The organism is Phenylobacterium sp., from assembly GCF_031360265.1.
GTDB lineage: Bacteria > Pseudomonadota > Alphaproteobacteria > Caulobacterales > Caulobacteraceae > Phenylobacterium.
This window is the reverse complement of sequence record NZ_JANMBF010000181.1, coordinates 1-97328: the sequence shown is the minus strand read 5'-3', so window position 1 is coordinate 97328 and position 97328 is coordinate 1. Positions and strand designations below refer to the sequence as shown.

Sequence of the window (97328 nt, the reverse complement as noted above, 5' to 3'; positions counted from 1 at the left end):
CGCCGAGCCGCAGGGCCGCTATAACCTCGCCGACCTGAAGACCACGGCGAAGCAGGACGGCGCCGGCTATGTGCTGAACGGCCACAAGGCGGTGGTCATCGGCGCGCCCTACGCCACCCACCTGATCGTCACGGCACGGACCTCGGGCGGCCAGCGCGACGCCACCGGCATCAGCGTCTTCATCGTCGCGAGGGACGCGGCTGGGGTGACCACGCGGGACTATCCGACGGTGGACGGCTTCCGCGCCTCGGAGGTCTATCTGGAGAACGTCAAGGTCGGGGCCGCCGCCCTGGTCGGACCCGAGGGCCAGGCCATGCCGCTGATCGAGAAGGTGATGGACGAGGCGCTGGCGGCCACCTGCGCCGAGGCCTGCGGGGTGTTGTCCAAGCTGCACGAAGGCACGCTGGAATACACCAAACAGCGCAAGCAGTTCGGCCAGCCGATCTCCTCGTTCCAGGTGCTGCAGCACCGCATGGTCGACATGTTCATCCAGGTCGAGCAGTCGATCTCGATGACCTACATGGCCACCATCAAGCTCGGTGTTGACGCCGAGCGGTCGAAGTCGGCGTCGGCGGCCAAGGTGCAGATCGGCAAGGCCTGCAAGTTCGTCGGCCAGAACGCGATCCAGCTGCACGGCGGCATGGGCATGACCGACGAGATGGCCATCGGCCACTACTTCAAGCGCGCCACGATGATCGAGAGCGCGTTCGGCAGCACCGACCACCATCTGGCCCGCTATGAGTTCCTGTCCCTGGGGGCGGCCGCCTGACGCAATCCATTCCGTAGTCGGAGGAAAAGATCGAGCCCCTGACCACCCCGCGGTTCAGCCGCGGGCGGGACGGAGTCGGTCGTCTCAGGGCGCCTTCGCCTTGCCGAATGCGTCGGCGACCTGGGACATAAGTCCCGCGCGGGCTAGGTAGCGGGCGAGCGAGCCGCGGCGATTGAGCCACACGCGCTGACTGGCCTGAGGTAAGCCCTCCGCCCCGGCCCGCGCGATGGCGGCCGTATAGGTCTGGAAGGCCTTGAGCAGCCCCGCGTTGCGCGTCGGCCCGGGGGCGAGCAGGGCGGCCGCCTGTTCTTGCGCGGCCGCCTGGTTCCCCAGGGCGACGGCCCCCCCGGCCACCGGCCGCGCCTTACCCCAGAGCCGTCCTGACATCGCCGCCGCATCGGAGGGCGCCAGTCCCATGCGCTCCCGGTCGATCTCGGCGTCGGCGTCGAACTGCGCCGCCTGCGACCACGCGATCTGCTGGCCCAGGGACTCGCGAGTCTCCACGTTCCAGATCCGCAGGGTCTTGTCCAAGGACGCGGTCGCCAGGCGACGACCGTCGGCGGAGAAGGCGACGCCTGCGACCGCCTCGCCATGGCCCGCCAGGACGGCGAGCTCCGTCCCGGAGGCGGCGTCCCAGATGCGCGCCGCGGTGTCGCTGGAACCGGTGGCCACCCGGGCGCCGTCCCGTGAGAACGCCGCCGCGCGCACGGGCCCCGCATGGCCGGACAGGACGTGAAGGGGCTGTCCGGTGGCCACGTCCCAGATGATCGCGCTGCGGTCTCCCGAGGCCGAGACCAGGCGCCGGCCGTCGGGCGAATAGGCCAGGGCATAGGCCACCGACTTGTGGCCCTTGAAGGTTGCGACGCGGGCGTGGGAGACGGCGTCCCAGAGGCTGACGGCGCCGTCGATGCCTCCGGTGGCGATCCGCCGTCCGTCCGGCGAATAGGCGACGCCCAGGGCTTCATTGGACGCGCCGTCCAGACGACCGACCTCCGACCCCGTGGCCGCGTCCCAGATCCGGACCGTCTTGTCGCTGGAGGTCGAAACGATCCGCCGGCCGTCGGGGGAGACGGCGGCGCAACTGACGATGTCCTTGTGCCCACGCAGCGTGGCGAGCGGGGCGCCGGTCGCAGCGTCCCAGACGCGGATCGTCCGGTCATGGGCAGAGGAGACGATCGTCCGACCGTCCGGCGAGAACGCCACGCAGTCGACCACTTCGGTATGCCCCCGCAGGACAATGCGCGTGGCGCCGGTGGCCGCGTCCCGGACCCGGACAGTGTTGTCCCAGGCGCCGCTCGCCATCTGGCGACCGTCCGGCGAGTAGCCGACCGCCAGGACGCCGAGCGTGTGGTCGGACAGGGTGAGCAGCTGCGCGCCGCCCGCCACCCGCCAAAGGCGCGCGGTGCGATCGAGTGACCCCGTAACGAGACGCTGTCCGTCAGGGGAGAAGGCGACCGAGGTGATTGCGGCGTGGTGGCCCACGAACCGCGCCAGCTGGCGGCCCGTTGCCGGGTCCCAGAGACGCGCGGTTCGGTCGCCGGACCCGGTGGCGACGAACTTGCCGTCGCGCGAGAAGGCGACGCTGAACACCACGGCGTCGTGCCCCTCCAGGACCGCCAGAGGGGCGCCGGTCGTTGCGTTCCAGATGCGGGCGGTCTTGTCCCACGAGCCGGTGACGATGCGCCGCCCGTCGGGGGCGTAGTCGATCGCTGTGATCGGGTCGCCATGCGCCGACAGCTTCGCGAGCTGGACACCGTTTGACGTGTTCCAGATGCGCGCCGTGCCGTCGTCTGAGGACGTGGCCACCCGCCGCCCATCGGGCGAGAAGACGGCGCCGGTGACGAAATTCTCGTGACCCTTCAGCACCACGAGCTGGCGACCGCTGGCCACGTCCCAGATCCGCGCGGTCTTGTCGTCGCCGGCGGTGACCACCCGGCGGCCATCGGCGGAGAAGGCGGCGGACTCCACCAGCCCGGAATGGCCCTTGAGCACCTTCAGGATCGCGCCGGCGCCCGAGTCCCAGATCCGCGCCGTGCTGTCGGCGGAGGCGGTCACGATCCGCCGGCCGTCCGGCGAGAACGCCGCACGGTTCAGGCCGTCCTCATGACCTCGAAGGACCGCCAGCTGCGCGCCGGACTCGGCGTCCCAGAGACGCGCGGTCTGGTCATCGGACGCGGTCAGCAAGCGGCGCCCGTCCGGCGAGAACGCCGCCGATTCCACCTCCTCGCCGTGACCGCTGATGACGCCGAGCTGGGGATCGGCGGCCCGGGCCTCCTGGAACACGCTGAGACTGTCGGCGGCGCGGCCGGAGTCGAACCTGGCGTCTGTCAGCACCTCCAGGATCACCGCTTCGGCCACCGGCAGGTTGTCCTCCTTAAGCCGGCCCGCCGCGGCCTGGGTGAGCAGGCGGGCCTGGGCGTGCAGCACCTGGTCGCGCTGGCGTTCGGCCTCGGCCTGCTTCTGGAAGGCGAAAACCCCGGCGCCCATCGCGGTGAGGGCCAGGACCCCCATGGCGCCGGCGATGGCCTGATAGGCCCGCTCGCGCCGCCGGGACGCCTCCAGGTCGCGCTGGCGCAGGGTGTCGTAGCTGACACCCAGCAGGCCCGCGATCAGCTTCAGCTTGGCGTCGTCCTTGCCGTCGCCGTCCGCCCGTGCGTCCGCGGCCAGGGGTTCGGTGCGCGTCCTGGAGAGCTGACCGTCGACGCGCAAGCGAAATTTCAGCGCCTTGGGAAAACACTCGAGCCCAGTGTCGATGTGGGGCTTCTGGTCGGCGTTCGGCTCTCCGTCGACGATCACCGCCAGGATGCGGTCCTCGCGGCCCAGACGCTTGAACGCCAGGATCTCCTCGTTCACCCAGTGGCTTGCGGCGGCCGCGGGCGAGCAGACCACGATCAGATGCGCCGACTGGTGGAGCGCCAGGGTGATCTGGCGACCGAGATCGGCCGCGGTGGGCAACTCTTCGCGGTCGCGGAAGATCGGGAACAGCCGGGGCGGGATCGGGCCGTCGGCCCCCGGCTGGCCCACCAGGCGGGCCGGCACGCGGTAGCTCTCCAGCGCCCGGTGCAACCCGTCGACCCAGGCCGTGTCGCGATGGCTGTAGCTGAGGAACGCCCGATACTTGAACGCGCCGTCCATGCCCGCGCCCCCCCGGCGTCCCTTCGTCTAAGGATTAACGATCCGGGCGCGCTGTCCAGGCCTTAAGGTTGAAGAACCGATGCGACCCGACGGTCTTTGCGCCGGGCGGGATATTTGTTATCAGCGATAATCTAACCTTGATCCCAATCAAGGCGGCGGGATGCTGAGCGCGAAGACTGAGCTGGAACGGAGAAGGCGCCCCATGGATATGTCGCCCCAGGCTGCGGCCGAACATTTCGACGTCCTGATCGTGGGCGCCGGGATCTCCGGCGTCGGCGGCGCCTATCACCTGACCCAGCAACGGCCGGGGACCAGCTTCGTGGTGCTGGAGGCCCTGGAGAGCTTCGGCGGCACCTGGCGGACCCACAACTATCCGGGCACGCGGTCGGACAGCGACCTCTATACGTTCGGCTACCGCTTCAAGCCCTGGACCAGCGCGCCGATCGCCAGCCGCGCCGAGATCCTGGCCTATTTGGGCGAGGTGATCGAAGAGAACGACCTCAGCCGGCACATCCGCTACGGCCACAGGATCATCTCGGCCCACTGGTCCAGCGCCGAGAACCTGTGGACCATCGAGGCGGTTCGCCTCGAGACCGGCGAAACCGTGCGCTTCACCGCGGGCTTCCTGTGGATGTGCCAGGGCTACTATCGCCACAGCGAAGGATACACGCCGGAATGGCCCGGGATGGCCGACTTCAAGGGCCGCATTGTCCATCCCCAGACCTGGCCCGCCGACCTGGACTATTCCGGCAAGAAGATCGTGGTGATCGGCTCGGGGGCCACGGCGGCGACCCTCATCCCCAGCCTGGCCGGCGACGCCGCCCACGTGACCATGCTGCAGCGCTCGCCCACCTATTTCGTGCCCGGCCGCAACGTCAACGATCTGGCCGACACGCTGCGCCAGCTGCAGGTGGACGAGGCCTGGATCCACGAGATCGTGCGCCGCCAGATCCTGTTCGATGGCGCCACTTTCGCCCGCCGCGCCTTCGAAGAGCCGGACACGGTCCGCGAGGAACTGCTGGCCGGGGTCCGAGCCTTCCTGCCGCAGGACCAGGTCGAGAAACACTTCCTGCCCCACTATCGCCCCTGGCGGCAGCGAGTCGCCTTCATCCCGGATGGCGACCTGTTCCAGGGCATCGCGTCGGGCAAGGCCTCGGTGGTCACCGACGAGATCGACCGCTTCGTGGAGGGCGGGATCCTGCTGAAGTCCGGCGAGGTGCTGGAGGCCGACATCATCGTCACCGCCACCGGCTTCAACCTGAACGTCCTGGGCGATATCGACTTCGCCATAGATGGCCAGCCGCTGAACTTCGGCGAGACCGTCACCTATCGCGGCATGATGTTCACGGGGGTCCCGAACATGGTCTGGGTGTTCGGCTATTTCCGCGCCAGCTGGACCCTGCGTTCGGACATGGTGGCCGACTTCGTGATCCGCCTGCTCAACCATATGGACGCCAAGGGCGCCAAGCGCGTGGTCCCGGCCCTGCGGCCGCAGGACGCCGACATGCCGCTTCAGCCCTGGATCGACACCGAAAACTTCAACCCCGGCTACCTGACCCGCGGCATGCACCTGTTGCCCCGCAGCGGGGACAAGCCGGAATGGCGCCACTCCCAGGACTACTGGACGGAGAAGGACGAGTTCCCGGCCATCGACCTCGACGACGCCGCCTTCGTCTATGGCGGCCAGGTGACGCAGGCCGTGGCGGCTGAGTAGGGACCGCAAGCCTGATCCCCACAGACCATCACCGGGGCCGCCATGAGTTCCTGAGCCTGGGTCAGGCGGCTTAGTGCTATAGGGCTGCGCTCGTCCAACGCGGCCCCTCGGCCGGCGGGGGCGAGCGGAGATACCGATGCCTGCTGTCAGCACCAAGAGCCGGATGGACAAGATCGGCGTGAAGCCCGGCATGCGGGTCGCCGTCATGGGCGTCGGCGATCCGACGCTGAGCGCCGAGCTGGCGGAAAAGGGCGCGGTCCCGGTGACCCAGCTCGCCGAACTGGACCTGCTGTTCTACGCCGCCGACAGCGCAGAGGCGTTGGGCCGGGTCGATGCGCTCGTGCCGATGCTGGCGGAAAAGGGCGCGCTGTGGATCGTCAGCCACAAGGGCAAGGCCGCCACCGTCAAGGACGTCGAGGTCATGGCCGCGGCCAAAGCCCACGGTCTGGTGGACAACAAGGTGGTCGCCTTCTCGACCACGCTGACGTCGCTGCGTTTCACAAGGGCCAAGGTCGGGGCCGAGCCCGCCGCCTGAGGGTTAGCTCAGCGACAACAGCGCATCGTGGTCGATGATGTGGCGTGACGCCGCGCCCAGCATCTGCAGGAACATCTCGTCGCCGCGCGGCGTCTGCTTGACCACCATGGCGGCGAAGAAGGCGGTCATGAACAGCAGGAAGCCGCCCTGGCCGTAGTCGCGGGCGAGCTCATCGCGGCTGTAGTCGGCCACGCCGTGCGCGCGCAGGCCGGCGAGATAGCGGTCCAGCAGGGCGGCCTCATGCTCGCGTCGAAGCGCGGGGCTGAGCGCGCCGGCGAGGAAATAGGCGACGTCGGTGGCCCCGACCCCATAGGCGAACGACTGCCAGTCGAGCACCGTCACCGGGCGCCCGCCCGCGGCGGTGGCGAACATCATGTTGTCGGGGCGAAAATCATTGTGGGTCAGGCAGCGGGGGCCGTCCCGCGCCGCGCTGAGCACGCCGTATCGCTGGGAAACCCGCTCTCCCACCTCGATCCAGTCGGGTTGCAGCCGCTCTTCGTAGCGGGCGCGAAACCCGCCCCACAGCTGCCGCACCATCTCCGGGTTGACCTGGCTGACCGGCGCGGCGGCCGAGCCCGAGACCCAGGGCAGGTCGTCCAGCGACGGGTCCGTCCAGTGCGAGGCGTGCAGCTTGGCCGCCTCGTCGATGACCAGCCCCGCCTGATCGAGGCTCACCCCCTTCAGCTGGTCGCCGGCCTCGGCGGGCGCCAGGTCCTCCATCAGCAGCACGAATTCGCCGCTGCCCGGAGCGATGTCGGCGAACAGGCATCGGGGCGTGCGGATCAGGGCGCCGTCGGCCAGGTGGCGGTAGAACATCACCTCACGTTCGTAGTTGCCCAGCATCACCCCGGTCCCGAAGCTGGCCGGGTCGGCCGACGGGAACTTGCCCACCAGAGACGCCGGCGCCGCATCGCCGCCGCGCGCGTAGGTCAAGGCGAAACGGACGCTGTCGCCGATCTGGCCGGTGCCGACCGCGCGCGCCGTGAAGCCGGCCACCTCCGCGTCGATGCCGGCGTGCCGCAAGGCGCGCGTCAGCCACTCGGCGTCGATCGCCTCGGGCCTGCGGATGTCCGGCGGGCCGCCGCTCATCCGGCGACCTGGTGGACGTAGACCTCATTCAGCACGATCTCACGTCCGCGCATCACCACCAGATCGAAGCCGCGCAGCCGGCCGGCTGGGCCCATGTCGCAGTACCAGCGCCCGCAGAAACCGCCGGGGATCGGCCATGTCTCGTCGGGAATATAGGCCATCGGCGGCGTCGCGGCGAACAGCCCGGCCAGGTAGCCCGCGAGCGCCGCGCGGCCGTGCAGGCCGCCCGCCGTCTGGGCGTCCTTGTAGACGCAGTCCTCGGCATAGAAGGCGGTGAGCGCTGGCACGTCCTTGTCGGTCCAGGCCCGCAGCCAGTTGGCGTTGAAGATGGCGATTTCGTCAGCGGTCATGGTGGTCACTCAGGGGGCTCACGCCCGCGGTCCGAGGACGCGGTCGCGATGCGCCTCAGTGAAGATCTCGGCGGGAGCGGCCTCGGGGCCGGCCATCACCGCGACGGCGTGCAGCCCCAATGTCGGGTCAGCCTCGGCGCGCTCGAAGTGGCGCCGGCGACGTTCGCGCGCGGCCTTGCCGAATTCCATGTCCAGCCCGGCCTGCAAGGTGGCCGCGGCCCGCAGCCGGCGCATCCGCTCGCGCCGCTCCTCGCCGTAGGGGGCCAGCGTCGCCGGCGTCCAGTCGTCGCTGGCCTTCAAGAGGTCGCTGACCAGGCGCACGTCGCGGTAGGTGATCGACAGGCCAAGCCCGATGATCGGGTCGTTCCATCCGGCCGCGTCGCCCACCAGCACCATGCCCGGCGCATAGGGCTCGTCGGTCCAGGAATCGGCGTTGATGTAGCTGTGCAGCGGTCCGGCCGGGCGCCCGGCGACCAAGTGGCGGTTCTCCGGAGCGCTGGCCATGGCGAAGCTGTCGAGGAACCGCCGCGCCCCCTCGGGACCCTTGAAGCGCCGGGCTTCGTCCAGGGCGTAGCCGCCGTAGACGCGCACCCGTCCGCCGCCTTGCGGGAAGGCCAGGAAGCCGAAATCGTCCTCGGTGCCGATCGCCTGCAGATCCTCCGCCCAGCCCTCGGCGCCCTCGACCAGCAGGCCGGCGAACCAATGGTGGGGCTTGTCCTGGTGCAGGGCGATGCCGGCGGCTTCGCGGACCTGCGACGTGCGGCCATCGGCGCCGACGATCAGCCGGGCGCTCGCCTCGACGGGATTTCCGTCCTGCTCGAACGTCACCGCCGGCGCCGCGCCCAGGGTCAGGGCGGTCACAGTCACCCCCCGCCGGGCGTCCGCGCCGGCGCTCAGGGCGGCGTCGAACAGGGTCTGGCAGTGCAGCGGGTGGCCCAGGCAAAGCGGGCCGGGAACGTCGGCGGCAAAGATGCCTAGGGGCAGGGTCTGGCCCGCCGCCATCGCGGGATCCCGCGATTCGTCAAAGGTGATGTGCCGGGTCAGATGGTGGCCGCCGGCCGAGCGCAGCAGATCGTAGAGGCCGACCCGGCGGGTCTCGACGACACCCCACGGGGCGATCCACTCGCCGCGCACGCGGTCAATATAGGTCTGCGACTGTTCGAGCAGCAGCACCGAATACCCGTCGCGGGCCATCACCGCGGCCAGGGCGGAACCGCCGATGCCCCCGCCCACGATCGCCAGGTCGTAGGTGGCCACGTTTCGTCCTCCGCGCGCGTCCGATGCCGCTTGAAGAGCAGGCTAGGGCCGTTCCTTGGCGGAACTCAACGCCATTCGATCAAAGGCGGCCGGAGGAGCGGAGCCGCGCGATGCGATATTGCCCCGGCGGGCCGATGCATCTTAAGCCAGGGCATGTCCCTGCGCGATTTCGGGCTCCTGGCGCTGGTGTGCCTGGTCTGGGCGTCCAACAATATCGTCTCGAAATTTGTGGTCAGCCACCTTGGCCTGCCGCCGCTGTTCTATGCCGCCGTGCGGTTCGGAATCGTCGCGGCGGCCACGCTGCCGTGGCTGCTGCCGATGCCGCGGCCGCGCTGGCGGCTGGTGGTGGTGGCGACGCTGATGGGGGGCGGCAACTTCGCCCTGCTGTTCGTCGGGCTGAAGACCTCGACGCCTTCGGCCGCCGCCGTAGTCGGCCAGCTGGGCGTGCCGATCACCACGCTTCTGTCGGTGGCCATGCTGGGCGAGCGTGTCCGCTGGCGGCGCGGCCTGGGTATCGCCTTGACCTTTGTCGGCGCCCTTGCGGTGATGTGGGCGCCGCGCGGCGTGCCGATGTCGCCGGGCCTGATGTACGTGCTCGCCGCCGCCTTCGCCGGCTCGCTGGGCGCGGTGATGATGAAGCAGATCGAGGGGGTCAGGCCGCTGCAGTTCCAGGCCTGGGTCGGGTTCGCCTCGTTCTGGCCCCTGGCGCTGCTCTCGGCGCTGTTCGAGCCTGGGCAGATGCAACAGGGCATCGCCGCCGGCTGGCCATTCCTGGCCTCGGTGCTCTATTCCGGCCTGGTGGTCTCGGTGGGCGGGCACACCATCTACTACATGCTGATCCAGCGCTATGAGGCCAACCTGATCTCGCCGCTGACCCTGATGACGCCCCTGGCGACGATCGGCCTGGGCGTGGCGATCTTCGCCGATCCTTTCGGACCCCGGATGGCGATCGGCAGCGCCATCGCGCTCATCGGCGTGCTGATCATCGCGCTGCGCGGCAACCAGGTGATGCCGCTGCTGCTGGCCATCCGGAACCGCGCGCAATGACCGCCCCTCTGGAGGTCATCGAGGCGCCCAGCCCCAACTTCGACGCCCGCACGGCGCCGCCGCAGATCCTGGTGCTGCACTACACCGGCATGCGCACCGGCGAGGCGGCGCTGGCCCGACTGCGGGATCCTCTGGCCAAGGTTTCGTCGCACTACCTGGTGGAGGAGGACGGCCGCATCTTCCGCCTGGTGGCCGAGGAACGCCGCGCCTGGCACGCGGGCGTCTCGTTCTGGAAGGGCGCGCGCAACCTCAACGGCGTTTCTATTGGCGTGGAGATCGTCAATCCGGGCCACGAATTCGGCTACCGCGCCTTTCCCGACGCCCAGGTCGCCGCGGTGATCGACCTTGTCGCCGACATACGCGCGCGCTGGACGATCGACGACGGCCGCATCGTCGGCCATTCCGACGTCGCGCCGGAGCGCAAGGACGACCCGGGCGAACTGTTCCCCTGGAAGCGGCTGGCGGAGGCCGGCCACGGCCTGTGGGTCGATGCGCCGCCCGCGCCGGGCCTGCCGTTGGCGCAGGGCGACGAAGGCGCCGGAGTGTTCGCCCTGCAGGCCGGATTTACCCGCCTGGGGTATGACCTGCCGCCGTCGGGCCGGTTCGACGCGGCCACCAGGGACGTGGTCATCGCCTTCCAGCGGCACTGGCGACCGGCGACAGTGGACGGGATCGCCGACGGGGCGACCCGCGCCCAGTTGATGGCGCTCTTGAGATTGGGGGCCTGATGCACCCGACGTCCGACTTTCGTGTCGAGGATGAAGGCGTCCTGCTGTCTCAGTTGGCGGCCCGACCCTTGGTGATCCTGGCCGCGATTTGGGCGGGGCGCCCGCTCGTGGCCCACGCGCCGGTCGTGGTGCGCCGGCTATCCGCAGGCCTGGCGCTCGACTTCCATCTGTCCCGCGGAAACGCCCTGGCGCCGGCCCTGGCCATCGGCGTCCAGGCGGTCGCGGTCAGCCTGGCGGCGGACGCCTACATCAGCCCCGACTGGTACAAGAGCGCCGACCAGGTCCCCACCTGGAACTACGTCAGCGTCGAGGCCGAGGGGTCGGTCGAACCCCTGGACGAGGCCGGCCTGATCGCCCTGCTCGACGATCTGTCGGCCCAGGAGGAGGCCCGGCTCGCACCCAAAGCGGCCTGGACGCGGGCCAAGATGTCCGCTGGCCGCTTCGAGGCGATGCTGCGCGGGATCGTCGGGGGCCGGATGCGGATCGAACGCCTGGAAGGAACATCCAAGCTGTCCCAGAACAAGGACGACGCCGACCGCGCCGGAGTGATCGCCGCTCTGGGCGACCACCCCATCGCCGACCTGATGCCCCGATGACCCCGGTCGCGAGTCGCCTCCGCGCACGATGGACCTGGCCGGCGTCGAGGGCGCATCCGCAGGCGCGCGGCCAAGGGGCTCTGAGGCGCGCCCCATTCCCGCCGCGAGGCTGAACAGCGGACAACCTTGGCCTCAGACCCGGTTCAAGGCGCGGGGTCCAGCTTGTGTGGACCTGGCGCCGATCCCTCAGGGCGACGCGCAGGCGGAACGAACCGAAGGAAGTCACGTCATGAATCTCAAGCACACCGTTCTCGTCCTGATCCTGGGCGCGGCCAGCCTGGGCGCGATGAGCGCCACGGCCAACGCGCAGCCTGTTCGCGACCCCGCGAAACAGGAAGTCCTCGCCCGCGTTCATCACCAAAGCCACGACGTCCGTGTCGCCGAACGCACCGGCAAGATCAGCCCGCGGAAAGCCCACCGCCTGCTGGCCGCCGATCACCGCATCGCGCGCCACGTGCGCATGCACCGGGGACATCTGACTCGCGTCGAGGCCCGCAGGCTGAACCACCAGGAGAACCGCATCCACCGGCACATCCACAGCTAGGAGCCCTTCCCGCTCAGGCTGGCTCAATCTGAGTGGAGGAGAAGGGCTCCAGAGTTAGACGACGACCCTGTTCTTTCCCGGATGACTTGAGTCACGTCAGCCGGGACAGGGTCTAGGGATCGCCACTGTTGCGCCGCCGGGCCGCCGCCTGTCCCCCCGAGGATGGCGGCCCGGCGGCTCCGCATGTCCCGTCCCGGTTCCGCCGACCACCCCGCTAGTCCCTGTCGGGTGCGCCCAGCGGGAAGAAGTGGCGGTAGGGCCGCCCGTCGTCCACCGCGTGAGCGACGGAGGGCCTGGCGAGCAGGCGCACCCGATAGGCGTGCAGGTGGGCGAATTTCGCGTCGATCCGGTGCGTCCAGTCGGCGTAGAACAGGGCCGGCGCCGCGGCGCAGTCGGCCAGGCTGAAGCTCTCGCCCACCGCCCATTCCCGGCCCGCCATCCGCGCATCCAGCCAAGCGTAGGCGGTGTCCAGCATGGCGCGCCATTGGACCACGCCATAGGCGTCGCGGTCCTTCGCCTCGCGGACGGCGTTGAAGACGATGTTGCCTTGCGGGGTCATCACGTAGTTGTCGAACACCCGGTCGAGCATGCGGACCTCGACCGCGGCGCGGGGATCTTCCGGTATCAGGCGCACGGGACCCGGATAGTTGGCCGCCAGGTGCTCGATGATCGTGGTGGCCTCAAGTATGGTGACGGCGCCATCGACCAGGATCGGGAACCGCTGCAGAGGCCATAGCGAGGCGAACTCCGCAGCGGTGGCTGGGTCCTCTGAAGACAGCTTGCGCAGAGTGAAGGGCGTTCCGGTCTCGTAGAAAGCGATGATCGCTTTCTGGCTATAAGACGAGAAGGGGTGGGCAAAGAGCTGCAGGGTCATGGGCTGGACCCTAGCTTGCTTGACCTGGGGATCGCCAGAGACCACGTTCCGCGCGGACCAGACGGCCGGGCGATCGCGGCTCTCGCAAGAGGGTCGAGGAAAGTCCGGGCTCCACGACGACATGGCGGCGGGTAACGCCCGCCGGGGGCGACCCCAGGGATAGCGCCACAGAAAGCAAACCTCCTCTCCAGGCTTTCGGGTCCGGGAGGGAAGGGTGAAAGGGTGGGGTAAGAGCCCACCGCGTCGCTGGTGACAGGGACGGCATGGCAAGCCCCGCCAGGAGCAAGACCGAATAGGGACCGTGCGCCGCCAGCAATGGCGGCAGGGCTGTCGTAGGCCTGGGCGGTCCGGGTAGGTCGCGAGAACCGTCCCGCGAGGGGCGGTCCAGAGGAATGATCGCCTAGGTCCGGGGTTTCGGCCCCGGGCGGCACAGAACCCGGCTTACAGGCCGTCTGGTCCATCGTCCCACAACCTGTCCACAGGCCCTCGTTAACAGGTGTGGCGGAAGTTCGCCGTATGTTCTGTGGATAAGTATTTTTGGTTAACCATGACTGACGGCCATGGCGCGGTTTCTATAACAAAAGGTCAATTGGAGTCATTGTGTGGCATTTAGAGGCATGATACCCCATTCGTACTTCGCTAACCAAATTCGCGTGTCGGGCACGTGTCGCGGGGCGAAGGCACGGGGCGGATGGGAACCGCCGGCAGATCGCAGGGGCTTTGGGCGTGTTTCTCTCGACCTTCGAGAAGCAGCTGGATGGAAAGCGGCGCATCGTCGTGCCGCAGGACTTCCGCGCCCAGACCGCCGGGCCGTTCGATGGCGTCTTCTGTTTTCCGTCCATCGAGGCGGATTGCATCGAGGGGGGCGGCAAGGCCCTGTTCGACCGCTACGCCGGCGTGATCGAGGAGCTGGAGTTCGGCGATCCGATCCGCAGCGCCCTGGAACTGTCGGTATTCGGCGGCATGGCGCGCCTGTCCTTCGACCCCGCCGGGCGCATCACCTTGCCGGAAAATCTCTGCGACATGTTCGCCATCACCGACTGGGTGGTGGTGGTGGGTCTCGGCGACCGGTTTCAGATCTGGAACCGTGAGGCCTTCCAGGCGCACCGTGACGCCCAGCGCGACGTCGCCCGCGAGGGGCTGGCTTCGATGCGCGCCCAGCAGCGAGCTGTGCGGCTTTCCAGTTCGAGTGCCGGGGCGACGGGATGAGCGCCGCGCATGTCCCCGTCCTGCTTGCGGAGGTCGTGGACGCGCTGCAACCCCGCGCCGGCGAAACCATCGTCGACGGGACCTTCGGCGCCGGCGGCTACAGCCGCGCGCTGCTTGCCGCCGGTTCGAGCATCATCGCCTTCGATCGCGACCCCGGCGCGGCGCAATTCGCCCAGGGCCTGCCTGCCGACCGCTTTCGCCTGCTTGAGCGGCGCTTCTCCGAGCTTGACGCGGTGACCGGCCCGGGCGCCGTCGACGGCGTGGTTCTCGACATCGGCGTCTCGTCCATGCAGCTGGACCAGGCCGAACGCGGCTTTTCCTTCATGCGTGACGGGCCGCTGGACATGCGCATGGCCGCCGACGGCCCGACCGCCGCCGACCTGGTGAACGCTGCCGAGCCCGCCGAAATCGCCCGCATCCTCTATGTCTACGGCGAGGAGCGCGAGAGCCGCCGGATCGCCCGCGCGATCGCGCGCCGTCGCGAGGAGCAGCCGTTCACCCGGACCCTGGAGCTGGCCGAGTTCATCGAAAAGACGCTGGGCGGACGCCGGGGCGCCAAGGTCCACCCGGCCACGCGGTCGTTCCAGGCGATCCGCATCGCCGTCAATGAGGAACTGGCCGAGCTGGAGGCCGGCCTGGTGGCCGCCGAGTCGGCGCTGAAGGTGGGCGGCCGGCTCTGCGTCGTCACGTTCCATTCGCTTGAAGATCGAATCGTGAAGACCTTCCTGGCGGTGCGGGCAGGCAAAACGCCGGGGGGATCGCGCCACGCGCCGCCGGTGGAAACGACCGCGGCGCCGAGCTTCCAGCTATCGTTCAACGGCGCTCGAACGGCGTCGGCCGCGGAGCTGGCGGCCAATCCCAGGGCCCGGTCGGCGAAACTGAGGGCGGCGGTGCGCGCCGACGCCCCGGTCTGGAGAGCGGCGGCATGAGCTGGCTTGGACGCAGGGTTCGAGGCTTCCGGCTGTTGGATCTGGTGGCGCTGGGCGTACTGACGATGCTGATCCTCGGCGTCTACCTGGCCAAGACCATCGCCGGCCGCGAGCGGACCGAGATCGCCCGAGTCGAGCGCCAGATCGAGATGGAAAAGGCCCGCATCCGCCTGCTCAAGGCCGAGGTCAGCCACCTTGAGCAGCCGGCGCGCATCGAGCGCCTGTCTGAAGCCTATCTCGGCCTTGGCCCGGCGTCCCTGAAGCGCGAGACGACCCTGGAGGCCCTTGCTGACATCGCCAGCAAGCCCTTGGCGTCGCCGGCCGTCGCGGTGGAGGTGACGCCCGACCCGATCCTGACCGCCGCTCCGCAACCGGCCGCCCCCCTGGCTGTCCCGACCCAGGTCGCCGAGGCAGGCCGATGAGCTTTGGGCAGCAGACCTTTGGCGACACCGCGCTGTCGCGCTGGTTCTCGTCGTGGATATGGCGCTTCGAGCACGCTTTCGAGCGCGCGCGGGCCTCCGGCCGGGCCGAGGATGACACCCGCATCCGCATCTTCGTTGTCCTGGTGCTGTTCTCGCTGGGCTTCCTGTGGCTGACCTATGGCGCGACCCGCGCGACCTTGTTTCCGGGCTTCAGCCGCGGCGACTATGCTGCGTCGCTGGGTTCCGCGCGCGCCGATCTCGTCGATCGCAACGGCCAGATGCTGGCGGCGGACCTCCTGCACTACGGTCTCTACATCGACCCGCGCGAGATCTGGGACACCGCGGAGACCCGGCGCGCGCTCTCCGCCAGCCTGCCGGACCTGGCGCCCGGGCGCCTGGAGCGCGCCTTGCGGGCCGGACGCCGCACCTTCGTCACCGGGGGCCTGACGCCGGAGGCCCGCGCGCGGGTGCACGAGCTTGGCCTGCCCGGCGTCAGCTTCGAGCCGGAGCAGAAGCGGGTCTATCCCCTGGGCTATACCGCCGCCCACCTGATCGGCTTTGCCGACACCGGCGGCGAGGGCCTGGCCGGCGCCGAAGCCGCGCTGAACGACGACATCCGCGCCGCGGTGTCCAGCGGGACCACGGTGCCGCTCGCCATCGACCTGCGCGTCCAGGCCGCGCTGGAGGACGAACTCTACAGGGCCGCCGCCCAGTTCCACCCGCACGGCGCGGCAGGCGTGGTGATCAATGTCCACACCGGCGAGATCCTGGGCCTGGCCAGCTATCCGACCTTCGATCCCAACAAGCCCGGCGCCGCCAGCCTCGACGCGCGCCTGAACCGGGCGGCCGGCTCGATCTATGAGATGGGCTCGACGTTCAAGGGGTTCACCGTCGCCATCGGCCTGGACACCGGGGTGGCGACGCCGGCCTCGACCTTCGATGCGCGGACGCCCTTCCAGCTCGGCTACCGCACGATCCACGACTACCACGCGACCCACAAGATCCTCACCCTGGTCGAGGTGTTCCAGCATTCCTCGAACATCGGCACCGCGCGACTGGCCGAGCGGATCGGCGCCGACCGCCTCAGCCACTATTTCAAGGCGTTCGGCCTGACCGAGCCCGCCAAGGTCGAGCTGATCGAGACCGCCCGGCCGCTGACGCCGAGGGTCTGGAACGAGGATGCGGTGGCCTCGACCTCCTTCGGACACGGGATCAATGTCAGCCCCCTGGCGCTGGCCAGAGCCTATTCCGGCCTGCTCAATGGCGGCGAGCTGCTGCCGCTGACGATCCGCAAGCTGCCGGCGGGCGCCCAGGTTCACGGCCCGCGAATCGTTTCGCCGGCGACGTCGGCGACGCTGCTGGAGATCATGCGCTCCAATGTCACTGGCGGGTCGGGCAAGTCGGCCAACATTCCGGGCTTAAACGTCGGCGGCAAGACCGGCACCGGCGACAAGTGGGAAAATGCCGCGCGCGCCTACAGCCACACCAAGCAGGTCTCATCGTTCGCGGCGGTCTTTCCCACCGACGGGCCGCTGGACGCGCCACGCTACTTCGTCCTGATCCTGGTGGATGAGCCGGCGCGCGACAAGACCGGTCTGGACCCCACTGGCGGCATCGCCGCGGCGCCGGCCGCCGGCCGGGTGATCGAACGCATCGCCCCGTTCCTGGGCGTCCAGCGCCGCGTCGACACCAATCCCTTCGCGCCCCCCGCCGTGGCGCCCGCCGCCGACGTCGGAGAAGAGCATTGAGACTCTCCGAACTGCTTCGCCGCGAGGTTCCGGCCGATCCCGACATCGTCGGGGTCACCGCCGACAGCCGCAAGGTGCGGCCGGGCTACCTGTTCGCCGCGCTGCCGGGAGCCAAGGTCGATGGCCGCAGTTTCGCCTCGCGCGCCGTGGAGCAGGGGGCCGTGGCCGTGCTGGCCGGGCGCGAGATCGAGCATCTGTCCGTGCCACTGGTCACCGCCGGTGACCCGCGCCGGGCCTATGCGCTGGCCGCCGCGGCGCTTTGGGGGGCTCAGCCTCGAACCTGCGTCGCCGTCACCGGCACCAACGGCAAGACCTCCGTCGCCGGCTTCTGCCGTCAGATCTTTGCGGGCGCGGGCCACAAGGCCGCCAGCATGGGCACCCTGGGGGTCCGCATCAGCGCGCCAAACCGCCACGAGGGGGGCGTCGCCGACGAACAGGTGACGCCGCCTGGCCTAACCACCCCCGACGCCGCCGACGTGGCCGAGCTGCTGGCCGGCCTGGCCCGGTCCGGCGTCACGCACCTGGCCCTGGAAGCCTCCTCGCACGGGGTCGACCAACGCCGGCTGGACGGGGTCACGCTGACCGCCGCGGGCTTCCTCAACCTGACCCAGGACCACCTCGACTACCACGGCACCATGGGAGTCTATCGCGCCGCCAAACTGCGCCTGTTCGAGACCCTGCTGGCGCGGGGCAGGACCGCGGTGCTGAACGCCGACTCCGACGCCTATCCAGCCTTTGCCGCGGCCGCCGTCGGCGCCGGTCAGACCGTCATGAGCGTCGGCGAGGCGGGCCAGGGACTGACGCTGGTCGCGCGCGCCCCGCGGCTCGACGGCCAGCATCTGAGCGTGCGCCATGACGGCCGCGTGCACAACCTGCGGCTGCCCCTGGCGGGAGCCTTTCAGGCCTCCAACGCGCTGGTGGCCGCGGGGCTCTGCATGGCCGCTGGCTTGAGCGTCGAACAGGCGATGGCGGGCTTGGAAACCCTGGTCGGCGCCCCCGGGCGGCTGCAGCGCATCGGTCAGGGTCCGCGCGGCGGCGAGGCCTATGTGGACTATGCCCATACGCCCGACGGTCTGGAGACTGTGCTGCGCGCGCTGCGTCCGCACGTGCGTGGCAAACTGATCGTGGTGTTCGGGGCCGGCGGCGACCGCGATCGCGCCAAGCGCCCGCTGATGGGCCAGATCGCCGCCAAACTGGCTGACGTGGCGATCGTCACCGACGACAACCCGCGCGGCGAACCGCCGGCCGCGATCCGGGCGGAGATCCTGGCCGGAGCGCGCGACGCAAGGGAAATCGGCGACCGCCGCGAGGCGATCCGGGAGGCCGCCGCCCTGCTGGGGGACGGCGATATCCTGGTGGTCGCCGGCAAGGGCCATGAGCAGGGCCAGACCGTGGGCGACGTGGTGCATCCCTTTGACGATGTCGCCGAGACGCAGGCCGCGCTCCATGGCTGAAGCGCTGTGGACGTCCGACGAGATCGCGGCCGCGACCGGCGGAAAGCCCGCCGGCCGCCCCTTCACCGCCAGCGGAGTCTCCATCGATACGCGCACGCTTGAGCCCGGTGACCTGTTCGTGGCGCTGGGCGGCGTCCGGGACGGCCACGACTTCGTTGAACAGGCCATGGCCAAGGGCGCGGTCGGGGCGCTCGCCTCGCGCCAGGTGTTCGGCTCCGCGGTGATGGTCGACGATCCGTTCAGGGCGCTGGAACGGTTGGGCGCCGCGGCGCGCGAACGGGCGCCCGCCACCCGCCGCGGCGCGGTCACCGGCTCGGTCGGCAAGACCAGCGTCACCCAGGCCATCGCCGCGGGGCTCAGCCTTGCCGGGCGGGCGCATGCGTCGGTGAACAGTTACAACAATCACATCGGCGTGCCGCTGACTCTGGCGCGGATGGCCCGCGACACCGAGCGCGCGATCTTCGAGATCGGCATGAACCACGCCGGCGAGATCGGGCCGCTGACCCGCATGGTTCAGCCGCACGCCGCGGTGGTGACCAACGTCGGGCCGGTCCACGTTGAGAATTTCCCGGACGGCGAGACCGGCGTCGCCAACGCCAAGGCCGAGATCTTCGAAGGCATGTCGCCGGGCGGGGTGGCGGTGCTGAACGCCGACGACCCCTGGTTCGCCCGGCTTCGGGACGCCGCGGTGGCGGCCGGCGCCGAGGTCCGCACGTTTGGCCGGGGCGAGGGGTGCGACGCGCGCCTGATCGACGTCCGTAGCCAGGGCCGTGGGGCGGTGATCCGGGCGTGCCTCGGCGGACGGGATCTCGAGGTCCCGATCCTGCAGACCGGCGCGCACTGGGGCCCAAACAGCCTGGCGGTCCTGCTGATGCTGGAAGCCCTCGACGTCGACCTCGGCGACAGCCTCGCCGCGCTGGCGAGCTTCGCGCCCCTCTCGGGACGCGGCGCCGAGCGGTGCGTGCATCTCGCCGGCGGCGGTTTCACCCTGATCGACGAGAGCTACAACGCCAACCCCGTCTCCATGGCCGCGGCCCTCGCCACCCTGGGCGCGCGCACGACCGCGGGGCGCAGGATCGCGGCGCTCACCGACATGCTGGAACTGGGGGTGGACGGCCCGGCCTATCACGCCGCCCTGGCCCTGCCGCTGGCCCAGGCGGGGGTCGATCTGGTGTTCTGCGCCGGCCCCCTGATGAAAACCCTGTGGGACGCCCTTCCGCCGACTCGGCGCGGCGGCTACGCGGAGACGGCGGCGGCGCTGGCGCCGCGGGTCGCCCGGGCCGCAGAGCCTGGCGACGTGGTGATGGTGAAGGGCTCGAACGGGTCGAAAGCCGGTGCAATCGCCGCCGCGCTGGCGGCCCTCGACGTCCGCTCCGGGGAGGCGGGCTGATGTTCTACTGGCTGTACGAATACCTGTCGGCCGGCGGTCACGGCCACGTGCCGGTGCTCAATCTGCTAAAATACCTGACGTTCCGGACCGGCATGTCGCTGTTCACCGCCCAGGTCATCGTCGTCGCCATGGGATCGCGCTTCATCCGCTGGATGCAGGCCAAGCAGGGCAAGGGTCAGCCGATCCGGGCCGAGGGCATCCAGCGCCACATCGTCGAGAAGGCCGGCACGCCGACCATGGGCGGGGTGATGATCCTGGCCGGACTTGTCGCCGGGACTCTGCTGTGGGCGGATCTGTCCAACGTCTATGTCTGGGCCCTGCTGCTGGTCACCTGCGGCTACGGCCTGCTGGGCTTTCTCGACGACTATTCCAAGGTCACCAAACAGACGACGGACGGCATCTCCGGCAAGACGCGGCTGTTGCTGGAGGCGCTGATCGCCATGGCGGCTGTCCTGCTGATCATCCTGTTCGCCGCCAAGCCGCCGGAATCGCCGGGCCTCCTGACCTCGGTCAGCTTCCCGCTGTTCAAGCAGGCGCTGGTCAACCTGCATTGGGTCTATCTGCCGTTCGGCGCCTTCATCATCGTCGGCGCCGCCAATGCGGTGAATTTCACCGACGGTCTCGACGGGCTGGCGACGGTGCCGGCGATGATCGCCGCGGCCGCCTATGGCCTGATCGCCTATCTGGTCGGCAATTTCGTCTTCGCCAACTACCTGCAGCTGCACTTTGTCCCCGGCGTCGGCGAGATCGCCGTCTACTGCGGGGCGATGATCGGCGCCGGGCTTGGCTTCCTCTGGTACAATGCCCCGCCGGCCCGGATCTTCATGGGCGACACCGGGGCGCTGGCTCTGGGCGGCGGCATCGGCGCGGTGGCGGTGGCCACCCGTCAGGAGATCCTGCTGGGCGTGATCGGCGGCCTGTTCGTCGCCGAAACCTTGTCGGTGGTCGTCCAGGTGGCCTGGTTCAAGCGCACCGGACGCAGGATCTTCCTGATGGCCCCGATCCATCACCATTTCGAAAAGCTAGGCTGGTCGGAATCGACCATCGTGATCCGGTTCTGGATCGTCTCGATCATGCTGGCCCTGCTGGGTCTCGCCACCCTGAAGCTGCGGTAGGGGAGGGCCAGGCGACGCCATGATCCCGGTCCGCGGCTTCGAAGGCAGGACGGTCGCCGTGTTCGGCCTGGCGCGCACGGGCCTCGCCGCCGCGCGCGCGCTCGTGGCCGGCGGCGCAGAGGTCGCGCTCTGGGATGAAAATCCGGCGTCGCGCGCCGCGGCGCAGGCGCAGGGCTTCACGCTCACGGACCTGTCGAGCGCCGACTGGTCGCGTTTCGCCGCCCTGATGCTGTCGCCCGGCGTCCCCCTGACCCATCCCGCCCCCCACTGGACTGTGGCGAAGGCCCGCGCGGCCGGCGTCGAGATCCTGGGCGACATCGAGCTCTTCGCGCGGACGGTGAACGCCGCCCCCGAGCACCGGCGGCCGAAGATCGTGGCCATCACCGGCACCAACGGCAAGTCCACCACCACGGCGCTGATCGGCCACGTCTGCGCCCAGGCGGGCCGCGACGTGCGCATCGGCGGCAACATCGGCGTCGGCGTCCTCGACCTGGAAGATATGCACGGCGGCGCGGTCTATGTGCTGGAGATGAGCTCCTACCAGCTCGACCTGACCTCCAGCCTGCACGCCGACGTGACGGTGATCCTCAACATCTCGCCCGACCACCTGGAACGCCACGGCGACATGGAGGGCTATGTCGCGGCCAAGCGGCGCATCCTTTCGAACCAGGGCAAGGGCGACACCGCCGTCATCGGGGTGGATGACGCCTGGGGCCAGCGGATCTGCACCGAGATCACCGCCGCCAACCGCCGGACCATCGTGCCGATCTCGGCGTCCAAGGCCATGGGTCGCGGCATCTATGTGCTGCAGGGCGTGCTCTATGACGCCACCGGCGAGCGGGCCTATGAGGTGGCGGACCTGAACCGAGCGCGTTCGCTCCCCGGTCGCCACAACTGGCAGAACGCCGCGGCCGCCTTCGCCGCGGCCAAGGGCCTGGGCATCGCCGCCGATGAGGCGGCCGAGCATCTGCTGACCTTTCCGGGTCTGGCCCACCGCATGGAGCCTGTGGCCCAGCTTGGTCGGGTGAAGTTCGTCAACGACAGCAAGGCCACCAACGCCGACGCCGCGCGCCAGGCCCTGTCCAGCTATCCCAAGGTCTACTGGATCGCCGGCGGCCAGCCGAAGACCGGCGGCATCGAGGGGCTGGCCGACCTCTTCCCGCGGGTTGCCGGAGCCTATCTGATCGGCGAGGGCGCGGCCGCTTTCGCCGCGACGCTGAAAGACAAGGCGCCGGTCGTCGAGGCGGGGACCCTGAACGCCGCCGTCGCGCGCGCCTTCGCCGACGCCCTGGCCAGCGGCCAGGACGCCATCGTGCTGCTGTCGCCGGCGGCGGCTTCCTTCGACCAGTTCATCGACTTCGAGGCGCGCGGCGAGGCCTTCCGCGCCGCCGTCCAGGCCCTGGCCCAGACCCGGCAGGGGGCTGCATGACCGCGACGCCGCAGGCCCATCACGCCTTCGCCCGCTCCGACCGCACGGCCATCGGCGTCTGGTGGTGGACGGTCGATCGCTGGATGCTGGGCCTGGTGGCGCTGTTGATCGGTGTGGGCGTGGTCATCGCCTTCGCCGCCAGCCCGGCGGCCGCGGCCCGCATGAACATCGGCGATCCGTTCCATTTCGCGGTGCGCCAGTGTGTCTTCGCCCTGGCCGGCGTGGGGCTGCTGGTCGTCGTCTCGATGCTGGACGTCAAGACCGTCCGGCGCAGCGCGTTCCTGATCTGGCTGGTGGCCGTCGGCATCATGATCGCCCTGCCGTTCCTCGGCCACAACGCCAAGGGCGCCACCCGCTGGGTGGAACTGGGCGGTTTTTCCCTGCAGCCGTCGGAATTCATGAAGCCGGCGCTGATGGTGCTGGTCTCCTGGATGTTCTCCGAGGGGCAGAAGGGCCAGGGCGTTCCCGGCGTCTCCATCGCCTTTGGCCTCTATTTCCTCTCCATCGGCCTGCTGCTGATCCAGCCGGACATCGGCCAGACGGTGCTGATCACCGTGGCGTTCGGCGCTGCCTTCTGGATGGCCGGCGTGCCGATCTCCTGGGTGATGGGGCTGGGCGCCACGGCGGTGGCGGGCCTGTCATCGACCTATTTCCTGTTTCCGCACGTGGCCAGCCGGGTCGACCGGTTCTTCTCGCCGGACAAGGCCGACAATCGCCAGGTCGACGCCGCCGCGGTCGCCCAGGCCGCCGGGGGCCTGTTCGGGCGCGGCCCGGGCGAAGGCGTCCTGAAGCGGGCCATTCCCGACGCCCACACCGACTTCGCGCTCTCCGTCGGGGCCGAGGAATACGGCCTGATGTTCCTGTTGCTGGTGATCGTGCTGTTCGCGATCATCGTCGTGCGCGGGCTCTATCGCGCCATGAAGCTGAGCGATCCCTTTGAGCAGGTCGCCGCCGCCGGCCTGTTCGTGCTGGTCGGCCAGCAGGCGATCATCAATGTCGCGGTCAATCTCGACATGATCCCCACAAAGGGCATGACCCTGCCGTTCATCAGCTATGGCGGGTCCTCGATGCTGGCCATGGGCCTGACCCTGGGCATGGCGCTGGCGCTGACCCGACGCCGGCCCGGCGCCTATGCCGCCAGCGAGGGCCTGGCCAAGGCCGGCGCGTTCACGTGAGCCTCTCCGGACCCTCCCGGCCGCGCCGTGCGTAGGGTCGCGGTCATTGCCGCCGGGGGGACCGGGGGGCACCTGTTTCCGGCGCAGGCGCTGGCCGAGGCGCTGATCGCGCGCGGCTGGTCGATCGTGCTCGCCTCCGACGAGCGGGTGGCGGGCCTGGCCCAGGATTTCCCGGCCGAGCGCCGCATCGGGCTCAGTTCCGCGACCTACCGGCCGGGCGATCCGATCGGCATGCTGCGCGCGGGCCTGGCCGTCCTGAACGGCGCCGGCCAGGCCCGCGCGGCCTATCGCGACATCGGCCCCAACGTGGTGGTCGGGTTCGGCGGCTATCCCTCGGCGCCGGCCCTGGTGGGAGCGATCTTCGACAAGCGGCCGACCGTGATCCACGAGCAGAACGCGGTGATGGGCCGGGCCAACCGCTGGCTGGCGCCGCATGTGCGCACGGTCGCCTGCGCCTTCCCGACACTGCTGAAGGCGCCGGCCAGGGTCGCCGCTCGCGCGGTGGTGGTAGGCAATCCGGTCCGCCCGCAGATCCGCGCCCTGGCCACGCTGCCCTATGACCCGCCCACCGAGGACGGGCCGCTCCGCATCCTGATCACAGGCGGCAGCCAGGGCGCGCGCCTGCTCTCCGAACTGGTTCCCGCCGCCATGGCCGCCCTGCCCGAAGCGCTGCGGCAACGCCTGCTGATCCAGCAGCAGACGCGACCGGAATCCCTGGAAGGCGCGCGCCGGGTCTATCGCAACGCCGTGATCGAGGCCGAGATCGCGCCCTTTTTCCGCGACATGGCCTCGCGGCTGGCGGCGGCGCATCTGGTGATCGGCCGCTCCGGCGCGGGCTCGGTCTGCGAGTTCGCCGTCGCCGGCAAGCCGGCGATCCTGGTGCCGCTGGCCATCGCGCTCGACGACGACCAAGGCCAGAACGCCCGCCTGCTGGCCGATGTCGGCGGGGCGGAGGTGGCGCGCGAGAGCCAGCTGACGGTGGCAAGTCTGTCGGGCGCGCTGGAAAAGCTGCTGACCAACCCCGCCCGCCTGGCGCGGATGGCGGCGGCGTCGCGCTCCGTCGCGATCCCCGACGCCGCCGAGCGGCTGGCCGACGTGGTCGAGCAGACCGCCCGAGGTTGATCGCGAGAGGAGCGACATAGCCGCCCAAGCCGAAGCGGAGCTATGATCGCGCAACGACACCGGAGGCTGGGCAATGCGGGTGATGGCGGCGGCAATCCTGATCGCCGGGGCGCTGGCGGGCGGCGCGGCGATGGCGGCGCAGGAGCCCGTGGCGGCCTGGGTGCAGATGGGCGGCGACGGCGCCCAGGCGCGGGCGATTTCCGACGGGGCGAGCTGTCCCGTGCTGAAGGTGGATGGCCGCGCGCGGCGGATGACCCCGCGAGCCGGCCCCGACGACGCCTTCGCCAACCGCATCTGCCAGGCGCCCCTGCCGCGCGGAGCCCGGCGCGCCTCGGTGGGCGGGGCGGCGCTGCCCATGCCCCGCCAGCGGCCGCGGCGGCTGGTGATCCTTGGCGACAGCGGCTGCCGGCTGAAGGGCGCCATCGTGCAGAACTGCAACGACCCGGTGGCCGGCTGGCCGTTCGCCAGGGTCGCGGTCCTGGCCGCGGCGCAACACCCCGACCTGGTGATCCATGTGGGCGACTACTATTATCGCGAGACCGCCTGTCCGGAGGGCAACGCCGCCTGCGCCGGCAGCCCCTATGGCGACCGGTGGCCGAGCTGGAAGGCCGAGCTGTTCGATCCCGCGGCGAGCCTGCTGAAGGCCGCGCCCTGGGTCTTCGCTCGTGGCAACCACGAGGATTGCCGGCGCGGCGGCCTGGGCTGGTTCCGCCTGCTCGACGCCGACACAGGTGTCCGCGCCTGCCCCGCCCACAGCGACAGCTTCCTGGTGGATCTCGGCGGCCTGAAGCTGGGGGTGGTCGACAGCGCGGACCCCGACGACGCGACGCTGGCGCCCGATCAGGCCGAGGCCTTCGACAAGGATCTGGCGCCGGTGCGCGCGGCCGCGGCGCGCGGGCCGGTCTGGCTGGTCACCCATCGCCCGCTCTGGGAGACTGGCCGCAACGGGGCGACCTTGAGCGACCTGCATGGCAACATCAATGAGCAGAGCGCGGTCCGGGCCCACGGCCTGGGTGAGGTGCAACTGGTGGTCGCCGGCCACATCCACAACTTCACCAGCCTGGACTTCGGCCCCGGCCGGCCGCCGCAACTGATCGTCGGCACCGCCGGCGACGCCCAGAACGCCGCCGACCTGCCGCCGCCGGCCATCGGTCCGCTCAAGGTCGACGGCATGACCGCCCAGGCCTTCACCATGGGCCGCTTCGGCTATTTCGTGTTCGACCGGGTGGGCGTTTCCAAGAACGCAGATTGGGTTGGCGTTTTCCGCGACCTCACCGACACCGTGGTCGCCAACTGTGTGCTGAAGGCGGGTCGGCTGAGCTGCGTGGCAGCCTAGTGGATAGACTCTGACGCTCGGCGCCCGCCCGCGAACACCCTCAGAACCCGCTGCCAGCAGACGTTGCGAAGGTCTCAGTTGGGGGGAAGGGGACTGTCGCATCATATTGATCATGCCGCTGACAGGACCCGCCGTAGGCTTCCGGGAGTTGCTGATTGATGAGATCGAAGTAGGAGTTCTCGCTTGCTTGTTTTTCGCACATTCAAGCTAGCCGATGAACGGCCTTCACACCCAGGTCGCTGACCGCCGCACCGCACCCGAGCTTGTACGTTGCGATCGTTTCAGGGCGGATCCCGAGCAGCTTTAGCCCAGCGTGCTTGGGTGCACCGTTTCTGCACCAGGACGTCGAAGACGTCATCCTCGGCCACAGCAGGAGCGGCCAAACTCTTCGCCGCTTAAAACCACTCCATGCCGCCCATGTACCGAATACGCATGTAGAGCTTGGCGCCGGCTGGATCGGGTCCATATGCAGGTCGGAACGAGCTCGGAACGAGGTCTTTCGTGTAAGATCCGCCGCCAAATACGGAGAGCCCATTTCTTGTGAAAAAGGTTCTCTCATACCCAAGGGTGAACGCCTCCACCCAGCGGGCGTCGTCAGCCCGACTGACCGCCAACAACTCCAGTTGATTGGGCGTGACCTGCAGCGTCTCCGCACGACCGTAGAAACTATTCTTGCCCTGTTGATAGACCGCCTCCGCCAGGAAGCTACTGTGGAACGCGTCATGGCCCGCCCGGGTCTCGCCCCAGATGAAGGATGTCTTGAGGGTCGCGCCAGGGCTCCCGTGTGACGTTGTCAGCCAGGCAGCGACGAACTGATTGTGCTCCCCGACCCCAGCGTCGTCAGGCACTAGGACGTCGGCGAACGAAGCGCCCACGCGGACGTGGTCGCGGATGTCCCGGTTGACCCGCACGCCATAGGAATCCAGTCGATGTATCGGAAAGGGCCGGGTGATGCCCTTGCCACTGAACCCGGTGACTTCGAAGGTCGTGTGCGCGACCTGATACTCGACCCCGACGACCGTCGAGGCGTCGTGGAACCCGTCCTGCAGTGCATGACCGAGCGGCGCATCGGGGTTCCCCTCTGCCGATTCACGATGCATGAACGGGACAGGACCGCTTGCTGCTTGTCCGCGGGGCGCGAACAGGAATGTCAGTTTCTGCCCGTCACCCGGTCCAAACACCACCGCATCCCTGAATTCGAGCGCCATGATGGTGTCGTGAGCGTGCATGTTGTCGATGTGTTCGGTTTGTAGAAGCTGCGGCGTCCCCCTGCCTCCGACGGTCCATGGCTCAGGTGACGCCATGACATCAACGCTCAGGTGATTCTTTGGTGTGATGTCGTTGCCGTAGGTCAGCATCCAGGTGCCGGGACCGGTCGTGCGGGACCGGCCGCGTGGGCCAGTGGTGTTCGAGTAGATCGCGAACTGATTGAGGTGAAGCCTCAGCGAGGTTTTCGGAACGGCCTCGTTGGGCGCGCACATATTCATGCCCGGGTCCCACCGCTGGCCTGAGGGACAGGGGGATGACGATGAGCGGTTCGCGACCATACCTTCCGCCAACGGAACGGGGTCCGCCGATCCGGCCGCCGTCGCCTTCATCTGTGTTTTCGCTCCACCGGTCATGCACATTCCCATGTTGGGATCCCAGTGCTTGGGCGGTTCGCACGGGGTCGCGGCTGCGATCACCATGGGGTGGCTGAGGGACATGACACCAGAGGCAACCTCTGGAACGGACGGCTTTGCCACCGCGGGACTAGCCGGAAGGCCGTAAGCGACTAGGAATGCGCAGCCTACGAGAAGAACCGGATGCTTACTGCGAAGGCACCGGCCCAGCAATGCTGATTGCATAGCTTTTCCCTGCCACCAACGTGGGCGGCTCCGGGCACACAGCCGGACTGGCCCTCCCGATGCGGGAGGCTTCCGATGATAAGAAACCTACGAAGAGGTCCGATTTGGACGACAGATACCCGACCAGTTCCTCGGCCCGGAGGGACTCGTCCCTCAGCACTGAACCCGTGCCCGGGATTTAGGTTCCAGTGGGAACTGACAGGTAATATCCGGCAAGTCGCGGAACTCCGCTGTTGCGCGCGCTCAAGCAGCCGCTGTCGCCGCGTTCTGCATCCGATGACAGCGCTGATCGAACCAATCTATGACGGCCGACGCCGCGTCTAAACGAGCGGAGCAATGCTCCTGTAAAGTGGACTTTCACTAGGCCTGCCACGGGTCGATTTTCACCGTTGGAGGATTGCCTGCAACCGGACAGTCGGCTCGCGTCACCTAAACGATTCAGGCGGGCAAGCCCGATGGGGCTCAAGTGTCAGGTTCTATCCATTGGGCAGGCCGGAGCGCCGACAGCTCGGCCCGGAGCGCGTGCAACTCGCCCCGCAGGGCGCTCACCTCGCTGCGTCGCCACCTGCGGGAGTTTCCCGTATCCGCCGATTGCGCTAGCTAGCTCGCCATGACCCGTCGCCCCGTGCCCTTCGACATCGGCCCCGTGCATTTTATCGGCATCGGGGGGATCGGCATGAGCGGCATCGCCGAGATCATGCTGCGCATCGGCTATACGGTGCAGGGCTCCGACGCCAAGGCCAGCGCCAATACCGAGCGGCTGGAGAAGCTGGGCGCGAGGGTGTTCATCGGCCATGACGCGGGCCACGTGGAGGGCGCGAGCGCCGTGGTCTATTCGACGGCGGTGAAGGCCGACAATCCGGAGATGGTCGCCGGGCGCGAGCGGCGCCTGCCGCTGGTCCGTCGCGCCGAGATGCTGGCCGAGCTGATGCGGCTTCAGTTCTCTGTCGGGGTTGCGGGAACCCACGGCAAGACCACCACGACCTCGATGGTCGCGGCGCTGCTGGACGCCGGCGGGCTGGACCCCACCGTGGTCAATGGCGGGATCATCAACGCCTATGGCACCAACGCCAAGGTCGGGGCCGGCGACTGGATCGTGGTCGAGGCCGACGAGAGCGACGGGACGTTCCTGAAGCTGAAATCCACCGTGGCCATCGTCACCAACATCGACCCCGAGCACCTGGATCACTACGGCGACTTCGACGCGGTGAAGAAGGCGTTCCGCGACTTCGTGGAGAACATCCCGTTCTATGGCTTCGCCGCGGTCTGCACCGACCATCCGGAGGTCCAGGCGATGGCCGCGCGGGTGGAGAACCGCAGGCTGGTCACCTATGGCCTCAATCCCCAGGCCCAGGTCCGCGCCGAGGCCCTGACCATGGGTCCGGACGGCTGTCGCTTCGACGTGGTGATCCAGCCGCATGAGGGCGAGGCGGTCCGCTATGAGGACCTGCGCCTGCCCATGGCCGGGCGGCACAATGCGCTGAACGCCCTGGCGGCGATCGCCGTGGCCCGCGAGCTGGGAGTCAGTCCGCAGGACATCCGCAAGGGCCTGGCCGCGTTCGGCGGGGTGCGGCGGCGCTTCACCACCACCGGTGTGGCGGGCGGGGTGCGCATCGTCGACGACTATGCCCACCATCCGGTGGAGATCGCCGCGGTGCTGACTGCGGCGCGCGCGGTGACGTTGGGCCGGGTGATCGCGGTCGTCCAGCCGCACAGATATTCGCGGCTTTCGGACCTGTTTGACGAGTTCTGCGCCTGTTTCAACGACGCCGACGTGGTGATCGTCGCCGACGTCTATGCGGCCGGCGAGGCTGCGCTGCCGGGGATCGACCGCGACGCCCTGATCGAAGGCCTGCGCCGCTATGGCCACCGCCGCGTGCTGGCGCTGGACGCGCCGGCCAACCTGGCGGCGATGGTGCGCGACGAGGCCAAGGCGGGTGACGTGGTCGTGCTGCTGGGGGCCGGCGACATCACCGGCTGGTCCTACGCGCTGCCGGGGGAACTGACGGCGCTGGGCGGCGAATGAGCGATCGGTGGCGATTGGCGGCGTTGTCGCCTCATGGAGATCCCTACGTAGAGCCCCTCCCCCCTTGCGGGGAGGGGTTGGGGTGGGGGTGCGAGCTCAGCGCTGGGGAATTACGCGGCGACCTTCAGCGCGACACCCCCAGACTCACCGCTGACACCCCCACTCCCAACCCTCTCCCCGCAAGGGGGAGAGGGCTCTCGGTGCGAAGGCTGGTGATGGCGGCGCAACCGTGAGCGGCTGGCGCGACGCCCTGCCGCCGGTTCGGGGTCGGCTCCTGCGGGACCAGCCGCTGGGGCCCTTCACCTGGCTGCGGGTCGGGGGTGCGGCCGAGGTGCTGTTCCTGCCCGCCGACGGCGCCGACCTTGGCGACTTTCTGCGGCAGCTACCCGCCGATGTGCCGGTCACCGCTCTGGGCTTGGGGTCCAACGTCATCGTCCGCGATGGCGGGGTCGAGGGCGTGGTCATCCGCCTGGCCGGCCGCGGGTTTGCCGATATCCGCATCGAGGCAGGCGGCCGGATCGTCGCCGGAGCGGGAGCCCTGGACGCCGCGGTGGCCCGCGCCGCGGCGAAGGGCGGGATCGCCGGGCTGGAATTCTACGCCGGCATTCCCGGAACCATCGGCGGCGCCCTGACCATGAACGCCGGCTGCTACGGGCGCGAGACGAAGGATGTGCTGGTCGCCGCCACCGGCTACGACCGCACGGGTCAGGCGCGGACCTGCGCGCTGCGGGACTTCGGCTTCACCTACCGCCACAGCGAGATCTCGCCCGAGATCATCTGGACGCAGGCGACCTTCCAGGGCCAGGCCGACGACCCCGCCGCCATCGCCGCGCGCATGGCCGAGATCACCGCCCGCCGCGAGCAGACCCAGCCGATCCGCGAGAAGACCGGCGGCTCGACCTTCAAGAACCCGCCGGGCTATTCGTCCTGGAAGCTGGTGGATGACGCCGGCTGGCGCGGCAAACTCCAGGGCGGCGCGATGTTCTCAGCCCTGCATGCGAACTTCCTGATCAACACGGGCGAGGCGACGGCGGCGGATCTGGAGGGGCTGGGCGAGGCTGTGCGCGCCGACGTGAAAGCCCGGTTCGCGGTCGATCTGGAGTGGGAGATCAAACGCCTCGGCAGGCCGGCTTGACGGGACTCCTCTACACCGTCGCCAACAGCGACATCGACTTCCGCAAGCTGGCAGCCCCGGCGGTCCCTGGAAAATGAGGGGGTGGGGTCGGATTCGCGCGCGGCCCGCGTTCGGACATCGCGACCCAAACTCCAGGATTGGAGCATGATATAGAACGCCATGCCTGACGGTTCCGCCACGGCGCACCTCTATCGGCCCAAGCTGGCGACGACCCTGGCCGAAGGCTATGGGCTGGCGGCGTTCCGCCAGGACGCCATGGCCGGGCTGACGGTAGCGATTCTGGCCTTGCCGCTTTCCATGGCCATCGCGGTCGCCTCGGGCGTGTCGCCTGCGCGCGGCCTCTACACCGCCATCGTCGGTGGCTTCCTGGTCTCGGCGGTGGGCGGCAGCCGCTATCAGGTCGGCGGGCCGGCCGGGGCCTTCATCGTGCTCGTCGCGGCCACGGTCGCCCGGCACGGCGTCAACGGCCTGCTGCTGACCGTCCTGGTTTCGGGGCTGCTGCTGACCCTGGCCGGCGCCCTGCGGCTGGGTTCGCTGATCCGCCACATCCCCCACGCCGTCACCGTCGGCTTTACCGCCGGCATCGCGGTGACCATCGCCGCCAGCCAGATCAAGGACCTGGCGGGCCTGACACTGGGGGCCGAGCCGGGTCCGGTGGTTCCAAAATTGATCGCTCTCGGCCAGGCCTTGCCGACGGCCAGTCCGGCGGCGCTGGGGCTGGGCCTGGGCGTCGCCGCCACGATCTTCGCGGTCAAGCGCCTGCGGCCGGCCTGGCCGGGGATGCTGATCGCGGTCGCCGCGGGCGCCGCCGCCGCCTGGGCGCTGCACCTGCCGGTGGCCACCATTGGCAGCCAGTTCGGCGGCATTCCCCACGCCCTGCCGGCGCCGCGCCCGCCAGTCTTCAACCTGACCCTGCTGGTCCAGATTCTCCCCGCGGCGCTTTCCTTCACGCTGCTGGGCGCGGTGGAAAGCCTGTTATCGGCGACGGTCGCCGACCGCATGACCGGCCGCCGGCACCGGTCCAATATGGAGTTGGTGGCCCAGGGCGTGGCCAACGTCGCCTCGGCCTTCTTCGGCGGGATCGCCGTCACCGGCACGGTCGCCAGGACGGCCACCAACATCCGCGCCGGCGCTCGCAGTCCGGTGGCCGGGATGCTGCACGCGGTCCTCCTGCTGGTCTTCATGCTGGTGGCCGCGCCCTTGGCCAGTTACGTGCCGCTGGCGGCCCTGGCCGGCCTGCTGATCGTGGTGTCTTGGAACATGGTGGAGAAGGCGGAGTTCGCCCGCCTGCTGCGGGACCGGCGCGCCGGGGCGGTTCTGCTGGCCACCTTCCTACTCACTCTGGCGCGTGATCTGACCACCGGAATCCTGGCCGGCTGCGCGCTCGCCGCACTGTTCTGGGCGGTGTCGCGGCTTCAGCGCCGGTGGGCGAACCCTTGACCGGCGCACTCGCCTGGGCCACCCGCCTGACCGGATCCTGAACCTTACGAGTCGCCGATGCCCAAGCCGCTTTCCGGCCACCACGTCGCCGTCCTGCTGGGAGGCCTCTCCGCCGAGCGGGAGGTCAGCCTGGTGTCGGGCCGCGCGTGCGCCGACGCTCTGGATCGGCTGGGGGCCAAGGTCAGCCGGGTCGACGCCGGCCGCGACCTGGCCCAGGTGCTGACCAGGCTGCAGCCGGACGTCTGCTTCAACGCTCTGCACGGCGAATGGGGCGAGGATGGCTGCGTTCAGGGCGTACTGGAGACGCTTGGCGTCCGCTACACGCACTCCGGGGTGCTGGCTTCGGCGCTGGCGATGGACAAGGCCAAGGCCAAGGCGGTGCTGGCGGCGGCCGGAGTCGTTGTCCCGGGCGGCGGGCTGTTCGACCGCTTCGCCGCGGCCGCCGCGCACGTCATGGCGCCGCCCTATGTGGTCAAGCCCAACGCCGAGGGGTCGTCGGTCGGCGTGTTCCTGGTGTTCGAGGGCGCCAACCGCCCGCCGCAGGAGATCGTCGCCCCGTCCTGGACCTTCGGCGAGCAGGTGATGATCGAGCCCTACATCGCCGGGCGCGAGCTGGCGGTGGGGGTAATGAACGGCAAGGCCATGACCGTCACCGACATAATTCCGACAGGTTTCTATGACTATGACGCCAAGTACGCCGACGGCGGATCGACGCATATCGTCCCGGCCGAAATTCCCGCCCATGCCTTTGAAAAAGCGTTGAGAATGAGCGAGGCGGCGCATGCCGCCCTGGGCTGCCGGGGCGTCACCCGGGCGGATCTTCGTTATGACGATATTAACGACGTTCTGGTCCTTCTGGAGGTCAATACCCAGCCCGGTATGACCCCCACCTCGCTCATCCCCGAGCAGGCGGCGCTGCAGGGTGTGGACTTCGACCGGTTGGTGCTGTGGATCACGGAGGATGCCTATGCCCGCGGCGGTGCGGGGGAGCTCGCGAGGTCAGGCGAGACCCCCGGTCAAGGCGCCCTCTAGGGCGGCCAGGCGCCCCGCGCCGGCCAAGGCCGGTCCGCGCGAACACTCCGGGCTTTCCGCAAGGCTGGCGCTGACCGGCGCGGCGGCCATCCTGGCCCTGGCGGCCGGGGTCACCCTGGTCACCGGCCATCGCGGCGAGCGGCTGGTCGCCGCTGTCAGCTCGGGCATCGACGGCCGGTTCGGAGCGGCGGGCTTTCGCCTGCGCTCGGTGACCGTCCAGGGCGCCTCGGCCATGGCCACCGCCGACATCGTCAAGGCCGCCGGCGTCTACAGGAACCAGCCGCTGCTGGGCCTCGACCTCGACGATCTGCGCCGGCGCGTCGAGCGGGTCGGCTGGGTCAAGGAGGCGCGCATCGTGCGCCTGCTGCCCGACACCCTGGTGGTGGCCGTGGTCGAGCGGCGGCAGATGGCGGTCTGGCAGCACGACGGCAAGCAGCATGTCATCGACGACCACGGCCGGGTGATCCCCGAAGCCGACGCCAGCCGGTTTTCCGCCCTGCCGCTGGTGGTGGGTGAGGGCGGAGCCGATCACGCGCCGGAAATCCTGCCGATCCTGGCCCAGCGTCCGCAGCTGATGGGCCGGATGGACGCCCTGGTCCGGGTCGACGATCGCCGCTGGGACCTCCGGATGAAGGATGGCTCGCTGATCCAGCTGCCGGCCGCGGGCGAGGAGCAGGCGCTGATGCAGCTTGAGCGGCTGGACCGGCGCTCGCGCATCCTCGAGCTCGGCTTCGACCGTATCGACCTGCGAAACCCTGACGTGGTGGCCGTCCGGCCCCGCCCCCATCAACCCCTCGCGGCCCCCGCAACGGCCGGCGCTTGAGAAGACGGATCACCGCTGGATGCTGAAGTTCGCCAACCGCGCCGAGGTCCGCCCCGAAGACCGCAAGTCCCCGGACGCCAAGCCGCCCGCCGGCAAGGCCCCCGAGCGACGCGACGGCCGCGACGGCCTGAAGGCGGCGCTGGTGCGGCCGCCGGTGGTGGCGGCAGTCGATCTGGGGGCGTCCAAGGTCACCTGCTTCATCATGAAGCCGGAAGGCGTGCACAAGGGCGACCGCACCCTGACCACCGCCGGTGTCGGCTACGTCCAGTCGCGCGGCATCCGCGGCGGCGCGATCGTCAACCTGGACGAGGCGTCCGAAGCCATCGCCCGGGCTGTCGAGCGGGCCGAGAACGTGGCCGGAGTCAATGTCCAGAGCGTCACCGTCGCGACAGCCGGCGGCCAGCTGACCTCACATCGTGTCGCGGGCCGCGTCTCCATCGGCGCGCGGCCGATCTCCGACAACGACCTGGTGCGCGCGATTTCCCATGCCCTGGCGCAGATCAAGTTGCCGGGCCGGCGCGCCGCCCACATCCTGCCGATCGCCTGGGCGGTGGACGGGCAGGGCGGCGTGCGCGATCCGCGCGCCATGTTCGGCCGCACGCTGGGCGTCGAGCTGCTCGTCGTCTCGGTCTCCGAGGCCGTGTTCCAGACCCTGGGCGCCTGCGTCGAACGCGCGCACCTGCAGTTCGAGGGCGTGGTTGCCGCGCCCTTCGTCTCGGCGCTGGCGGCGCTGGAAGAAGACGAGATGGACCTGGGCAGCGTCTGCATCGACATGGGCGGCGGCTCGACCTCGGCGGCGGTGTTCACCTGCGGCTCGCTGGTCCACGTGGAGACCATTCCCGTCGGCGGTCAGCATGTGACGCAGGACATCGCCCGCGGCCTCTCCACCACAATTGCCGGCGCGGAACGCATCAAGACCCTGCACGGCTCGGCCATCGCCTCGGCCAACGAGGATCGCGAGATGATCGAGGCGCCACCGCGCGGCGATGACCCGGGCGCGGGTCCGGTGATCGCGCCGCGCAGCCTCTTGAAGGGCATTATCGCGCCCCGGGTCGAAGAGACCCTGGAACTGCTGCGCGACCGGCTGAAGGGCTCCGGCGCCCCGGTCGAGGCGGGCGCGGGCCTGGTGCTGACCGGCGGCGCGAGCCAGCTGGCCGGCGTGCGCGAAGTCGCCGTCCGCGTGTTCGACCGGCCCGTGCGCCTGGGCCGTCCGCGCCGCGTGCCGCACCTGGCCGACGCCGCGTCCGGCCCCGCCTTCACCGCCGCCGCCGGCATCCTGCACCGCGCGGCCTTCGGCCCCCGCGAGGCGGTCAGCGCCAAGGCGCTGGCCTCGGCCAAGCTGCGCCGCGAACCGCTCGACCCCAGGGCCAACCCGGTCACCAAGGCCGCGAGCTGGCTGCGGGAAAATCTATAGATCGCTCAACCGGCTGAAGTCGGTGGCCGGGGGTCCGGCGGCGACGACGCTGGCCTATGATCCGTGGGGGCGGCTGGACTCGGTGACCGCGGGCGGGGCGACCACCAGCTTCCGTTACGCGGGCGCGCAGCTGGGCGGGGAGTTCAACCTGTTTCCGGAATACGTCGACACGATACCTATTGACCGCTGACGGTTGACCCACTTCCCGTTCGCGATATGTTCCAGCCATGACCCGCCTCGCCCGCATTGTCGTCCCCGGTCTTCCGCATCATGTGACCCAGCGCGGCAACCGGCGCGAGGCAATCTTCTTCGAGGATGGGGATCAGGAGGTCTACCGCGATCTGCTCGCCGAGCAGACCCGCAAGGCCGGCGTCGAGGTATGGGCTTATTGTCTGATGCCGAACCACGTGCACCTGATCCTGACGCCGACGACCGCGGACGGGCTCGGCCGCGCGGTGGGCGAGGCCCACAGGCGCTACACCAACTTCGTCAACGCGCGCGGTCGCTGGACCGGCCACCTGTTTCAGAGCCGTTTCGGCTCGGTGGCCATGGATGAGGCTCATCTGCTGGCGGCCGTCCGGTATGTGAGCCTGAACCCCGCGCGGGCGCGGCTGGTGGCCCGGGCTGAGGCGTGGGCATGGTCGAGCGTGCGCGCCCATCTGGCGGGGGCCGATGACGAGCTGGTGGTCGTTCGTCCGATCCTGGAGCGAGCGCCGCGGTTCGCCGGACTGCTCGCCGGTGGCGACGAGGCGGCCTATGCCGCGCTGCGGGTTTCGGAAGGCTCGGGCCGGCCCGTGGGCAATACCGAATTCATCGCCGGCCTGGAAAGGTTGCTGGGCCGTCCTATCGCCCGTCGCGCCCCGGGGCGAAAGCCAGCCAACGTCGCCGACGGGCAGTTGAACCTGGAGTTATAGGTATGGTGTCGACGTATTCATGAGCGTGGCCGCTTGTGTCCTTCAACCCGCCGGTTGCGAATGTCCGTAGCCGCAAGGGAACCTGTCATCGACAACGCCCCGCTCTGATTCGCCTTACGCCTTGGCGCGCAAGGGATTTTTTCGACCGTAGCGGCCTCGACCGACTCGCGACTCACGGTAAGCGATTAACCCTCGATTAAGGATGTCGGCGCGTACTTAACGCTTCCTTGACGGGGCGCTTCGGCGGACGGGTTCGCCCGGGTTCGCCAAGACGTTCCGGGCCGATTTTGAAGGACGCAGGGGTTCCATGACAATCGCACTTTCCGCGCCTCGCGCGACAGAGTTGAAGCCGCGGATCGTGGTCTTCGGGATCGGTGGGGCTGGCGGCAACGCGGTCAACAACATGATCGAGGCCGGGCTGGAGGGAGTCGAGTTCATCGTCGCCAACACCGACGCCCAGCAGCTGGCGTTCGCCAAGACGGACCGCCGCATCCAGCTCGGCGTCCTGGCGACCCAGGGGCTTGGCGCGGGCGCCCACCCCGAGGTCGGCATGAGCGCGGCCGAGGAAAGCATTCCCGAGATCGGCGAGCACCTTGACGGCGCCCACATGGTGTTCATCACCGCCGGCATGGGCGGGGGCACCGGCACCGGCGCCGCGCCGATCATCGCCAAGTGTGCGCGCGAGCGCGGCATCCTCACCGTGGGCGTGGTCACCAAGCCCTTCCACTTCGAGGGCCGCCACCGCATGCGCCTGGCCGACGCCGGCATCGGCGAGCTGCAGCGCTATGTCGATACCCTGATCGTCATCCCCAACCAGAACCTGTTCCGCGTCGCCAACGAGCGGACGACCTTCGCCGAAGCCTTCGGCATGGCCGACCAGGTGCTGCATTCGGGCGTCCGTTCGATCACCGACCTGATGGTGCTGCCCGGCCTGATCAACCTCGACTTCGCCGACGTGCGCACGGTGATGACCGAGATGGGCAAGGCGATGATGGGCACCGGCGAGGCGACCGGCGAGGATCGCGCCCTGATGGCCGCCCAGAACGCCATCCAGAACCCGCTGCTGGACGAAGTCTCGCTGAAGGGCGCCAAGGCGGTGCTGGTCAATGTCACCGGCGGCCTGGACATGACCCTGCTGGAAGTCGACGAGGCGGCCAACGCCATCTCCGAACAGGTCGATCCGGAAGCCAACATCATCTTTGGCGCGGCCTTCGATCCCTCGCTGGACGGCATGATCCGCGTCAGCGTCGTGGCCACCGGCATGGACGGCGCCTCGATCGCCGCCATCGAGCCCAAGCTGGAACGCCGGCCGATGACTGCGCCGCCCTTGCTGGCCGGCGACCGCGTCGCCGAGCCCGTCGCGGCCCCGGCCTATACCCTGGAGCCGGCCTATTCCGCCGAGCCGGCGATCGCCGCCCGCGCGGCCGCCGAGGAAGAACAACCCGACCTCTACGCAGCCCCCGTCGCGGCCGGGTCGGTCGTTGACGCACCCGCTATCGCGCCGCCGATCATCCGCATCGTTGATCCCTCGGTGGCCACGGACGAGGACGAACCGCTGTTCGCCCAGCCCGCCTATGAGGAGCGCCGCCCGCGCGGCGGCTTCCTGTCCATGTTCGGCAGCCGTCCCCGCTACGACACGCCGCAGCCGGCCGCCCAGCGCGCGGCGCCCAGCCGCGGCGGCGCGCTTCCCGCCGAGGCCGCCGCCCCGGAGGAAGAGGTCCATCAGGGGGAGGATCTCGAGATCCCCTCGTTCCTGCGCCGGCTCGCCAACTGACTGGTTTCCAACGTCTTCCGGCTGGCGCCATGGCGGTCCCACGGGCTTCCATGGCGTTCTGCTTTCCGGCCTTTGGTCAACCCTCGCGAACACCGAAACATTGCGAAACAGGGATTGTTTTGCTGCGCCGCACCCGGCGCACTAACCGCATTCCTGGGCGCTTGCCGGTCCTGCGGCCAGCGCTCCAACGGGGCCAGCGCTCCAACGGGGAAGGTCGCACGCGTGCCAGCAGACGGTTTCCAGAGCGGCGCCTTCCAGCACACGGTCAAGACGCCGGCCCTGTTCGCCGGCGTCGGCGTCCACACCGGCGAGTTTACGCGCGTGGCCGTTCGGCCCGCCGCGCCTGACACGGGTATCGTCTTCGTTCGCATCGACGTCGACGCCCACGACAACCTCGTGCCCTGCACCCCGCAGTCGGTCTGCAAGACCCAGCTAGGCACGGTGATCACCAACCCGGCCGGCGTCACCGTGGCCACCATCGAGCACCTGATGGCCGCGCTGGTGATGTCGGGGATCGACAACGCCGTGGTCGAGCTGGACGGGCCGGAGATGCCGATCATGGACGGCTCGTCCTGGCCATTCCTCAAGATCCTCGACCGCGCCGGGCGCAGGCCCCAGGCGGCCGCGCGCCGGTTCATCGAGATCCTCGACACGGTCGAGGTGGTGGACGGCGACAAGCGCGCGACGCTGAGGCCGGCGATGCGGTTCGAGGTCGCCTTCGCGATCGAATTTCCCACCGCCGTGATCGGCCGCCAGGAAATCGACCTGCCGATGGACGAGACCGCGTTCCGCCGTGAGCTGGCCGATTGCCGCACCTTCGGCTTCCTGCACGAGGTCGAGGCCCTGCGCGCCATGGGCCTGGCCCGGGGCGGCACGCTGGAGAACTGCGTGGTGATCGAGGGCGACCGGGTGCTCAACCCCGAGGGGCTGCGCCGTCCCGACGAGTTCGTGCGCCACAAGGCGCTGGACGCCATCGGCGACCTCTATGTGCTGGGCGCCCCGATCCTCGGCCGCTTCGAGGGCGAGCTGGCCGGCCATGGCATCAACAACCAGCTGGTCCGCGCCCTGGTCGCGCGCCCCGACGCCTGGCGCATCCGCACCTTCGCCGACGAGATCGCCATCGCGGTCTGACCCCTGCGCCGGGCCTTACGGGGTGACCGCGTCAGCCAGCCCAAGCCCTGTCCGAAGCTCCCGCCGGGCCGCCGCGAACATCTCGGCGAACGCCGGATCCCTAGACGCCGAGGCATAGTAGAGCGCCGCCGCTGTGCGGCTGGCGGTGGCGTCGGTGGGGAAGTGAATGCCGCCGACAATCCGGTTGTAGGCGAACACGTCGGCGCGGGCGAAGATCGCGTCACGCCGTTCCGGAACCAGGGCCGAGAACGCCTCGGCCACCGTGTACATGAACACCCCGTGCCCGCTGGGATAGGCGCTGGTCTCCGGCTGGTCGATGCAAGGCCGGATGCGCCCGTCGATCACATTGGGCCGGGCGCGATTGTAGACCGCTTTGGCCACCGCGGTGATCACGAAGGTGTCCTCGACCAGGGCGCCGATCAGGCGGGTGGTGGACGGATAGGCCTCAGCGGTGGCGGCCGCGCCGAATACGCCGACGAACGGATCGAAGATCGACAGCTCCGCGTCGGTTCTGGCGAAGGCGCAGTCGGCGGCCGAGCGGGTGGCCTGGACGCGGGTCAGTTCATCCACGTCGCGGCGCGCCTGCGGGCTTTCGGGTATCGGCGGAGGGCCGATCCATCGGGCGATCGCGGCGGGGTCGGCGGCCGGGAAGTGCAGGGCGGCGTCGGCGCCGAATGCGCCCTGCGGCGTCAGGCAGGCCGACAGGACCAGCGCCGCGATCCAGCGGGTCGGCGGGGCGGCGCTCACTTTGGCTTCCGCGTGGCGTCGGGAGCCGGTTTCCCGTTGCAGAAGATCCCGTACTTGCCGGTCGGCGCGGACGCCGCCGCTGCGGGCTTTTCATCGCATTGAATGCCGTATTTGCCGGTCGGCGCCTTGGGCGTCGGCTTGGATTTGGGCGGGATCATGCCGTTGCAGAGCAGGCCGTAGTTCCCCTTGGCGTCGGGCGCGACGGCGGGCGCGGGCCTGTCGTTGCAGAGGAGGCCGTATTTGCCGCTCGGTCCGCCGGGTTGCGGATCGGATCCGGCCGCCCGCAGATTGCACAGAATCCCGTAGTTTCCGGCGGGCTTGCCGGCGGCGGGACGGGCGTTGCACTGGATCCCATACTTGCCGGGCTCGGCCTGCGCCGCGCTGGCTGGTCCTGTCGGAGTCTGCGCTGTGGCGGCGCAGGCCCATCCGATCATGGCGACGCTGGCCAGGATCACCGGGAGGCGAGTTCGCATCGAGCCATCTCCTGTCGCTCAGGCCCCTTGGACCCAGGTCAGGATGAGCGGGATCGCCGCGGCGCGCGCTACCCGAACGGGTAGGGAATTGCCGACGGGCGGTTGCCCTGCTTCAGTGGGCGCGGAGGCGTCCCCATGACCCGCGAAGCGATGCAGGACCAGCTCGACCGGCTCTACAGGCCGCCCCACGCCATGGTGGTCGCCAAGAGCCTGGACCGGATCGATCCGCATGGGCGGCGGTTCATCGAACTCTCACCGTTCGTGGTGATCGGCTCGTTCGGCGCGACCGGCGTCGATGTCTCGCCGCGCGGGGGAGGGGCGGGGTTCGTGCGCGTGGCCGAGGATGGCCTCAGCCTGCTGATGCCCGACCGGCCCGGCAACAACCGCCTGGATACGCTGAAGAACATCGCTTCGGGCGCTGGCGAGGTCGGGCTGATGTTCATGATCCCGGGCGTCGACGACATCTATCGCGTCAATGGGACCGCGACCCTGGTGGTCGACGAGGCGCTGGCGGCGGGCTTTGAGGAGTTTGGCAAGGTCCCCAAGGCGATCCTGAGGGTCGCCGTGCGCGAGGCCTTCCTGCACTGCCCCAAGGCGCTGATGCGGGCCGACCTGTGGGGCCAGACCCACCGCGTCGAACGCGCCACCCTGCCAACTCTGTCGGAGATGGTCAGCGATCAGCTGAACCTAGCCAAGCCCACCGCCACCCAGGCCGAGGAGGTCGATGGCCTGCGCAAGACCCTGTGAAGGCGTTTCGCCCACGGCAAAGCCCCGAGCCGCCGTTTGCGCGCCACAGTCGGTGGTGTAGATAGCTCTCCTCGCGTGGGGCGCGCGCGCATGTCTGAGGTGAAGGTGATTTTGATCCGTAGGTCCTGGTTGCGTCCAGCGCTCGTCGCCGCCCTTTGCGCCCTGGCGCTCGCCGGTTGCGCCGGCAACAAGAAGCCCAAGGTCCGGCTGGCCTATGAAGAACGGCCGGTGGAGCTGCTCTATTCCACCGGCGCCGACCGGATGGACAAGCACCTGTGGTCCCAGGCTGTCGACTACTTCCGGGAGGTGGAGCGCCAGCACCCCTATTCGGAGTGGTCGCGGCGCGCGATCCTGATGCAGGCCTTCGCCCACTATCAGGCCAATGACTACGACGAGGCCATTGCCGATTCGGACCGTTTCATCTCGCTCTATCCCGGCCACAGCGCCGCGGCCTACGCCCACTATCTGAAGGCCATCTGCTACTTCGAACAGATCGTCGACGTCGGCCGCGACCAGGCCGCCACGGGCCAGGCACTGGACAATCTGCGCGAGGTCGCCTCTCGCTATCCGAGCACCGAATACGCCCATGATGCACGGCTGAAGATCGACATGGTCAACGACCAGCTGGCCGGCAAGGAGATGACCATCGGCCGCTGGTATCTGCGCCAGGGCGACACCATCGCCGCGGTCGGCCGCTTCAAGACCGTGGTCGACCGCTATCAGACCACCAGCCATACGCCAGAGGCGCTCTATCGCCTGGTCGAGGCCTATCTGACCGTGGGCCTGCTCGACGAAGCGCGGAAGAACGGCGCGGTGCTGGGCTATAACTATCCCGGCGACGCCTGGTACGCCGACGCCTACCGGCTGCTCACCTCCAAGGGCCTGCGACCCGCCGTCGAACCGTCGGCCAACAGCCGGCGCAGCCTGTTCCACATCCCCTTTACCAAGGACAAGAGCCGCACGGCGCCGCCGCCGATGGCCACCACCGCCTCGGCCATGGCGGTCAAGTCCGATGCCGGCGCAGCCTCGACCGAGGCGCTGCCGGCCACCGAGCCCACCGCCACAGTGACCAAGGACACCAAGGACCCGAACGCCACGCCCAAGAAGCGCGGCTGGTTCCACCTACCCTTCACCAAGGGCTAGACGCGGCGGCGGCGTCAGCGGCATGCGATGGCTGGGCAGAGAGAACAAAAAGTGATCAAATGTGACTCGGCGGCCTTAGTTCCGGGCGCTGATTGCAGGTGATCGTCTCTCCATGCTGATCGGACTGTGGATTCGCGACGTGGTGCTGATCGAGGCCCTGGATCTGTCCATCGGGCCGGGCCTGACCGTGCTGACCGGCGAGACCGGGGCCGGCAAGTCGATCATTCTGGATGCGCTGGGCCTGGCGACCGGCGCGCGGGCCGACGCGGGGCTGGTGCGCCGCGGCGCGAGCCAGGCGGCCGCCTCGGCAGTGTTCGCGCCGTCACCAGGCCATCCGGTCTGGGACCTGCTGGAGGAAAAAGGGCTCTCCTACGCCCGCGACGAGGATCTGGTGCTGCGCCGGACGCTCGCCGCCGACGGTCGTAGCCGCGCCTTCGTCAATGACCAGGCCACCGGCGTCGGTGTGCTGAAGGAGGTCGGCGAGGCCTTGTTGGAGGTGCACGGCCAGCATGAGACGGTCGGCCTGCTCGACGCGCGCACCCACCGGCCGATGCTCGACGGATTCGGTGGTCTCGACGCCCGGAGCCGAGCGGTCGCGGAGCGCTGGCGCGGCTGGCGCACGGCGCGCGAGGCGGTCGAGGCCCTGCGCGCCGAGGTGGTCCGCGCCGACGCCGAGACCGAGGACCTGACGCTGCGCCTGGCCGACCTGGACCGGATGGATCCGCGCGAGGGCGAGGAGGCGGCGCTGGCCGAGGAGCGCGCCATCCTGGGCGCGTCGGAAAAGGCGCTGGCCGACATCGCCACCGCCCGGGAGGTGTTCGACGGACTCTGCGGCCGCATCGCGGGCGCCGCACGCGCGCTCAGTCGCGCCCACGAGCGCGCGCTGCTGGCCGGGGCGGCCGAAACCGGCGCCGCAGTCCGGCGTCTTACCGAGGCGGCCTCGGCGATCGAGCGGGTGCTGATCGAGGCCGGAGAGGCCGAAGCCTGCGTGGACGCCGCCGCCGAGGCGTTTGATTTTGAGCCCGCGCGCCTGGAGAAGGCCGAGGAGCGTCTGTTCGACCTGCGGGGTCTCGCCCGCAAGCTGAGCGTCAGCGTCGAGGAACTTCCCCTGCTTCGCGCCCGCTTCGCCGAGCGGCTGCGCGCGGTGGAGACTTGCGAGGATGCGTTGCGCGCCGCCGAGGCCGCGCTGGACGCCGCGCGCCAGGCCTACCTGGCCGAGGCGGGCCGGCTCTCCGCGGAGCGCATCGCCGCCGGCGAACGGCTCGCCAGGGCGGTCATGGCTGAACTCGCCCCGCTCAAGCTCGACAAGGCCCGGTTCCGGGTCGCCGTGGCGGCACAGGCCGAGGACAGGGCGGGTCCCACCGGCCTCGATCGCGTGGCCTTCGAGATCGCCACCAACCCGGGCGCGCCGTTCGGCGACCTGGGGGCGATCGCCTCCGGCGGCGAACTGGCGCGCTTTTCGCTGGCGCTGAAGGCGGCGCTGGCCGGGCGGGGCGGGGGACCGCAACCGCTGATGATCTTTGACGAGGTGGACCAGGGCGTGGGCGGGGCGGTCGCCGACGCCGTCGGCCTTCGGCTGAAGCGCCTGGCGGCCCCTGGTCCGGGACAGGAAGGGGCCCAGGTGCTGGTGGTCACCCACTCCCCCCAGGTCGCCGCGCGCGCCGAAGCTCACTGGCGCATCACCAAGGCCGGCGACGGCGAACGCCTGCGCACCGTCGTCGAGCCCCTCGGAGCCGCCGACCGCGAGGAAGAGATCGCCCGCATGCTCGCCGGCGCCGAAGTCACCGACGCGGCGCGGGCGGCGGCGCGGGCGCTGATGGAGGCCTGAGGGCGGGCTTGCGCCATATACGGAAATTCCGTATAACCTGAGGATTGGGCGCCTTGGACTTTGAATGGGATCCCGCGAAGGCGGCTTCGAACGAACGGAAGCATGATGTTCGATTTGGCGCCGCGATTGAGGTGTTTCTGGACGGTCATAGGTTGGACGCCGACGCCACCCGCAAAGGCGACGGAGAAGATCGGCGGAAAGTTGTCGGTGTGATCGACGGACGGCTTCTAACGTTGGTCTACTCACGACGCGGCCAGGTTGTCCGGGTGATTTCGGCGCGACCTTCGAACGCCCAGGAGGCAAGGCGATATGGCTATCGTTAGATACACGCTCGATCCTCGGAATGCGCCGGGCTTTACGGAAGCCGAACTGGCCCGCCTCGACGCCATGACGGACGAGGAGATCACAGCCGCGGCCCTGTCTGATCCTGACAATCCTCCGCTTACCGAAGAGGAACTCGACCGCATGGTCGAGGCGAGGTTCGTCCGTCTTGTGCGCGAGGGCACGGGCCTGAGTCAGGCGAAGTTCGCCGAAGCCTATCAGATCAACCTCGCCCGGTTGCGCGATCTTGAGCAGGGGCGCACGCGGCCCGACAGCGCCCTTCGCGCCTACTATGCGGTCATTGCGCGCCGGCCCGACGTGGTCGCCGAATGCCTTGAGTCCGCAGGCGCCTGAACAGGTGATTTCGCCGCACCACCTGCGTTAGATGTAGCCTATGGAGCCCGTTGATCACCCCGCCGCTGAGCTCACCGAGGCGCAGGCCGCCGAGGCGCTGACGCGCTTGGCCGACGAGATCGCCGCGCACGACATCCGCTATCACCAACGCGACGACCCCACCGTTTCCGACGCTGACTATGACGCGCTGAAGCGGCGCAACCTGGAGATCGAGGCGCTTTTCCCGCATCTGGTGCGCGAGAACTCGCCATCGCTTCGTGTGGGCGCCGAGCGGTCGGAGCAGTTCGCGCCAGTGGCCCATGGCGTGCCGATGCTCAGCCTCGACAACGCCTTTTCCGACGAGGACGCCGTCGATTTCGACGCCCGCATCCGCCGCTTCCTCAGGCTCCCGTCCGACCAGACCGTGGGCTATACGGCCGAGCCCAAGATCGACGGCCTGTCCTGCTCCATTCGCTACGAGCAGGGCGTCCTGACCCAGGCCGCCACGCGGGGCGATGGGCGGGTCGGTGAAGACGTCACGCAGAACGTCCGCACCATCGCCGGCATTCCCAAACGGCTCCAGGGTTCCGGCTGGCCCGCTGTGATCGAGGTGCGGGGCGAGATCTATCTGGGCCACGAGGCGTTTCGCGCGCTGAACGCCGCGGCCACCGCGGCGGGGACCAAGACCTATGCCAATCCGCGCAACGCTGCGGCCGGCTCGCTGCGCCAGATCGACCCGAGGATCACCGCCGCGCGGCCGCTGAGCTTCTTCGCCTATGCCTGGGGTCTGCACAGCGACGCCTTCGCGCAGACCCAGTGGGCGGCGCTGGCCAGCCTCAAGGCCTGGGGGTTCCAGACCACCCCCCAGAGCCGGCGGGTTGAGAACGCCGCCGGCCTGCTCGCCGCCTATGCCGAGATGGAGGCGCTCAGGCCCCGGCTCGCCTATGACATCGACGGCGTGGTCTACAAGGTCGACCGCCTGGACTGGCAGCAGCGGCTGGGGTTCGTCACCCGAACGCCGCGCTGGGCGGTGGCGCGCAAGTTTCCGGCGCAGCAGGCGCGCACGATCCTCGACGCCATCGACATTCAGGTCGGCCGCACCGGGGCCATAACCCCGGTCGCGCGGCTGCGCCCGGTGACGGTGGGCGGCGTTGTCGTGGAGAACGCCACCCTGCACAACGCCGACGAGATCGCGCGCAAGGACATCCGCGTCGGCGACACCGTGATCCTGCAGCGCGCCGGCGACGTGATCCCACAGATCGTCAGCGTCGTCCTGGCCGAACGGCCGGTGGGCGCTGAGCCCTATCGCTTCCCGACCAATTGCCCGTGCCCGCTGGCGACGCCGCTGGCCCGGGAGACCACCGCCTCGGGCGCGGAGACCGTGGTGCGTCGCTGCACCGGCGAGTTCGCCTGCCCGTTCCAGAAGCTTGCGCACCTGCGCCACTTCGTCTCCCGCCGCGCCTTCGACATCGAGGGCCTCGGCGAAAAGCAGCTGGCCCTGTTCGTGGAGAGCGGCTGGCTCGACGCGCCCGCCGACATCTTCCGCCTGCACGAGAAGCGGGCCGAAATCCTTGAGCTGGAGCGGTTTGGCGAGACCAGTGTCGGCAACCTCTTGGAGAGCATCGAGGCGCGCCGCGACATCGCGCTGGACCGCTTCATCTACGGTCTGGGCATCCGCCATATCGGCGAGACCACCTCGCTGGCCCTGGCCCGCCACTTCGAGACGGCGGAACGGTTCGTGGAGGTCGCCGAGGCCGCCGCCGGCCAGACGGCCGGGCCGATCTATGCGGAGCTCTCTGATCTCGAGGGCCTGGGCCCCACGGCGGTGGAGGCGGTGCTGGACTTCGCACGCGAGCGCCGGGCGATGCTCATTCCGCCGGAAATCTCACTGGTGGAGCATCTTCGGCTGGCTGTTCCCAGGCTCAATTCGAGGGCCCGCGCGGCGCTGGCGGCCCGCTTCGGCGACTGGGCGAGCTTCGAGGCCGCGGCGATCCGAGCGGCGGCCGAGACCCCTGGGGAGGCGTTCCTGGAGGTCGCCTCGACCGACGCTGTCGGGGTTGTGGCCGCGCGGATGATCGCCGAGTTCTTCGCCGAGGATCACAACCGCCGCCTTGTGGACAACCTCATGGGCGAACTGAGAGTCATCCCGGCCGAGCGGCCCAAAACCGATACCGCGGTCGCCGGCAAGACCATCGTTTTCACCGGCGCCCTGGAAAAGCTCACCCGCGACGAGGCCAAGGCCCAGGCCGAGGCCCTGGGCGCCAAGGTCTCCGGCTCCGTCTCGAAGAAAACCGACCTGGTGGTCGCGGGCCCCGGCGCGGGCTCGAAGCTGGCCGAGGCGGCCCGGCTCGGCGTCCAGGTGATCACCGAGGCGGCCTGGCTGGAGATGGTCGGCGGCTGACGGCGCGTCGCCTGAATTTCCCGGCCCTGCGCGGCGGGGTGATCGAGCTGGGCGCCGGCTGGGTGGCGGACTTCTTGCATCGCCTCGACGGCGCCTGGAAGGGCTGGCGCAAGACCGATCCGGTGTCGCGGGCCTCTCGATGCCGCCCTTGGCGTTCATCCGGCGGGCCCTGCGCTTCACGCCCTTCGCCACCGAGAACGTCGGCACGATCATCCGCGAGGGCGGCGAGGAGCTCTTCCTGTTCTCCTCCGATTTCCCGCACCCGGAGGGCACGAAGAATCCGATCCAGCGGTTCGAAGCCAGCTTTGAGGGTTTCAGCGAGGACGCGAAGGACCGTTTCTACCGCCGGAACTTCGAGGACCTGTTCTCGCCCGGCTGAACGGGATGGCCTAGACCGCGACAGCCTTGGCCAGCTTCCAGACGTTCTTGGCCTTTGGCGCAGTCGGCTCGTCGGTCGCCAGGCCGTAGAGCCAGCCCTGCGCTAGGTCGACGCCGGCGCGGCGGACCTCGTCCTCGACCCGGGAGGTTTCCACCATCTCCGCCAGGGTACGAATGCCGAGCTCGCGGCACATGGCTACCAGGTGCTTCACAAAGGTCGAGCCGCGGCCGCCGAACTGCAGGTCGCGGACGTAGCGGCCGTCGATCTTCAGGACGTCGAAGTGCAACTGCTGCAGATAGGCGAGGGAGGCAGCGCCCGCGCCGAAATCGTCGAGGCACACCTCGCAGCCCGCGGTCCTCAGGACCTGGAGGCGCTCGTCGGCCAACGACAGATCGTCGATCGCGGCGCTCTCGGTGAGCTCGAACATTAGCCGCCCGCGCAGGCTCGTATGTGCGCGGATCAGGCCCATGGCGCGGTCAATGTACGACGCGCTGACGATGCTGCGGCCGGACACGTTGACCGCGAGCCTCAGGCCGTCGATCGGCGCCATGACGTTCACGGCCTTCTCCAGGATCGCGAAGTCCAGGGCCTCGATCAGATCCATCTCCTCGGCCATGCGGATCTTTGGGAAGGGGCTCTCGTCGTCTCCGAAGCGCACCAGCACCTCGAAGTGATGCAGCTCGCGGGCATGCAGCGCCACCACGGGCTGGTAGGCGAGCGCGAACGCCCTGTCTGAGATCACTGCGCCCAGGGCGCCGGCCTTCGCCAGGGTCTGCTCCATGGCGCGGTTCAGGGCCTCGGCGAGGTTGCCGGGGGTCGGCCAACCCGCACCGTCGCGGGCGAAACCTTCGAGCGCATAGCGAAGCGCCTTGAGCATCTGCTGCGGACGGTCCACGCCCTCCATCGCCATGAGCCCGGCGCTGGTCGCGATCGGCGCATCGACGATCATGCCCATCAGCCGCGTCAGCCGCGCCGCGAACGCCTCCGGCGGCTCGCCGCGGGCCCGGACCACCGCGAACCGTTCGGAGTCCAACTCCGTCGCCGCTGCCCCGCCCCAGGCCTGGGCGCGCAGCAGGCCGGCAACCTGGGCCTCGAGCTCCTGCCGCGCCTCCGGCGGCCCTTCGGCGCGCGCCGCGTCGAGCCCGGCGAGCTCGACGAGCGCGAGTTCCAAGTCCCCTCCGGTCTCCCTGGCGCCTTGCTGCATTCCGTGCGCCAGGGCTTCGAATTCGGCGCGGTCTGGCAGCCGGCCCGCCGAGGCTGGCGCCACGTAGCGGGCCTGGGACAGCGCGCAGGAGATTGCGCCCTTGTTCTGCGGCAGGCGGAGCGCCGTGAGCGTGGCGGCCCGGTCCGGCGCGGCCAGACGGACGACAACAGGACCTGCCCGCCGGCCGGCTTCCAGGCCTTCGATAAGCATTGCCAGCATGCAGCGGTCGTCGGGGTCGATGAAGTCGCGCCAGGCGCGGCCGATCAGGGAGGTTTCGGCCGCGCCCGACAACGCTTCGCTGGCCCCCAGGGCAAACGCGATGGTCTTGTCGGGAGCGATCTCGATCAACAGGTCGGCGCTGGCGAACGCGAACCCCAGCAACCGAGGCGAAACGATAGGCAAGACGATGATCCCCGCAGGGCCGGCAGAATAGAAGCTCTTCCTTAATTCGCGGTTTCGGCGCGCGCCCGGAGCCTTCACAATGGGGTCACCCCGATCTGCTGGAGTGACGCCATGATCGCCGCCGTGTTCGCCGCCGCGCTTGCTCTCTCGCCAGCCTGTGACCTTGAGCATCCCTCCGGCAAGGCGGGCTGTACGCGCGCGGCGGTCGATGGGCTGAAGATCAACCAGATCCAGACGGTCGGCAGTCACAATAGCTACAAGGCGGCCATCGCGCCCATGGAGATGGCCATGCTGCGCGCCAGGAACCCCAAGGCCGCTGACACCCTGGACTACAGCCATCCGGCGCTCACCGAACAGCTCAACGACGGTGCGCGCCAGTTGGAAATCGATTTCGTCTACGATCCCGACGGCGGTCGCTATGCGACGCCTCTGGCTCGAAAGCTGGCGCCCGACACCACGCCCTACGACCTGTCGACCATGGCCAAACCGGGCATGAAGGTGATCCACGTTCCCGATATCGACTACCGCGTGGTCTGCCAGCCCTTCACCGCCTGCCTGAAGGAGATCCGCACCTGGTCGAACGCGCATCGCGATCATGTGCCGATCCTGATCATCTTCAACCTCAAGCAGGACCAGCTGAAAGTCCCCGGCGCGGTGAAGCTCCTGGCGTTTGACGCCGCGGCCATGGACGCCATCGACGTCGAGATCCGTTCGGTGTTCAAACCCGGCGAGCTGATCACGCCAGATCAGGTGCAGGGCAGGCGCAGGACCCTGCGCGAGGCGGTGCTGGCTGGCGGCTGGCCGACGCTGAAGGCTGCCCGAGGCAAGTTCCTCTTCGCCATGGATGAGTCCCCCGAGGTGGTCGCCGTCTACCGCGGCGCGCGCAGGAGCCTGGAGGGCCGGGTCACCTTCATCAACACCGACGAGGCCTCACCCGCCGCCGCCTACATCACTTTGAACGAGCCGATCGACCTGCAGTCGCGCATCCGGGCGGCTGTGAAGGCCGGGTTCATCGTTCGCACCCGCGCCGACGCCGACACCTGGGAGGCGCGGCGCAATGACACCGGACCCCGCGAGGCGGCGTTCGCCTCGGGCGCGCAATACGTGTCCACCGACTACATGCGCGCTGACCCCCGGTTCAGCGCGTATCAGGCCCGCCTGCCGGGCGGCGGGATCGCCCGGCTCGATCCTGTGCTCGCCAAGCCCTAGACCCTGTCCCCGGACTCGCGCGATCCTCGCCGCCGGATCTTGGAGTGGCGTATGGCGCGGACGCAGCCGAAGAGCGTGATGCGATGGCTGCCGGGCATTCTCGCGCCACGCCCGCGGTTGACCGCCGCCATCGCCGCCGGCGTGGGGGTGGGCGTCGGACTGATCGTCCTCGCCCCGCAGATGGCCGCCTCGACCCGGATGATCCTGGGTTGGGACGCGCTGACGGTGAGCTTTCTCGGCGCCATGCTGGCCAGCATGATCGAGCATGGCCCCACCGACATACGCGCCAGGGCGGCGATCGACGACGAGGGCCGCGGCGTGATCCTGGCCCTGGTGCTGATCGCCTCGGCGGCCAGCGTCTGGGCGGTCGGGATCGAGCTGTCGATGGCCAAGGATGCGCACGGCCTCGCCAAGGCCTGGCACATCCTGCTGGCCTTTTTCACCGTCGTCGCCTCCTGGCTGATGGTGCAGATGATCTTCGCCCTGCACTACGCCCATGAATATTATGGCGTCGACGAAGACGATGGGGCGGCCGATGCGGGCGGGCTCAATTTTCCGGGGGTCAAGGAGCCCGACTATTGGGACTTCCTGCACTTCGCCGTCGTCATCGGGGTGGCCTGCGCCACCGCGGACGTGGAATTCACGTCGAAGGGCCTGCGCCGGCTGGGCACCGTGCAGAGCCTAGTCGCCTTCGCCTTCAACACGATCATCGTCGCCCTCACCATCAACCTGACGGCAGGGTTGTTCTAGGCGACGGATCCTCCCCCGCAGCGGGGGGACTATGATGATCGCCGGATCGAGCGACACTCTTGACCTGGGTGGCGTTGTCCTGCCCGGTAGGCGGCGGCGATACCCGACGTTGGCGACCAACAAGCAGACCGGCAGAATGTCCGAGAGAGTTGGATGGCGGACGTTAGCTTCGCTGCCAGCCGAACCTCATTGGCTGCCATCCGCAATTCTACAAACATGTCGGTGGACACCCCACCTGAGGCGACCCTCTCGGAGTTCGTTGAGGCTATCCGTGGCCTCAAGGTTACTGCGGTCAATTTGAAGCAAATGCAGATGCGGCTGGGGATCTCCGCCATAGGAAGCAATCAAGTACTCACTTGGGGTTACGCGAAGCGCGGGATGGCTACCGCCGCTAGCCCAACGGTCCGCTTCCACCTTATCGCCGCCAAAGGTAGCAGGATACCCTGTGGGAAATACGGGTTTGTGTTCAAAGACGATGGGCCGGTGCGGACACCGGCCCATTGGCCGCGACTTGGCCGGGTTTCGCTCCCGCATATCTGTAGGATCGCTAGGCCTGCAGCTGGCCCGCCGCGGACTTGCCGCTGCGGGGGTCCTTTTCGAGCTCGTAGGTGATCTTCTGGCCTTCGTCCAAAGACCGCAGGCCCGCGCGCTCGACCGCGGAGATGTGCACGAACACGTCAGGGCCGCCCTCATCCGGCTGGATGAATCCGAAGCCCTTGGCGCCATTGAACCATTTGACGGTGCCGGTAGCCATGTAAGGTCTGGTCCCTCGATAGGTTATTGCCGCCGGCCCACGCATTTGCGCCGGCGATCTCAGTTCGCGAGGGCTCGGCAGGCGGGTCCGGCGCCCGATCAATCCGGCGGGGCCTGATCGATCAAGGCGGGGAAGGGCGACCGAACCCTGGCGAATTCGATGCCCGCCACCGTGGCGGAATTCCAAAGCGCACGCAAGACGGGCGAATTTGTCGGAGAAATCTCGAAACCAATCGCCGGCTTGCCCATATAGTCCCTGACGCCCGCGCTCATCGCGGCGCTCAAGTGTGGAGAGGCGTGCATGACCCTCATCGAAAAGATTCCGACCCTGACCGATGAACAGGTGGTCAACCTGCTGGCCAATGCGCGGCGCCTGCACGCCGACGGCGATGAGCGTCAACAGGCCGCGGCGAGCGAGTTGCTGCCGGCGTTGGAGGCCGCCGCCACCGCGCGCCGCAGTGAACGACTGGCCTCGGCCCAGGCCAAACGCACGGCGGCGCGCAAGCCCAAGACGGTCGCCGCCTGAGCCGCGCGTCCCGGCCCTGCCGTGGATTTCGGGGTTCCAGAGCGGTCGCCATGCGCCTAAAGGAATTTGTCCCGGGCCAGGGTCCGCGGCCGATGCCCTACGCCAATCCCTGCCCCAAGCCCTGCGAGACCTGAGCTCACCCTTGGCCGCCGCGACCACCCCCGAAGACCTCTCCAGGCTCATGACGCGCATCGCCGCCGGCGAGCGTGCGGCCCTTGGGCAGCTTTATGATGCGACCTCGGCGAAGCTGTTCGCCGTTTGCCTGCGTATCTTGTCCGACCGCGAGGAAGCCGAGGACATCTTGCAAGAGGTCTATCTCACCATCTGGCGAAGAGCCGACCGCTTCGACTCCGGCCGGGCGGGCGTCATGACGTGGGCCTCGACCATCGCCCGTAACCGGGCGATCGACCGGTTGCGCGCCCGAGGCCCCATGGCCTATGCCGAACAGGTCGACGATCTCCAGATCGCCGACGGCGCGGTCGGCGCCGAGGCCCTGCTGGTCACCGCCGGCGAGAATGGCCGCCTGCAGGACTGCCTCGCCCAGCTCGACGACCGCACCCAGCGCGCGATCCGCACCGCCTTTTTCGAGGGTCTGGCCTATTCCGCCCTGGCCAACCGCATGGATGCACCGCTGGGGACGGTGAAGAGCTGGATCCGTCGCGGTCTGGCCCGCCTCAAGGGGTGCCTGGAGCCATGAACGAGGGCCCCGATCTCACCGAAGCCGAAGCCTTCGCCGCCGAACACGCCCTGGGCGTGCTGTCCGCCGACGAGCGGCGCCAGGCTGAGGTTCGCGCCGCCGCCGATCCGGCGTTCGCCTCCCTGGTGGACGCCTGGCGCGCGCGCCTGACCCCCCTGGCCGAAGGGATCGCCCCCAAAACCGCACCGGCCGGACTTTGGCCGCGCATCGAGCGCGCCCTGCCGGCCAACGACAATACCGGCCGCGGAGCCGGTTTCTGGCGACGCGCGACCGTCGCGTCCCTGTCGCTGGCCGCGGCCAGCCTGGCGGCCGCCGTCATGCTGGCCAATCGGCCGGCCGTGCGGGTCCAGCCGCCCGCGCCCGGTCAGCTGCTCAACGCCAGTCTTGTCAGCCCCTCCGGCGCGCCGGTCCCGCTGTTCGTCGCCGCCTACGATCCGGCGCGCAAGGCGCTGATTGTCACGTCTCTGGTCCAGCCGGGCGGCGACCCCGCGCACGTCCACGAGCTGTGGGTGATCCCGGCCGACGGCAAGCCGCGCGCGCTGGGCTTCATCGAGCCCGGCAAGACCAAGTCGATGCCGCTGCCGCAAGGCCTGTTGTCCTCGCTGGCGGAAGGCGCGGCGATCGCCGTCTCGGTCGAGCCTCCGGGCGGCTCGAAGAGGCTCGACGCGCCCAGCGGCCCAATCGCGGCCGTCGGCAAGCTGGCGAAAATATAATTTCTCGGACATGCATCCGCTGATACGCATAGAAACGTAACAACTCGCATGACTGGCCGGTGGGGTCAGCATTCGAGGAATGAACTCAATGAAATCCAAGCTTATCTCGGCCGTTGTGGCCGGTATGGTCCTGGCCGCGTCGGCTGGAACTTTTGCGTCTGCCCAGATGTCTACGGCTCCTATGCATGAAAAAACCGTAACGGTCGGCGGCGCACCCATGTATCCTTCCAAGAACATCATTCAGAACGCGGTCAACTCCAAGGACCACACCACCCTGGTCGCCGCCGTCAAGGCCGCCGGCCTCGTCGAGACCCTCTCGGGTCCCGGCCCCTTCACCGTCTTCGCCCCCACCAACGCGGCCTTCGCCAAGCTGCCGGCCGGCACGGTGGAGATGCTCGTGAAGCCGGAGAACAAGGCCACCCTGACCAAGATCCTGACCTATCACGTGGTCGCCGGCCGGATGAGCGCCGCCGATCTGATGAAGACGGCCAAGATGGGCATGGGCAAGAACACCGTGAAGACCGTGCAGGGCGAGACGCTCACCGTCACCACCAAGGGCGGCGGCGTGATGCTCACCGACGCCAAGGGCGGCGCGTCCAAGGTGACCATCGCCAACGTCAGCCAGTCCAACGGCGTCATCCACGTCGTCGACACGGTGCTGATGCCGTAGCGCCAACGGGGGCCGGCCCTGCCGGCCCTCAGTTATTCCAACCATGAACAGGCACAAAAACCACGAAGTCGCTCCTGTCACCGCGCCACGGGCTTCCGGCTCGGGCTGCTGGTCAAATTCGGAAGCGCGCCAAGGGTCCAGATCGAGCGCTTCGCGGTTTAGTCATTCCGCGACCCCGAATTTCGACGCGGCGACCCTGGCGCCCTTTGCGCGGGCGCGTGGGCGTGGTGAACATTCGGGATGACCCATATCTCCCTCACCCGCCGCGGCGCCGCTGCTTTCGGCCTCGCCGCCATCGCCGCGCCGGCCTTCGCCACCAGCCCGGCCGACGTCCGTTTCGCCAGGCTCGCCGCGGCCTATGTGGACCAGATACCGGCGCTATCGCCCAGCCAGGCCACGGTGCTCGGCGACCATCGCTTCGACGGCCAGGTGGACGACATGTCCGCCGCCGGGCGCCGCGCGCGCGAGGATCTCGCCCGCCGGTTCCTGGCCCGCGCGGAACGCTTCCGTCCCGCTGAGCTCAGCCGCGAGAACCAAGTCGACCTGGCGCTGCTCAAGAACCAGCTGCGCTACGACATCTGGACCGACGAGGTGCTGCAGTCCTGGGCGTGGGACCCGCAACTCTACGCGGGCGTCGCCGGCAACGCGCTCTATTCGCTGATGGCCCGCGAGTTTGCGCCGCTGCCGGCGCGCCTGCGCTCGGTGATCTCGCGCATGCAGGCGCTGCCGGCGCTCTACGCCCAGATGCGGGAGCAGCTGCAACCGGCCCGCGTGCCGCTGATCCACGCCCAGACGGTGGCCAAACAGAACGCCGGCGTGCTCTCCATCCTCGACGGCATGGTCCTGCCCGCAGCCTCCGCCCTGCCGCCCTCGGACCAGGCGCGCCTGAAGGCCGCAGCCCAGACCCTGCGCGCCGCCGTCGCCGAACAGCAGACCTGGCTCGACACGGTGCTGGTCCCGGCCGCCAAGGGCGACTTCCGCCTGGGTTCGAAGCTGTACGATCAAAAGCTCGCGTTCGCCCTGGTCTCGCCCATGTCGCGGGCGGAAATCCGCGCCGCGGCGGATGCGGCGTTGAAGCAGACCCGCGCGGAAATGTATGGCGTTTCCCGCCGGGTCCTGGCCGGTCGGGCCGGCGTCCCGCCGATGCCTGAAGCGCCGGACGCCGCGACCCAGCAGAAGGCGATCGAGGCCGCGCTGGAGCTCGCCTATGCCGATCATCCGCCGCGCGATGGGGTGGTTCCGGCCTGCCGCGCCGCGCTCGCCGCCGCCACCGACTTCGTGCGCGCCAGGGACCTGATCACCCTGCCCGACGCGCCGGTCGAGGCGATCATCATGCCTGAGTACGCCCGCGGCGCCGCCGTCGCCTATTGCGATGCGCCTGGTCCGCTCGACCGCGGCCAGAAGACCTATGTCGACATCTCGCCGATCCCCGACGACTGGACCCCCGCCCAGGCCGAGAGCTTCCTGCGCGAATACAATCGCCGGGGCCTCAACGACACCATGATCCACGAGGCCATGCCTGGCCACTTCGTGCAGATCTGGCATTCCAACAAGCACCCCTCGGTGCTGCGAGCGCTCCTGGGCTCAGGCCCGTTCATCGAGGGCTGGGCGGTCTATGCCGAGGACATGATGGCCAAGCAGGGCTACCTTGATGGGGACCCCCTGTTCCGACTGCAGCAGCTGAAGACCCGGGTGCGCTCGATCACCAACGCCATCCTCGACCAGATGGTGCACGTGGACGGGGCGGGGGAGGCCGAGGTCATGGCCTTCCTGACGGTCACCGCCTTCCAGCAGGAGCGCGAAGCGGCCGGCAAGTGGACCCGCGCGCGGCTCGATTCGACCCAGCTCCCGAGCTATTTCGTCGGCGCCGCCGAGCACGACTCCCTGCGCGCCGAGGCCGAACGCCGCCAGGGCGCCGCCTTCGATCTCAAGCGCTATCACGACAAGGTCCTCAGCTACGGCTCACCTCCCAGCCGCTACGTCCGCGCACTGATGTTCGGCGGGTCGATCGGGTAGGGATTTGAACCACGGAAAACACGGAAAGAGCACGGAAAAAGACTCTATGTTCTTTTATTGTTCCCTCGTTAGATTTTTCCTACAATGCCGCTATGGAAGGCCCCGCAGGCGACAGGCTGCTCTACCCCTATGAGGCGTTCAAGATTCGCGGCATCGCGCCCGAGCATCGGGCGCTAATATTCAACTACCTGCGGGTGACGGGCATGAAGCTCGGTCTACTTGTGAATTTCGGCGCTGCGCCAAAAGTTGAGATTGAGCGCTTCGCGCTCTGACTTGCCTTTCCGTGCTCTTTCCGTGTCTTCCGTGGTTCCTACGTCTTCTTCTTCGCGTCCATCAGGGCGGCGAAGCGTTCGAAGAGGTAGAGCGAGTCCGTGGGGCCGGGGGAGGCTTCGGGGTGGTGCTGGACGCCGAACACCGGGCGGTCTTTCAGGGCGATGCCGGCGTTGGTGCCGTCGAACAGTGAGATGTGGGTCTCCACCACGGGCTCGGGCAGGCTCGCGCGGTCGACCGTGAAGCCGTGGTTCATCGAGACGATCTCCACCTTGCCGGTGGTCAGATCCTTCACCGGATGGTTCGCCCCGTGGTGGCCCTGGTCCATCTTCACCGTCGTGGCGCCCAGGGCCAGGGACAGCATCTGGTGGCCCAGGCAGATGCCGAACACCGGCGTGCCGGACCCGATCAGCTTGCGGATCTCGGGAACAGCATAGACGCCGGTCGCCGCCGGATCGCCCGGTCCGTTGGACAGTAGCACCCCGTCCGGCCTGCGCGCCAGGATGTCCGCCGCCGAGGTCGAGGCCGGAACGACGGTAACGCGCGCGCCCACACTGGCCAGCGCGCGCAAGATGTTGCGTTTGACGCCATAGTCGACGACCACCACCTCGTACTTCGGACCGCCAGTCTTGGGCAGAGGGGGCCGCGCGTAACCGTCGGGCCAGGACCACAGGCCCTCGTCCCAGACGAACGGCTGCAGGCAGGTGGCGTCCTTGGCCAGGTCCAGGCCCTCGAGTCCTGACCAAGCCTTCGCCTTGGCGATCAGGGCGTCCAGATCGAACCGGCCCCCAGGCGAATGGGCGATCACCGCGTGCGGCATGCCGTGCTCGCGGATCGTCAGCGTCAGGGCGCGGGTGTCAACACCGGCCAGGCCCACCACGCCGCGCCGCGTCATCCAGGTGGCCAGATCGCTGTCGGCGCGCCAGTTCGCCGGGACGGTCGGCCGGTCGCGGAAGATCGCGCCGCGGGCCGCTGTCTGGGCAGAGCCGGACATCTGCTCCAGGTCTTCGCCATTGGTCCCGGTGTTGCCGATGTGCGGGAAGGTGAAGGCGACGATCTGGGCCATGTAGGAGGGGTCCGTCAGGATCTCCTGATAGCCGGTCATGGCGGTGTTGAAGCAGACCTCGCCCAACGCCTCGCCGACCGAGCCGACGCCAACGCCCTGCAGCACCGTCCCGTCCGCCAGCGCCAGAACGCCGGTGCAGCCGGGCAGCAGATCACGGCTCATGACGGCGACTCCTTTTGGGCAAACGGCCGCGTAGTTAGTGAGTCCCGTCCTGGCGGTCAATGTGCGCATATCGCACGCGGATGAAGCCAGGAGCACCCCTGATGCGCGACGCCTACATCGACCCGGATCGCCAGGCCTGGGAGATCTTCAAATCCCTGCCGAGCGATCAGCCGGTCCAGATGCTCAACCTGGTCCGGGTAAAGCCGAGGGCGGACTACCCGGCCGACCACCCCGACCACGGCAAGGACCTTTCCGGCCTCGACGCCTACCGCGCCTATGGCCGCACCACCGCGCCCATCTTCGCCCGCGTCGGCGGCCGGCAGGTCTGGGCCGGCAAGCCGCAGGTGATGGTCACCGGACCGTCTGACGAAGCCTGGGATCTGGCCTTCATCGCCGAATATCCGACTTCCGGCGCCTTCATCGAGATGGTCCGCGATCCGGAGTACCGTGAATTCGTCAAGCACCGCATCGCCGGCGTGGCGGATTCGCGCCTGTTGCGCCTGGCCCCCGTCACGCCGGGCGAAGGATTCGGCGAATAGGCCGTTTTCGAGGGAAACTTGGCATTTCGCGCAAGGTCGCGAGGCGCCAGGATCGCGCCATGCTGATCCTCAAGCCCAACTGCGAATGCTGCGACCGCGACCTGTCGCCCGACAGCGCCGAGGCGCGCATCTGCAGCTTCGAGTGCACCTTCTGCGCCGACTGCGTGACGACCCGCCTGGGCGGCGCCTGCCCCAACTGCGGTGGCGACTTCGCCGTCCGGCCCGGCCGCCCAGCCGCGCTGCTGGCGAAATTTCCGGCTTCCGCCGTGCGCGTGGTCAAGCCGCACACGGCCTGCGCCGCCTAGCTCCCGAACATTTGCCGGTCGCGCTGCTTCTGGGAGCCCTGCGCATAGCACGTGGCCCACCAGATCGGCGCGGCGTCGCCGGGCTTCCACAGCTTGATCACCTCCGGCGCCTTTCCAGCCGCCTCCAGGGCGTTCATGTTGGCGCGGAAGTGCAGGTGGTCGAACATCCGCAGGGCCTCGATCGCATAGGCCGTGGCGATCTTGCTGTCGCTGATCTGGATCAGGTGGTCGCCGTTCTCCTTCTCCCCGCCGGCCGCCAGGTTGGACGAGCCGGTGAACAGCTTGGCGGTGGGCTGGTTGAAGTCGGTGACGATGAACTTGTGGTGCAGGGTGATGCCGCCGCCGCCGCCCCACTCGGTCTTGAACGGCTCGGGGGCCTTGTCCTTCAGATAGGCGAACGAAACCAGGCCGTCGGAGCCGTCCGGCTTCTTCACCACCAGCCCGCCGGCCTTGTCCACCACGCCATAGCTGAACAGCGGCTTGCCGATCAGCCGGTCCAACGCCTGCCGGACCGGGCCGCTGGCGTCCATGTTAAGGAACGCCACCGAGTAGAGCACCGAGGAGGTCGCCTGATCAATGGCTCCCGCCACCGGCCCCAGCGACAGCGCCTCGCCGTCCAGGTGCGGCGAGAAGCAGACCTTGATCGTCGGTCCCGCGGTCGGGGTGACCACATGCCAGGTCCTGGCGAAGGGATCGTGGCTCAGCGCCTCGGGGTCGGCGAAGGCCAGTTCGAACATCTGGGCGAACAGTCCGGCGACCCCCGGCTCGCTGAACACCAAAAGGTTGTTGGCCTGGATATAGAGGCCGCGAAACGAGAAGTTGGTCGAGCCGCAAAGCACCTTGACCGCCTGGCCAGCCTTGCGCGCGATCAGCACCTTGTTGTGCTGCAGCCGCCGGAAATTCATCCGCCGCACGGGCACGCCGAGGCCGGTGAGCGCCGCCGCCGCGGTGTCCTCCGCCGCGCCTGCGCCCGTGTGGGTGGCGGAGTCGTCGATGATCGCCCGGAGCGCGCCGGGCCGGGCCGCCACCTGCTTCAGCTTGGCCAGGATGTCGGGCTCGTTGAAGTCGTAGGCCAGGATGTCGAGGCTCATGCCCGGATCGGCGATCACCTCATTGAGGACGCCGTTCAGCAGTTCCAGCGCCTCAAACCCGAGCCAGGTGTAGGCGTCGGTCGCCGGCTTCGCGAACGCTAGACCGACCTTCGCCGGGGTCGGGATCAAGGTCTTCGCGATCGCGCCATATTTGTCGTTGAAGGCCTGGGAGGAGGCAAAGTTGCGGGTGAAGCCTACGTCCAGCACCCCGTCGTAGGTCACCGGCTCGAGCGCGATCTCGACCAGGACGCTATCCCCGCGAACCAGGGCGCCCGGCGCGCCGTGCATCATGGTGACGCGATAGCTGTAGGTTCCCAGCTGCGGGTCGTAGGGGAAATGGATCCAGCGAAAGGTCTGGAACGGCGCCTCGGTCGAGGGGAAGGCGCGCAGGCCGGTCACCATCTGGGCCGGATAGTCGAAGGCGATGCGGTTGCGCAGCGGCGAGGCGTCGGGCGCGCCGGGCGACCTGACCTCGATGGCGAACCCCAGGAAATCCAGCCCCGGATCGGTCACGTCCATGGCCAGCAGGCACATGCGCTCGCCTCGCCGGGCGACCACCGTCAGTGACCCCGATGACGCCCGGCTCTCGAAATCCGACATGCGTCCCTCCTGTCTGAAGGCGACAACCTAAGCGCGCGTCGTGGCGGATTGGCAACCAATGCTCCAGGCATTTCGACGGCCGCGCCGGCCTCTGCTATGAGCCGGCCATGCGGATCACGACGGTCGGTCTCGATGCCGACGACACGCTCTGGCACAACGAGACGATCTTCCGGCTGACCCAGGACCGGTTCCGCGCCCTTATGGCCGACGTCGCGGCGCCACAGGTGCTCGACGCCCGCCTGGCCGCGGTCGAGCGGCGCAACCTGGCGCTCTACGGCTATGGCGTGAAGGGCTTCACCCTGTCGCTGATCGAGACCGCCATGGAGCTGACCGGCGGCGAGCCGCCCGGCCGCATCGTCGCCGACATCCTGGCCGCCGGGCGCGAGATGCTGGGCCATCCGGTCGAGCCCTTGCCGGGTGTCATCCACGCCCTGGCCGAACTTTCGAAGGGCTATCGCCTGGTGCTGATCACCAAGGGCGACCTCCTGCATCAGGAACAGAAACTCGCCGCCTCGGGCCTCGGCGACCTGTTCACCGCGGTGGAGATTGTCAGCGAGAAGGACGCCGCAACCTACGAAACCGTCTTCGCCCGCCACGGGACCGGCGCCGCGGAGGCCGCCATGTGCGGCAACTCCCTGCGCTCCGACATCCTGCCGGCGCTGAAGGCCGGCGCCTTCGCGGCCCACATCCCCTATCCGCTGACCTGGGCGCACGAGATGGCCGAGGCGCCAGCCGGCCACCCGAGATTCGCCGAGCTGCCTTCGATCACGCACTTGCCGGACTGGGTGAAGGGTCTGGGGTAACCCATCGTCGCTAGGGCGTCGGCCACTTGCGCTGAGGCGCGATGCTGACGGCCCGCTTCAGGTGGCCGGCCCAGCGCCGCGCGGCCGCCAGCAGGGAGGTGGCCATCACCACCAGGAAGATCAGCAACCAGAAGAGTTCGCCGCGCCCGTAGGCCGCGGAGCGCGCGTCGTCCGGCGTGCGGCCGCCCAGCATCCGCGAAACGCCAAAGATCTCCCAGGCGCCGATGGCCGCCAGGGTCACCAGGAGCGCGCCCGCCAGGCGCAGCCACATCGTCAAGCGCCGATCCCCCGTTGAAACGTGGCGCGAACCACGCCCGACCATCGGCCGCGCCGGCGCCGGCGTCAAATCCGGTGGATGCTTTCGCCAGTTAGCTTGCCGCCGCCGCCGCGGTGCGCCTTATCCTTGCACCCGTGCGCTTCGACGAACATTTCCTTGACGAGATCAAGTCTCGCCTTCGCCCTTCCGACGTGATCGGCAAGACGGTGAAGCTGCGCCGGCAGGGCCGTGAGTTCGTCGGCCTCTCGCCGTTCACCAAGGAAAAGACCCCGTCGTTCTACGTCAACGACGACAAGGGCCAGTTCTTCGATTTCTCATCGGGCAAGACCGGCGACATCATTTCGTTCCTGCAGGAGAGCGAGCGGCTCAGCTTTGTCGAGGCGGTCGAGCGGCTGGCCGCCGAGGCCGGCGTGCCCTTGCCCGCCCTGGACCCGCGCGCCGTCGAGCAGGAAAAGGTCCGCCAGAGCCTGTCGGACTGGCTGGAGCTGGCCGCCCAGTGGTTCGAGGCCGAACTTCGCCGTCCGGTCGGGCGCGAGGCGCGCGCCTATCTGGAACAGCGCGGCCTGCCACAGGCCGACTGGGGCCGCTTCCGCCTGGGCTTCTCGCCCCCTGGAAGGGCCGCGCTCAAGGACTATCTGATCGCCAAGGGCGCGCGCCCCGCCGAGCTGGTTGAGGCCGGCCTCTTGATCGCGCCGGAGGATGGCGGCGCGCCCTATGACCGCTTCCGGGACCGGATCATCTTCCCGATCGCCGACGGGCGCGGCCGGGTGGTGTCGTTCGGCGGCCGGGCGATGGATCCCCAGGCCCGCGCCAAATACCTGAACGGTCCGGAGACCTCGGTCTTCCACAAGGGCCGCCAGCTCTACGGCCTGGCTGAGGCGCGCAAGATCATCGCCGCCACGCCCGCCTCGGCGAACGGGTCCGGAGAGGCGCTGCCGCTGGCGGTGGTCGAGGGCTACATGGACGCCATCGCCTGCCATCGCGCCGGCATCCCGGCCGTGGCGTCGATGGGCACGGCGCTCGGCGAGGAGCAGATGGAGCTGCTCTGGCGCCATCATCCCGAGCCGACGCTGAGCTTCGACGGCGACCGGGCCGGCCGCCAGGCCGCCGCGCGCCTGATGGACCGCGCCCTGCCGCTGCTGAAACCCGGCAAGAGCTTCCAGTTCGCCATCGTCGAGGGCGCCAAGGATCCCGACGAGGTGCTGCGCGAGCAGGGTCCGGCCGCGCTCAGGGCTCAGCTGGCCCGCGCCACGCCCTTCGCCGAGGCGCTGTTCATCCGCGAGCGCGACGCCGAGCCCTTTGACACGCCGGAACGCAAGACGGCGCTCAAATCCCGCCTGCGAAAGCTCGCCGCCACAATCGCCGATCCGGACCTGGCCAGGGCCTACAAGGAGGACCTGCTGGGCCGCTTCGAGCAGCTGTGGCCGACCCGGGAGCCGGTCTATACCGTCGGGGCGGCGGCCCGCGAGATGTCGCGCGCCCGCTGGGACAAGCGCCGCGGCGGCCCCTCGCAGGCCCCCTCGACGCCCCAGGCCCGCGACGCCAGCCGCCGGCTGCGCGCCTCGCCCCGCCCACTGGCTGCGGCCCTGGCGCTGGCCGCCGTGCGCGACCCCGGCGTCATCGACGACATGATCGAACAGGTCGGCGCCCGCGGCTTCGGCGACGAGAAGCTGGACGCCCTGGCCCAGGCGTTGGTGGGCCTGCGCTACGAGGCCGACGGCCTGGAATTCGACGCCGCTCTGCGTCACCTCGACGCCCGCGGCTTCGGCGCCCCGATGATGGCGTTGCTGGAACAGGACGCTCGCCGAGCCGGGGTCAGCGCCCCCTTCCTGCAGGCCACGGGCGCCCGCGCCCGCGAGCTCTGGCGCCAGGCCTATGACCTGCTGATGGAGCTGGAGAGCCTGGAGCGCGCTGTCGAGACCGCCGCCCGCGATCTCGACCGCGACCATGACTCATCGACCCTGATCAGCTTGAAGGCCGACCGCGATTTCAAACGCCGCCTGATCAACAGCGACTGGTCGAACCCAGACGACGACCACCCGGTCCTGCCGCACTGACCCGGCGTTCAGCGCCGTTCGCGGGCGTGGAAGATGCGGGTGACAAAGACTTCATTCTCTGACGCCCGGTAACGGAAAACATAGCCGTCACGTCCAAATGACACGAAGACTTCACGCAACCCTCCGCGGTCGAGTGGCCGACCTCGGCGTGGCAACTCACCCAGCGAATCCAGCGCCGAAACCAGCGCCGCGCGGGCTCGCGCGGCGACGACGGCGGTCCTGGGGGCCAGGAATTCGGGCAGGCGCGCAAGATCGCGTTGCGCTGAAGCCGATAGCCGGACGCGCAACGTTGCGGACGCCTGGCTAGATGGACCTTCATGGCGGCGTCGAAGACCGCGAGGCCTTCGTCCACGGAATAGGAGACGCCCGTGCGGTCGTAGTCCTCAAGGATGCGAATGTCCTCGGCCCAGTCATCGTCCTGCGAAGCTTCGGCCAGACCTTCCCGGATCAGAACTTGAAGAAAGTCGTCCACGCTTTGCCCGGCAGCCTCGGCCGCGTCCTTGAGCCGCCTGGCGGTCTCGTCGTCGAGCTTCAGGGTGAGGTCGCCGTCGGCCATGGTCGCAGACTTGCTCCGCCGCCGGCCGCCGTCAACCGGGGCCTTACGCGTCGCTCAGCGCGCTTGCGGTGACCTTCACCGTCCTCCGCGCCCGGACGACCTTGACACGGGACCCCTTCGACGCCATCTGCGGCCCTGCGGATTTAGCGCGCTAATGACAGACATTGATCGGGCCGTCGCGAACTTCGGGCGCGCCCCTCGCCAGAGTTGATGATGTCTCCCTCGATGCGTGGTGATCCCAGTGGTCGCGCCTGTTCCCCGCCCGGTCTCGGGCGGCGGTATCGGATGACGCCACGCGCGCCGCGGGGGGAAACCTCCGGGGGCGATTGCGCGTGGCGGGGTCTGGACGGACGGAGCGCGACGCACTGACGCACCTTGATTTTGTACGGAACAAACTTGCTGGCGAGGGGTCGTAGAGATACGGCGTTTCCATCGCCCAGCCGCCGCAAACCCTCTTCGGCCCCCGTTTTGCATGGGGTTGGACGCCGATTTCGGAGACCTCGATGAGCACCACCACCGCCGAAGCCGAAGCGCCGGAGACCACTGGGGGCGACGGTCCGCTCCTCGACCTGACCGACGCTGCGGTCAAGAAGTTCATCAAGCAGGCCAAGGCCCGCGGCTACGTCACCATGGACGAGCTGAACAAGGTGCTGCCGTCCGAAGAGGTCACCTCCGAGGCCATCGAGGACACCTTGGCGATGCTCAGCGAGATGGGCGTCAATGTGGTCGAGGCCGAGGAGGACGCCGAGGGCGGCGGCGATGTGGCCGTGCGCGAAGAGACCGCGGTGGTCGAGACCGCCAAGGAAGCCGCCTATGACCGCACCGACGACCCGGTGCGCATGTACCTGCGCGAGATGGGCTCGGTGGAGCTGCTGTCGCGTGAGGGCGAGATCGCCATCGCCAAGCGCATCGAGGCCGGCCGCGACACCATGATCCGCGGCCTGTGCGAGAGCGCGCTGACCTTCGAGGCGATTATGGTGTGGCGCGACGAGCTGGGCTCGGGTCGCATCCTGCTGCGCGAGGTGATCGATCTCGAACAGACCTATGGCGGCATCAACGCCGCGGCGGCCGAGGAACTGGCGGCCAATGCCCCCCCTCCGTCCGAGGTCGTCGAGGAGGCCCCCGAGCTTAACGAAGACGGCGAGGTCATCGCCAAGAGCGACGACGACGACGACTTCGACGACGGCGCGGGTCCCACCATCAGCGCCATGGAAGGCGAACTGCGCGAAGGGGTGATGATCACCCTCGACGCGATCGCCGCCGAATTCGAAAGCTTCCGGCTGCTGCAGGAAAAGCTGGTGGGCCAGCGCCTGAAGGGCGCCGACCTCTCCGACAAGGACCGCCAAGCCTACATCGCGGCCTCCAGCGCCATCGTGCTGCACCTGAAGACCCTGAAGCTCAACAACAACCGCATCGAAGCCCTGGTCGAGCAGCTCTATGCCATCAACAAGCGCCTGATGGGGCTGGAAGGCCGGCTGCTGCGGCTGGCCGACAGCTACGGCATCAGCCGCACCGAGTTCCTGAAGGCCTATTTCGGCTCTGAACTGCGGCCGGACTGGACCGATCAGGTCAAGGCGCTGGGCGTGCGCTGGACCAAGTTTTCCGAGAATGACAACGGTCAGATCGGCGACATCCGCACCGAGATCGCCGCCCTGGCCACCGAGACCGGCGTGCCGATCGACGACTATCGCCGCATCGTTCAGACGGTGCAGAAGGGCGAGCGTGAAGCCCGCCAGGCCAAGAAGGAAATGGTCGAGGCCAACCTGCGCCTGGTTATCTCCATCGCCAAGAAATACACCAACCGGGGTCTGCAGTTCCTTGATCTTATTCAGGAAGGCAACATCGGTCTGATGAAGGCGGTCGACAAGTTCGAGTACCGCCGGGGCTACAAGTTTTCGACATACGCTACATGGTGGATCAGGCAGGCGATCACCCGCTCGATCGCCGACCAGGCCCGCACCATCCGCATCCCGGTGCACATGATCGAGACGATCAACAAGATCGTGCGGACCTCGCGCCAGATGCTGCACGAGATCGGCCGCGAGCCGACGCCGGAGGAACTGGCCGAAAAACTGGCCATGCCCCTGGAAAAGGTCCGCAAGGTGCTGAAGATCGCCAAGGAGCCGATCAGCCTTGAAACCCCCATCGGCGATGAGGAAGACAGCCACCTGGGCGACTTCATCGAAGACAAGAACGCCATCCTGCCGATCGACGCGGCGATTCAGTCCAACCTGCGCGAGACCACGACGCGGGTGCTGGCGTCGCTGACGCCGCGCGAAGAACGCGTGCTGCGCATGCGCTTCGGCATCGGCATGAACACCGACCACACGCTGGAAGAAGTCGGTCAGCAGTTCAGCGTCACCCGCGAACGCATCCGCCAGATCGAAGCCAAGGCGCTGCGCAAGCTGAAGCACCCCAGCCGCAGCCGCAAGTTGCGCAGCTTCCTCGACAGTTGACGCCGCGCGGCGGCGCTGAATCTCGACGATGACCCCATGCGGCCACGGCCGCGGGGGCCGCGGGCGTGACCCCGGCCGAATCGCGGCGGATGTCATCGTGGCGCCTTACGACCGGACAGGCTCCGACCTGGAACCGAGGCGGCGTCGTTGGCCAGAGGCGCGCATCAGGCGCTCAGCGCCAGCCGTAGTTGAAGCTTATCGATATCCGGTCCGTCCTGGCCCGGTTGGCCGGCACCTCGTGACGCAGCCAGCTCTCCCACATCAGCACCGTTCCCGCCTGCGGCGTCAGGTAGACAAAGGCCCGGGTCGCCTCCGCGGCGTCGGCGCGGCGGGGCGGGGCGGCCATCATCAGGGGCAGGCGGGGATCTTCCAGCTTCAGCGCGCTCGTCCCCTTCGGCGTGGCCACATAGACCGTGCCGGAGATCACGCTGTGGGGATGGACGTGACCCGAGTGCGTCGCGCCCGGCTTGAGAATGTTGACCCACAGGCTGTCGAGCTTGAGGCGCCCGCCGCGCAGGTCGAACGCCAGGTCCTGGGCGAACGCTCGCACGTGCCGATCCAGTTTCGTCTTCAGCTCGCCGAACACGCTGGCGCGGGTCGGAAGGTCGTCCAGCGAGGCGTAGGAGGTGTAGCCGCCATAGCCGTTGGCGCGGCACCAGGCGCGGCCGGCGGCGTCCTCGTCGGCCAGCATGCGGCAGGCGTCCTGCAAGTCCGACCTGAAATTTTCGAAACTCCGGTCCGTGCTAAGCGACGCCTCATAGACCGGAGTGGGAAATAGCTGCCGCGTCGCCATTCGTCGGCGCTAGCCGGCTGAGGGCCAATTGTCAAAAGTCCGGGGCGTCTGGCGCTTGGACAAAACGTCCGTTAGAAATTTGTCAAAGACGAACCTGCCGATCTCGCGGCGGGGATATGGGGAGCGAACAATGATCAGGACTATGGTTGCACTGGCTCTGGCTGGCGCGGTTCTCGGCGGTCAGGCCCAGGCGGCGGCCGTCACGCCACCCGCGGCGGCGCCAGCCAAGGCCAAGCCCGCGGCCAGGGCGCACGCCATGGCCTATCGCGCGCCGCGCGGGGCCGACGGCAAGCACCCTGATCTTAACGGCGTCTGGCAGGTGATGAACGCCGCCAACTGGAATATCGAGCCGCATGCGGCGTCGGCGGCGCTGCAGATGCGGCCCGGTCCCGTCGTGCCGGTGCCGGCCAAGGACGTGGTCGCCCTGGGCGCGGTCGGATCGGTGCCGGCCGGTCTTGGCGTCGTCGAAGGCGGGACCATTCCCTACACCCCCGCCGCGCTGAAGCAGCGCGACGCCAACAGGGCCGACTGGATCCACAGGGACCCCGAGATCAAGTGCTACCTGCCGGGCGTGCCGCGCGCCAACTACATGGCCCTGCCGTTCCAGATCTTCCAGTCGGAGTCGGCCACACTGATCGCCTATGAATACGCCGGTGCGGTGCGCAACATTCAGTTCAAGGATCCCGGCCCCGCCCCGATCGACAGCTGGATGGGCCAGTCCGTCGGCCATTGGGAAGGCGACACCCTGGTGGTCGTGGTCACCGGAATGCTTGATTCCACCTGGTTCGACCGTGCGGGCAACTTCCATTCCGGCGACATGAAGGTCGTTGAACGCTGGACGCCGACCGCCCCCGGGGTGATGCGCTACGAGGCCGAAATCACTGATCCGGCTACCTTCACCCGTCCCTGGAAGATGAGCATGAACCTCTACAAGCACGTCGGCGAAGACGCCCGTCTGCAACAGTTCAAGTGCGTCGAATTCGTCGAGGAACTGATGTACGGTCATCTGCGAAAAGAACCGTTGAAGTAGCCACCACACCCGCCCTGTCGTCCCGCGCTGCCGCCGGAAGCGGTCGCCCGGAACGATGCAAGACATCAGCATCCGTCGCTGGAGACGCTCCATGAATTTCCGCCGCTTTGTTCTCCCCACCGTGATTTCCGCGGGCCTTCTGACCGCCGCGGCGCTCGGCGTGCAGCAGGCTTCGGCCCATCACGCCTTCGCCGCCGAGTTCGACGGCAAGTCGCCCGTGCTGCTGCGCGGCAAGGTGACGAAGGTGGAGTGGATCAACCCGCACGCCTGGGTCCACGTCAATGTGGTCGCCGACGGCAAGGATACCGAATGGATGGTCGAGGGCGGTACGCCCAACACCCTGCTGCGCGCCGGCATCGACCGGAATTCGCTGAAGCCCGGCACCGAGATCGTCGTCCGCGGCTACCAGTCGAAGGACAAGGCCTGCACGCCGGTCTGCAAGGCCAACGGCCGCGATGTGACCTTCCCGGATGGCCGCAAGCTGTTCATGGGCTCCTCCGGGACGGGCGCGCCGAAGGACGGCGCCGACGCCACCGAGGCGCCAAAGTAGGTCAGACCTCGATAGCCGGAAGGGGGAGCCTCGCGGCTCCCTTTTTCGTATCCACCTGTCTGTTGCCGCTGGGCAACGCAAAAGCGGTCGGCCTGGGGTATGCCTTGGTCACCGACACCTCGGGGGACGTATCCTTGATACGCGCATTCCTGGTCTGGCTGCAGACCGAGCTTGGCAAGGGCGCCGGCGAAACCGCCCAGTCCTGGAGCGAGGCGCTCCTCGGGTCGCTGAACTTCTGGGGGCTGCTCGAGGGCAGCCACCTGATCGGACTGATGCTGTTCGCCGGGACAATTCTGGTCGTCGATCTGCGGTTGCTGGGGGTCACGTTCCGCCGTACGCCGGTCTCGGTGGTGAGCGACACGATCCTGCCGCTGACCATCTTCGGCTTCATCTTCGTGGTCATCACCGGGATGGGCTTGTTCTTCGCCAAACCATTGTTCTATTACCATAATATCTGGTTCCGAGTGAAGATGATCATGCTGGCGATCGCCCTGATCAACATCCTGATCTTCCACAGCCGCATCCAGCGGACCCAGGGATCGTGGGATTCCGACGCCCTGCCACCGGCGGGGGCGCGGGCGGCTGCGGCGCTGTCGCTGAGCGCCTGGCTGGTGGTCATCACCTTCGGCCGGCTGATCGCCTATGACTGGTTTGAGTGCGGCAAGCCGCAGCCGGCGTTCATCAACTGGGCGGAGGAATGCAAGGCTTCTGAAAAGGGCGCTGTCGCCCTTGCCGGGGCGCGCCCATGAGCCTGAATCTCGAGCACTTCATTCCCCAGGCAAGGCCCTGGGTAGAGGGTCTGGCGAGCGCCTTCCCAGGCAAGTTCGTAAAGCCGCAGTTCGCCTGGTGGGAGGTGGCTCACGTCCTTTCACTGATCACCCTTGGCGGCACGACGATCCTGATGAACCTGCGCCTGATCGGCGTCGGACTGACCCAGGAGCCGCCGTCGGAACTCTACCGCAGCCTGCGCGGCTGGCAGAACCTCGGCGTGATTGGCATCGTCGTCACCGGCATCCTGATCGGCTCGGCCAACGCCGAGCGGCTCTACGACAGCGCCGCCTTCATCGTGAAGATGCTGGCGCTGATCGCCGGGATCCTCCTGACCTATGGCGCCTCGCGGCCCGTCGCCCGCGACGACGGCGCGGTGGGGTTGGCGCCGAAGATCTGGTTGGTCCTGGGCGGGACGGTGTTCCTGCTGGGCCTGTGGGTGTTCGCCACCTCCGAGCTGATCAATCCGGGGGTTTTCCACATCATCACCGCGGCGGCGTTCATCGTGCTGTTCGCCGTCAAGGGGCGCGCCCGGTGGGTCTATCTCGGCGTCTTGATCCCGCTGATCGTGGTGCAGTTCGTCTGGACCCACATCGTCGTCAGGGCCGACGACTATGCGCACCTGACACCGGTCAACAAGACCTTCGCGGTGATCTTCGCGGCGTGGATCGTCGGCGTGGCGCTGGTCCAGCTGTTCCGTGCGGGTCGGGGCGAGACGGGTGGGCCCCTGACCCGGATCATCGGCTATGTCACTATCCTGGTCTGGGTGATGGGCGCCGCGGCCGGCCGCTGGATCGCCTTCGCCTGATATCGTGTGGCTTAGCGCTGCAGGGCGAGGAGTGAGTCCCACATCTGGTCGGCGACCCTGATCACGGCGACGTTGGCCTTGAATGCCTGTTTCGCTTCAATCTGCGCGACAGCTTCGCTGGCGTAGTCGACCTCGCCCGCGCCGCCCATGTTGGCGACGCGGCTGGCCGAGTCGGCGAGGCGCTGGGTGGCGGCCATCATGCCGTAACGGGCGGTGGAAATCGGGTCCATGTCAGGCACCCTGCGCCGGCGTCGGTTAAGCCATCGCCAGCTTTCATGGTGAACCGTGCTTAGGAAACCGTGCCCTCTTTGGCGCGCCGTCCAGGGCGCGTAAGATCGCGGGACAGAAGGAGACCGCGTATGAAGCCTTCGATCCTCATCCTCGCGACCGGCGTCAGCCTTGCCGCCGCGGTCGTCGCGGCCCAGCCGCTCAGGGAGAACCCGCCCGCCAGCACGGTGATCTGCCTGGACGTCGCCGGCCGTAGCTTGCCGGCTACCTGCAAGGTCCCCGCCAGCCGCCTCGACAGGCGCGAGGACATCTGCCTTTGCGCGGGCGACGGTGAACGCGTGACCACGCCGATCTGTGCGGCCGGCGTCCGTCCGCCGGCGGAGAGCGCCGCCTATGAGCGGGCGCGGCGCAAGGCGGTGGTTCATGGCTCGCTGCTGGCGGCGACGTGGCAGGGCCAGTCGATGTGCGTGGCCCCGCGCGATCCGGTGATAGGGCGTTAGAGCGTCCGGCTACTGGCCAAGCGCGCCGTAGACCAGCTTCTGGAACACGGGCAGGGCCGCACGGCCCCCCAGACCTCGGCGACTGGCCAGATTTGCGACCGCCTCGGGACCGAGCGGCATGGAATCTTGGATCAGGTAGATCGCCACCATGTCCTGCGCCGGGTCGGCCTGCCACCAGGTTCCGAACGCGCCCGGCCAGCCGAACGCCCCGGTCGAACCCGCGCCCATCCAGGCGTGGGCGTCGGCGTCCATGATGACCGAAAGGCCCAGGCCGAACCCCTGGCTCATCCAGAAGGGCATGCCCATGAACGGCACGGCGCGCTGCGCCTCGGTCAGCCGGTTGCCGGCCATCATCTCGACCGTCTCGGCCTTCACCAGCCGCACGCCATCGACCTCGCCCTTGCCCAGCAGCATGCGGGCGAATTTCAGGTAGTCATCGGCGGTGGAGATCAGGCCGCCGCCCCCCGCCTCGAACCCGGGCTGGCGCGTTTCCCGCGGGAACGAGACATCTTCAAGCTGTTCGGTCTCCGGGTTCATCCGATAGAGCTTCGCCAGGCGGCCGGCGCGTTCCGGCGGGGCCCAGAAATCCGTGTCGACCATGCCGAGGGGGCCGAAGATGCGGTCCTTGAGCACCTGGCCCAGGGGCTTGCCTTCGATGCGGGCGACCAGGAACCCCAGGACTTCGGTGGCGTGGCTATAGTGAAAGCGTTCCCCGGGCGGATAGGACAAGGGCAGGCCGCCCAGCGCCTTCAACCAACTGTCCGGCGTCATCGGCGTGCCCAGCGGCGGCCCCAGGCGATCCTCGTGCGCCTGAGCGATGGGTCCGACGGACGTGAACGCATAGGCCAACCCCGCGCGGTGGGTCAGCAGGTCCTCGACGGTGATGTCGCGGGCCGCGGGGTAGGTGTCGTCGATCGGCCCTGCGGCGTCCTTCAGCACCTGCATGTCGGCGAATTCGGGCAGCCACTTGGTGATCGGATCGTCAAGCCTGAGCTTGTCGTCCTCCAGCAGCATAAGGGCGGCGATGGAGGTCACCGGCTTGGTCATCGAGGCGATGCGGAACAGCGTGTCGCGGGTCATCGGCGCGTCCGCCGCCATATCGCGCAGGCCGACGGTGTTGACCTGGACCACCTCGCCCCTGCGCCAGATCAGCGTGACGAAGCCGGAAAGGTCGCCAGCCTCCACCACCGCCCGCAAAGCCGGGGCCACCTGCTCCAGCCCCGCTGCGATGAACTCGCCAGATGCCTGATCGCCGTCCATGCGCCTGCTCCCCCTTGCCCGCATCGGGGCGCGCCGGTTACCGGCGTTTATCCAACCATAGCGCGGCGCCGAAGCGCGGGCGTCAAGCGCGTCCATAGGGTGGGCGACGTTCGCATCCTCCGACGCCAGGGGCCGGGCGCGCCCGGATGGGAGTCTACGCAAGGCACAGGAAGGCCGACGCGGAGGCTCGGCCTCGCGGCTCTCCGGTCTGTCCGCGCAACAAGGTGGAGTTCGCCGCGCGGCTCCGCCAGGCCGGTGTCGACGTGGAGGCGCGGCACTATCCGGCCCTCGATCATGGGCGCATGGTTCTGGCGCTGTCGCGGATGTTCCGTGACCGCGCGCCGATGCCGGCGCAGATGACGGGCTTCCTGCAAAGGTACGCGGGATAGGAGCACGACCCATGCCCACGCGCCGCGCCGCCGGCCTCATGGCCCTCTCCGTGCTCTACGCCTGCGCGCCGGCTGCGCCCAACGGCGTCGACCCGGACCGGCTGGACGCCGCGGTGGGCCAGGCCATCGGCGATCCGGCGTCCTGTCTGCTGATCGCCGAGGCGCCCAGCGGGCGGGTGGTTTACCGCTACAATACTCACACCGCCTGCGCGCGCGCCCTGCCGGCCTGCGACGCCCCCGGGACCCGGACCCTGGACGGGCTGCTCGAGGCCACAGCCCGCGACGGCCAGCCGCGCGCGCTCAGCTGCAGCACGACCGCCGACGCCTCGCGCGGCGTCGGCTGGGCGTCCGGAGCGATCGCCGCAAAGAGCGGCGGCAAGCGCTTGGTCTATGCCGCCATGATGGAGGGCGACCGGGCCCTTCCCGGCCGGATGATGTCCGAGCGGCTGGCGACGGCGTTCAGGCGCGCGGGACTTTAGCGGACCAGTTCGTAGACGCCGTTCACCTCGATGCGCACTTTCAGCTCACCCGGCGAGACGGGCGTGTCGGCCTTCTCCATCCGCGCCATGGCCATCATCGGCTGGGGCTGGGGCGCCTCATAGCCGCCGGTCTCGCCCAGTGAGACCAGGCGCGAGACCCGGTAGCCCGTGGCCCGCGCATAGAGGTCCGCCTTGGCCTGCAGGGCGCGCACGGCCGCTTCCCGCGCGGCGGTCTCGGCGGCGCCTGGATTGCTCAGCGCGAAGGAAATGCCGTTCACCTGGTTGGCGCCGGCCGAGACCGTGGCGTCCACCGCCAATCCCAGCCGGGTCAGGTCATGCACCGTCACCGTCACCTGATTGGCCGCCTGATAGCCCGTCAGACGCGGCGTCTGACCCTGATCGTAGGCGTATTGGGCGTTCAGGGTGATCCGCGCGGTCTGGATGTCTCGCGGCGCGATGCCTGCCGCTTTCAGCGCCGTCATGGCCTGGGCCATCTGCCGGGCGTTGGCCGCCATGGCCTCAGCCGCGGTGCGCGAGGTGGTGGCGACACCCAGCCCGATGATCGCCATGTCGGGCGCGGCCAGCACCTCCCCGGTGGCGTTGAGGCTTAGCGTGGTGGCGCGGAACACCGCCTCGACGCCGGCCGCCGACTGGGCGAGCGCTGCGGACACGGGGGCGGCGGTCAGGATCAGGGCGAGCGCCGCGGCGCGCGGGAAGGTCGTCATCTCAGTCTCCATCGGAACCGCACGGGCTCGTAACCACATGCCTGGCAGGTCGTACATGAACGCAAGCTTTAAGCCTCATCCCACGCGTGCTACCCGCCACCCACGCATCGCTGCTGGGGCCTGTAGCTCAATGGTTAGAGCCGGCCGCTCATAACGGTCTGGTTGCAGGTTCGAGTCCTGCCGGGCCCACCAGCGAGCGTCCGTGGCTATTCGTCGGGGTCTGAGCGTGTTTGGGCTTGAGAATGTGATCGTCGCCGGCGCGGCGATCAGCCGGTTGTTCGGACGCCTGGAGAACTTCATCAATGGAGAGCTTCGGGGCCGGGTCACGGACCTTCGGTTGGGCAACGTCATTTGCACCCGCCGCCTGATGGCGGACAACAAGGGTGTCTGCCCGGCCAGGCTATTGCCGCGCCAACCCAGCCAGCTCTATGAGGCTATCCTGGAAGGCATGCTGCTGTTTCTGCTCGCGAGGCTGGTCAGCCCCCGCTCGGGATGGCTATCAAGACGGGGCGCCGTCGCAGGCCTCTTCCTCGTCGTCTACGGGAGCTTCCGGATCTTGCTGGAAACCGCGCGCAATCCCGATCTGGCAATTCGGTCCCTTCCGCATGGCCTGACGACGGGCATAGTCCTGTCGGGGTCTCTTCTGGCCTTCGGCCTTGCGCTCCGGCGGCAGGTCTTCCGACCGGAGCAGCGTTAGGATGTCCGAGGCGACCCCACCTCGGTCAACGCTTCCGCGCCGGCCATTGGCCTGGCTGCGTCGGCGCCTACGCTCCAGCGAAATCTGGTTCATCGCCCTGGCGGTGGTCGTCGGGGCCGCAGCTGGGCTGCTTTCGGTGTTTCAAGACCTCATCGCCCATCGACTTCAGTCCCACCTCTACGGGTTCGCCATCGATGATCGCCTGAGCGCCTTGCCAAGGATTTCGCCCATCGCCCTTCTGTGGCTACCTGCCGGCGGGCTGGTCCTGGGCGGGCTTACTTGGGTCATGGCCAAATGGCGGCCGCTACAGCTCATCGACGTGGTCGAAGCCAATGCGCTCTACGGCGGCGTACTCTCATTTCGCGACAGCTTCGTGGTCTGCGTTCAAACCCTGATCTCCAACGGCTTCGGGGCCTCCGTCGGACTCGAAGCCGCCTACGCCCAGGGTGGGGGCGCGATCGCCTCCGGACTCGGCCAGCGCCTGAAACTGCGGCGACAGGACCTTCGCACTCTCGTCGGCGCAGGCTCGGGAGCCGCGATCGGCGCCGCGTTCGGCGCGCCGCTCACGGGGGCGTTCTACGCCTTCGAAATCGTGATCGGCTCCTATGCGCCATCCATGATCGCCCCGGTCGCTGCGGCCGCCCTGGCCAGTGTGCTGGTCGCTCGCCTGATGGGGGCGGCGCCGTACTCGATCCAGATCGTGGTCTTCGAAGCCCCCAGGGCGTTCGACTACCTGCTTTATGCGGGTCTCGGAGTCGTCTGCGCCGTCGTCGGCATCGCCATCATGCGACTGGTCGGGACGGCTGAGCGGCTGGTTCGGCTGACCCCGATTCCAACCTGGATGCGCCCCGCCGTCGGCGGCGGCCTTCTTGCGGGTCTCGCCTACCTGTCACCCCAGACTCTGTCCTCCGGTCACGGCGCGCTGCACGCCGACCTGGCGACCAGCCTTGGCCTGGGCGCGCTCGCCGCAATTCTCCTCCTGAAAACCGGCGCCTCCGTCATCTCGCTCGGCTTCGGCTTTCGGGGCGGGCTGTTCTTCGCGTCGCTCTTCCTCGGGTCGCTGGTCGGGCAAATCTACGCCCGACTTGTCGAGATCACGGGACTGCCACTGCTGCTGCAGCCTGAGAACGCCGCCCTGGTTGGCATGGGCGCCTTGGCTGTCGCCATCGTCGGCGGTCCCCTGACGATGTCATTCCTGGTCCTCGAGACCACGCGCGACTTCGGGGTCTCGGCCGCCACGCTGGCAGCGTCGCTGATTGCCAGCACCGTTGTGCGGGAGCGGTTTGGCTATTCCTTCTCGACGTGGCGCCTTCACCTTCGTGGCGAGACGATCCGCAGCGCCCGCGATGTCGGTTGGATCCGAACCTTGACGGCGGGCCGAATGATGCGCGCCGACACCGCGACGATTGCGGCCTCGGCGACGTTGGCCGAGTTTCGGCGGCGCTTCCCTCTGGGATCGACGAGCCGCGTGATCTTACTCGACGACGCGCAGCGCTACGCGGGCATCGTGGTGACCTCAAGCGCCTATCTGGAAGGCCCCGGCGACGACAGCCCCGTCAGCACACTGGCCACCGGCGCCGACGTCGTCCTGAGCGCCGACATGAACATCGAGCAGGTGATGCAGACCTTTGACCGCACAGAGACTGAGGAACTGGCCGTCACCGATGACTCCGGCCAGGTGCTTGGCCTGTTGGCTGAGGTCTATGTCGCACGTCGCTACGCCAAGGAACTCGAGAAGGTCCAGCAGGGCCTTTTCGGCGAAGGATGAGCGGCGGGAACATCGCCCCTCCGCCGTAACCCAGACCCTCTCGCAGCTGACCTGACTCAAGCCAGCGGGGATAGAACAGGGTCGTCGGGCTTGCTCAGGGGCGCTCCCCGACTGTGGCCGGCAACGCAACATCGGCGGTTTCTCGCCGCTGTCGGAGAGCGAGGTAGCCGGCCAGGGATACGATCGCCAGCAGGAAGAGCAGGCTGGTCCAGGTCGTCCCCAGACCAAGTCCCCCCAACTTGGCAGGCTGGGACAGAAGGTCTCCCGTCGAGGCGCCGAGCGGCCTGGTCAGGATGTAGGCGATCCAGAAGGCCAGCACGGCGTTGATCTTGAAGACATAGTATGCGCCCGCCACGGCGGCGATGAGCGCCAGGAAGAGGACGACGGAGTAGGCGTAGCCCAGCCCGAGCTTCTCGGCGATCAGGTCGCCGGCTGATGTCCCCAGGGAGAAGGTCAACAGGATGGCGGCCCAGTAGAAAATCTCGCGCCGGGTTGTGACAATCGTATGGACCGACAGGGTTCTTTCGCTCGCGTACCAGGTCACGAAGACGGCCGCCAATCCCGCACCGAAGATGACCGAGGTGACGATCAGGCTGACGCCCAGATTGTCGACCAGGTTGTCGGAAATCAGCGTCCCGACGACGCTGACAAGGACCACCACGACCCAATAGGCCATCGGCCAGTACCGCCTGGTCATCAACTGGACGGCCAACGCCAACAGCAACAGTGCGCCCATCACATAGGACGTGACGATCAAGCCCAGGTGCAGGGTGGTCGAGAGAAAGTCGGCCGCGGTCTCCCCGACCGTTGTGGCCATGGTCTTGATCAGCCAGAAGATGAGGGTAACCGCCGGAACCTTGTTCAACATGCGCACAGAAGGCTCTCCTTCCAGGGCATGTCGCCTCATGGCGAGGGTGATGGACCGGACATGCTTCAACCCGGCGAGGCCGCGTGGGTTCCATGATCGGAGGTCTGAGCCCGGCGTGGTCGGCGCCATCTCGCGGTCGCCCTGCAGCTCGGGATGCAACGGCCGGCAAGTGAGCGCGTTGGTAAACGGGCGCGGGCCCCAAGCATGAGGAAAGCCATGACTCTGACACTGCGACAGTCGCGCACCTGGTTAGCCACAGCGGCGAGTTTGGCTATGATCTCGGCGTGTAGCCCCCGAAGCGAGCCAGCCAAGGCCCCGGCCGTGGGGCCGACCGCCGGCGCGTCGGCGAGTGGCGCGGCGCCGGCGGCGACCATGAACCCCCATCTTGCGGCGGCCGAGCCGTTTGAAGCCCTGGCGGAACAGGCGTTCGATGCGACGCCTGCCGTTCTGGGCGATCTTCAAAGCCAGGCGGCCGCGAAGGTTTCAGTGGTTCGCGGCGCACTGACGCCCGTCGACGCCAAGCGGATTGACGCTACGATGGCCGACATTGGCGCGGCTGTCACACGAAGGGACCGGGCCGCAATTGCTCTGGCGTCCCTTGAAGCCTACCAGGTGTTGGTCAGCGGCCAGGATCCGCGCACGATCAAGGTGCCGATCGACGTCAGCCTTTTGGACTATGCCGGCTTCAAGTCCGCCGCGCTCCTCAAGGGAGGCGCGCCCAACTGGCCGGCGGTCGCCGCCGATGTCGCGTATGCGCGCGCGCATTGGACTCAGCTATCTGGCCAAGTCACGTCACCCAGCCTGAAGGCGGCGTTCGAGGAATCCCTCAAGGGCATGGAAGCGGGATCGGCGCAAAAGAACCTGCCCCTGGCCCAGCACGCCACGGCGACCGAACTTTCCCTGGTCGATCTCCTCGAGGAGTATTTCGACAGGCGCTAGCGTGGAACGCAGACGTGCTGCGATCCTCATCGTCGCGAGCGTGCCGATCAAGTCCACGCCGCCGGGGTTGATGGGCCGCCGGGGTTGCTGGCCGAATGAAGGTCTCGGGGCCTGAGGGCGTGGCGGCGCGCCGGCTCCTTTGGCCCAGGGTCGCGCCCGCCTGCCGAGCGTCGCCCCCGTCTCAATTTGCCCCCGAAACGCGCGGATGATCGTCGCGCCAATACGATCGGCTCCCGCGCTGAACAGGGATCCGGATAGACATCCATGAGGCCTCGCCGCCTTGAGACCTGGGTAAGATGCACCTGACGTTCGCCACCATTCTAGCGCTGCTCGCGGTCATCGGTTCCACCGCCCTGCACTACGAGGCCATTCGACGGATGGATCGCCTCGCGCGCAGGGCCCAACGCCCCTATCCGACCCTCCTCGTGGTGATCAGCGGCCTCGTCGCCCTGCACCTGGTGGAGATCGCCGTCTACGCGATCCTGTTCGCCCTCTCCGTCGGGCCGCTAGGTTTGGGCGCCTTTAGCGGCAATACGCCCCATTCCCCGATGGCCTACATCTATTATGCGGCCGAAGCTTACGCGTCGCTCGGGTACGGTGACGTCGTGCCGACCGGCGAGATACGTCTCATCACCGCCATCGCGCCGCTGAACGGCATCCTCCTGCTGACTTGGTCCGGATCGTTCCTGTTCTCACTGGTGGAAGACTGGCGAAGCCGCGCCCTATAGCGCTCCGCCAGACGCTCACGTCGCCCCGCATGAGGGTCGCAAGCCGCCTGCCGCGGTCGCGAGCGCCATCGAGGTCGATAGTGGGGCTCAGGCAAACCCGAGGCGCGCGAAGAGGGGGATCTTGCTGAGGTTCAAGGCCAGGCCGAATATCGACGCCGCGGCGAACGCGGCGACAACCGTGAGGAACGGAATCGGCGCCATCGCCATCCCGCCGACAGCCAGGGTCGAGGCGATGGCGATATCGACCAGGGATGACGCGGCTAACCAGAAGCTCGGGCGCGAGCCCCACAGCTGGCGCCGCTCGCGTATGGCGTAGATCGTCGCCTGTCCTCCGAATACGAGGGCGACAAAGGCCAACGTCTGCAGGGCGCCCTGGCCGAGGTTCATCGCGTACTTTCCCACCGCCAGGACACCGACACAGAAGGCCAACAGGCAGCCGCCAAAGGCGACCCCCGCAATCGTCAGCTCACCGATCCGCCAGACGTTGGGCATCGGTGACGGCCGGACATTGTCGGTGGTCAGCGACATGGACAGGAAGTCGCCGGTGATCATCACGATGACCATCAGAAGGGGATTGAGGATCGCGTGCCCGGTCATGATGAGGCCAGCGCCCAGGAAGAGCACCGTCACGAGCTTCTTGGTTATGGAGTTCAACGCGTAGGTCTGGATTCGCTGAAACGTCACCCGACCTTCCTTGACCGCGGCGACGATGCCGGCGAGTCCAGGCTCGGTCAGGACCATGCCGGCGGCCGACTTTGCGACATCGGTCGCCGTCGACACGGCGATCCCGAACTGCGCCTGGCGCAACGCGGGTGCGTCATTGGCGCCGTCTCCGCACATCCCGACGATGTGGCCGCCCCTCTGAAACGCCTCGACCAGCCGAAATTTATCCTCGGGCAAGACGCCCGCGAACACCGCGAAGGTCTCGGGTCGCACAGCCGGTGGAACCGGCCCGGGCGGACATATTGCACCGTCGAGCCCAACTGCGTGCGCCACGGTGGCCGCCGTCGTCGGCGCGTCGCCGGTGACCATCACCGTTCGCACCCCCAGCGCGGACAGTTCAGCGATGAGGGCTGCGGAATCCGTTCGGGGTGGATCGCTTAGCGCGACCAGACCCACCAGCCGCATGGCCGTCGGCGGCCCTGACGCGACGGCCAGCACCCGAAATCCCTGGGCCTCAAGCTCCTGGGCCGACGCCGCGGCGGTCGCCGATGGCGCCGCAATGGCGATGACCGCCGCGAACGCCCCCTTCACGACTCGTTGGGTCCCGCCGACCGGATCCTCGACCGTCGCTTCGGACATCTTGGTCGCCGGATCGAACGGGACGAACCTCACCACCTTCGAGGTCGCCGCCGCGCCTTTTCCGAGCGCCGCGGTGCGGATGGCCGCGTCGACCGGGTCCTGGCCGCCGTCCGAACTGGCCAGCGCCGCCAGGGCCAGGACCTGCGCCTCCGTGACTCCGGGCATCGGGCGGAGGATCGTCACGGTCAGTTCATTGCGGGTCAAGGTGCCGGTCTTGTCCGCGCATAACACATCCATTGTCGCGCCTTCATCCACCGCCGAAAGGCGGGTCGGCAGCACGCCCTGTTTGGCCAGGACCCGCGCGCCGAGCGCCGCGGCCAGGGTGAAGGTGGCCGGCAACGCCACCGGTATTGACGCCAGAATCCCGGTCAAGACGAGCGGGATGATTTCGCCGGGCGCCATCTTCAACAGGACGGCGTAGGCGACCAACCCCAGGAGGACCACGCCGTTGAACGCGGCGAGATTGCGCACGACCCGCAGAACCGCCTTCTGCTGCGAGCTGACGACATGGGCGGTGCGCACAAGCTCGGCGGTTCGGCCGAATTTCGTGCGCGCGCCGGTCGCCGTCACCTCCGCGGTCGCCTCGCCGCGACGAACCAGCGCCCCGGCGAAAGTCTGGACGCCGGCTCCCGCCTCGATCGGCGCCGACTCGCCGGTCAGCATCGATTGATCGAGAAGGACCTCCCCGGCCGTGAGGCGGACATCGGCTGGGACCACGCCGCCCAGCGCCAGCTTCACGACATCGCCGGGCGCCAGATCGACAGCCGGAACGGTCGTCCATGAACCGTCGCGCAGCACCGATGCGTTCAGCGCGAGCCGGGATTTGAGCGCGGCGAGGGTTGCCTGGGCGCGGCCTTCCTGGAGCAGACCAAGCCCCGCGTTGAACAGCAGAAGCCCCGCGATGATGCCGGCCTCCATGACCTTGCCGAGCACCAGTTCGAGGAGGATCGCCGCCTCGAGCATCCAAGGAACCGGCGCCCAAAGCTTTTCGATCGCCGCCCGCAAGGGATTGACCGCCGTGTCGGGCGCCGCGTTGGGTCCAAATCTGGCCAATCGCCGGGCGACCTCATCGCTGGTGAGGCCGTGCGGCGGTTTCAAGTCGCCGGACCCCGCGGATTTGCTGGACGGGGAGGCGGCGCTGGATGGCATGGCGGTCATGGTCGTGGTCTTTCCCCTGCCGAGGCGTGTCGCCGGCGCACAGGCTGCGGCGCCCGTCAGAGGCCGCGTCCAGGCTATCCCCCCCGGGGACAAAAGCCTGTAGGGCTACCGCTCGGGGAGCACACTCTGGCAGGAGAATGTGTCGACAATCGAGACTGCTTCGACGCCCCCGGGACGCGGTCCCGATCCCATCCGCCTCGGCGGTTCGAGTCGCGCCGGGCGCATCGTCGAGGCTGTCCGACGCCGGGCGGGTCCCCGTGGCGCGCCAGTCTCATCGCAATGCGGGGTGGCATCATGGGCGCAGCTTGGTAGAGACCACCCGACGGGCCGGGCGCCGACATCAGTCCGGGTCGCAACGCGCGTGCGGGAGGGGGCTCCGATGGGACTGCAATGGCATTCCGGGACGCCGACGGTATTGCGCCTGATTGAGGAAAGAGGACATCAATGAAGACCCGCGCCGCTGTCGCGTTCGAAGCCAAGACGCCGCTGGAAATCGTGGAACTGGACCTTGAGGGGCCACGGGCCGGCGAGGTGCTGGTGGAGATCAAGGCCACGGGCATCTGCCATACCGACGCCTACACGCTGGACGGCCTGGATTCCGAGGGGCTGTTTCCCTCGGTGCTGGGCCACGAGGGCGCGGGCGTTGTGGTCGAGGTCGGCGCCGGCGTCACCAGCGTGAAACCTGGCGACCATGTGATCCCGCTCTACACGCCGGAATGCCGCCAGTGCAAAAGCTGCCTCAGCCGCAAGACCAACCTGTGCACCGCCATCCGGGCGACTCAAGGGCGGGGCCTGATGCCCGACGGGACCAGCCGGTTCTCCTACAAGGGCCAGACGGTGTTCCACTATATGGGCTGTTCGACCTTCTCGAACTTCACCGTGTTGCCGGAGATCGCGGTGGCGAAGATCCGCCCCGACGCCCCCTTCGACAAGGCCTGCTACATCGGCTGTGGCGTGACCACCGGCGTCGGCGCCGTGGTGAACACCGCCGGCGTCGAGCCAGGCGCCACGGTCGTGGTGTTCGGCCTGGGCGGCATCGGACTGAACGTGCTGCAGGGCGCGAAAATGGTCGGTGCGGGCATGATCGTCGGCGTCGATATCAACCCGGACCGCGAGGCCTGGGGACGCCGCTTCGGCATGACCCACTTCGTCAATCCCAAGACCCTGGGCGAAGACGTGGTGGCCCATCTGGTCCAACTGACCGACGGCGGCGCCGACTACACCTTCGACTGCACCGGCAACACCACGGTGATGCGCCAGGCGCTGGAGGCCTGCCATCGCGGTTGGGGCGAGAGCATCATCATCGGCGTCGCCGAGGCCGGCAAGGAGATCGCCACGCGGCCGTTCCAGCTGGTCACCGGCCGGGTCTGGAAAGGCACGGCGTTCGGCGGCGCGCGCGGCCGCACCGACGTGCCGAAAATCGTCGACTGGTACATGGACGGCAAGATCGAGATCGATCCGATGATCACCCACACCCTGCCGCTGGACCGGATCAACGAGGCTTTCGAGCTGATGCACGCCGGCACAAGCATTCGTAGCGTCGTGGTCTATTGAGCCTGGAAATCCTCTCCACAGCGAAGATGTTCGGTGGGATTCAGGGCGTCTATCGCCACGCCAGCGGCGAGACGAAGACCCCGATGACCTTCAGCGTCTTCACCCCGCCACAGGCGGAGCGGGAGCCTCGACCGGTGGTCTGGTACCTCTCGGGCCTGACCTGCACCCACGCCAATGTCACCGACAAGGGCCAGTTTCAGCGCGCCTGCGCCGAGCTGGGCCTGATCTTCGTGGCGCCCGACACCAGTCCGCGTGGCGAGGGCGCGCCGGACGATCCGGCCTATGACTTCGGTCAGGGCGCGGGTTTCTACGTTGACGCCACGCAGACGCCCTGGGCCGAGAACTTCCGGATGGAAAGCTATGTCACGACCGAGCTGCCGAGGGTCGTGGCGTCAAACTTTCCCGTCGACATGGATCGCCAGGCGCTGATGGGCCACTCCATGGGCGGTCACGGCGCGCTGACGCTGGGACTCAAGAACCCCGGACGATGGCGGAGCATTTCGGCCTTCGCGCCAATCTGCGCGCCGATCCGCTGCGCGTGGGGGGAGAAGGCCTTGGCAAGCTACCTCGGGCCGGATCGCCGGACCTGGCGGCCCTACGACGCCACGGCGCTGATCGAGGACGGCGCGCGACTGCCCGAGCTGCTCATCGACCAGGGCGAGGCGGACAATTTCCTCCAGACGCAGTTGCAACCGCAACTGCTCGAGGCCGCCTGCCGCGACGCCGGCCTCCCGCTGACCCTGCGCCTGCGGCCGGGCTATGATCACAGCTACGCCTTCATCGCCAGCTTCATGGAAGATCACCTGCGCTGGCACGCCGGGCGCCTGGCGTCCGAAGACGGCCGACGGGGCTAACGCCGTCCAGTTTTCCGGGGGCAAATCATCGGGACGCTGGCCCGCGCCGCCTCGCCCGCGGTCACCTTGGCGCCTGGGCTAAGCGACGCGGCACAGGTCAGCAGCGCCGCCACCAGGCGGGACGTAATAAGGGGCGGTCCGGTCGGGATCTTGCCGAGTGTGTCAGGGCGCCTTGAACAACGCAGCGGCGCTGGGGATCTGCCTGGCCAGGGCGTCGCGTATGCGGTGCGACTGGGCGATGCGCGCGGCCTTGTCGTCGCCGTCGCGGTAGCGGTAGACGGTGCCCAACACGCCGATGTCGCGGCCGGCCTCGTCATGCAGGACCATCGCCACCTCGAACATCGTGCCGTTCTCATTCATCTCAGGCTTGTCCTGGCGGGTGGAGATGATCGCCAGGTCGTCGGCGTCGGCAAGCTTGCCGATCCGGCCGATATTGGAAGCCAGGATGATGTTGTCCTTCTCGCCCGGCTTGGTGACGCCGGGCTTGGTGACGTGCATGGCCAGGACCCGCAGGCCCGGATTGGCCTTTAGCGTCTTCTCCACCAGGGCCTGGGCCACGGTGTGCTCGCTGTAGGCCCTGTCGTAGGGATAGGGGTCAAAGGCGTTCTTGGCGCTGAGCAGCCGCCGGCCGATCTCGTCCTGGATGTCGATGGCGGCCTTCTGATAGGGCGTGACGTCCTGGTCCTGGCGATAGGGGAAGACGAGGCCAAGCGCGCCGATCGTCTCGCCCGCGGCGTTCTTGAGCTCCTCCTCGATCTCGATCCGGTCGCCCGTGGAGTTGACCTCCAGGTTTGTGCGGCCGGTCTCGTAGACTCGGCGGTCGTCGGCGTCGCCGGGCTTGCCCCATCTCCCGATGGTCGAGCCGAGGATGACGTTCTTCTTGCCATCCGGGGAATTCACATGCGCGACGGCCAGCACCAGGTTCGGATGGCGTTCAAACGTCACGTCGATGAGGTGTTGCATATATGTGTCGGCATGGGTGACCCCGTCGAAGCTGTCCGGCTCCATCAGGTTGGGCAGGTTGCTGATCCGGCGCGCGAGCCGATCTCGGAGGGCGACGGCCTTGGCCATCAGCGCCGCGTCCTTGTCGCCGGGCGCGGCGGCAAGCACCACCTTCAACGTTCCCACCTTGCGGCGCGAGGCGTCGAACTGGGGCAGTTCCACCGTCGCCCGTCCGGCCGATCGGCTTAAGCCGGTGACGCCTGGGTGATCGGCCGGTGCGCCGGCGGGGCGGAGCGTCGAGGCCAGGACCCTGGCGGACCTGTCACTGGGACGCACACCTTCGATCTCAAGGCCAATCACCCAATTGCGTTCGGCCTTGAGGCCGTTGAGCAGGTGCTGTCCATAGGTCGTGTCGCCCGCCTTCAGGGTCGGAACCTCGTCCGCGCGCACGCCGCCGGCCGCGGAAACCGACGCCAGCAGGAAGATCAGGGCCAGGCGCTTCATTGCAGGTTTCCTCTTGGTGTTTTTCCAGGGTCAAGGCGCGGGAACAGACTGGGGGCTGACGGCAGGCTGAAGACGACCCGAACCTGGGTCCAGGCGACCTCAGCCCGCGCGCCGGGATCGCCGATCAGAACCGGGTGTCGAGCGTCACATAGAACAGCCGGCCAATCGGCGAATAGGTCGCTACGTCCGCCCGGTTGTCGGTGAAGGCGTTGGGAGCGTAGGGCGCCATGCGATTGGCGATGTTGTTGACACCCACCGTAACCTTCGGACCTTTCAGCAGCCCTTCGACGTCGCCGAAATGGTAGGACATCTGGGCGTCCAGTGACGTGTAGGACTTCACGCTGAGCGCCTTGGCCGTACCGTTGGCGAACGTGAAGCCGCCGGCCCCCTGGTCCTTCACGCTGTCGCCGTAGGTTCCGCCGATCACGGCCTCCCAGGGTCCTTTCGTCCAGTCCACGGTGGCGTAGAGACGCACCTTTGGCTGGGTGCCGCCGGCTTGCGGGCTGTTGCTGGCGATCCCGGCGAATTCGTAGAACGGCTGCGAGGGCAGGGCCTGGTACTTGTAGGAGGCAAGGTAGGCGCCCACGAGATCAAGCGTGAACGTGCCCAGGGTCTGTGTCGGGATCACATAGTCGGCGCTGAAATCGATGCTCGACAGCTTGATGCCGCCCAGGTTCCGGAACTGGTCGATGGCGTAGAGATTGAGGTTGTTCACGCCCGGCGCGGCGTTGAGGTAGGCCAGAAGGTCGCCGGGATTGGCGAAGGCGACCGCGCCCGGGAGTCCGGGGAAGTTGTTCTTCGCGACATTTGCCGAGAAGATGGAGGCCGCCCCCAGCCGATTGACGTCCACCAGAATGTTGTTGAAGCCGATCCCGCCGGCGATGTTCTTCAGGCGGACGTTTGTGTACTGCACATTGAGCGTCAGCCCGGGGACAAGGTCCGGCTTGTAGACAGCGCTCAGGGAAATGCTGTCGGATTTGGCGGGCGCGAGGCTGGGGTTGTTGCCGTCTTCGGCGTTGAACGGACTTGAAGGCTGTCCCGGGAAGGCGTTCAGGATGATCGCCCCGCCGGCCTGGCGGGTGGCGGTGGGGCCGTATTCCGCATAGAGCGAGGGGGCCGTGAACGAGCGGGAGACCGTGCCGCGGATCGTCAATTGGCGGTCAACCGGCTGCCAGCGGAACCCGAGCTTGGGCACGGTGCTGGAGCCGGCGTCGCTGTAGTTTTCGTAGCGCACCGCGCCGATCAGGTCCAAGGCGCTGAAGCCTGGCACATGCATGTCGTCGGAGGTTATCGGGACGCGCATTTCGGCGAAGGCCGAGCTGATCGTGCGCGACTTGTCGAAGGCATCGAAGAACTGGCCGCCGATCCAGCGTTGCGCGGTGGGTCCGGTGTTGCGACCGTTCATGTCCGCTGAGGCCGCCAGGGATTCCCTGCGCCAGGCGCCGCCAAGCGCCAGGCCGACATCGCCGGCGGGAACTTTGAACAGCTCCGTGGTCACCTTCGCATCGACGGTATCGAGCGTGCTTTTTCCGGTGATTACCTCCGTGCCCAGGATGTTCGCGAGAGAGGCCGGGTCGCGGCCGCCCCTGGCGAAGGGATCCAGCGCCGGCGTGACAATCAGCGGCGCATTGGTGTCGAAGTTGCTGAAAACCTTGCTGAAGCGGCCGCCCGCCAAGGCGTTGCCGCTGGCGTCGAAACCGCCGGCGATGGCCAGGGGCAGGTTGGGCCCATAGATCACATTGCGCTGAAGCTGTTCCAGCTTGTCCTGGCTGTGGGTGAAGGCGGTCTCCCAGCGCCACCGATGCGCCATAGCCTCCAGATCGCCGCGCAAGCCCAGGGTGATGCGGAACTTGTCGGTGGTGTTCCGATACTGCTTGGGCGCCTGTGGCACGCCGAACTGCACGCCGCTGAGCGTGCTGGTGGTCGGGTTGAAGGGCGCCCCCGCCGCGACGGTCACGCCGGCGATACGGGGCAGGAATTGCGTGAAGCTCTCGCCGTGAGCGTATTCGGCATCGCCGAACGCCTCGATCCTGCCGGCGTCGTCCAGCTTGAGGGTGAAGTCACCGGTGAGGGCGCTGTTCTTCTGGCCCAGCAGCAGGGTTTGGAACTGCGAGAGCGGATAGGTCTGGCCAATCGCCGCCGCGTTGGAGGCGGTATAGACGCCCGGCGTCAGCGCCGCGAGACTGGGCGCGGTGGCTGCGATCCCGGTCGGCACGGACTGGCTGGGCGAATCGAAGCCGGGGTTCAGGAGGAATGTGCCGACGGCGCCCGGCACGGCCGTGCTGCTGAGGATGAATGGGTTCGTGAAGCTGCGGTCCTTTTGATAGAGCGGATCGGTCTGGTTGTAGGATCCGCTCAGCATCACATCGAGACGCTCGCCGAAGCTGTGACCGGCGGTGAAATAGGCCGATTTTTCCGTATAGCCACCCTGCGCGCCGGCGTAGCGACCGCCGACCTCCAGGCCGTTGAAATCATGCTTCAGGATGAAGTTCACGACGCCGCCGACAGCGTCGGAACCGTAGATCGCCGAGGCGCCGTCCTGCAGCACCTCGACTCGCGCGATGGCGCTGGGGGGAATCTGATTGACGTCGACGAAGATCTTGCCGCCGACGCCGGCGATGGCGCTCACGGCCGCGCGCCGGCCGTTGATCAGCACCAGGGTGTCCAGGTCGCGCAGGCGGGCTTGCGAGCCGCCGGCGGTGTTCTGATTGGTGTTGTTGGCATTGCTGCTGCCGGCGTTGCCGCGCCCCTCGAACGCGGGCAGCGACTTGCGCAGGATCTCCAGGGCGTTGGAATCGACACCTGATTTGGCGATCTTTTCGGCGCTGACGGTGCTCACCGGCACCGCCACGGCGTCGAGCGTCGTCGGCAGGGCCGAGCCAGTGACGATGACCTCATCGACCTCCGTCGCCTTGGTCGCGCTGCGCGTCTGAGCGAACGTGGCGTGGGCAAGACCAAGGGTCATCCCCGTTGCGAGCAGGACGGTCTTGAAATGCGCGCCGGACCGAATGTGCATGATATCCTCCCTAGTCGTTGTTTTTGTTATCTAAGACGGTTGTCAGGATACGAGACCGACCGTCTTGACGGCACTGTCGGATAGGCGTTGAGCGCGGCGATGCATGGCGCGCGATCCGCCGGTGGCGGGCAGGCTGCTGTTGGCATGTCGCAAGCTCCAGGCGTCCGGTCGCGAGGCGCGAAAGCCTCGTCAGCCAGCCGCGTTTCCACCCGTGGTCTCGGGACAGCCCCGAAACTCTTTTTTATTGACGCCAGGTTCAGCGCACAACGTGACGCGAGACTGAATTTCCCCTGAATTCTCGTTCAGGGGGAATTCAGTCTCGCGTCAGGCGTCGCGGGGAACATTCGCCAAGCGCGCAAGAAGACTATTCCGGGAGGACCACATGCGATCGTTCAAGACTGCCTTCGCCGCTGCCTTCGTGGGCATGCTGGTCATTGCCAGCCCCCTTGTGGCGGCCAGCCAGACCGCGCCCGCCAAGAATTGGAAGGCGCCGGCGACCCCCATCTACGCGCAGAAACTCTCCGATGCCGTGATGGCCAAACACCCGGAACTTCTCAGCCTGACCTTCCACGGCGTCCCGCCCGGCCAGGAAAAAACCTACACGATGTTCGCTGGATCCTATCCAGAGCGCATCGGCAATGCCGATGACCCTGACGACATCGACGTCAGCGTCAAGGGCATCACCATTGTCGATCCGCGCTGGCATCGCGCCAAGGATACGGCCAAGAAGTTCGTCGTTCTGCTGCCGCTGCGCGACGCCCAGGGCGAGAACATCGGTCTGCTGGTGCCCGCCTTCAGGAATGACGCGGCCTGGGGCAAGGGCAAGGGAGAGCGCGAGTTCTTCCTCATGGCCCTCGACCTGCGCGACTCGCTTGAGCGGCAGATCCCCAGCTACGCATCGCTGTTTGCCCCGGCGAAATGAGGCGCGGCAACCCGGGTGACGGGATTACGTCGACGGTTGCGATATCCCCTTAACCAGGCGTGCTCGGCCCTGGTCCCAGCGACTGTGGAGATTATTGCAACTGTCGCCGCAATCCAACAACCCGGCAAACTGAAAGGGTCCCGCCCTGCGGCGGAGTCCCTCCAGATTTCTCGCGGTGTCGGTTCCCCGTTACCGGTTCGACCAGACGCCGGTGCGGGGGGTGGATTGGTTGCCGCCGCCGCGTTGCGGGCCCTTGAAGGCCGGTCGGGCGGCGGGCTTGGCCTCACCCGAGCGCGCGGGCGCGCCCTCGTGGCGATGGCCGCCGCCCCCACCGCCGCCGTGATTGCGGTTGCGCTTGGGCGCATGGTTGCCGCGGCCGCCGCCGGGCTGGCCGCGGGTGTCGGCGCGGTCGGGCTTGACGCCCTGCGGCTCGGGCATGGCCGCGGTGGCCGCGCCCAGGTGTTTGTCGTTCCGACGGTCGAAGGACGGGATGGTCTGGCGGGTGACCTTCTGAATGTCGCGCAGCAGGGTGCGTTCGTCGTCGGCGCAGAACGCCACGGCTGAGCCATCCGCGCCGGCCCGCGCCGTCCGGCCGATCCGGTGCACATAGCTTTCCGGCACGTTGGGCAGCTCGTACTGGACCACGTGGCTGACCGCGTCGATATCGATGCCGCGGGCGGCGATGTCGGTGGCCACCAGGGCGCGGACCTTGCCGGCCTTGAAGTCGGCGAGCGCGCGCTCGCGCTGGCCCTGGCTCTTGTCGCCGTGGATCGAGGCGGCGTCGACGCCCACCTGCTCCAGGCTGCGCGCCACGCGGTCGGCGCCGCGCTTGGTGCGGGTGAACACGATGACCCGCTTGAACTGGGCGTCGTCGAACAGTTCGGCCAGCAGGGCGCGCTTGCGGGACTGTTCGACGAACAGCACGCGCTGGTTGACCTTTTCCACCGTGGTGGCCTGCGGGGCGACGGAGACGCGCAACGGGTCGGTGAGCAGCTCGGACGCCAGCTTGCCGATCTCGGTGGGCATGGTGGCCGAGAAGAACAGGTTCTGACGCACCTTCGGAATGTGCGCCACGATCCGGCGGATCGGCAGCACGAAGCCCAGGTCGAGCATCTGGTCGGCCTCGTCGAGGACGAAGATCTCCACGCCACGCAAGGTGATGGTCTTTTCCTGCAGGTGGTCGAGCAGCCGGCCGGGGGTGGCCACCAGGACGTCGACGCCGTTGGCCATGGCCTTGTGCTGGGCGCCGTACTTCACGCCGCCGAAGATCACCGCGACAGTGACGCCCATGTGGCGGCCATAGGTCTTGAAGCTCTCGCCGATTTGCGTCGCGAGCTCGCGGGTCGGGGAAAGGACCAGGACGCGGGCGCCCTTGCGTTCCGGCTGGCGCTTCTCGGCGGCCAGGCGGTGGAGGATCGGCAGGGCGAAGGCGGCGGTCTTGCCGGTGCCGGTCTGGGCGATGCCCTGCAGGTCGCGGCCGGCCATGACGCCGGGGATCGCCTGGGCCTGGATCGGGGTGGGGATGGTGTAGCCTTCGCCGGCCAGCGCCTTCAAGAGGGGCGCGGCGAGGCCGAAATCGGTGAATTGAGTCAAAAAAGAACTCTCAGATATGCGCCGAACGCGCCAGCTCGAGTCCATCGAGGGCGCGCGGGTCGCGGGTCTTTGGGGAAGCGCCCCGCGTGATGGGCGATCTATGGGTCTTACGGCGCTCGACAGGCTGGACCTCGAAGAGAGATCCCACGCGGCTGGAGCGCCGATAGCGTCATAGTCTCGTGACGCGCCCCGCACATCGGGGTTGGGGGCCGCAAAGTCAACCCACGCGCTCGGAATTGGCCGGTGCTGTTGCCTTTCGGACTCATCCGGGGAATGCAGCAACTATGAGCCAGAAAACCCTGCTGCTGGTCGCCGCTGCGGCCCTGGTGGACGCCGACGGCCGCGTGCTGATCTGCCAGCGGCCAGAGGGCAAGGCGCTGGCGGGCCTGTGGGAATTTCCGGGCGGCAAGGTCGAATCCGGTGAGACGCCCGAGGCTTGCCTGATCCGCGAACTGGACGAGGAACTGGGCATCGCGGTGACCCACGCCTGCCTGGCGCCCTTCGTCTTCGCCAGCCACAGTTACGAGGGCTTTCACCTGCTGATGCCGCTCTACCTGATCCGCCGCTGGGAGGGGCAGGTTACGGCGCGCGAGCACGCGGCGCTGGCCTGGGTGACGCCCGGCCGGATGGGCGACTACCCCATGCCGCCCGCCGACGCCCCGCTGGTGGCCTGGCTGCGCGACGTGCTGTGACCGCCGGATCAGCGCTTGCGGCGCAGCCGCAGGGAGACGCCGTTCGCCGGGCGTGCGGGCCGGATGCTCAACGCTTCGTGGCGGAGAGGGGCTCCAGACGTCAGCGACGACCCAGCTCTGTCCCGGCCGGTTTGAGACAAGTCAGCCGGGACAGGGTCTCGCAGGGGCTCAGGCGTGGTGGCGGACGGCGAGCTGGACGATCCGAACCAGCAGCAACCCGCCGGCGATGACCAGGTAGCCGCGCAGCGCCAGCATCCAGAGCTTCGAGGCCTCGGACAGGCGGGCGGGCGGCAGCCTGTCCAGCGCCGGCATCCGCCAGTCCGCCCGGCCGGCGACATCGATCACTCCGCGCCGCCGCGCGCGGCGCGCACCGCTGGCGCCCAGCCAGGTTGCGGCCGCCAACGCGCCGCCAGCCAGGAACACCTCCCCGATGAACGCGGCGGTGATGTTTGGATAGAACACCGACACCGTCAGGATCACCGACAGCATGACCAGAATCGCGATCACCGCTCCGGTGAACAGGTTCAGCCACGGACCGTTCCGCCAGGGACCCAGCACAGCCTTGTCGTTGCAGAGCAGCAGCAGAAACACCGTGGCGCTGGGCAGCAACACCCCCGCCAGGGTCTGCACCGCGTTGGTGAGCAGGCCCAGGGGCGTCCCGGGGATCAGCACCAGCGCCGCGGCGAGCGCGATCAGTCCACCATAGATCAGGAAGAAGCCCCAACCTTCACTGGGCCTGCGGTGCAGTGAGTGGTTGATCTTGAAGACGTCGCCAATGGCGTAGGCGGTGGAGAGTGAGACGGCGCCGGCGCCGATCACCGAGGCGTCAATCAGGGCGATGGCGAACAGCGTCCCGGCCAGCCTTCCGCCCGAGTGTTCAAGACCCGCGGCCACGGCGCGGGCGTCGGTGAAGTGGCCAGCCCCGGCCTGACCCGAGAAGGCCGCGGCGGTGAAGGCCATCATCGCCGCGGCGCCGGCCACCACGAACACGATCCCGATCGCCAAGTCGATCTTTTCATAGGCCATGAACCGTGGGGTGATGCGCTTGTCGATCACATAGCTCTGCTGAAAAAACAGCTGCCAGGGTGCGATCGTCGTGCCGACGATGGCGATGACCAGCAACATCACCTCGCTGACCTTGCTTCCCTTGGGCAGGCCCGGGACCAGGAAGTCGTGCGCCATCTGCGAGACCGGTGGGTGAATCATCAGGAAGACGGGAACCAGCGCCAGGCTGCCCGCCACCAGCACCATCATGAACCGCTCGAAACGGCGAAAACTGCCCGTGGAGGCCGCGGCGATCGTGACGGCGGCGGCGGCGATCACGCCCCAGACCTTGGGCAGGCCCAGGTAGTCCAGGCCGAGGGTCACGCCGATAAACTCGGTGACAATGGTCAGGGCGTTGAGCAGGAACAGGTCGATGATCGAGAAGGCCCCCCAGAATTTGCCGAACCGCTGGAAGATCAGGCGGGCGTGGCCGACCCCGGTCACCACACCCAGGCGCACCACCATCTCCTGGTTCACGTACAGCACGGGGACCAGCAACAGCAGCGTCCACAAGAGGCCCGTGCCGTAGTTCTGGCCGGCCTGGGTATAGGTGCCGAAGGCGCCGGCGTCGTTGTCGCCGACCATGACGATCAGGCCTGGCCCGACGATGGCGGCCAGCGTCATCAGCCGGCGCCGCCAGCCCAGGCCCGGCGCGTGGCCATGCTCGGGGATTGAGCCGAAAGCGCCCTTGATGTCGCCGCGATGCGCGGTGTCGAGGTGCGCCCCGGGCGGCGCGCCGGCGGTGGTTTCGAGAACGGACATGGCGCAACTCCTGCGCGAAAGGTCGGAAGGGATCGACGGATAGGTCGGCCCGCGAGCTCAGCCGGACGGTTCGACGCAGCTGATCCGCCAGATGCGGGCAAGCCGCCCCGCGCTATCGACCCGCCAGGACACCACCGGGGCCGCGCTTGGACCGGGCGCGGGCGTGTTTGTCGCCAGGCGCGTGGCGGCGCCTGCGTTCAGGGTCATACGGCGGGGATTGAAGATGGCCATCTTCGCCTCCTCCTGCTCAAGCGGGTTGCTCAGGCCTGGGGGAGGCGACAGTCGCGGGGATCAGGCTGGAGCCTGGATTCCTGCGACGGTCACGAACGCCCGGGCGACGAACCGGCCAGCCGCGGATTGAACAACCGACGCCAGGCGTCGCGTCTCACCCACGGTGGTCGGGTTGCTAGATCGCGGGTTCATGATGATCCGTTGGTCCGATTGATCCCGACGACGCTCGCGCGTCGCCACGCCAAGTGAGGCGGTTGTCCCTTCCCACCCGGCGCAACGCGGCATATAGCCTAGGGGACTATAGTTTCAAGGACTATTTGACGACATGAGCCACATCGCCAGGGAAAAGGCCAAACTGCTCAATCGGCTGCGTCGGCTGCGCGGCCAGGTCGAGGCTATCGAGCGGGCTGTGGAGAGCGATGAGGCCTGCGTCAGGATCCTGCAACAGGCGACCTCATGTCGTGGCGCCCTGGAAGGGTTCATCGGCGAGGTCATCGAAGATCACATCCGAGAGCACATGGTCGATCCTGCCGCTCCGGCCGATCACCCGCACCGGCAGGCGGCCGAGGAACTGGTCGAAATCATCCATGCCTATCTGACCTAAGCCCGGAACGAACAGGGTCGTTGCCGGTATCTGGAGCCCTTCATCTCCACGAAGGGTTGAGCCGACCTGGATCGGAAGGGCTCCGCGCGCTGCAACCGGGCCGCACCCAGACGCGGCGTTTCCCGGGATCCGTCGGTAGCCGGCCTAGGGTTTGGTCGCGGGGTCCTTGCCGCCGAAGGCGTCCTTCACCTCGTCCTCGGTGATCCGGGCCGAGGGGTCGCCCTTCTGGTTCAGGTTCTGCTCTTCGGTTCCGTCGCCCATCATGCCGGGGTGCTTTTCAACGGGCTTGGCGATTGGGTCGGTCATGGGGAACTCTCCTGCTGCGGTCCCCGGGCTAACGGACGCCGCGCGGCGACGTTCCGGCGACTACCGGCGATAGCTCGCCCGGGTCACCGTCATCTGCCGCGCGCCCGTCGCGTGGGTCGCGTCCACCACGCACTGCCCGGGATCCATCATGGCGTGCTGCCCCAGGCAGTAGATGTCCTCATAGTGAGGGCCGGCGCTGGCCAGGCACTGGTAGAGGTTGAGCTTGGCGAGCCTGAGGCACGAGCCCGAGCGCGGCTCGCTCATCAGGCTGCGCGCCTTGCCGTCCTCGCCCAGCACCGTCAAGGCTGCAAGCGCCACCCCGTGCGCAACCACCGCGCTTGCCGCGCCGCCGCGCCGCGCACCCTGCGATAACGACGTCCGCAGTTCGCCGGCATCCTCGCGGCTTGGCTGGTAGCCCGCCGCGGAGATGCGCTTGACCCGGCTGAGCCGTCCCGCGGCGTCCGCAACCCTGGCCCTGGCCCAGACCTGACGCTGCACGGAATAGGCTGCGTGCTTGACCCGTTCGCCGTCGGTGAGGAGGGCGGAGCCCTGCACGTAGAGCGCGCCCGAGGCCCGCGCGCCCGCCGCTTCGCCGCCTGGGAGCGTCAGGGCGGTCCTTGGGTCGGCGGCCAACTGGCGCGCGAGGCCGCCCCGGTCGCGCTCGGCGCGGACCGCCGCCACGAAGCGCGGCTCCTGCAAGGCCGCCAACGCCGCATAGGCGATCATGCCGCTTTCCAGCTCGTTCGGCGTGTGACCGGCGCCGGTCTGAAGGGCCTCGGCGACGTCCGACGGGCTGGAAAAGCCCGGGTCGATACCACGCGCATGGCGCATGAAGCTCTCGAAGGCGCTGGCCTGGATGGCGAGGCCGCGATCCGGGGGCGCGAAGCCACGGGCGGGCGGGGGCGAAGCGTAGGTCCGGGGCGGGTCGGGCGCAGTGGCGCAACCGGCCAGGCTGACGGCGGCCATGGCCACGGCAAATGCCTTGAAACTGATCGCCACTCTTGACCCCCGATGTCAGGAGCCCCCCGAAACGCCACCCTGGGTCAGTCCTTTGGCGCCGTCGCCGTGGCCAGTTGTCGCGACCCAGAGCCCTTCCCGTTCAGGTTGGCTCAACCTAAGCGGAGGAGAAGGGCTCCAGATATGACGACGACCCTGTTCTCTCCCCGCTGACTTGAGCCAAGTCAGCGGGGAGAAGGTCTAAGCTTTCTCGGCCGCTACCGAGCTTGGCCGTTCGCCGTGCCCAGCGCATCGGCCAGCCGCATCTTCGCCGACCCGGGCCGAAGCGGCTGGGGCTGGCTGGCGTGCGGGGCCCAGCCGGTCAGCGTGATGATCTCGAAGGTCGCGGTGATCCGCCCGTCTGGCCCGGCGAACCGCTCGGCATAGATCTCGCTGGAGCGGGCCAGCAGCACGCGGGTGAGCGGGCGGGGATGACGATCGGCCAGCACATTGGTCTCGCCCATCTGGCGCAGGTCTGCGAGCAGCTTCAGCGGATGGTCGTAGCTGACGCTGACCCGGTCCACGTCGGCGACCGGCAGGGTCAAGCCAGCGCGCTGCAGCAGACCGGCGGCGTCGCGGCTGTCGGCAAAGGGCGAGACGCGGCTGCCGGCCCCGCCGAGGATCTCGCTCTCCGCGTCGGTCAGCGCCTGGCGCAGCTCGGTCAGGGTCGAGCCGCCGAGCAGGGCGCCCAGGAACAGGCCGTCCGGCTTCAGGGCCTGGCGGATCTGGATCAGGGCGCCGACCACGTCGTTGGTCCAGTGCAGGCCGAGTGTCGAGACCACCAGGTCGAGGCTTTCGGCTGCGAACGGCAGACGTTCTTCGTCCAGGGCCAGGCGCGCTCCGGCCCGGCCGCCCAGCATGGCGGGCGACAGGTCCGCCTCGATCAGCAGGCCGACGCGCGCGGCGGCGGGGCTTGCCTTCAGGGCCTCGCGCAAGGCCCCGGTGCGCGCAGAGAGGTCGACGGCCACCGGGAAGTCCCGCACTATCCCTTCGAGGCGCTCGACGAGGTCGAGGGCGGCGCGGCGGTGCAGGAAGTCGGCGGTGGCGAACCCGCTCGCGGCGCGGTCCAGACGCTTGCGATGCAGGGCGCGGTCGAACAGGTGAGGCGGGCCGGAGGCGGGGAGGCCAGATGAAGGAAGACGGGACATGAGCGTCGAAGATGGCCTCTTCCGGACCCTATTGAAACCGGGGCCGCGCATCCGAGCGGCCTGGCATGGGACGCTGGACATGATCTTTCCGCCACAGGCCATCGACGGCGGCGCGGCATTGGCCGGGGGACTGTCGGCGGCGGCCTGGAGTCGCATCCGGTTCCTCGACGGCC

The 97328-nt window shown here is 68.5% G+C and carries 93 protein-coding genes, 1 tRNA gene and 1 other RNA gene; 67 read left to right on the top strand and 28 right to left on the bottom strand.

The features are described 5' to 3' along the window. The coding region (locus tag RMN86_RS17040; protein ID WP_309607056.1) for an acyl-CoA dehydrogenase family protein at positions 1-769 on the top strand (769 nt) is incomplete at its 5' end. Positions 770-853: 84 nt separating this feature from the next. Here RMN86_RS17040 and RMN86_RS17035 read toward each other — a convergent pair. After that, complete coding sequence (locus RMN86_RS17035) at positions 854-3904, bottom strand: TIR domain-containing protein (RefSeq protein WP_309607055.1); 3051 nt, start codon at positions 3902-3904, stop codon at positions 854-856. Between the two features lie 202 nt (positions 3905-4106). On the opposite strand from RMN86_RS17035, the gene RMN86_RS17030 reads away from it, so the two are divergent. Next, positions 4107-5618, top strand: coding sequence for an NAD(P)/FAD-dependent oxidoreductase (locus tag RMN86_RS17030; protein WP_309607054.1), 1512 nt, complete (start codon positions 4107-4109; stop codon positions 5616-5618). 136 nt (positions 5619-5754) lie between these two features. Beyond that, the gene (locus RMN86_RS17025) at positions 5755-6153 is read left to right on the top strand and encodes a hypothetical protein (RefSeq protein WP_309607053.1); all 399 of its coding nucleotides are present in this window, start codon (positions 5755-5757) and stop codon (positions 6151-6153) included. 3 nt (positions 6154-6156) lie between these two features. Here RMN86_RS17025 and RMN86_RS17020 read toward each other — a convergent pair whose 3' ends face one another. From RMN86_RS17020 to RMN86_RS17010, 3 genes are read right to left on the bottom strand one after another with little or no spacing between them, the layout of a single operon-like run. Next, entirely contained in the window at positions 6157-7242 is a 1086-nt protein-coding gene (locus RMN86_RS17020) for a phosphotransferase (RefSeq protein ID WP_309607052.1), read from the bottom strand. After that, positions 7239-7592 carry a nuclear transport factor 2 family protein gene (locus tag RMN86_RS17015; protein ID WP_309607051.1) on the bottom strand — a complete coding sequence of 118 codons (354 nt, stop codon included), beginning with the start codon at positions 7590-7592 and terminating at the stop codon, positions 7239-7241. The genes RMN86_RS17020 and RMN86_RS17015 overlap by 4 nt, the downstream gene beginning before the upstream one ends. An 18-nt stretch (positions 7593-7610) precedes the next feature. Then, a complete protein-coding gene (locus tag RMN86_RS17010; RefSeq protein ID WP_309607050.1) occupies positions 7611-8849 on the bottom strand; it encodes an NAD(P)/FAD-dependent oxidoreductase in 1239 nt (412 codons plus the stop codon). 153 nt (positions 8850-9002) lie between these two features. On the opposite strand from RMN86_RS17010, the gene RMN86_RS17005 reads away from it, so the two are divergent. The 4 genes from RMN86_RS17005 to RMN86_RS16990 all read left to right on the top strand — a co-directional run bounded on the left by RMN86_RS17005 (position 9003) and on the right by RMN86_RS16990 (position 11764). After that, positions 9003-9896, top strand: a complete 894-nt coding sequence (locus RMN86_RS17005; protein WP_309607049.1) for a DMT family transporter — start codon at positions 9003-9005, stop codon at positions 9894-9896. Beyond that, positions 9893-10624: an N-acetylmuramoyl-L-alanine amidase gene (locus tag RMN86_RS17000; RefSeq protein ID WP_309607048.1), complete on the top strand. Its 732-nt coding sequence runs from the start codon at positions 9893-9895 to the stop codon at positions 10622-10624. The genes RMN86_RS17005 and RMN86_RS17000 overlap by 4 nt, the downstream gene beginning before the upstream one ends. Then, complete coding sequence (locus RMN86_RS16995) at positions 10624-11220, top strand: FMN-binding negative transcriptional regulator (protein WP_309607047.1); 597 nt, start codon at positions 10624-10626, stop codon at positions 11218-11220. The genes RMN86_RS17000 and RMN86_RS16995 overlap by 1 nt, the downstream gene beginning before the upstream one ends. A gap of 229 nt (positions 11221-11449) precedes the next feature. After that, entirely contained in the window at positions 11450-11764 is a 315-nt protein-coding gene (locus RMN86_RS16990) for a hypothetical protein (RefSeq protein WP_309607046.1), read from the top strand. A gap of 214 nt (positions 11765-11978) precedes the next feature. Here RMN86_RS16990 and RMN86_RS16985 read toward each other — a convergent pair whose 3' ends face one another. Further along, positions 11979-12638 (bottom strand): glutathione S-transferase family protein, encoded by a 660-nt coding sequence (locus RMN86_RS16985; protein WP_309607045.1) that lies wholly within the window; start codon positions 12636-12638, stop codon positions 11979-11981. A gap of 57 nt (positions 12639-12695) precedes the next feature. On the opposite strand from RMN86_RS16985, the gene rnpB reads away from it, so the two are divergent. From rnpB to RMN86_RS16925, 12 genes are all read left to right on the top strand, one after another. Further along, positions 12696-13098: RNase P RNA component class A (gene rnpB / locus RMN86_RS16980), an RNA gene on the top strand. A gap of 266 nt (positions 13099-13364) precedes the next feature. Continuing rightward, on the top strand, positions 13365-13847 hold the full coding sequence (locus RMN86_RS16975; protein ID WP_309607044.1) for a division/cell wall cluster transcriptional repressor MraZ: 483 nt from the start codon (positions 13365-13367) through the stop codon (positions 13845-13847). Then, positions 13844-14776, top strand: coding sequence for a 16S rRNA (cytosine(1402)-N(4))-methyltransferase RsmH (gene rsmH / locus RMN86_RS16970; protein WP_309607043.1), 933 nt, complete (start codon positions 13844-13846; stop codon positions 14774-14776). The genes RMN86_RS16975 and rsmH overlap by 4 nt, the downstream gene beginning before the upstream one ends. Then, the gene (locus RMN86_RS16965; protein WP_309607042.1) at positions 14773-15198 is read left to right on the top strand and encodes a cell division protein; all 426 of its coding nucleotides are present in this window, start codon (positions 14773-14775) and stop codon (positions 15196-15198) included. Before rsmH ends, RMN86_RS16965 begins: the two co-directional genes overlap by 4 nt. Next, positions 15195-16946 carry a penicillin-binding protein 2 gene (locus tag RMN86_RS16960; protein ID WP_309607041.1) on the top strand — a complete coding sequence of 584 codons (1752 nt, stop codon included), beginning with the start codon at positions 15195-15197 and terminating at the stop codon, positions 16944-16946. Before RMN86_RS16965 ends, RMN86_RS16960 begins: the two co-directional genes overlap by 4 nt. Beyond that, positions 16943-18400, top strand: a complete 1458-nt coding sequence (locus tag RMN86_RS16955) for a UDP-N-acetylmuramoyl-L-alanyl-D-glutamate--2,6-diaminopimelate ligase (RefSeq protein ID WP_309607040.1) — start codon at positions 16943-16945, stop codon at positions 18398-18400. The genes RMN86_RS16960 and RMN86_RS16955 overlap by 4 nt, the downstream gene beginning before the upstream one ends. Then, entirely contained in the window at positions 18393-19790 is a 1398-nt protein-coding gene (murF, locus tag RMN86_RS16950; protein WP_309607039.1) for a UDP-N-acetylmuramoyl-tripeptide--D-alanyl-D-alanine ligase, read from the top strand. Before RMN86_RS16955 ends, murF begins: the two co-directional genes overlap by 8 nt. Continuing rightward, complete coding sequence (gene mraY, locus RMN86_RS16945) at positions 19790-20905, top strand: phospho-N-acetylmuramoyl-pentapeptide-transferase (RefSeq protein WP_309607038.1); 1116 nt, start codon at positions 19790-19792, stop codon at positions 20903-20905. The genes murF and mraY overlap by 1 nt, the downstream gene beginning before the upstream one ends. Positions 20906-20924: 19 nt before the next feature. Next, a complete protein-coding gene (gene murD, locus RMN86_RS16940) occupies positions 20925-22334 on the top strand; it encodes a UDP-N-acetylmuramoyl-L-alanine--D-glutamate ligase (RefSeq protein WP_309607037.1) in 1410 nt (469 codons plus the stop codon). Then, positions 22331-23509, top strand: a complete 1179-nt coding sequence (locus tag RMN86_RS16935; protein ID WP_309607036.1) for a putative peptidoglycan glycosyltransferase FtsW — start codon at positions 22331-22333, stop codon at positions 23507-23509. The genes murD and RMN86_RS16935 overlap by 4 nt, the downstream gene beginning before the upstream one ends. A gap of 27 nt (positions 23510-23536) precedes the next feature. Beyond that, positions 23537-24631 carry an undecaprenyldiphospho-muramoylpentapeptide beta-N-acetylglucosaminyltransferase gene (gene murG / locus RMN86_RS16930; protein WP_309607035.1) on the top strand — a complete coding sequence of 365 codons (1095 nt, stop codon included), beginning with the start codon at positions 23537-23539 and terminating at the stop codon, positions 24629-24631. A gap of 73 nt (positions 24632-24704) precedes the next feature. After that, positions 24705-25967: a metallophosphoesterase gene (locus RMN86_RS16925; RefSeq protein WP_309607034.1), complete on the top strand. Its 1263-nt coding sequence runs from the start codon at positions 24705-24707 to the stop codon at positions 25965-25967. Between the two features lie 395 nt (positions 25968-26362). Here the strand turns inward: RMN86_RS16925 and RMN86_RS16920 are convergent, their stop codons facing one another. Next, positions 26363-27673 carry a hypothetical protein gene (locus tag RMN86_RS16920; protein ID WP_309607033.1) on the bottom strand — a complete coding sequence of 437 codons (1311 nt, stop codon included), beginning with the start codon at positions 27671-27673 and terminating at the stop codon, positions 26363-26365. Between the two features lie 751 nt (positions 27674-28424). On the opposite strand from RMN86_RS16920, the gene murC reads away from it, so the two are divergent. From murC to lpxC, 10 genes are all read left to right on the top strand, one after another. Further along, positions 28425-29840 (top strand): UDP-N-acetylmuramate--L-alanine ligase, encoded by a 1416-nt coding sequence (murC, locus tag RMN86_RS16915; RefSeq protein ID WP_309607032.1) that lies wholly within the window; start codon positions 28425-28427, stop codon positions 29838-29840. A gap of 229 nt (positions 29841-30069) precedes the next feature. Continuing rightward, positions 30070-30975, top strand: coding sequence for a UDP-N-acetylmuramate dehydrogenase (murB, locus tag RMN86_RS16910; RefSeq protein ID WP_309607031.1), 906 nt, complete (start codon positions 30070-30072; stop codon positions 30973-30975). A 159-nt stretch (positions 30976-31134) separates the two neighbouring features. Continuing rightward, on the top strand, positions 31135-32415 hold the full coding sequence (locus RMN86_RS16905; protein WP_309607030.1) for a SulP family inorganic anion transporter: 1281 nt from the start codon (positions 31135-31137) through the stop codon (positions 32413-32415). Positions 32416-32472: 57 nt separating this feature from the next. Continuing rightward, positions 32473-33447 carry a D-alanine--D-alanine ligase gene (locus RMN86_RS16900; protein ID WP_309607029.1) on the top strand — a complete coding sequence of 325 codons (975 nt, stop codon included), beginning with the start codon at positions 32473-32475 and terminating at the stop codon, positions 33445-33447. Continuing rightward, on the top strand, positions 33377-34270 hold the full coding sequence (locus tag RMN86_RS16895) for an FtsQ-type POTRA domain-containing protein (RefSeq protein ID WP_309607028.1): 894 nt from the start codon (positions 33377-33379) through the stop codon (positions 34268-34270). The genes RMN86_RS16900 and RMN86_RS16895 overlap by 71 nt, the downstream gene beginning before the upstream one ends. 19 nt (positions 34271-34289) lie before the next feature. Then, positions 34290-35684 (top strand): cell division protein FtsA, encoded by a 1395-nt coding sequence (gene ftsA / locus RMN86_RS16890; RefSeq protein ID WP_309607027.1) that lies wholly within the window; start codon positions 34290-34292, stop codon positions 35682-35684. A gap of 22 nt (positions 35685-35706) precedes the next feature. Further along, a complete protein-coding gene (locus tag RMN86_RS16885; RefSeq protein ID WP_309607026.1) occupies positions 35707-35874 on the top strand; it encodes a hypothetical protein in 168 nt (55 codons plus the stop codon). 37 nt (positions 35875-35911) lie between these two features. Next, the gene (locus RMN86_RS16880; protein WP_309607025.1) at positions 35912-36598 is read left to right on the top strand and encodes a transposase; all 687 of its coding nucleotides are present in this window, start codon (positions 35912-35914) and stop codon (positions 36596-36598) included. 307 nt (positions 36599-36905) lie between these two features. After that, complete coding sequence (ftsZ, locus tag RMN86_RS16875; protein WP_309607024.1) at positions 36906-38372, top strand: cell division protein FtsZ; 1467 nt, start codon at positions 36906-36908, stop codon at positions 38370-38372. A 222-nt stretch (positions 38373-38594) separates the two neighbouring features. Beyond that, entirely contained in the window at positions 38595-39503 is a 909-nt protein-coding gene (gene lpxC / locus RMN86_RS16870) for a UDP-3-O-acyl-N-acetylglucosamine deacetylase (RefSeq protein ID WP_309607023.1), read from the top strand. Between the two features lie 15 nt (positions 39504-39518). Here the strand turns inward: lpxC and RMN86_RS16865 are convergent, their stop codons facing one another. Together RMN86_RS16865 and RMN86_RS16860 are read right to left on the bottom strand one after the other, a co-directional pair. Further along, entirely contained in the window at positions 39519-40250 is a 732-nt protein-coding gene (locus RMN86_RS16865) for a phosphatase PAP2 family protein (RefSeq protein ID WP_309607022.1), read from the bottom strand. Beyond that, entirely contained in the window at positions 40247-40723 is a 477-nt protein-coding gene (locus RMN86_RS16860; RefSeq protein ID WP_309607021.1) for a hypothetical protein, read from the bottom strand. The genes RMN86_RS16865 and RMN86_RS16860 overlap by 4 nt, the downstream gene beginning before the upstream one ends. Before the next feature lie 135 nt (positions 40724-40858). Here RMN86_RS16860 and RMN86_RS16855 point away from each other — a divergent pair, with 135 nt between their 5' ends. The 7 genes from RMN86_RS16855 (at position 40859) to RMN86_RS16830 (ending at position 47875) form a co-directional block, all read left to right on the top strand. Continuing rightward, entirely contained in the window at positions 40859-41470 is a 612-nt protein-coding gene (locus RMN86_RS16855) for an MSMEG_1061 family FMN-dependent PPOX-type flavoprotein (protein ID WP_309607020.1), read from the top strand. A gap of 90 nt (positions 41471-41560) precedes the next feature. Continuing rightward, positions 41561-42613, top strand: a complete 1053-nt coding sequence (locus RMN86_RS16850) for an outer membrane protein assembly factor BamD (RefSeq protein WP_309607019.1) — start codon at positions 41561-41563, stop codon at positions 42611-42613. Positions 42614-42725: 112 nt separating this feature from the next. Next, positions 42726-44441: a DNA repair protein RecN gene (recN, locus tag RMN86_RS16845; RefSeq protein ID WP_309607018.1), complete on the top strand. Its 1716-nt coding sequence runs from the start codon at positions 42726-42728 to the stop codon at positions 44439-44441. A 44-nt stretch (positions 44442-44485) separates the two neighbouring features. After that, a complete protein-coding gene (locus RMN86_RS18195; protein ID WP_405041360.1) occupies positions 44486-44764 on the top strand; it encodes a BrnT family toxin in 279 nt (92 codons plus the stop codon). Then, complete coding sequence (locus RMN86_RS16840) at positions 44751-45116, top strand: helix-turn-helix domain-containing protein (RefSeq protein ID WP_309607017.1); 366 nt, start codon at positions 44751-44753, stop codon at positions 45114-45116. The genes RMN86_RS18195 and RMN86_RS16840 overlap by 14 nt, the downstream gene beginning before the upstream one ends. A 40-nt stretch (positions 45117-45156) precedes the next feature. Continuing rightward, complete coding sequence (gene ligA, locus RMN86_RS16835) at positions 45157-47496, top strand: NAD-dependent DNA ligase LigA (protein WP_309607016.1); 2340 nt, start codon at positions 45157-45159, stop codon at positions 47494-47496. Positions 47497-47644: 148 nt separating this feature from the next. Next, complete coding sequence (locus RMN86_RS16830) at positions 47645-47875, top strand: hypothetical protein (RefSeq protein WP_309607015.1); 231 nt, start codon at positions 47645-47647, stop codon at positions 47873-47875. 10 nt (positions 47876-47885) lie between these two features. Here RMN86_RS16830 and RMN86_RS16825 read toward each other — a convergent pair whose 3' ends face one another. Beyond that, positions 47886-49481, bottom strand: a complete 1596-nt coding sequence (locus RMN86_RS16825; RefSeq protein WP_309607014.1) for an EAL domain-containing protein — start codon at positions 49479-49481, stop codon at positions 47886-47888. Between the two features lie 111 nt (positions 49482-49592). Between RMN86_RS16825 and RMN86_RS16820 the strand changes: the two genes are divergently transcribed. Next, positions 49593-50690 (top strand): phosphatidylinositol-specific phospholipase C1-like protein, encoded by a 1098-nt coding sequence (locus tag RMN86_RS16820; protein ID WP_309607013.1) that lies wholly within the window; start codon positions 49593-49595, stop codon positions 50688-50690. A gap of 51 nt (positions 50691-50741) precedes the next feature. Then, complete coding sequence (locus tag RMN86_RS16815) at positions 50742-51440, top strand: DUF1345 domain-containing protein (RefSeq protein ID WP_309607012.1); 699 nt, start codon at positions 50742-50744, stop codon at positions 51438-51440. A 547-nt stretch (positions 51441-51987) separates the two neighbouring features. On the opposite strand, the gene RMN86_RS16810 is transcribed toward RMN86_RS16815, so the two are convergent. Next, positions 51988-52194, bottom strand: a complete 207-nt coding sequence (locus RMN86_RS16810; protein WP_309607011.1) for a cold-shock protein — start codon at positions 52192-52194, stop codon at positions 51988-51990. Between the two features lie 98 nt (positions 52195-52292). Next, positions 52293-52466 carry a hypothetical protein gene (locus RMN86_RS16805; RefSeq protein ID WP_309607010.1) on the bottom strand — a complete coding sequence of 58 codons (174 nt, stop codon included), beginning with the start codon at positions 52464-52466 and terminating at the stop codon, positions 52293-52295. 28 nt (positions 52467-52494) lie between these two features. On the opposite strand from RMN86_RS16805, the gene RMN86_RS16800 reads away from it, so the two are divergent. From RMN86_RS16800 to RMN86_RS16775, 6 genes are all read left to right on the top strand, one after another. Next, entirely contained in the window at positions 52495-52719 is a 225-nt protein-coding gene (locus RMN86_RS16800) for a hypothetical protein (protein ID WP_309607009.1), read from the top strand. Positions 52720-52861: 142 nt separating this feature from the next. Continuing rightward, entirely contained in the window at positions 52862-53416 is a 555-nt protein-coding gene (locus RMN86_RS16795; RefSeq protein ID WP_309607008.1) for a sigma-70 family RNA polymerase sigma factor, read from the top strand. After that, positions 53413-54129, top strand: coding sequence for an anti-sigma factor domain-containing protein (locus RMN86_RS16790; RefSeq protein ID WP_309607007.1), 717 nt, complete (start codon positions 53413-53415; stop codon positions 54127-54129). Before RMN86_RS16795 ends, RMN86_RS16790 begins: the two co-directional genes overlap by 4 nt. A gap of 217 nt (positions 54130-54346) precedes the next feature. Then, complete coding sequence (locus tag RMN86_RS16785) at positions 54347-54799, top strand: fasciclin domain-containing protein (RefSeq protein ID WP_309607006.1); 453 nt, start codon at positions 54347-54349, stop codon at positions 54797-54799. A gap of 240 nt (positions 54800-55039) precedes the next feature. Next, complete coding sequence (locus RMN86_RS16780; protein WP_309607005.1) at positions 55040-56815, top strand: DUF885 domain-containing protein; 1776 nt, start codon at positions 55040-55042, stop codon at positions 56813-56815. A gap of 92 nt (positions 56816-56907) precedes the next feature. Then, positions 56908-57087 (top strand): GxxExxY protein, encoded by a 180-nt coding sequence (locus RMN86_RS16775; RefSeq protein WP_309607004.1) that lies wholly within the window; start codon positions 56908-56910, stop codon positions 57085-57087. A 38-nt stretch (positions 57088-57125) separates the two neighbouring features. Here the strand turns inward: RMN86_RS16775 and carA are convergent, their stop codons facing one another. Beyond that, positions 57126-58313: a glutamine-hydrolyzing carbamoyl-phosphate synthase small subunit gene (gene carA / locus RMN86_RS16770; RefSeq protein ID WP_309607003.1), complete on the bottom strand. Its 1188-nt coding sequence runs from the start codon at positions 58311-58313 to the stop codon at positions 57126-57128. Between the two features lie 101 nt (positions 58314-58414). On the opposite strand from carA, the gene RMN86_RS16765 reads away from it, so the two are divergent. After that, positions 58415-58852: a DUF1330 domain-containing protein gene (locus tag RMN86_RS16765; RefSeq protein WP_309607002.1), complete on the top strand. Its 438-nt coding sequence runs from the start codon at positions 58415-58417 to the stop codon at positions 58850-58852. A gap of 59 nt (positions 58853-58911) precedes the next feature. Then, a complete protein-coding gene (locus RMN86_RS16760; RefSeq protein WP_309607001.1) occupies positions 58912-59157 on the top strand; it encodes a DUF1272 domain-containing protein in 246 nt (81 codons plus the stop codon). On the opposite strand, the gene RMN86_RS16755 is transcribed toward RMN86_RS16760, so the two are convergent. Next, complete coding sequence (locus RMN86_RS16755; RefSeq protein ID WP_309607000.1) at positions 59154-60848, bottom strand: phospholipase D-like domain-containing protein; 1695 nt, start codon at positions 60846-60848, stop codon at positions 59154-59156. The genes RMN86_RS16760 and RMN86_RS16755 overlap by 4 nt on opposite strands. 107 nt (positions 60849-60955) lie before the next feature. Here RMN86_RS16755 and RMN86_RS16750 point away from each other — a divergent pair, with 107 nt between their 5' ends. Then, on the top strand, positions 60956-61651 hold the full coding sequence (locus tag RMN86_RS16750; RefSeq protein ID WP_309606999.1) for an HAD family hydrolase: 696 nt from the start codon (positions 60956-60958) through the stop codon (positions 61649-61651). A gap of 10 nt (positions 61652-61661) precedes the next feature. On the opposite strand, the gene RMN86_RS16745 is transcribed toward RMN86_RS16750, so the two are convergent. After that, positions 61662-61928, bottom strand: a complete 267-nt coding sequence (locus RMN86_RS16745; protein ID WP_309606998.1) for a hypothetical protein — start codon at positions 61926-61928, stop codon at positions 61662-61664. Positions 61929-62062: 134 nt separating this feature from the next. On the opposite strand from RMN86_RS16745, the gene dnaG reads away from it, so the two are divergent. Then, the gene (dnaG, locus tag RMN86_RS16740) at positions 62063-63985 is read left to right on the top strand and encodes a DNA primase (protein ID WP_309606997.1); all 1923 of its coding nucleotides are present in this window, start codon (positions 62063-62065) and stop codon (positions 63983-63985) included. A gap of 8 nt (positions 63986-63993) precedes the next feature. Here dnaG and RMN86_RS18190 read toward each other — a convergent pair whose 3' ends face one another. After that, the gene (locus RMN86_RS18190; RefSeq protein WP_405041359.1) at positions 63994-64272 is read right to left on the bottom strand and encodes a type II toxin-antitoxin system RelE/ParE family toxin; all 279 of its coding nucleotides are present in this window, start codon (positions 64270-64272) and stop codon (positions 63994-63996) included. Positions 64273-64292: 20 nt separating this feature from the next. On the opposite strand from RMN86_RS18190, the gene RMN86_RS18185 reads away from it, so the two are divergent. Then, positions 64293-64613: a hypothetical protein gene (locus RMN86_RS18185; RefSeq protein ID WP_405041358.1), complete on the top strand. Its 321-nt coding sequence runs from the start codon at positions 64293-64295 to the stop codon at positions 64611-64613. 431 nt (positions 64614-65044) lie between these two features. After that, the gene (gene rpoD / locus RMN86_RS16730) at positions 65045-66997 is read left to right on the top strand and encodes an RNA polymerase sigma factor RpoD (RefSeq protein WP_309606995.1); all 1953 of its coding nucleotides are present in this window, start codon (positions 65045-65047) and stop codon (positions 66995-66997) included. Positions 66998-67169: 172 nt separating this feature from the next. Here rpoD and RMN86_RS16725 read toward each other — a convergent pair whose 3' ends face one another. Then, positions 67170-67790 (bottom strand): TIGR02466 family protein, encoded by a 621-nt coding sequence (locus tag RMN86_RS16725; protein WP_309606994.1) that lies wholly within the window; start codon positions 67788-67790, stop codon positions 67170-67172. A 130-nt stretch (positions 67791-67920) separates the two neighbouring features. On the opposite strand from RMN86_RS16725, the gene RMN86_RS16720 reads away from it, so the two are divergent. The 4 genes from RMN86_RS16720 (at position 67921) to RMN86_RS16705 (ending at position 70946) form a co-directional block, all read left to right on the top strand. Further along, positions 67921-68820, top strand: coding sequence for a hypothetical protein (locus RMN86_RS16720; RefSeq protein WP_309606993.1), 900 nt, complete (start codon positions 67921-67923; stop codon positions 68818-68820). A 91-nt stretch (positions 68821-68911) separates the two neighbouring features. Continuing rightward, complete coding sequence (locus RMN86_RS16715) at positions 68912-69370, top strand: DUF6152 family protein (RefSeq protein ID WP_309606992.1); 459 nt, start codon at positions 68912-68914, stop codon at positions 69368-69370. Positions 69371-69504: 134 nt separating this feature from the next. After that, positions 69505-70119: a DUF6644 family protein gene (locus RMN86_RS16710; RefSeq protein WP_309606991.1), complete on the top strand. Its 615-nt coding sequence runs from the start codon at positions 69505-69507 to the stop codon at positions 70117-70119. Next, positions 70116-70946, top strand: coding sequence for a DUF6644 family protein (locus RMN86_RS16705; RefSeq protein WP_309606990.1), 831 nt, complete (start codon positions 70116-70118; stop codon positions 70944-70946). Before RMN86_RS16710 ends, RMN86_RS16705 begins: the two co-directional genes overlap by 4 nt. 11 nt (positions 70947-70957) lie before the next feature. Here RMN86_RS16705 and RMN86_RS16700 read toward each other — a convergent pair whose 3' ends face one another. Beyond that, positions 70958-71176, bottom strand: coding sequence for a flagellar basal body rod C-terminal domain-containing protein (locus RMN86_RS16700; protein WP_309606989.1), 219 nt, complete (start codon positions 71174-71176; stop codon positions 70958-70960). A gap of 129 nt (positions 71177-71305) precedes the next feature. On the opposite strand from RMN86_RS16700, the gene RMN86_RS16695 reads away from it, so the two are divergent. Then, on the top strand, positions 71306-71674 hold the full coding sequence (locus RMN86_RS16695; protein ID WP_309606988.1) for a hypothetical protein: 369 nt from the start codon (positions 71306-71308) through the stop codon (positions 71672-71674). A 9-nt stretch (positions 71675-71683) separates the two neighbouring features. Here RMN86_RS16695 and RMN86_RS16690 read toward each other — a convergent pair whose 3' ends face one another. Next, on the bottom strand, positions 71684-72934 hold the full coding sequence (locus RMN86_RS16690) for a serine hydrolase domain-containing protein (protein WP_309606987.1): 1251 nt from the start codon (positions 72932-72934) through the stop codon (positions 71684-71686). A gap of 146 nt (positions 72935-73080) precedes the next feature. On the opposite strand from RMN86_RS16690, the gene RMN86_RS16685 reads away from it, so the two are divergent. Then, entirely contained in the window at positions 73081-73323 is a 243-nt protein-coding gene (locus RMN86_RS16685; protein WP_309606986.1) for a hypothetical protein, read from the top strand. A gap of 11 nt (positions 73324-73334) precedes the next feature. Next, entirely contained in the window at positions 73335-73802 is a 468-nt protein-coding gene (locus RMN86_RS16680) for a hypothetical protein (RefSeq protein ID WP_309606985.1), read from the top strand. Here the strand turns inward: RMN86_RS16680 and RMN86_RS16675 are convergent. Next, positions 73799-74527: an SIMPL domain-containing protein gene (locus tag RMN86_RS16675; protein ID WP_309606984.1), complete on the bottom strand. Its 729-nt coding sequence runs from the start codon at positions 74525-74527 to the stop codon at positions 73799-73801. The genes RMN86_RS16680 and RMN86_RS16675 overlap by 4 nt on opposite strands. Positions 74528-74643: 116 nt before the next feature. Between RMN86_RS16675 and RMN86_RS16670 the strand changes: the two genes are divergently transcribed. From RMN86_RS16670 to RMN86_RS16660, 3 genes are all read left to right on the top strand, one after another. Further along, positions 74644-74719: transfer RNA gene (locus RMN86_RS16670), tRNA-Ile, on the top strand. 52 nt (positions 74720-74771) lie between these two features. Beyond that, positions 74772-75224 carry a prolipoprotein diacylglyceryl transferase family protein gene (locus RMN86_RS16665; RefSeq protein WP_405041357.1) on the top strand — a complete coding sequence of 151 codons (453 nt, stop codon included), beginning with the start codon at positions 74772-74774 and terminating at the stop codon, positions 75222-75224. 1 nt (position 75225) lies between these two features. Continuing rightward, on the top strand, positions 75226-76992 hold the full coding sequence (locus RMN86_RS16660; RefSeq protein ID WP_309606982.1) for a chloride channel protein: 1767 nt from the start codon (positions 75226-75228) through the stop codon (positions 76990-76992). Between the two features lie 94 nt (positions 76993-77086). Here the strand turns inward: RMN86_RS16660 and RMN86_RS16655 are convergent, their stop codons facing one another. Continuing rightward, positions 77087-77989 (bottom strand): hypothetical protein, encoded by a 903-nt coding sequence (locus RMN86_RS16655; protein WP_309606981.1) that lies wholly within the window; start codon positions 77987-77989, stop codon positions 77087-77089. A 192-nt stretch (positions 77990-78181) separates the two neighbouring features. Here RMN86_RS16655 and RMN86_RS16650 point away from each other — a divergent pair, with 192 nt between their 5' ends. Next, positions 78182-78799, top strand: coding sequence for a hypothetical protein (locus RMN86_RS16650; RefSeq protein ID WP_309606980.1), 618 nt, complete (start codon positions 78182-78184; stop codon positions 78797-78799). Between the two features lie 296 nt (positions 78800-79095). Beyond that, a complete protein-coding gene (locus tag RMN86_RS16645) occupies positions 79096-79527 on the top strand; it encodes an ion channel (protein ID WP_309606979.1) in 432 nt (143 codons plus the stop codon). A gap of 87 nt (positions 79528-79614) precedes the next feature. Here RMN86_RS16645 and RMN86_RS16640 read toward each other — a convergent pair whose 3' ends face one another. Next, complete coding sequence (locus RMN86_RS16640) at positions 79615-81987, bottom strand: HAD-IC family P-type ATPase (protein WP_309606978.1); 2373 nt, start codon at positions 81985-81987, stop codon at positions 79615-79617. Between the two features lie 444 nt (positions 81988-82431). Here RMN86_RS16640 and RMN86_RS16635 point away from each other — a divergent pair, with 444 nt between their 5' ends. Both RMN86_RS16635 and fghA read left to right on the top strand, forming a co-directional pair. Further along, positions 82432-83541 (top strand): S-(hydroxymethyl)glutathione dehydrogenase/class III alcohol dehydrogenase, encoded by a 1110-nt coding sequence (locus RMN86_RS16635; RefSeq protein WP_309606977.1) that lies wholly within the window; start codon positions 82432-82434, stop codon positions 83539-83541. Next, the gene (fghA, locus tag RMN86_RS16630) at positions 83538-84395 is read left to right on the top strand and encodes an S-formylglutathione hydrolase (RefSeq protein ID WP_309606976.1); all 858 of its coding nucleotides are present in this window, start codon (positions 83538-83540) and stop codon (positions 84393-84395) included. Before RMN86_RS16635 ends, fghA begins: the two co-directional genes overlap by 4 nt. A 162-nt stretch (positions 84396-84557) precedes the next feature. On the opposite strand, the gene RMN86_RS16625 is transcribed toward fghA, so the two are convergent. Beyond that, positions 84558-85841 carry a hypothetical protein gene (locus tag RMN86_RS16625; protein WP_309606975.1) on the bottom strand — a complete coding sequence of 428 codons (1284 nt, stop codon included), beginning with the start codon at positions 85839-85841 and terminating at the stop codon, positions 84558-84560. A gap of 124 nt (positions 85842-85965) precedes the next feature. Then, positions 85966-88857, bottom strand: coding sequence for a TonB-dependent receptor plug domain-containing protein (locus RMN86_RS16620; RefSeq protein WP_309606974.1), 2892 nt, complete (start codon positions 88855-88857; stop codon positions 85966-85968). 382 nt (positions 88858-89239) lie between these two features. Between RMN86_RS16620 and RMN86_RS16615 the strand changes: the two genes are divergently transcribed. Continuing rightward, positions 89240-89779 carry a hypothetical protein gene (locus RMN86_RS16615; protein WP_309606973.1) on the top strand — a complete coding sequence of 180 codons (540 nt, stop codon included), beginning with the start codon at positions 89240-89242 and terminating at the stop codon, positions 89777-89779. Between the two features lie 189 nt (positions 89780-89968). Here RMN86_RS16615 and RMN86_RS16610 read toward each other — a convergent pair whose 3' ends face one another. Continuing rightward, complete coding sequence (locus RMN86_RS16610; protein WP_309606972.1) at positions 89969-91372, bottom strand: DEAD/DEAH box helicase; 1404 nt, start codon at positions 91370-91372, stop codon at positions 89969-89971. A gap of 284 nt (positions 91373-91656) precedes the next feature. Between RMN86_RS16610 and RMN86_RS16605 the strand changes: the two genes are divergently transcribed. After that, entirely contained in the window at positions 91657-92064 is a 408-nt protein-coding gene (locus RMN86_RS16605) for a (deoxy)nucleoside triphosphate pyrophosphohydrolase (protein WP_309606971.1), read from the top strand. Positions 92065-92232: 168 nt separating this feature from the next. On the opposite strand, the gene RMN86_RS16600 is transcribed toward RMN86_RS16605, so the two are convergent. Further along, positions 92233-93870 (bottom strand): divalent metal cation transporter, encoded by a 1638-nt coding sequence (locus tag RMN86_RS16600; RefSeq protein WP_309606970.1) that lies wholly within the window; start codon positions 93868-93870, stop codon positions 92233-92235. Between the two features lie 556 nt (positions 93871-94426). Here RMN86_RS16600 and RMN86_RS16595 point away from each other — a divergent pair. Then, positions 94427-94705 (top strand): metal/formaldehyde-sensitive transcriptional repressor, encoded by a 279-nt coding sequence (locus tag RMN86_RS16595; protein ID WP_309606969.1) that lies wholly within the window; start codon positions 94427-94429, stop codon positions 94703-94705. 144 nt (positions 94706-94849) lie between these two features. Here RMN86_RS16595 and RMN86_RS16590 read toward each other — a convergent pair whose 3' ends face one another. From RMN86_RS16590 to RMN86_RS16580, 3 genes are all read right to left on the bottom strand, one after another. Then, the gene (locus RMN86_RS16590; RefSeq protein ID WP_309606968.1) at positions 94850-95011 is read right to left on the bottom strand and encodes a hypothetical protein; all 162 of its coding nucleotides are present in this window, start codon (positions 95009-95011) and stop codon (positions 94850-94852) included. A 60-nt stretch (positions 95012-95071) separates the two neighbouring features. Beyond that, the gene (locus tag RMN86_RS16585; RefSeq protein WP_309606967.1) at positions 95072-96010 is read right to left on the bottom strand and encodes a hypothetical protein; all 939 of its coding nucleotides are present in this window, start codon (positions 96008-96010) and stop codon (positions 95072-95074) included. 215 nt (positions 96011-96225) lie between these two features. Then, entirely contained in the window at positions 96226-97155 is a 930-nt protein-coding gene (locus RMN86_RS16580; RefSeq protein WP_309606966.1) for a methyltransferase domain-containing protein, read from the bottom strand. Positions 97156-97328: the final 173 nt, after the last annotated feature.

What these genes read in the sequence shown, in the direction of transcription:
- RMN86_RS17035 (WP_309607055.1), bottom strand. Translation starts at nt 3,904, where the DNA reads ATGGACGGCGCGTTCAAGTATCGGGCGTTCCTCAGCTACAGCCATCGC.
- RMN86_RS17030 (WP_309607054.1), top strand. Translation starts at nt 4,107, where the DNA reads ATGGATATGTCGCCCCAGGCTGCGGCCGAACATTTCGACGTCCTGATC.
- RMN86_RS17025 (WP_309607053.1), top strand. Translation starts at nt 5,755, where the DNA reads ATGCCTGCTGTCAGCACCAAGAGCCGGATGGACAAGATCGGCGTGAAG.
- RMN86_RS17020 (WP_309607052.1), bottom strand. Translation starts at nt 7,242, where the DNA reads ATGAGCGGCGGCCCGCCGGACATCCGCAGGCCCGAGGCGATCGACGCC.
- RMN86_RS17015 (WP_309607051.1), bottom strand. Translation starts at nt 7,592, where the DNA reads ATGACCGCTGACGAAATCGCCATCTTCAACGCCAACTGGCTGCGGGCC.
- RMN86_RS17005 (WP_309607049.1), top strand. Translation starts at nt 9,003, where the DNA reads ATGTCCCTGCGCGATTTCGGGCTCCTGGCGCTGGTGTGCCTGGTCTGG.
- RMN86_RS17000 (WP_309607048.1), top strand. Translation starts at nt 9,893, where the DNA reads ATGACCGCCCCTCTGGAGGTCATCGAGGCGCCCAGCCCCAACTTCGAC.
- RMN86_RS16995 (WP_309607047.1), top strand. Translation starts at nt 10,624, where the DNA reads ATGCACCCGACGTCCGACTTTCGTGTCGAGGATGAAGGCGTCCTGCTG.
- RMN86_RS16990 (WP_309607046.1), top strand. Translation starts at nt 11,450, where the DNA reads ATGAATCTCAAGCACACCGTTCTCGTCCTGATCCTGGGCGCGGCCAGC.
- RMN86_RS16985 (WP_309607045.1), bottom strand. Translation starts at nt 12,638, where the DNA reads ATGACCCTGCAGCTCTTTGCCCACCCCTTCTCGTCTTATAGCCAGAAA.
- rsmH (WP_309607043.1), top strand. Translation starts at nt 13,844, where the DNA reads ATGAGCGCCGCGCATGTCCCCGTCCTGCTTGCGGAGGTCGTGGACGCG.
- RMN86_RS16965 (WP_309607042.1), top strand. Translation starts at nt 14,773, where the DNA reads ATGAGCTGGCTTGGACGCAGGGTTCGAGGCTTCCGGCTGTTGGATCTG.
- RMN86_RS16960 (WP_309607041.1), top strand. Translation starts at nt 15,195, where the DNA reads ATGAGCTTTGGGCAGCAGACCTTTGGCGACACCGCGCTGTCGCGCTGG.
- murF (WP_309607039.1), top strand. Translation starts at nt 18,393, where the DNA reads ATGGCTGAAGCGCTGTGGACGTCCGACGAGATCGCGGCCGCGACCGGC.
- mraY (WP_309607038.1), top strand. Translation starts at nt 19,790, where the DNA reads ATGTTCTACTGGCTGTACGAATACCTGTCGGCCGGCGGTCACGGCCAC.
- murD (WP_309607037.1), top strand. Translation starts at nt 20,925, where the DNA reads ATGATCCCGGTCCGCGGCTTCGAAGGCAGGACGGTCGCCGTGTTCGGC.
- RMN86_RS16935 (WP_309607036.1), top strand. Translation starts at nt 22,331, where the DNA reads ATGACCGCGACGCCGCAGGCCCATCACGCCTTCGCCCGCTCCGACCGC.
- RMN86_RS16925 (WP_309607034.1), top strand. Translation starts at nt 24,705, where the DNA reads ATGCGGGTGATGGCGGCGGCAATCCTGATCGCCGGGGCGCTGGCGGGC.
- RMN86_RS16920 (WP_309607033.1), bottom strand. Translation starts at nt 27,673, where the DNA reads ATGTCCCTCAGCCACCCCATGGTGATCGCAGCCGCGACCCCGTGCGAA.
- murC (WP_309607032.1), top strand. Translation starts at nt 28,425, where the DNA reads ATGACCCGTCGCCCCGTGCCCTTCGACATCGGCCCCGTGCATTTTATC.
- RMN86_RS16905 (WP_309607030.1), top strand. Translation starts at nt 31,135, where the DNA reads ATGCCTGACGGTTCCGCCACGGCGCACCTCTATCGGCCCAAGCTGGCG.
- RMN86_RS16900 (WP_309607029.1), top strand. Translation starts at nt 32,473, where the DNA reads ATGCCCAAGCCGCTTTCCGGCCACCACGTCGCCGTCCTGCTGGGAGGC.
- RMN86_RS16895 (WP_309607028.1), top strand. Translation starts at nt 33,377, where the DNA reads ATGCCTATGCCCGCGGCGGTGCGGGGGAGCTCGCGAGGTCAGGCGAGA.
- ftsA (WP_309607027.1), top strand. Translation starts at nt 34,290, where the DNA reads ATGCTGAAGTTCGCCAACCGCGCCGAGGTCCGCCCCGAAGACCGCAAG.
- RMN86_RS16880 (WP_309607025.1), top strand. Translation starts at nt 35,912, where the DNA reads ATGACCCGCCTCGCCCGCATTGTCGTCCCCGGTCTTCCGCATCATGTG.
- ftsZ (WP_309607024.1), top strand. Translation starts at nt 36,906, where the DNA reads ATGACAATCGCACTTTCCGCGCCTCGCGCGACAGAGTTGAAGCCGCGG.
- RMN86_RS16860 (WP_309607021.1), bottom strand. Translation starts at nt 40,723, where the DNA reads ATGCGAACTCGCCTCCCGGTGATCCTGGCCAGCGTCGCCATGATCGGA.
- RMN86_RS16855 (WP_309607020.1), top strand. Translation starts at nt 40,859, where the DNA reads ATGACCCGCGAAGCGATGCAGGACCAGCTCGACCGGCTCTACAGGCCG.
- RMN86_RS16850 (WP_309607019.1), top strand. Translation starts at nt 41,561, where the DNA reads ATGTCTGAGGTGAAGGTGATTTTGATCCGTAGGTCCTGGTTGCGTCCA.
- recN (WP_309607018.1), top strand. Translation starts at nt 42,726, where the DNA reads ATGCTGATCGGACTGTGGATTCGCGACGTGGTGCTGATCGAGGCCCTG.
- RMN86_RS16840 (WP_309607017.1), top strand. Translation starts at nt 44,751, where the DNA reads ATGGCTATCGTTAGATACACGCTCGATCCTCGGAATGCGCCGGGCTTT.
- ligA (WP_309607016.1), top strand. Translation starts at nt 45,157, where the DNA reads ATGGAGCCCGTTGATCACCCCGCCGCTGAGCTCACCGAGGCGCAGGCC.
- RMN86_RS16820 (WP_309607013.1), top strand. Translation starts at nt 49,593, where the DNA reads ATGATCGCCGCCGTGTTCGCCGCCGCGCTTGCTCTCTCGCCAGCCTGT.
- RMN86_RS16815 (WP_309607012.1), top strand. Translation starts at nt 50,742, where the DNA reads ATGGCGCGGACGCAGCCGAAGAGCGTGATGCGATGGCTGCCGGGCATT.
- RMN86_RS16810 (WP_309607011.1), bottom strand. Translation starts at nt 52,194, where the DNA reads ATGGCTACCGGCACCGTCAAATGGTTCAATGGCGCCAAGGGCTTCGGA.
- RMN86_RS16805 (WP_309607010.1), bottom strand. Translation starts at nt 52,466, where the DNA reads ATGAGCGCGGGCGTCAGGGACTATATGGGCAAGCCGGCGATTGGTTTC.
- RMN86_RS16800 (WP_309607009.1), top strand. Translation starts at nt 52,495, where the DNA reads ATGACCCTCATCGAAAAGATTCCGACCCTGACCGATGAACAGGTGGTC.
- RMN86_RS16790 (WP_309607007.1), top strand. Translation starts at nt 53,413, where the DNA reads ATGAACGAGGGCCCCGATCTCACCGAAGCCGAAGCCTTCGCCGCCGAA.
- RMN86_RS16785 (WP_309607006.1), top strand. Translation starts at nt 54,347, where the DNA reads ATGTATCCTTCCAAGAACATCATTCAGAACGCGGTCAACTCCAAGGAC.
- RMN86_RS16780 (WP_309607005.1), top strand. Translation starts at nt 55,040, where the DNA reads ATGACCCATATCTCCCTCACCCGCCGCGGCGCCGCTGCTTTCGGCCTC.
- RMN86_RS16775 (WP_309607004.1), top strand. Translation starts at nt 56,908, where the DNA reads ATGGAAGGCCCCGCAGGCGACAGGCTGCTCTACCCCTATGAGGCGTTC.
- carA (WP_309607003.1), bottom strand. Translation starts at nt 58,313, where the DNA reads ATGAGCCGTGATCTGCTGCCCGGCTGCACCGGCGTTCTGGCGCTGGCG.
- RMN86_RS16765 (WP_309607002.1), top strand. Translation starts at nt 58,415, where the DNA reads ATGCGCGACGCCTACATCGACCCGGATCGCCAGGCCTGGGAGATCTTC.
- RMN86_RS16760 (WP_309607001.1), top strand. Translation starts at nt 58,912, where the DNA reads ATGCTGATCCTCAAGCCCAACTGCGAATGCTGCGACCGCGACCTGTCG.
- RMN86_RS16755 (WP_309607000.1), bottom strand. Translation starts at nt 60,848, where the DNA reads ATGTCGGATTTCGAGAGCCGGGCGTCATCGGGGTCACTGACGGTGGTC.
- RMN86_RS16750 (WP_309606999.1), top strand. Translation starts at nt 60,956, where the DNA reads ATGCGGATCACGACGGTCGGTCTCGATGCCGACGACACGCTCTGGCAC.
- RMN86_RS18185 (WP_405041358.1), top strand. Translation starts at nt 64,293, where the DNA reads ATGGACCTTCATGGCGGCGTCGAAGACCGCGAGGCCTTCGTCCACGGA.
- rpoD (WP_309606995.1), top strand. Translation starts at nt 65,045, where the DNA reads ATGAGCACCACCACCGCCGAAGCCGAAGCGCCGGAGACCACTGGGGGC.
- RMN86_RS16725 (WP_309606994.1), bottom strand. Translation starts at nt 67,790, where the DNA reads ATGGCGACGCGGCAGCTATTTCCCACTCCGGTCTATGAGGCGTCGCTT.
- RMN86_RS16720 (WP_309606993.1), top strand. Translation starts at nt 67,921, where the DNA reads ATGATCAGGACTATGGTTGCACTGGCTCTGGCTGGCGCGGTTCTCGGC.
- RMN86_RS16715 (WP_309606992.1), top strand. Translation starts at nt 68,912, where the DNA reads ATGAATTTCCGCCGCTTTGTTCTCCCCACCGTGATTTCCGCGGGCCTT.
- RMN86_RS16705 (WP_309606990.1), top strand. Translation starts at nt 70,116, where the DNA reads ATGAGCCTGAATCTCGAGCACTTCATTCCCCAGGCAAGGCCCTGGGTA.
- RMN86_RS16700 (WP_309606989.1), bottom strand. Translation starts at nt 71,176, where the DNA reads ATGGACCCGATTTCCACCGCCCGTTACGGCATGATGGCCGCCACCCAG.
- RMN86_RS16695 (WP_309606988.1), top strand. Translation starts at nt 71,306, where the DNA reads ATGAAGCCTTCGATCCTCATCCTCGCGACCGGCGTCAGCCTTGCCGCC.
- RMN86_RS16690 (WP_309606987.1), bottom strand. Translation starts at nt 72,934, where the DNA reads ATGGACGGCGATCAGGCATCTGGCGAGTTCATCGCAGCGGGGCTGGAG.
- RMN86_RS16685 (WP_309606986.1), top strand. Translation starts at nt 73,081, where the DNA reads ATGGGAGTCTACGCAAGGCACAGGAAGGCCGACGCGGAGGCTCGGCCT.
- RMN86_RS16680 (WP_309606985.1), top strand. Translation starts at nt 73,335, where the DNA reads ATGCCCACGCGCCGCGCCGCCGGCCTCATGGCCCTCTCCGTGCTCTAC.
- RMN86_RS16675 (WP_309606984.1), bottom strand. Translation starts at nt 74,527, where the DNA reads ATGACGACCTTCCCGCGCGCCGCGGCGCTCGCCCTGATCCTGACCGCC.
- RMN86_RS16660 (WP_309606982.1), top strand. Translation starts at nt 75,226, where the DNA reads ATGTCCGAGGCGACCCCACCTCGGTCAACGCTTCCGCGCCGGCCATTG.
- RMN86_RS16655 (WP_309606981.1), bottom strand. Translation starts at nt 77,989, where the DNA reads ATGGCGCCGACCACGCCGGGCTCAGACCTCCGATCATGGAACCCACGC.
- RMN86_RS16645 (WP_309606979.1), top strand. Translation starts at nt 79,096, where the DNA reads ATGCACCTGACGTTCGCCACCATTCTAGCGCTGCTCGCGGTCATCGGT.
- RMN86_RS16640 (WP_309606978.1), bottom strand. Translation starts at nt 81,987, where the DNA reads ATGACCGCCATGCCATCCAGCGCCGCCTCCCCGTCCAGCAAATCCGCG.
- RMN86_RS16635 (WP_309606977.1), top strand. Translation starts at nt 82,432, where the DNA reads ATGAAGACCCGCGCCGCTGTCGCGTTCGAAGCCAAGACGCCGCTGGAA.
- RMN86_RS16625 (WP_309606975.1), bottom strand. Translation starts at nt 85,841, where the DNA reads ATGAAGCGCCTGGCCCTGATCTTCCTGCTGGCGTCGGTTTCCGCGGCC.
- RMN86_RS16620 (WP_309606974.1), bottom strand. Translation starts at nt 88,857, where the DNA reads ATGCACATTCGGTCCGGCGCGCATTTCAAGACCGTCCTGCTCGCAACG.
- RMN86_RS16615 (WP_309606973.1), top strand. Translation starts at nt 89,240, where the DNA reads ATGCGATCGTTCAAGACTGCCTTCGCCGCTGCCTTCGTGGGCATGCTG.
- RMN86_RS16605 (WP_309606971.1), top strand. Translation starts at nt 91,657, where the DNA reads ATGAGCCAGAAAACCCTGCTGCTGGTCGCCGCTGCGGCCCTGGTGGAC.
- RMN86_RS16600 (WP_309606970.1), bottom strand. Translation starts at nt 93,870, where the DNA reads ATGTCCGTTCTCGAAACCACCGCCGGCGCGCCGCCCGGGGCGCACCTC.
- RMN86_RS16595 (WP_309606969.1), top strand. Translation starts at nt 94,427, where the DNA reads ATGAGCCACATCGCCAGGGAAAAGGCCAAACTGCTCAATCGGCTGCGT.
- RMN86_RS16590 (WP_309606968.1), bottom strand. Translation starts at nt 95,011, where the DNA reads ATGACCGACCCAATCGCCAAGCCCGTTGAAAAGCACCCCGGCATGATG.
- RMN86_RS16580 (WP_309606966.1), bottom strand. Translation starts at nt 97,155, where the DNA reads ATGTCCCGTCTTCCTTCATCTGGCCTCCCCGCCTCCGGCCCGCCTCAC.